Origin of the sequence: Streptomyces sp. NPDC024017 (assembly GCF_040638895.1) — a bacterium.
GTDB lineage: Bacteria > Actinomycetota > Actinomycetes > Streptomycetales > Streptomycetaceae > Streptomyces.
The window spans coordinates 735,929-849,489 of sequence record NZ_JBEZYZ010000001.1; the positions used below are offsets into that span (position 1 = coordinate 735,929).

A 113,561-nucleotide genomic window follows, 5' to 3' on the forward strand; every position below is an offset into this window, starting at 1 on the left:
CCCAGCTGCTGCGCGTACAGAACTTCAACGTCTCGAGTGACGGATTCGGTGCCGGTGAGGGCCAGAGCCTGGAGCGGCCGTTCGGCCACGCCGACCCCGGGCAGATGTTCGCCTGGGCCGGCGCGACCGCGAGCTGGCCCAACCGGACCGACCCGGGCGGGAGCCGCGGCCTCGACGACTACCTGACGCGCGACTTCCACAACAACATCGGCGCCGAGATCATGGGCCGCAACAAGTTCAGCCCGCAGCGCGGCCCGTGGCAGGACCACGAGTGGCAGGGCTGGTGGGGCGACGAGCCCCCGTTCCACACGCCGGTGTTCGTGATGACCCACCACGAGCGTCCTTCGTTCACCCTCTCCGACACCACGTTCCACTTCGTCGGCGGGGATCCGGCCGAGGTCCTCGCCCAGGCGCGCAAGGCGGCCGGGGGCAAGGACGTCCGGCTCGGCGGCGGGGCGACGACCATCCGGCAGTTCCTGGACGCCGACCTGGTCGACACCCTGCACGTGGCGGTCTCGCCCGATGTGGTGCTCGGGTCCGGCTCACGACTGTGGGAGTCCCCCGAGGAACTCCTCGACCGCTTCCACTGCGATGTCGTGCCGAGTCCGAGCGGGGTGACGCATCACCTGTTCTGGCGCAAGTGACCGCATGCGGCCGGGCCCGGTCCGGCCGGGTCAGTGGCGCCCGCCCCAGTCCAGACGGTCGGCGAGCCCGGCGGCGGTGAAGGCGGCCGTCAGCTCGTCGTGGCCCTCGGTGAAGTGGGCCCAGCTGTCGTAGTGGACGGGGACCACACGGCGGGCGCCGAGGATCTGCGCGGCCTCGGCGGCCATGGCGCTGTCCAGGACGATGACCTGATTGTCGAAGAGGACCTGGAAGCGGGGAGCGCCGGCGAAGAGCACGGCGGTGTCGACGGGGCCGAAGCGGCCGGCGATCTCACGGACGGCGTCGAGTGAGGCGTTGTCGCCGCTGACGTAGACGGTGGGCAGGCCCTCGCCGGTCAGGACGAAGCCGACGACCTGGCCGGTGAAGGGCTCGACCTGCTCGCGGGGGCCGGGGCCGTGCAGGGCCGGGACGCCGGTCACGGTGACCGTGCCGCCGCCGGGGCGGTCCAGTTCGACGGACTCCCAGTCGGCCAGGCCCCTGGCCTTGTCCCCGAGGCTCTCGCGCAGGCGCTTGCCGCCGTCGGGCGTGGTCAGGGTCAGGGGTATGCCGGCGAGCAGGGCCCGGCCGGAGGTGTCGAGGTTGTCGGGGTGCTCGTCGTGGGAGAGCAGCACCACGTCGATGCGGCCGAGGTCGCCGGGGCCGCCGGCGGAGGGCGCGGTCTTGGTCAGGACCCGGCCCCCGGGCCGGCTGTAGTCGCCGGGAGCGTCGAAGGTCGGATCGGTCAGGAAGCGCAGGCCGCCGTACTCGAAGAAGGCGGTCGGGCCGCCGAGGACGCGGACGGGGAAGTCGGGTGTCACGGGAGCAGAAGACATGCAGCACCTCACGGATAGACGCGGTCAAACCGTGAGATGACCGTAACCGTTCCTCATGGATGCAGGCAAGCCGTACCATGAGAAGCATGGAGGAGCCCGTGACAGAACAGCCCGCCCCGCCGCCCGCACAGGGCGAGGAGGAACACCCCTCCCTGGCCCTCGCCAACACGTCGATCGCGCTGCCAGGCGGGCGCACACTCGATCTCGTGGGCACCCCCGCGCAGGCGAACCACTGGCTGACACAGCGCGGCCTCGCCCCGGTCGACGCCGGCATGCGGGAGATGTGCGCGACCCAGCTGCGGTCGCTGCGCGAGCAGATCAGGTCGCTGTTCGCGGCCCGCGCCGACGGCGTGCCCGCCCTGCCCGCGGCGCTGACGGCCATCAACGACGCGATGACCAGGGTCCCCACGGCCCCGCTGCTGCGGTGGGACGACAAGACCGGCCCCTACCGCACCGCCCCCCACCCCACCACCGCGATCGTCGACCTCGCCCTGGCCACGCTCGCCGCCGACGCCGCCGACCTGCTCACCTCCCCCGCGGCCGAGCGCCTCATCGCCTGCGGTTCCCCGCCCTGCAACCGCTACCTGCTCCGGCACGGCCGCCGCCACTGGTGCTCCACCCGCTGCGGCGACCGCGCCCGAGCGGCCCGCGCGTACGCGCGCCGCACCGAGCAGCGCTGACTGCGCCCTGGTCAGGGCCGGGCGAGTGCCCGTCATACCGCCTACGCTCTGGCCCTGAGCGACGCGTTGTCGCAGCCGGAGTCACTGGCCCTCGTCAGAGCGGCAGCGGAGGAACATGCGGGTCAAGGACGGGCACGTCAGGGGCTAAGCAGGCAGCGTGAGACCGAGGGGCGGGTAGCTCTCGCCGCCCACGCGTTCGGCCGCCTCGATGTAGCCGGCCAGGGCGTCGCGCGACTGGGCGAGCCTTTCCAGCTGGTCGTCCAGGCGGCGCAGACGGGACCGCATGGCGGCCAGCAGCTCGGGACAGCCCAGCAGTTCCGGTGCCTCCCCGGTGGCGCACGGCAGCAAGTACGCGATGTCCTCCGAGGACAGGCCGGCACCGAGCAGGTGGCGGATCTGCTTCACGCGCAGCAGGGCGCCCTCGTCGTACTCGCGGTAGCCGTTCGCTCCGCGGGCCGGCTCCAGCAGGCCCTGGGACTCGTAGTAGCGCAGCTGATGGGCGTTGACGCCCGTCCGCCGGCTCAGTTCCCCGATCCGCATCGCCAACCTCGCTTGACCTTCACACCGGTATCAACGTTGACGATGCTGCCATGGACGACAGAACCCGAACACCCGTGACAGTCATCGGACTTGGTCTCATGGGCCAGGCACTCGCCAGGGCATTCCTCGAGGCCGGGCACCCCACTACCGTTTGGAACCGTACGGCCGCCAAGGCCGACCGGCTGGTGGCCGAGGGGGCGCGATCGGCGCCCACCGTCGGCGACGCGGTCGAGGCGGGTTCCCTGACGATCATCTGTCTCACCGACTACCGAGCCGTGCGCGAGGTGCTCGGCGCGAGCGATGTCGAGCTGGACGGCACGACGCTGATCAACCTGACCTCGGGCGACTCGGGCCAGGCGCGGGAAACCGCCCGGTGGGCGGAAGCGCGAGGAGCCCGCTACCTGGACGGCGCCGTCATGGCCATCCCGCCGGCCATCGGGACTCCTGATGCGGTGATCCTGCACAGCGGGGCGCGCTCGGACTTCGACGCGCACGAGTCGGCACTCGGCGCGCTCGGCACCGTCACCTACCTCGGTGCGGACCACGGTCTGGCGTCGCTGTACGACGCGGCCGGCCTGACCATGATGTGGAGCGTGCTGAACGCCTGGCTCCAGGGCACGGCCCTGCTCAGGACGGCGGGCGTCGACGCCGCGACGTATGCGCCGTTCGCGCGGCACATCGCCGCCGGCGTCGCCGACTGGCTGCCGGGGTACGCCGAGCAGATCGACAGAGGCTCGTTCCCGGCCGAGGTGTCGGCACTGGAGACCGACGCGCGGGCGATGGCGCATCTGATCGAGGAGAGCGAGGCGGTGGGCGTCAACGCCGAGCTGCCCAGGCTGATCAAGGCGATGGCCGATCGTGCGATCGCCGCCGGGCACGGCAAGGAGCAGTATCCGGTGCTGATCGAGGAGTTCGGCAAGCCCGGCGCCCGCTGACCGAGGGCTGACGCCTCACGCCGAGTCGTTCAGCAGCCTGCTCAAGTGCTCGCTCCCCGGCCCCAGAAGATCGGGCAGTGGCGGCGCCTCCTCGTACCAGCGCTTCTCGTACTCCCAGCAGAGCCAGCCGTCCCAGCCGTGGCGGGAGAGGACCTCGACGCACTCGGCCAGCGGGAGGACGCCCGCGCCGAGGGGCAGGGGCGTGGTGTCGTCGGGGGAGGCGATGTCCTTGACCTGGACGTAGCCGAGGTGCGGGGAGAGCGCCGCGTAGGTCTCGGAGGGCTGCTCGCCGCCGAGCCAGGTGTGCATCACGTCCCAGAGGGCGCCGACCTGGCGGTGCCCGACGAGGCCGAGGATCCGCATCGCGTCGGCGGCGGTGCGGTGCGAGTCGTGGGTTTCGAGGAGGATGCGCACGCCCAGGTCGTTCGCGTGTTCGGCGGCCGTGCCCAGGCGCCGGGCGGCCGTCGCGTCGGCCTCTTCGGGGGTCTGCACGTCGAGGTCGCCGCCGGGGAAGACCCGGACGTACGGGGCGCCCAGGTCGCGGGCCAGGTCCAGGAGGGCACGGATCTCGGCCAGGACGGGCTCGTCGTCGCCCGGCGCGGCGACCCGTACGTAGCCCGCCAGGCCCAGGAGCTCTACGCCCGCTCCCTTGAACTCGGCCGCGACGTCCGCCCGTTCGGCGGGGCCGAGGCCGGTGTGGACCGGTTCCTCGGGGTGGGTGCGCAGCTCCACGCCGTGATAGCCGTGGGCGGTCGCGAGCCGCAGGACGTCGGGCAGGGGCAGGCCGGGGACACCGAGGGTGGAGAACGCCAGCTTCATGTTGACGGACCCTACCCGGCACTCCCGCCGGCGACTCTCCTTCGTCACTCGGGTGTTTCGTGGAGATCCAGTCGCCAGTCCTGGCCCGTCAGCTCCCGGCCGAAGGAGCGGTGCGGTTTCTCCGCCACCAGGACGAAACCGTGGCGCTGGTAGATGCGGCGGGCCGCGGTGAGGATGTCGTTGGTCCACAGGACGACCTCGCGGTAGCCGGCCTCGCGCGCGAAGGCGACGAGCGCCCCGACGAGCCGGTCGCCGATGCCCAGGCCGCGTGCGTCCGGCTCGACCAGCAGGAGCCGCAGGCGGGCGGCGCCAGGGGTGTCGTCCCGTACGCACATCACGCAGCCCACCGGCCGGCCGTCCAGCTCGGCGATCCAGGTCCGCTCCAGGTGCGGGTCGTGGTCCTCGCCGTAGTCGGCGACGATCCTCGCCACCAGCCCCTCGTAGTCGGCGTCGAAGCCGTACTCGGCCGCGTACAGCGCGGCGTTGCGCTGCACGATCCAGCCGAGGTCGCCGGGGGCCGGCTCCCGCAGCACGACGTCCTCGGGACGCGGGGCGCGGCCCTCGCCGAGGATCGTCCGGACGGTCCGCATGGCTTCCGCCAGCCGGAGCCGGTCCTCGGCCCGGACCGTGGCCAGCATCGCCCCGACCGACTGCTGCGCCCGCTCGTCGAGCAGCGCGGCGGCCTCCCGGCCGGGCGCGGTGAGTGTGACGCGGCGGCGGCGCGGATCCGTCTCGGACGGGCCGCGCTCGACCAGCCCGTCCTCCTCGAACTTGTTCAGGATGCGGGTCAGGTACCCGGCGTCCAGGTGCAGCTGGGCGCGCAGGTCGGCGGCGTCCGTACGGGGCGCGTGCGCCAGTTCGTAGAGCACGCGGGACTCGGTGAGGGTGTAGGGGGCGTAGAGCCGGCGGCCGTAGTCGAGGGCGCCGATGACGTTCGTGTAGAAGCGGTTGAAGGAGCGGATGTCCTGAACGGTCATGGGCTCGGCCTCCGATACTTGACTCAGTCAGAGATACCTGTGGGTCGAGCCTAGACGTCCAGGGCATTCGGGACCAGACACGAGGCGATCCGGACGGGCGGCCGACGAAAGGGACGGGCGACGGCCGATGAGTTCTTCCGTGTTCCACAGTCAGAAGAGGCGTTCGTGCGTCGCAGCCGCGAGTGTTGTGGAAGCGTGCACCGACGGAATCTGCCGAGAACCCGACACGAGATACCGAGGAACCCCGGATGCGTACTCTGATCAGCACCGCTTTCATCTCGCTCGACGGCGTCGTGGAGGCCCCGGGCGGCGAGCCCGGTTACCGGAACTCCGGGTGGACCTTCAAGAACGTCGAGTTCCTTCCCGAGGCATTCGAGATCAAGGGCCGGGAGCAGAAGGAAGCCACCGCGATGATGCTGGGTCGCACCAGCTATGAGGCGTTCAGTCAGGTGTGGCCCGACATGGAGGATTTCGCCGACTACAAGGTGATGCCGAAGTACGTCGTCTCCACCACCCTCGCCGAGGAGAACCTGGTGTCGAACTGGGGCGAGACCACGATCCTGCGCTCGCTCGACGACGTCGCCGCGCTGAAGGAGACCGAGGGCGGCCCGATCATCGTCCACGGCAGCGCCTCCCTGAACCAGGCCCTTTCCGACGCCGGCCTGATCGACCGCTACCACCTGCTCGTCTTCCCGCTCCTGCTCGGGGCGGGCAAGCGGCTCTTCAGCGCCACGGACAAGGACACCCAGAAGCTGCGGCTCGTCGAGCACGAGGCCTACGCCAACGGGCTGCAGAAGAACGTCTTCGACGTCGTTCGCTGACGAGGCCGCCCCCGCACGCGTCCTGCCGTCGCGTTCCCGGACGCGGCACTCACCGGAGGTGCCTGCCCGGCGGACGCTGGATCACATGAGGACGAGGCGTTCAGGCCGAAGCGGGGGCGTGGGGGCGGCAGCCTCCACGCCCCCGGCGCCGACGCCGAGCACCCGGCAGGCCACCGCACGGGCAGCCCGGGCACCGACCCCGAGCTCCCTCACCCCACAGCACCTCAAGAAGACCGCGGCACCCCGGAGGATCCGCGCACCATCAACTCGCCCCGGACCGACGCGATCCCCCCGGGCGGTGCCTCCTCGCGGCCCATGGCGATCCGCCCGGCCCGGGCTCCCGCCTCCGCCAGCGGCAGCCGCACGGTCGTCAGCGACGGCACCGCGTCGATGCTGAACGGCAGATCGTCGAACCCCGCCACCGACACGTCCTCCGGAATCCGCAGGCCCGAGTCCCGCAGCGCAGCGCACGCCCCCAGTGCGACGGAGTCGTTCGCGGCGACGACCGCCGTCAGCGACGGGTCACGCCGCAGCAGCTCCAGCGTCGCCTCGTAGCCGGACCGCCGGTCGTAGCGTCCGTGCACCGTCCACCGCGGGTCCTCCTCGATGCCGTGCGCGGCCAGCGCGGCCCGGTGCCCTTCCAGCCGGTGCCGCGTGGTCGTGCGCTCCTCGGGGCCCGCGATGTAGCCGAGCCGCCGGTGGCCGAGCCCGATGAGGTGCTCGGTCAGCTCCTGCCCGCCGCCGCGGTTGTCGAAGGTCAGCGCGATGGCACCGGTGTCCGGTGCCGGCGGGCGTCCACACAGCACGACCCGCGTCCCGGCCTCCGCCAGCTTCCGCACCTTCGCGTCCATGGCCGCCTGGTGCGCCGCGTCCTCGATCGCCCCGCCGGTCAGCACCACGGCCGCGGCCCGCTGCCGTTGCAGCAGCGTGAGATACGTCAGTTCCCGCTCCGGGGAGCCGCCCGTGTTGCAGACCACCGCGAGTCTCTCCCCGCCCGCCCGGCCGCCCGGCCCGCCGATCTCGGCCTGGATCGCGCTCGCCATGATCCCGAAGAACGGGTCGGCGATGTCGTTCACCAGGATCCCGACCAGGTCGGAGGTGGCGGCGGCCAGGGCACTGGCGGGCCCGTTGAGCACGTAGTCCAGCTCGTCCACGGCCTTCAGCACCCGCTCCCGGGTGGACGCGGCCACGGGGTAGTTCCCGTTCAGCACGCGCGACACCGTCGCGGGCGAGACCTGCGCGCGGGCCGCCACGTCCGCCAGGGTCACCGTCATCTCGTCGTCCTCCGGTCGCGCATCTCGTCTCCGCCCTCGTACACATCCAGACCACTGGCCATGGTTCCGAGCGGAACAGCGGGTCGACCGCCTCTGCTCCGACGAACCCATGGCCAAGGTTCCGAGCAGACCTTAAGCCCCCGACCCCGGGTTGTTCGCCCCCTCGAACAACTCGTCCTGGTCACGGTCTTGTCCGGACCGCGGTTCAGAGGCTAGCTTCTCTCTGTATAGAAAGCGCTTGCTGCAACGCTCACCAGTCCGCGGCCGCCCCACCGGGCCGCCCGTGATGGGTGAGGCGTACGCGGCGCGACGACCGCGTACGAAGGGAACGACGTGACACGCAAGACGGTGCGTATCGCCATGAACGGCGTGACCGGGCGCATGGGCTACCGCCAGCACCTGGTCCGCTCCATCCTGGCCCTGCGCGAGCAGGGCGGTCTCGACCTCGGCGACGGCACCGTGCTGTGGCCCGAGCCGATCCTGGTCGGCCGCCGTGAGCACGCACTGAAGGCGATGGCCGAGCAGCACGGGCTGGAGCACGTCTCGACCGACCTGGACGCGGTCCTCGCCGACGAGACGGTGGACATCTACTTCGACGCGCAGGTCACCTCCGCCCGCGAGGAGGCGCTGAAGAAGGCCATCGCGGCCGGCAAGCACATCTACACCGAGAAGCCGACCGCCACCGGCCTCGACGGCGCCCTGGACCTCGCCCGGCGGGCGAACGAGGCCGGCATCAAGCACGGCGTCGTCCAGGACAAGCTCTTCCTCCCGGGCCTGCTGAAGCTGAAGCGCCTGATCGACGGCGGCTTCTTCGGCCGGATCCTCTCGATCCGCGGCGAGTTCGGCTACTGGGTCTTCGAGGGCGACTGGCAGGCCGCCCAGCGCCCGTCGTGGAACTACCGCGCCGAGGACGGCGGCGGCATCGTCGTCGACATGTTCCCGCACTGGGAGTACGTGCTGCACGAGCTGTTCGGCCGGGTGAAGTCCGTCCAGGCGCTCACCGCCACGCACATCCCGCAGCGCTGGGACGAGAACGACAAGCCGTACGACGCGACGGCCGACGACGCCGCGTACGGCATCTTCGAGCTGGAGGGCGGCGCGATCGCCCAGATCAACTCCTCCTGGGCCGTGCGCGTCAACCGCGACGAGCTGGTGGAGTTCCAGGTGGACGGCACGGAGGGCTCCGCGGTGGCGGGCCTGCGCAACTGCCGTGTCCAGCACCGCAGCGCCACCCCCAAGCCGGTCTGGAACCCGGACATCCCCGCCACGGAGGTCTTCCGCGACCAGTGGCAGGAGGTCCCGGACAACACCGAGTTCGACAACGGCTTCAAGGCCCAGTGGGAGCTGTTCCTCAGGCACGTCTACGCCGACGCCCCCTACCACTGGGACCTGCTGGCCGGTGCCCGCGGTGTCCAGCTCGCCGAGCTGGGCCTGACGTCCTCGGCCGAAGGCCGCCGTCTCGACGTACCGGAGATCTCGCTGTGACGATCCGACTCCCCGGCGCCGACGGGGCGCTGCGGACGTACGAGCCCCGCGCCGAACCGCTCGCGGTGACCCCCGGCACGCCGTTCACCTCCCGCACGGTCTTCTCGGCGGCGCACGTCGTCGCCGACCCGTTCGCGGACGTCTCCCCCGACTCGCCCGCCGCGGTCGACTGGGACGCCACCCTCGCCTTCCGCCGCCACCTGTGGTCGCACGGGCTGGGGGTCGCCGAGGCCATGGACACCGCCCAGCGCGGCATGGGCCTGGACTGGGCGGGCGCGGCGGAACTGATCCGCCGGTCGGCGGCCGAGGCCAAGTCGGTCGGCGGCCGGATCGCCTGCGGTGTGGGCACCGACCAGATCGTCTCCGGTTCACTGGCGGAGGTCCGCGCGGCCTACGAGGAGCAGCTCGCGGTCGTCGAGGAGTCCGGCGCGCAGGCCATCCTGATGGCGTCCCGGGCACTCGCGGCGGCGGCCTCCGGCCCCGAGGACTACCTGGAGGTCTACGGCCACCTGCTGCGCCAGGCCGCCGAGCCGGTGGTCCTGCACTGGCTCGGCCCGATGTTCGACCCGGCGCTGGAGGGCTACTGGGGGTCGGGCGACCTGGACGCGGCGACGGACACGTTCCTGGACGTGATCGCGGCCCACCCCGACAAGGTCGACGGCATCAAGGTCTCCCTGCTGGACGCCCAGCGCGAGATCGACATCCGCCGCCGGCTCCCGCAGGGCGTGCGCTGCTACACGGGCGACGACTTCAACTACCCCGAGCTGATCGCGGGTGACGAGCAGGGCTTCAGCCATGCGCTGCTCGGCATCTTCGACCCGCTGGGTCCGCTGGCGGCTCAGGCGGTCCGGGTCCTGGACACCGGCGACGTGCGGGGCTTCCGCGATCTGCTGGACCCCACGGTCGGGCTCTCCCGGCACCTCTTCCAGACCCCGACCCGCTTCTACAAGACGGGCGTGGTGTTCCTGGCCTGGCTGGCGGGCCACCAGTCGCACTTCACGATGGTCGGCGGCCTGCAGTCGGCCCGCTCGCTGCCGCACTTCGCGACGGCGTACGAACTGGCCGACGGGCTGGGGCTGTTCCCCGACCCGAAGCTGGCGGAGGAACGGATGAAGACAATGCTGAGCGTGTACGGGGTGAACCAGTGAGCGGGTCGCTGGAGCGCTTCTCCATCAACCAGATGACGGTGAAGCAGCTGTCGTTGCCGGAACTGGTGGACGGCTGCGCCCTGCTGGGCATCCGCAACGTGGGGCTCTGGCGCGAGCCGGTCCAGGCGCACGGCCTGGAGGCCACGGCCAAGCTGGTCCGGGACGCGGGGCTGACGGTGACGACGTTGTGCCGGGGCGGCTTCTTCACGGCGATCGAGCCGCGGGAGCGGGCGGAGGCCCTGGCCGACAACCGCCGCGCGATCGACGAGGCGGCGACGCTGGGCACGGACACGCTGGTCCTGGTCTCGGGCGGTCTCCCCGCGGGCTCGAAGGACCTGCACGGCGCCCGTGAGCGCATCGCGGACGCCCTGTCGGAGCTGGGCCCGTACGCGGAGCGGCACGGCGTCCGCCTGGCGATCGAGCCGCTCCACCCCATGTACGCCGCGGACCGCTGTGTGGTGTCGACCCTGGCCCAGGCCCTGGACCTCGCCGAACGCTTCCCGGCGCACCAGGTCGGAGTGACGGTCGACACGTACCACATCTGGTGGGACGACACCGCGCCCGCGCAGATCGCCCGGGCGGGCGCGGGCGGCCGCATCCACACCTTCCAGCTCGCGGACTGGACGACTCCCCTCCCGGAGGGCGTCCTCACCGGCCGCGGCCAGATCGGCGACGGGTCGATCGACATGCGGGAGTGGCAGGGCCACGTGGAGGCGGCCGGCTACACCGGCGCCATCGAGGTGGAGCTGTTCAACGACGTCCTGTGGGCCCGGGACGGCCAGGAGGTCCTGGCAGAGACGGCGGAGAGGTTCGCCGCGCACACGCGCTGACCCCACCCCGGCCCCCACCCACTGCCCTGCCCCACGGACCCCGGGGGCGGGGCGGCGGTGTGTCCGGGGCCACCGCGGGTGCGGTGCGGCGGGGCGTCAGGGACGTCAGCGCCACCCCGCCCACCAGCAACGCCCCCGCGCACCACCGCAGCGGGCTCACCGGCTCGCCCAGGAACAGGAACGCCGAAGACATGCCGAAGACGGGGACCAGGAGCGAGAACGGCGCCACCGTCGAGGCGGGGTGGTGGCGCAGGAGGAAGCCCCACGCTCCGAAGCCGAAGACCGTGGTGATCCAGGCGACGTAGACGACCGTGCCCGCGCCCTGCCAGTCCAGGGCGCGCAGGGCCGCCAGGTCGCGTGCGGGGCCCTCCGTGAGGAGGGAGAGGGCCAGCAGGGGGAGGACCGGGACCGTGCTGACCCAGACCATGAAGTTCAGCGCGTCGGGCGGAGCCGCCTTGCGCGTGAGGACGTTCGACGCGCCCCAGCAGGCCGCCGCCCCGACGACCAGGGCGAACGCCCCGAGCGGACCCGAGGCGCCCTCGTCCACGGCCGCCACGGCGATACCGGCCAGGGCGACCAGCATGCCCAGCAGGCGGACGCGGGAAGGCCGTTCGCCCAGGGTCAGGGCCGCGACGGCCGCCGTGAACACCGCCTGGATCTGCAGGACCAGGGAGGACAGGCCCGCCGGCATGCCCGCGTCCATGCCGACGAAGAGAAGGCCGAACTTCGCCACACCCAGGACCAGACCGACCGCCACGATCCACTTCCACGCCACCTTCGGGCGGCCCACGAGGAACACCGCCGGGAGCGCCGCCGCGAGGAAGCGCAGGGCGGAGAAGAGCAGGGGCGGGAAGTGGTCCAGGCCGATCTCGATGACCGTGAAGTTGACGCCCCAGACGGCGGCGACCAGGACGGCGAGGGCGAGGTGTGACGGGCGCATGCGCCGAGCATCACGCTCGGCGACCGTGAAGCACCAGCGATGATTACTGCATGGTTGGATGAAGCATCGCTAAGCGGAAAGGGGCACCCCGTGCTCGACCTCCAGCGGCTGCGCGCCCTGCACGCCGTCTCCGTGCACGGCACCGTCGGCGCCGCCGCGCTCGCGCTCGGGTACACGCCCTCCGCGGTGTCCCAGCAGATCGCCAAACTGGAGCGGGAGACCCGGACCGTGCTGCTGGAGCGGGAGGGGCGGGGCGTGCGCCTCACCGACGAGGCCCGGCAACTGGTGTCGGCCGCCCAGGAGTTGCTCGCGATCGTGGAGCGCGCGGAGACCGAGCTGGAGGAGCGGCGGGGCCGGCCGGCGGGGCGGCTGACCGTCGCCGCGTTCGCCTCGGCGGCGCGCGGGCTGATGCCGGGCGTGCTGGCCGAACTGGGCCGCAGGCATCCCGCCCTGGACGCCCGGCTCTCCGAGGTCGACCCGCATCTGTCGGTCGACCTGGTGGCGAAGGGCGCCGTGGACCTCGCCGTCGCGCACGACTGGGACATCGCGCCGCTGCCCGCCCCGCCGGGCCTGGAGCAGGCGGTCATCGGGGACGACCTGTGCGATCTGCTCGTCCCGGAAGGCCATCCCTTCGCCGGGCGGTCCGCCGTGCGGCGGGAGGAGCTGGGCGGCGAGCGGTGGATCTGCCAGCCGCCGGGGCGGGTCTGCCACGACTGGCTGCTGCGGACGCTGCGCACGGCCGGGCACGAGCCGGACATCGTCCACCAGGCCGACGAGAACCCCACCCTCGTGGCCCTGGTCGCCGCAGGGCTCGGGGTCGCGCTCATCCCGCGGCTGGGGCGGGGGCCGCTGCCCGCCGGGGTGGTGGAGGTGCCGCTCGATCCGATGCCGGTGCGGCGGCTGTACGCGCTGTGGCGGACGGGGGCGGCCCGGCGTCCGGCCATCGCGGAATTCGTACGGGTGCTCGGTGAGCAGTGGCCGAAAGTGGCGGCTCATCCGCCCCGTTGAGCCCCTGGTTCACCTCGCGTACCGACTTGCGGAAATCCGGGCCGAGTCGGGAACCCGGGCCGGACCGTCCCCGTCCAATCGCAGGCCTCCGGAGAGTCACCACGGTGCGGTGTCGGCCCTCGCCACTGGCTGCGATCGCTGACCACCCTCTCCGCCGTACCGCGGCCGGCGGCACCGCCGCCATCGGCGCGTCCCCCTCCAACCGCGCCGGTGGCGGCCCCTCGTGCGGTTACTGTGCATTCCCTTGACTGGCAGAAACTTCCCGGTTATTGCTGACCTCTTGGAAGTTTCCTTCAGCGGATCCGAGCGGATCACCCTCCGGAAGGAGCGCACGTGCACGACACCGGCACGGGAAGCACGGGAAACACGGCACAGCCCTCCAGACGTACCGTCCTCGCCGCCACGGCCGGCGTCACCGCCGCCCTCGCGGCCGCCGGGCCCGCGCACGCCGCCGCCCCGGACGACAGCCGGCTGCGCGCCATCGTCTCCCGCATGACGCTTCAGGAGAAGGTCGGCCAGCTCTTCGTGATGCGGGTCTACGGCCACTCCGCCACCGCCCCCGACCAGGCCGACGTCGCCGCCAATCTCAAGGAGATCGGGGTCCGTACGGCCGCCGAGCTGGTCGCGAAGTACCGGGTCGGCGGCATCATCTACTTCACCTGGGCGCACAACACCCGCGACCCGCACCAGATCGCCGACCTGTCCAACGGCATCCAGCGGGCCTCCCTGGGACTGCCGCGTGGGCTGCCCGTGCTCATCTCCACCGACCAGGAGCACGGGATCGTCGCCCGGGTGGGCAAGCCGGCGACGCTGTTCCCTGGGGCCATGGCGCTCGGCGCGGGCGGGTCGCGGTCCGACGCCCGTGCGCTCGGGCGGATCGCGGGCGCCGAGCTGCGCGCGATGGGGATCCGGCAGGACTACTCCCCCGTGGCCGACGTGAACGTCAACCCGGCCAACCCGGTCATCGGCGTGCGGTCCTTCGGCGCCGACCCACGGGCCGTGTCCGCTCTGGTGGCCGCCGAGGTCGCCGGGTACCAGGGGTCGGGGGTCGCCGCGACCGCCAAGCACTTCCCCGGGCACGGGGACACCAACGTCGACAGCCACACCGGCTTCCCCACCATCACGCACAGCCGGGAGCTGTGGGAGAAGCTGGACGCACCGCCGTTCCGGGCCGCGATCGCCGCGGGCATCGACTCGATCATGACCGCGCACCTGATGGTCCCGGCCCTCGACGGCTCCGGCGACCCGGCCACCCTCTCCCGCCCGATCCTCACCGGCATCCTGCGCGAACAGCTCGGCTACGACGGGGTCGTCGTCACCGACTCCCTCGGCATGGAGGGCGTACGGACCAAGTACGGCGACGCCCGGGTGCCGGTGCTCGCGCTGAAGGCGGGCGTGGACCAGCTGCTCAACCCGCCCGACCTCGACCTCGCCTGGAACGCCGTCCTGACCGCCGTGCGCGAGGGCGAGCTCACCGAGGCCCGGCTCGACGAATCGATCCTGCGGGTGCTGCGGCTGAAGTCCAGGCTGGGGCTGTTCCGTTCGCCGTACGTCGGTCAGGGCGGTGTGGACCGGACCGTCGGGACCCGTTCGCATCTGGCGGCGGCCGACCGGATCGCCGAGCGGACGACGACGCTGCTCGTCAACGAGGGGCGGCTGCTGCCCCTGTCGCGGCGCCGGCACCCCAAGGTGCTCGTGGTGGGCGCGGATCCGGCCTCGCCGTCCGGCACGACGGGACCGCCCACGGGCGTGCTCGCCGGCGCGCTGAACGAACTGGGCTTCACCGCCACCGCCCTGTCGACCGGCACGGCCCCTTCCGCGGCGGCCATCGCGAAGGCGGTCGCGGCGGCCCGGGACGCGGACGCGGTGGTGGCCGCCACGTACAACGTCACCGCGAGCAGCAGCCAGAAGGCGCTGGTGGAGCAGCTCGTGGCGACCGGGAGGCCGGTCGTCGCGGTGGCGATCCGCAATCCGTACGACGTGGCCCACCTGCCGTCCGCGCCGGCCTGCCTGGCCGCCTACTCCTGGACCGACGTCGAACTGCGGGCCGCCGCACGGGTGATCGCCGGGCGGGTGAAGCCGCGCGGGAAGCTGCCGGTGGCGGTGCAGCGGGCGGATGATCCGGAGCAGGTGCTGTACCCCATCGGCTACGGGCTGTCGTACTAGACGTACGCCACGGACCGGGCGCACCACCCCCAACGTGCGCAAACCGCCCCATGTGCCTGGCGTGCGCCCGCAACGGCGGGTCACGCTGGGCGAGCACACTCGGGGGGTCGGCGATGCGTGAGCGAAGCGTTGTGGGGGCGGTCTGCGGGCTCCTGGTCCTGCTCGGCGCGCTGCTGACCGGCTGCCAGAGCCCGTCGGGCGGCGTGGCGGAGGACGGCCGGCTGGGCGAGCCGGCCACCGGGAGGACCGCCACGGCGTCGCCGGTGCCGACCCGGCCGTCCGGGTACGGGGCGGTGTTCCTCGCGGTCGGCGAGTGCAGTTCGTTCGGTACGACGAGCTTCACCGAGGTGCCGTGCACCGGTGAACGGGCGGCGGCCCGGGTCGTCGCGCGGCACGACGGCACTGTGCGGGACGGGCCGCGCTGCCCGGAGACCACCGACTTCGTGCTGCACATCAGCGAGCAGCGGCCCGCGTCCGACGAGGACGGCGACGGGGCGGTCCCGCAGGGCTACGCCTGCATGCGCAACCTGCAGCCGCCGCATCCCGGTGACCCGGGCGGCGGGGGCGGGCCCCGTACGATCGTCGGCGACTGCGTCTACGGCTCCGGCGACGGCCAGGTCCGCGAGACCGCCTGCGACGGCACGGGCAGGCACGAGCCTCAGTACGAGGTGACCCGGGCGGTCACCGAGCGGGCCGACTGCCCCGGCCCTACGGCCCTGTACGTCCGGCTGGGCGGGAAGCGGCCGGTGGGGTGCGCCCGGCCGCTGTGAGCGGGCCTCGGCCATCACCCGTGTCAACCCGTCAGCCCCCTGCGTGACAGTCTTCGCCGGGCCTCGGCCATCTGGTTGCGGACGTGCTCGGGGGGCAGGTCCGCCGCCAGTCGGGCCAGTTCCTCGAAGGTCGACAGATAGGTTCCCTCGCTGCCCTCGCCCCGCAACACCCTCTCCCGCTCGACGAAGGGCCGGACGGCCTTCCAGACCGAGACGATCCGGGTGCGCAGGACCGTGACCAGCAGGGTCTGGTCGAGCAGACCGAAGACGGCGAGGTTGGCGAACGACTGGTAGTAGTACACGACGCTGCAGAAGGCCGCCTTGGCCTCGACCGGCAGCCCGCGTACCCCGTCGGCCGGGTCGTGCTCGGCGCCCAGGCGGGTGCACACGTAATCGTGCTGTTCGTGGAACTCCGCGGACCTGAACTCCCTGAGCAGATCGACCAGCACCGATATGTGGTTGGCGTGCTTCGCAGTGCGGGCCTGCCGTGCACTGAACACGATGGAGGTCACCACTGCGACGACGGCGATGGCCGTGGTCACGATGTTGAAGACGACAGAACTGTCCATCCGGTCACCGTACGGAGCATTCACCGCGGGCGCAGGAACATGCGAACCGCCCCTCGGTCCCGGGGGTGAGGGGCGGTCGTGTGCATGCGGCGGACGGTTACGGACGCAGCGTCATCTCACGCTGCACGTCCCGCTTGTCGAGCTTGGCGTCGAACTTCGCCAGTGGCTTCGCCGCCTGCGGGTCGGCCTGCACCGAGCTGGAGGCGACACCGGCCCAGTCGAGGATGCGGGCGGTGGCCAGGGCCTTCTGCTCGGGCACGAGGCCCGCGACGTTGGCGCCGTGGTTCATGCCGGGGGCGGTCATGACGTAGGAGTCCTTCGCGCCCTTGCCGACGCGGAAGGGCTCCGCGCTCCACGGGTCGTTCTGCCCGTTGACGAACAGCATGTGGCGGGCGTTGTGCCGGACCCAGGTGTCGATGTCCCGCATCGCCGACGGCTGGAACTTCATGGGGATGTCCCGGGGGACGAAGTTGCGCGGCGGCTGGTAGCCGTAGCGGATGTACTGCTTCTCGATGTGCGGGAAGCGGATGGTCGGCGCGCCGAGCTGGGTGCCGGCCTGGTAGTAGTACGGCGTGTAGGTCGTCAGACCCTGGTCGGCGTAGGCGGAGAAGCCGGAGATCGTGTCGACGGAGTCCCAGATCTCCTCGTCGGTGGCGTTCTTGGCGTCGGCCGGGATCTGGTCGCAGTCGGACAGCAGGCTGTACTGCCAGAAGCCCCACACGTAGTCGAGGACGGTCGCCTCGTAGGCCTTGTCCAGGCTGCCGATGGTGTTGAAGGTGAGGCCGTTGTCCTGCGCGAAGGCCGCGTACTTCTTCTCCAGCGGCTCGCGGCGCACCAGCGCCTCGCGCTGCACGCCGTTCAGGCGGTCGCGGCACTCCTTGGTGCCGACGCCGGCGAAGAAGCGGTCGTAGGCCGAGTCCTCCTTGTTCACCACGTCGTTGGGGGCGACGTAGGCGACGACGCCGTCCATGTCCCGCGGGTAGAAGCGCTCGTAGTAGGTGGCGGTCATGCCGCCCTTCGAGCCGCCCGTGGAGATCCACTTCTTGCTGTAGAGGCTCTTCAGGGCCTTGAAGACGCGGTGCTGGTCGCTGGCCGCCTGCCAGATGTCCAGCTTGGACCAGTCGGCCGGGGCGGGCCGGGACGGGGTGAAGAAGCGGTACTCCAGGGAGACCTGGTTGCCGTCCACGATCTGGGTGGGCTCGCTGCGACGGGGCGTCGTGGAGACGTTGTAGCCACTGGTGAAGAACACCGTCGGGCGCGAGACGTCCTTGTGCAGCAGGGTGATGCGCTGCTGGAACGTGCCCTTCGAAGGCTTGTGGTGGTCGACCGGCTGCGTGTAGTTCAGGACGAAGAAGCGGTAACCGGTGTACGGCTTCTCCTCGACCAGGCTCATGCCCGGTATGGAGAGCAGCCTCTCCTTGATGTCGGTGGTGCTGTCGGTGCCGGCGGCGTCGGCGGCGGTGGCCGCTCCCGCCGTGCCCAGTGTGCCTATGAGCACCGTGAGCGCCAGCAGCCATCTGAGCGCCTTGCGCATGCGCACTCCCCTGTGAGACAGATGTGCGCCGGAAGGTAGCGGACCAACTCGCCGGAGCACCAGGGGACATGGGGAAAACCCTGTGCGCGGGGGGCGTGTCGCCGGGTGCGGTGCGGCGTCAGCAGAGGATCCAGCCGGAGTTGAACTTCCCCCTGCCGACCTGACCTCTGAGCCAGACGCAACGGCGCCCGGCGTGCACGGTCACCGGGCCGGCGTGGTGGGCGTACCTGCCCGCGTCGACGACCGGCCGGTTGCCGCGCGCCTGCACGCTCACCGACATCTTGCGCTTGGCGCCGGGCCTCTTGGTGAGGGTGACGGCGCAGACGTAGCCGCCGCGCTTGTAGACGAGCACGGTCCCGGTGGAGAACGGCAGGACGCGGACCTTGCGCCCGGGGCAGAACGCGGAGGTCGCGGCCTGCGCGTCGCCCGGCGCCGCGACGGCGAGCAGCCCGGAGGCGGTCAGCACGGCCAGCCCGAGCGCGAGCCGCCGGCGTATCGCTCCACTGTGCACTGTCGTCCTCCCGTACCGCGTCGTCCGCGACCATCGGCGTACGCCTGTACGGACGCATGACGTATGTCGGATGGTTGCACGAGCGTTACGAAAGCGCCGCGCGCCGACGCCGTCAGCGGGACGCGCCGACCGGCTCCTCCGGCTCGGCGGCGCCGATGAACGTCCGCCACAGCTCCGCGTACCGGCCGCCGCGGGCGAGCAGCTCCTCGTGCGTGCCGTCCTCGGCCACCCGGCCGTGGTCCATGACGACGACCCGGTCGGCGCGCGCGGCGGTGGTGAGGCGGTGGGCCACGACGAGCGTCGTGCGGCGGCCTGCCAGGCGGTCGGTGGCCTGGTTGACCTGGGCCTCCGTGGCCAGGTCCAGGGCGGCCGTGGCCTCGTCGAGCAGCAGGACGTCCGGGTCGACCAGCTCGGCGCGGGCCAGCGCGATCAGCTGACGCTGCCCGGCGGACAGGTTGCGGCCGCGCTCGGCGACCTCGTGGAGGTAGCCGCCCTCCAACGTGGCGATCATGTCGTGCGCGCCGACCGCGCGGGCCGCCGCCTCGACCTCGGCGTCGGTGGCGTCCGGGCGGCCGTAGGCGATGGCGTCGCGGACGGTGCCCTGGAAGAGGTACGCCTCCTGCGGGACGACGCCCAGACGGTGCCGGTACGAGGTGAGGTCGAGGGCGCGCAGATCGGTGCCGTCGACGGTGACCCGGCCGCCGGTGGGGTCGTAGAAGCGGGCCACGAGCTTGACGAGGGTCGACTTGCCCGCGCCGGTCTCGCCGACGAAGGCGACGGTCTGCCCGGCCGGGATGCGCAGGTCGACCCCGCCGAGGGCCGCCTCCCCCTCACCGGCGGCACCGTATGCGAAGTGCACGTCCTCGAAGGCGATCTCGCCACGCAGGGACAGCACTTCGCGGGGTTCGTCGGCGGACTTCGTCGACGTCGGCTCCTGGAGCAGCTCCTGGATGCGGCCCAGCGAGACGGACGCCTGCTGGTAGCCGTCGAAGACCTGGGACAGCTGCTGCACGGGCGCGAAGAACAGGTCGATGTAGAGCAGGTACGCCACCAGCGAGCCGATCGCCAGGGTCCCGTCGTCGACCCGGGCCCCACCCACGATCAGCACGGCCGCCGCGGCCACCGACGACAGGAACTGCACGAACGGGAAGTACACCGAGATCAGCCACTGGCCCCGGATGCGGGCCTGGCGGTAGCTGTCGCTGCGCTCGGCGAACCGCCGCCCGCCGTCCCGCTCGCGCCGGAAGGCCTGCACGATCCGCAGCCCGGACACCGACTCCTGCAGGTCGGCGTTGACCACCGACACGCGTTCGCGGGCCAGTTCGTAGGCCTTCACGCTCGCCCGGCGGAAGAAGTACGTGGCGATGATCAGCGGCGGCAGCGTCGCGAAGACGACCAGCGCGAGCTCCACGTCGATCACCAGCAGCGCGACCATGATCCCGAAGAAGGTGACGACCGAGACGAAGGCCGTGACCAGGCCCGTCTGGAGGAACGTCGACAGCGCGTCGACGTCGGTCGTCATCCGGGTCATGATCCGCCCGGTCAGCTCACGCTCGTAGTAGTCCAGCCCGAGGCGCTGGAGCTGGGAGAAGATCTTCAGCCGGAGCGAGTACAGGACCCGCTCGCCGGTACGCCCGGTCATCCGGGTCTCGCCCACCTGGGCGGCCCACTGCACCGCCACCGTCAGCAGCCCGAGCAGGGCCGCCGCCCACACGGCGCCGAGCGCGGCCTGGGTGACGCCCGAGTCGATGCCGTGCCGGATCAGCACGGGCAGCAGCAGGCCCATGCCCGCGTCGGTGGCGACCAGGGCGAGGCTGACCAGCAGCGGCAGCCCGAAGCCGCGCAGCAGCCGGCGCAGGCCGTAGGACTCCTCCGGCTGGACGGCGCGCGACTCGTCGATGTCGGGGACGTCGGTGGCCGGGGGCAGTGCCTCTACCTGGGCGAGCAGCTCGGGGGTGGCGGGGCTCTCGGTGAGGGCGAGGTCCTTGCGCTCGCGGTCGCCGCTCCACAACCGTGGGGTGACCCCGCGCTCGGCGTCGAACTCGGCGTCCAGCTCGTCCCGGACGGAGGTGTCCTCCTGGGGGCAGGCCGGCTGGGTGTGCCCCGGGGAGACGGCGCCCAGCTCGTCCGGGTCGGTGAGCAGGCGCCGGTAGAGGGCGGAGCGCCGCTGGAGTTCCTCGTGGGTGCCGATGTCGGCGAGGCGGCCGCCGTCCAGGACGGCGATGCGGTCGGCGAGGTTCAGGGTGGAGCGGCGGTGGGCGATCAGCAGGGTCGTACGGCCCCGCATGACGCTCTTGAGGGCCTCGTGGATCTCGTGCTCGACCCTCGCGTCCACGGCGGAGGTGGCGTCGTCCAGGACCAGCAGGCGCGGGTCGGTGAGGATCGCGCGGGCGAGGGCGACGCGCTGGCGCTGGCCGCCGGAGAGGGTGAGGCCGTGCTCACCGACCGTGGTGTCGTAGCCCTCGGGCAGCTCCCTGATGAAACGGTCCGCCTGGGCGGCGCGGGCCGCCTTCTCGATCTCCTCCTGGGTCGCGTCCGGGCGGCCGTAGGCGATGTTGCTGCGGACCGTGTCGGAGAAGAGGAACGAGTCCTCCGGGACCAGCCCGATCGCCGCCCGCAGCGACTGGAGGCTCAGCTCCCGCACGTCGTGCCCGCCGATCAGGACGGCCCCGCGGGTGACGTCGTAGAAGCGCGGCAGGAGGAGGGAGACGGTGGACTTGCCGGAGCCGGAGGAACCGACGACGGCGAGGGTCTCGCCGGGACGGATGTCGAAGGACAGGCCGTCGAGGACGTTGCGGTCGTCGTCGTAACCGAAGGAGACGTCGTCGAACTCGACCGTCGCGGGGGCGTCGGCGGGCAGGTCCTTGCGGCCGTCCTCGATCGACGGCTCGGTGTCGATCAGCTCCAGGACGCGCTCGGTGCCGGCGCGGGCCTGCTGGCCCACGGTGAGGACCACGGCGAGCATGCGGACCGGGCCGACGAGCTGGGCGAGGTAGGTGGAGAAGGCGACGAACGTGCCGAGCGTGATGTGCCCGCGCACCGCCAGCCAGCCGCCGAGGGCCAGCATCGCGACCTGGCCGAGGGCGGGGACGGCCTGGAGGGCCGGGGTGTAGACGGAGTTCAGGCGGATGGTGCGCAGCCGGCCCGCGAACAGCCGGCGGCCGACCTCCCTGAGCTTGCCGGTCTCCTGCTCCTCCTGCCCGAAGCCCTTCACCACGCGTACGCCGCTGACGGCGCCGTCGACCACGCCCGCGACGGCGGCGGCCTGGGCCTGGGCGTACCAGGTGGAGGGGTGCAACCGGGTGCGGCTGCGCTTGGCGATCCACCAGATGGCGGGCGCGACGGCCACGGCGACCAGGGTGAGCGGCCAGGACAGCGACGCCATGATCACCAGGGAGATCAGGAACAGCAGGAAGTTCCCGATGGTCATCGGGAGCATGAAGAGCAGGCCCTGGATCAGCTGGAGGTCACTGGTCGCCCGGCCGATCACCTGGCCGGTGGACAGCTCGTCCTGGCGGCGGCCGTCGAGCCGGGTGATCGTGCCGTACATCTCGGTCCGCAGGTCGTGCTGGACGTCGAGGGCGAGGCGGCCGCCGTAGTAGCGGCGGATGTAGGTCAGGACGTAGACGACGAGCGCGGCGGCCACGAGGAGGCCGGCCCAGGTGGTCATGTCCCTGGTGTGGTCGCTGATGACGTCGTCGATGATCACCTTGGTGACCAGCGGGACGAGGGCCATGACGGCCATGCCGGCCAGTGAGGAGCCGAGGGCGAGTACGACGTCCTTCGGGTGGCGCCATGCGTAGGCCCACAGTCGTCGTGCCCATCCCCGTTTCGGTGTCACGCCGGTGCCTTCCAGTCGCCTTGAGCTGCCGGAAGGCACAAACGTGCGCGGGGGCGGATTTCATCCCGCCGTAACGGATTCCGTGGGTGGACGGCCTGATGCCGTCACTCCCGGTGACCGGGACGGACGCCGGGTGACCTTCCCCCCCCCCGTGCTCTTCACCCTGCTCGCCTTCGTCAGGAGGTTCCTGGATCTCGGCCAGGCCCCCTCAGCTCGCCGCCAGATCCTTGTGGATGACCTTGGCCACGGCCTGGATGGTGGCGATGCCGTAGTTCATCGTGCTGTTGCCGTGGGACAGCACGGTCATCACGTAGTCGTGGCCGCCGCCCTTGAAGGCGCCGACGCTGTGCACCCGCCATCCGTTCGTGGAGCGTTGCAGCCAGCCGTTCTTGACGGCCACGGTGACGCCTGAGGGCACTCCGTACGGGGTGCCCCAGCGCTGGGACGAGACGACCTGGCTCATCAGCTTGAGGATGTAGGCGCGGGAGTTGTCGCTCAGGACCGCGTTCTTGGCGGTGAGGAGCTTCAGCAGCTTCTGCTCGTCGGTGACGGTGATCTGGGTGAGGCCCCAGTAGCCGTTCGCGCCGGGCTTGGTCTGCGTCATGCCGGCGGCGGTGAGGAAGCCTTTGATCTTCGTCATGCCGAGCTGCTTCCACAGGGTGGTGGTCGCCGCGTTGTCCGACTTGGTGATCATCGCCTTGGCGAGGGTGTGCTCGCGGTCGGTGAGATACCGGTTCGTCTTCTTCGCGTCCCACAGCAGCGTGGCGAGGACGGTGACCTTGACGACGCTGGCCGAGTCGTAGGCGGAGCTCGCGCGCAGGGTGCAGGTCGTGTTGGTACTGCGGTCGTAGAGGCCGACGGCGACCGTGCCCTTGCGGGTGGCGAGCGCGGCGGTGATGTCCTTCTTCAGCTTGGCGGCGAGCCCGGCCTTGGCGGACGTGCAGGTCACGGCCGGAGTGGCAGCGGCGGCGGGCGTGGCGGCAGCGACGAGCGGCACGAGGACGCCCGTACCCACAGCCGCCGCCAGCACTCTCGCGCGGCGGGATATCCCAGAAGTCATGCACCCCTTGACTCGCGGGCACGGGCGAATGGTTGCACGGGCGGCGAAGGCTTGTACGAGTCGTTATCGGGAGCCGCCCGGTTTCACAGGCGGCGGCCAGTTCCGGCACAGCGGCCTCCAACCGGGGCTGTCCACCATGCTCGTGTGACATCTGCCACCGAAACCCAGCTCCGCGCCGCCGAGCGCCCTCCGGCCCCGCCCCAGGACGCCGCCACCGCGCCGCGTTGGTCCCTCCCCGCGCTGCTCGCGATCCTCGCCCTGGCGGCGGTGCTCTACTCCTGGAACCTGTCGAGCTCCGGCCTCAACAGCTTCTACAGCGCCGCCGTGCTGAGCGGCACGGAGAGCTGGAAGGCCTGGTTCTTCGGCTCGTTGGACGCCGGCAACTTCCTCACCGTCGACAAGCCGCCGCTCGCGCTGATGGTCATGGGCCTGTCCTGCCGGGTCTTCGGCTACGGCACCTGGCAGATGATGGCGCCGATGATCGCGGCGGCGCTGGCGACGATCTGGATCCTGCACTCCTCCGTGAAGCGGGTGTTCGGGCACGCGGCGGCGGCCGTGGCGGCCCTCGTGCTGGCCCTCACCCCGATCACGGTCGCCATCAACCGGGACAACAACCCGGACACGCTGCTGGTGTTCCTGATGGTGGCCGGTGCGGCACTCGCCCTGCGCGCGACGCGCGACGGCCGGCTGCTGCCGCTGCTCGGCTCGGCGGCCTGCTTCGGGCTCGCCTTCAACACCAAGATGCTGCAGGGCTACATCGCGCTGCCCGCCGTGTTCGTGGTCTATCTGTACGCGGCGAAGCCGGCGGTGGTGAAGCGGATCGTCAACCTGGTCCTCGCCGGGGTGGCGCTGGCCGTCTCCAGCTTCTGGTGGGCGGCGGCCGTGTCACTGGTCCCGGCCTCGGAGCGGCCGTACATCGGCGGTTCGACGGACGGCACCGCCTGGAACCTGATCATGGGCTACAACGGCCTCGGCCGGATCCTCGGCGGCGAGGGCAACGGCGGTGGCGGCGGGGGCGGCGGCTTCTCCGGCACCGCGGGCCTCGGCCGGATGTTCAACGACGTCCTCGGCGGCCAGATCTCCTGGCTGATCCCCTTCGCGGGCATCGCGCTCGTCGGCGGCCTGGCGCTGTGCGGCCGTACCGCGCGCACGGACCTCACCCGGGCCGCGCTGGTGCTGTGGGGCGGCTGGACCGTGCTGCACTACCTGACCTTCGCCCTGGCCGAGGGCACCATGCACCCGTACTACACGACCGCGCTCGCCCCGGGCATCGCGGCACTGTGCGCAGGCGGCGGGGTGCTGCTGCTGCGGGCCTTCCGCGCGGACCGGCGGTGGGTGTGGGTGCTGCCGCTGGCGCTGGGCGTCACGGCCGTCTGGGCCGCGGTGCTGCTGCGGCGGGCCTCCGGCTGGAACACCTGGCTGTGGCCTGCCGTCCTGGTCGTCATGGCGCTGGCCGTGGTGGGCCTGTTCGTCTTCCGCTCCGGCGCCTCGGGGCTGCGGCTACGGCTGCTGGCGGTGTCGGTGGCGGCCGCGGTCGTCGCGGCGGTGGCGGGTCCGGCGGCGTACGCCTGGTCCGTTCCGTCGTCGGGAGCGAGCGGCGGCATGAGCGGTACGAACCCGACCGCAGGACCGACCACCGGCAGCGGCTTCGGCGGGGGCGGTGGTGGCCGGGGGTTCCCGGGCGGGGGCTCGGGTGGTCCCGGTGGGGGAGACGGGCAGGGCGGCAACGCCCAGGCGGGGGGCGGCTTCCCCGGGGGCGGGGTGCCGTCCGGCGGGCAGAGCGGGCAGGCTCCCGAAGGGTGGGGCGCCCCTGGGGGCACGCCCCCGAACGGCAGCGGCGGCACGTCCTCCGAGGACGGCTCCGGCACCGGCCGGTCCGGTGGTACGGGCAGTCGGTCCGGTGGCATGCGGGGCGGCCCCGGCGGTGGCGGCACGGGCGGCGCGAGCAGCGAGCTGATCGCGTACCTGAAGAAGCACCAGGACGGCGCCAAGTGGCTGCTGGCGGTGTCGAGTTCGCAGGGCGCCGCCCAGCTCATCCTGAGCAGCGGGGAGCCCGTCATCTCCATGTGGGGCTGGTCCGGCAGTGACAAGGCGATGACGCTCGCCAAGCTCAAGGAGCTGGTGAAGAAGGGTGAACTGCACTACATCCAGCTCGGCGGAGGCATGGGAGGCGGCCCGGGCGGCGGCTCCACCGTCAGCTCCGAGGTCACGGCGTGGGTGCAGAAGCACGGCACGGCGGTGAAGGAGAGCGACTACAGCAACAGCACGAGTGCGGACTCCGCCTCCGGCTCCGGCTCCTCGTCACAATCCGGTCAGTCGGTCGTCTACCGGCTGGACGCGTCCGACGTCAGCTGACCCAACCCGACCGCGCACCGGCGAACGGCCCCGACCCCTCGGTCCGGGGCCGTTCCCGCGTCCCCGATCATGGAGACCGGTGTCCGGCGGACGGGTGAAGGGAACGCAGCGGTGGGCTACTGCCTCGAGATGAGCACCGGCGACATGAGAACGGTGGTGCGGCTGCTCACGGCGGTGGAGCGGACCGAGCAGCAGGAGCGCACGCTCGCCCGGGTGCGCACGGAGTGCGAGCGGACCGACGTCCGCTTCCGGGAGCAGGGCATCGACCTCGACGTCTCCATCACCCAGGCCTTGGACGAGCTGATCGACGGCACCCCGAGCACCGACCTCTGCCCCTCGTACAGCTACGCCTTCTACCAGGCTGTGGCGGCGCACTTCTCCGACCCCACGGACCTCGGCGCCTGGCGCCGCCCGACGTGGTTCTACGCCATGGACGACGAACTGGCCCGGCACGGCGTACCGTCCGACCTGCTCCCGGGCACGTTCCTGTTCAGCGGCCCGCCGCTGCGGCTGCCCCACCCCGGCGACGCGGTGCCCGCGATCGGCACCCTGCCGGCCCACCGGGCCGCCGACCTGGCCGATGCCTACGGGTCCGTCCTCGGCCGTCTGGATCCCGAATTCCGCGGCCCGGCCCGCCGGTTCGCCGAGGTCATGCGGTTCGAGGCGGAGGAATGGGAAAGCGCCCGCGAGCACGGGATGAATCCTGACACGTTGCTCTTCTGGTTCCACTGACCTCTGCCGGAACTCTTGACGCCGCTTTTCCCACCGGGATACTTGCGGTCGACAGCGCGCCAACTGCCGTGTCACACAAGGGCTTTACGGGACGACGATGGCGCTTGTCCGAGATCCCGAACGTCGTGCGAAGTTTCGCAAGCTTCGTGACGACCACCCCCCACAGGAGGATCCGTACATGAGTCCACGCAAGGCACTCGTGGCCGCCCTGGCCGCCGCGCTGCTGGCCGGCCCCGGCGTCGCCCAGGCCGCCACTCCCCAGGCTCCGCCCGCCCCCGCCCGGGAACGCGCCGCGGCGGCCACCATCACCTGGTCCCTCATCCGCGCGAGCAACCCCACCGCGGACCAGCGCTCGGCCTACGACCTCATCACCCAGGCCATGAACGCGGCGGTCGCCCGCTACAACAACCTCAGCGACCTGGGCAAGACCCTCACCGTCCGCTACGAGCCGGGCGTCCCCACCGCCGACGGCAACATCAACGGCACCATCCGCTTCGGCAGCAACCGCAGCTACATGAACGAGCGGACGGCCCTGCACGAGATCTCCCACACCATCGGCGTGGGGACCAGCCCGGGCTGGTCCCGCCTCGGCGGCAGCGGCACCTGGACCGGCGGGCAGGCCACCGCCCTCGTCAGGCAGTACGACGGCTCCGGCGCCAAGATCTCCACCGGCGGCGGTCACTTCTGGCCCTACGGACTGAACTACGACAACGAGTGGTCGGGCACGGCGGCCGACCGCCACGTCCACATCGTCGCCGCGATGGTCCGCGACGGTCTCTGACCGGTCCGGCCGACGCTCACCCCAGGTGCGTCGGCGCGAACATCCGCAGCACGGCCGGGAGCAGGACCACCGAGGGCCCGGGCGCCTGAAGCGCCTTGGCGAGGTCCTGCTCCAGGCTCTCCGGGGTCGTCCGGACCCCGGGGACACCGAAGGACTCCGCCAGCGCCACGTAGTCGGGCCGGGTCAGTTCCGTCGCGGTCGCCTCGCCGAACGCGTCGGTCATGTACTCGCGCAGGATGCCGTAGCCCCCGTCGTCCACGATCAGCCACGTGACGTTCAGGTCGTACTGGCGGGCCGTCGCCAGCTCGGCGATGGAGTACAGGGCCCCGCCGTCGCCGGAGACGGCGAGGACCGGCTGGGTCGGGTCGGCCGCCGCCGCGCCCAGCGCCGCCGGGAAGGCGTAGCCGAGGCCGCCGGCCCCCTGGGCGGAGTGCATGTGGTTGGGACCCTTGGCGTCGAAGGCCGACCAGGCCCAGTACGCGAGGATCGTCATGTCCCAGAAGGACGGGGAGCTCGCGGGGAGAGCCCTGCGGACGGACGCCAGCACGTCCTGTTCCAGGGTGAGTTCCTGGGACCCGATACGGTCGGCGACCTTCGCGAGCACCTCCCGGACCCGGTCCGCCGCCGTCGCGTCCTCGCGCGGCGACACCGTCTCCAGCAGGGCCTGCAACGCCAGCCGCGCGTCCGCGTGGATCCCCAGCGCCGGGTGGTTGGACTCCAGCTTGCCGAGGTCGGCCTCGATCTGGACGACCCGGCCGCGGGGCTTGAACGTGTGGTAGTTGGAGGACAGTTCGCCGAGGCCCGAGCCGACGACCAGGAGGACGTCGGCGTCCTCCAGGAAGTCGGTGGTGTGCCGGTCCTCGATCCACGACTGGAGCGACAGCGGGTGCGTCCAGGGGAACGCGCCCTTGCCGCCGGGCGTGGTGACGACCGGCGCCTGGAGCCTCTCCGCCAGCTGCTTCAGCTTGCCGGAGGCGTCCGCCCGGACCACTCCCCCGCCCGCGATGATCGCCGGACGGGCGGCCTTCGACAGCAGGTCGGCGGCCACGGCGGTCAGTTCGGGGCGCGGCGGCAGCTCCTCGGGGAAGGCGTCGCCGCCCGTGACGACCGGGATCGCCGTCCGCGCGAGCAGCACGTCCTGCGGGATCTCCACCCACACCGGGCCGTGCGGGGCGGTCAGCGCCGACTTCCAGGCCGCCTCGATCGCGGAGGGGATCTGTGACTGGGTGCGGACGGTGTGGACGGACTTGACCACGCCCCGGAACGAGGCGGCCTGGTCCGGGAGTTCATGGAGGTAGCCGTGCCGGCCGCCGCCGAGGCCCGCCGTCGGGATCTGGCTGCTGATCGCCAGCACGGGCGCGGAGGCCGCCGCCGCCTCCTGGAGAGCGGCCAGGGAGGTCAGGGCGCCCGGCCCCGTCGACAGCAGCAGCGGCGCGGCCTCACCGGTGATCCGGCCGTAGGCGTCCGCCGCGAACCCGGCGTTGTTCTCCACCCGCAGGCCGATGTACCTCAGGTCCGAGCGGCGCAGCGCGTCGAACATGCCGAGGGCGTGCTGGCCGGGCAGACCGAAGACGGTCGTCGCACCCAGCCCGGCCAGCGTCTCCACGACCAGGTCTCCGCCGCTGCGGCCGGGAGGAGGGTTCAGGGCGGCCTCCGTCTGGGCGGGCGTCGGACGGAGCACCAGGTCGTGGTCGTGAGTCACTTCGCGCGGGCCTCGGCAATCTGGCGGGACATGATCGTGGTCAGTTCGTACGCGGTGTGGGAGGCCGCCACCGACGTGATCTCCGCGTGGTCGTACGCGGGGGCCACCTCGACGACATCGGCCGACACCAGGTTGCAGGATGCCAGGCCGCGCAGGATCTCCAGCAGTTCGCGGGAGGTCATGCCGCCGGCCTCGGGGGTGCCGGTGCCCGGGGCGTGGGCCGGGTCGAGGCAGTCGATGTCGATGGAGATGTACAGCGGCCGGTCGCCGATGCGCTGGCGGAGCTGGTCGGCGACCTCGTCGGCACCGCGCCGGTAGACGTCCGCCGAGGTGACGATGCCGAAGCCCATCTTCTCGTCGTCGGTCAGGTCCTGCTTGCCGTAGAGCGGGCCGCGGGTGCCGACGTGGGACAGCGCCTCGGTGTCGAGGATGCCCTCCTCGACCGCGCGGCGGAACGGCGTGCCGTGCGTGTACTCGGCGCCGAAGTAGGTGTCCCAGGTGTCGAGGTGGGCGTCGAAGTGCAGCAGGGCGACCGGGCCGTGCTTCTTCGCGACCGAGCGCAGCAGGGGCAGCGCGATGGTGTGGTCGCCGCCGAGGGTCATCAGGCGGGCGCCGGTGCCGAGCAGGTCGTCCGCGGCGGCCTCGACGGTCTCTACGGCCTCGTTGATGTTGAACGGGTTCACGGCGATGTCGCCGCCGTCCGCGACCTGCGCGAGAGCGAAGGGCGAGGCGTCCTGCGCGGGGTTGTACGGGCGCAGCAGCCGGGACGCCTCACGGATCGCGTTGCCGCCGAAGCGGGCGCCCGGCCGGTACGAGACGCCCGAGTCGAACGGCACGCCCACCACCGCGACATCGGCCCGGCCGACCTCGTCCAGCCGGGGCAGGCGGGCGAAGGTCGCCGGCCCCGCGTACCGCGGAACGCGGGAGGAGTCGACGGGCCCGCGCGGAGTCTCGTTGCTGCTCATGAAGAAATGCCTTCTTTCCTACGCTTCATCGCGTATGTACTGCTTGCTCTACGACTCTACTGGGGAGCCGGGACCGGTTCGGACGCGAGTTCGGTGGATCGCCCGGCCAGCCGCTCGCGCCAGGCGGTGAGGACGGCGGCGTCGGTGGCGGGGGTGGCCAGGGAGACGACCAGATAGGCGGCGAGCGAGGCGAGCAGACCGTAGTAGACGGGCTCGTTGGCGAGGATGCCGTACGTCGCCATCAGCACGATGACCGCGAGTCCGCCGACCACGACCGAGGCGAGGGCGCCGTGGACCGTGCCCCGCTTCCACACCAGTCCGCCGAGGATCGGCACCAGCAGTCCGCCGACGAGGAGGTTGTAGGCGACGGTCAGGGCCTCCACGACGTTGTCGATCGCGATGGCCGTGGCGATGACCGCGAGGCCCATGAGCAGGATGAAGGCACGGTTGCCCTTCACCTCGTCATGGTCCGCCGCGGGCGCCTTGCCCAGGCCCCGCAGCCGGGACCAGATGTCGTTGTTGGCGACGGTGGCACAGGCGATCAGCGCGCCGGAGGACGTCGACATCACGGCGGCGAGGGCGGCGGCGAGCACCAGCCCGCGCACACCGACGGGCAGTTCGTCCTTGACGATGGTCGCGAAGGCGTCGTCGGGGCTGCCGAGCTTCGGGTACAGCACCTTGGCCGCGGTACCGATGACCGCACCGGCGAGGGCGTAGGCGAGGCAGTAGGTGCCGGCGACGGTGCCGCCCCACTTGGCGGTCCTGTCGCTGCGGGCGGTGAAGACGCGCTGCCAGATGTCCTGTCCGATGAGCATGCCGAAGGTGTAGATCAGCACGTAGGTGAAGATCGTCTCGCCGCCGATGCCGAGCGGGTCGAAGTACTCGGTGGGCAGCTGCGCCTTCATCTCGCTGAACCCGCCGGCCTTCACGACGGCGATGGGCAGCAGCAGAAGCAGCACGCCGATGGTCTTCACGACGAACTGCACCATGTCGGTCAGCGTGATCGACCACATGCCGCCGAGGGTGGAGTACGCGACGACGATCGAGCCGCCGAGGACGATCGCGACCGTGCGGTGCATGTCGAACAGGACGTCGAAGATCGTCGCGTACGCGATGGTCGAGGTGACCGCGAGCATCAGCGTGTACGCCCACATGACGACACCGGAGATGATCCCGGCGCGACCGCCGCCGTAGCGCAGGTCGAGCATCTCGGAGACGGTGTAGACCTTCAGCCGGGCGATGCGGGCGGAGAAGAAGACGGACAGGGCGAGCAGGCCGAGGCCGATGGTGAACACCATCCAGGCGCCGGACAGGCCGTACTGGTAGCCCAGGCCCACACCGCCGATGGTGGAGGCGCCGCCGAGGACGATCGCCGCCATGGTGCCGGAGTACATGGCCGGGCCGAGGCGGCGGCCGGCCACGAGGAACTCGCTCTTGGAGCGGGCGCGGCGCATGCCCCACCAGCCCATGGCCAGCATGCCGGCCAGGTACACGACGATGACGGTGTAGTCGACGGCCACGGGGCCTCCTTCGATCGGTCTCGCCGGCGGGTGACGAGGACTGACCTTAGGTGGCCTGAAAGCGACTGCGAAGTGTACGTTTCATCCATTCGCGCTGGCATCGGATGGAGGGAACGCACACCATGCCGGACCCGGCGGTCCCGCCCACTCCGCCGGTGGGGCTGCCCGCCCTGCTGGCCCGGGAGGACCTGGCGCTGCGGCAGATCGCGGGGCCGTCCGCCGAGGGCGTCGCCGTCCACTGGGTGCACACCTCGGAGATGGCGGACCCGTATCCGTATCTGCTGGGCGGCGAACTGCTGCTCACGGCGGGCGTGCACATCCCGGAGGCGGCGGGCTCGGGGACCGCGTACTTCGACGACTACGTCTCCCGGATCGTGGCGGCGGGCGGCGCGGCCCTGGGCTTCGGGGTGGCTCCGGTGCACGACACGGTGCCGGAGGCACTGGTCGCGGCCTGCGCCTCGCACGGCCTGCCCCTGCTGGAGGTGCCGCCCCAGACCACCTTCTCGGGCGTGGCCCGCGCCGTCTGGCAGCTGATGGCCCAGGCTCGCCTGGCCGAACTGCGCCGCGTGACCGAGGCCCAGCAGAGCCTCGCCGCCGCCGCGTCCCGCCCCGACCCGGTCCCGTCGGTGCTCCGCCAACTCGCACAGCGGCTGGGCGGGTGGGCGGTGCTGTACGGGCCGGAGGGCGCGGAGATCGCGGGGGCGGGGCGGGAGCCCGGGGAGGAGCCACGCGGGGCGCTGGCACGGTTGGCGGGGGTGGTGCGGCCGGAACGTCCGACACCGCCGACGGGCGCGGCACCGCGGACGAACTCGCGCGCGGGCGCAACCGGGACACGGTCGGCCGAGCCCGGAGCCACGGCACGACAGGACCGACCCACGCCCCCGGCGAACCCCGCACCGCAGCCGGGCTCGCGCGCGGGCGCTGCGGCCGGGGCACGGTCGGCCGAGCACGGAACCGCGGCATGGCCGGACCGACCCACGCCCCCGGCGAACGCGGCACGACAGACGGGCTCCGCCGCGCGCGTCGGCGCGACACCGCAGACGAGCTCGCGCGCGGGTGCGACCGGGACACGGCCGACCGAGCCGGGAGCCACGGCACGACCGGACCGACCCACGCCCCCGGCGAACGCGGCACGACAGACGGGCTCACGCGCGGGCGCTGCCGCCGGGACACGGCCGACCGAGCCCGGAACCGCAGCATGGCCTGACCGACCCACGCCCCCGGCGAATCCCGCACCACAGCCGGGCTCGCGTGCGGGCGCTGCGGCCGGCGCGCGGTCGGCCGAGCACGGAGTGGACCGCTCCCGCGTGGCTCCCACGTCCGCCACCGACTCCACCGGCGGTCTCCACCTCGCCGCCTACAGCCTGGGCGCCGGCCACGGGTTCGTGCTCGGGGTCGCCACCCCGCAGCGGGCCCAGGGCGACCACACCGTCGCCTCCGTCGCGGCCGTGCTGCTGTCGCTGCTCACCGGCGAGCAGCAGAGCGGCACCGGCGCCGCCCGTTCCTCCGCACTGGTGCGGCTGCTGCTGGGCGCGCCGCCCGAGGAGGTCGCGTCGCTGCTCGGCGACGGGCCGTGGGTCGTCGTGCACGCCCGGCCGGACGGGGAGGGCGCCCCCGACCCCGTCGCGGCCTCCGCGCTGGGCGCCGCGCTCGGGTCCGCCCTGGTCGACCCGGCGGGAGACGCCGTACGCGTCCTGGTCCCGGCCGACCGGGCACCGGCCGCCCCGCCTCCCGGCTGGACCCTGGGCGTCAGCGCCGCCGTCGCCCCGCACGACTGGCCCGCCGCCGACACCCAGGCCGCCCGCGCCCTGGCCCGGGCCCGCGCCACCCGCGCCCCGCTGCTGAGGCACAACGCACGCCCCGCCCTCGCCGACCTGGTTCCGCCCGGCGAGGCGGCGGCCCACGCCCGCGCCCTCCTCGTGGCCGTCACGGCCCACCCCGCGCTCACCGAGACCCTGCGCACCTGGCTGTCCCTGCACGGCAGCTGGGACCGCACGGCCGTCGCCCTGTCCGTGCACCGCAACACCGTCCGCCAGCGCATCGCCCGCTGCGCGACCCTGCTGGAGACGGACCTCGACGACCCGGACGTACGGATGGAACTCTGGTTCGCGCTGCGGCACATCTGAGTATGTGAGCGGTGTCCCGCTGAGTACGTGACGCACATCCCAGCGTTCGATACGCCAGGGACGCCCACAGTCGGCTGCCTCACAATGGGAACCATGCCGATATCCGGGACACCCAGCCGCGCCGAACTCGTCGAACACCTCGTCAGGACGCGCATCGCGGGCGACGTCGCCACCCCCCGCGAGAACAACCTCTCCCACTACCGCAAGCTGGCGAACAGCGACCGTCACTACTGGTTCGGGCTGGAACTCGGCGACCGCTGGAGCGACGAGCAGGACGTCCTCGCGGTGATGGCGGAGCGGGTCGGTGTGAACGACGACCCCGAGTACCGGTACGGCCAGGACACCATCGACCCGGAGCTGACCGTCGACGGTCTGGAGCGGATGGCCGGGCGGCTGCGCAAGGCGGCGGACGGGCAGCAGCGCGTCCTCTTCGCCACCGGCCACCCCGGCGGCCTCCTCGACGTGCACCGCGCGACCGCGTCGGCGCTGCGCACGGCCGGCTGCGAGATCGTCGTCATCCCGGAGGGGCTGACGACGGAGGAGGGCTACGTCATGCAGTTCGCGGACGTGGCGGTGCTGGAGCACGGCGCCACCCTGTGGCACACCCACTCGGGCGAACCGATGAAGGCGATCCTGAAGGGCCTGGAGCGGGAGGGCCGCCCGCTGCCCGACCTGGTCGTCGCCGACCACGGCTGGGCGGGCTACGCGGGGCAGCACGGCGTCGACTCCGTCGGCTTCGCCGACTGCAACGACCCGGCCCTGTTCATCGCCGAGGCCGAGGGCACCGTGCAGGTGACGGTGCCGCTCGACGACCACGTGGTCAGCCCCCGCCACTACGACCCGATGACGGCGTACCTGCTCGCGGAGGCGGGCCTCAGCTAGGGTCCGGCTCGCGCGGGACGCGGACCACGCCCTCCTGGATCACGGTGATGGCCAGCCGCCCGTCCTGCGTGTAGATCCGGGCCTGCCCCAGTCCCCGGCCGCCGTACGCGGACGGGGACTCCTGGTCGTACAGCAGCCACTCGTCGGCGCGGAACGGCCGGTGGAACCACATCGCGTGGTCGAGCGAGGCTCCTACGACGTCCCCGACGGCCCAGCCGCCGCGCCCGTGCGCGAGCAGTACGGAGTCGAGCAGCGTCATGTCGGAGACGTACGTGGCGAGGACGACGTGCAGCAGCGGGTCGTCGGCGAGCTTGCCGTTGGTGCGGAACCAGACCTGCGAGTGCGGCTCGCGCGGCTCACCGAACGTGCCGTACGGCGGCTCGTCGACGTACCGCAGATCGACGGCGGCGCGGGCCTCGATGAACTTCTCCACCACGACGGGGTCGAGGTGCCCGTACCCGCGCAGCCGCTCCTCACCGGTCGGGAGGGTCACGGGATCGGGCGAGGCGGGCATCGGTTCCTGGTGATCCAGCCCGTCCTCGTACGTCTGGAAGGACGCCGAGAGGTGGAAGATCGGCTTGCCGTGCTGGACGGCGACCACCCGGCGGGTGGTGAAGGAACGGCCGTCGCGGATCCGGTCGACGGTGTAGACGATGGGCGCGCCGGGGTCGCCGGGGCGCAGGAAGTACGCGTGCAGCGAGTGCGCGGGCCGGTCCTCGGGGACCGTGCGCCCCGCGGCGACGAGCGCCTGCGCCGCGACCTGGCCGCCGAAGACCCGGGGGACGACGGCGGACCGGGACCGGCCGCGGAAGATGTCCTCCTCGATCTGCTCGAGGTCGAGCAGATCGAGGAGGTCCTGAAGTGCCTGACTCATGGGAACTGTTGTACCGGCCACTGATTGCGGTCGGCTTACAGCCCCATGTCCTTCGCGATGATCGACTTCATGATCTCGCTGGTGCCGCCGTAGATGCGGTTGACGCGGTTGTCCGCGTACAGGCGGGCGATCGGGTACTCGTTCATGTAGCCGTAGCCGCCGTGCAGCTGGAGGCAGCGGTCGATGACGCGGTGGGCGACCTCGGTGCAGAACAGCTTCGCGGAGGCGGCCTCGGCGGGGGTGAGCTCACCGGCGTCCAGGGCCTCGGTCGCGCGGTCGGCGACGGCCTCGGCGGCGTCCACCTCGGCCTGGCAGGCCGCGAGCTCGAACTTGGTGTTCTGGAAGTGCGCGACGGGCTTGCCGAAGACGGTGCGCTCCTGCACGTACTGCTTGGCGAACCGGACCGCGGCCTTGGCCTGGGCGTAGGCGCCGAAGGCGATGCCCCAGCGCTCGGAGGCCAGGTTGTGGCCCAGGTAGTAGAAGCCCTTGTTCTCCTCGCCGAGGAGGTCCTCGACGGGCACCTTGACGTCGACGAACGCCAGCTCGGCGGTGTCGGAGGTCTTCAGGCCGAGCTTGTCGAGCTTGCGGCCGACGGAGTAGCCCTCGGACTTGGTGTCCACGGCGAAGAGGGAGATGCCGTGGCGGCGGTCCTCGGCGGTCGGGGCGGAGGTGCGGGCGCAGACGATCACACGGTCGGCGTGCACGCCGCCGGTGATGAAGGTCTTGGCACCGTTGAGGACGTAGTGCGTGCCGTCCTCGGAGAGCTTGGCGGTGGACTTCATGCCCGCGAGGTCGGAACCGGTGCCCGGCTCCGTCATCGCGATGGCCCACATCTCCTCGCCGGAGACGAACTTGGGCAGGAACCGCTTCTTCTGCTCGTCGGTGGCGAGCATCTTGATGTAGGGCAGGGCGAGCAGCACGTGCACACCGGAGCCGCCGAACTGGACACCGGCGCGAGCGGTCTCCTCGTACATCACGGCCTCGAACTTGTGGCTCTCCAGGCCCGCGCCGCCGAACTCCTCGGGCACGTTGATGCCGAAGATGCCCAGCTCACCGAGCTTGTAGTAGAAGTCGCGGGGCGCCTGGCCCGCCGCGAACCACTCGTCGTAGACGGGTACGACCTCGGCCTCGATGAAGGCGCGGATGGTCTCCCGGAACGCCTCGTGATCCTCGTTGAACACCGTACGGCGCACGCCGCCACCTCCACGACTTCGCATGTCTAAGCGCTTGCTCAGCCAAAGATACCGGCCAGTATCGAGACGCGTCCAGGGTGGGGGCGGGGTAACGCTCATCACGCCACCCCTTCCTGCACCGCGGCGTGGCTTCACCCTGCTCTCTCTCACTCGACGCCTTGGCGGGGTTCAGGGGTGGGGGCACCCCCGCCCAGGCCCGGGGCATAGCCCCGGGGCGGGTCCGGCCTCCCGGCCGGCAGCTCCGGGCGGGTGAGTGGGCACAGGCCCCTAGACCCCAGCCGCCGCGAACGCCCCCCTGGCCATCCGGTGCAGCAGCTCCGCCGTAGCCCCCCGGCCGGGCAACGACCCCGCCCTCCCCAGATGCGGCGTCGAGTTCAGCAACCCGAACACCGAGTGCACAGCCGACCGCGCCGCGGGCTCCCCGAGCTCCGGGTACACCTCCCGCACCACCCCGACCCACAACTCCACGTACTGCCGCTGCAGCTGCCGCACCATCTTCCGGTCGGTGTCCCGGAGGCGATCCAGCTCCCGGTCGTGCAGGGTGATCAGAGGCCGGTCGTCGAGCGCGAAGTCGATATGCCCCTCGATCAACGAGTCGAGGACCGCCTCCGCACCACCCCCGTCCGCCTCCGCCAGCCTCCGCTTCGCCCCGGTCAGCAACTGCCCGCTGATCCCCACCAGCAGCTCCGCGAGCATCGCGTCCTTGCCCGCGAAGTGCCGGTACAGCCCGGGCCCGCTGATCCCGACCGCGGCACCTATCTCGTCGACTCCGACCCCGTGGAAGCCCCGCTCGGCGAACAGCCGCGCGGCCTCCTTGAGGATCTGCTCACGGCGGGTGGGGGCATCGGTTCTGGTGGCCATGAAAACAATTCTAGACAGGGAGGTTAGCGGTCGTTAACCTGAAGGAAATGCGTTAACGCTCATTAACAAGGTGAGGGGACCCGCAGGATGCACGAGGCACCGGAGCTCACGAGCGCGGCAGACCCCGCGTCGGAGGCCTTTCGGGCCAACGAGGAGGCGCACCACGCCCTCGTCGAGGAGCTGCGCACCAAGCTCGCCGCGGCCGCACAGGGCGGCGGCGAGAAGGCCCGCGCCCGCCACACCGCGCGCGGCAAGCTGCTCCCCCGCGACCGCGTGGACACCCTCCTCGACCCGGGCTCGCCGTTCCTGGAGCTGGCCCCGCTCGCGGCCGACGGGATGTACGAGGGCCAGGCCCCGGCCGCCGGCGTCATCGCCGGCATCGGCCGGGTCAGCGGCCGCGAGACGGTGGTCATCGCCAACGACGCCACGGTCAAGGGCGGCACCTACTACCCGATGACGGTCAAGAAGCACCTCCGCGCCCAGGAGGTCGCCCTCGACAACCGCCTCCCCTGCGTCTACCTGGTGGACTCCGGCGGCGCCTTCCTCCCCATGCAGGACGAGGTCTTCCCGGACCGCGACCACTTCGGCCGCATCTTCTACAACCAGGCCCGCATGTCCGGCGCCGGCATCCCCCAGATCGCCGCCGTCCTCGGCTCGTGCACGGCCGGCGGGGCGTACGTCCCGGCGATGAGCGACGAGGCGGTGATCGTCCGCAACCAGGGCACCATCTTCCTGGGCGGCCCGCCCCTGGTGAAGGCGGCCACCGGCGAGGTCGTCACGGCGGAGGAGCTCGGCGGCGGCGAGGTCCACTCCCGCATCTCGGGTGTCACCGACCACCTCGCGGAGAACGACGCGCACGCCCTGCGCATCGTCCGCACCATCGTCTCCACCCTCCCCGCGCGCGGGACGCTCCCCTGGGAGGTCACGGAGGCGACGGAACCCAAGGTCGACCCGCACAGCCTCTACGGCGCCGTCCCGGTCGACTCCCGCACCCCCTACGACGTGCGCGAGATCATCGCCCGGGTCGTCGACGGCTCCCGCTTCGCCGAGTTCAAGTCCGAGTTCGGCCAGACCCTGGTCACGGGCTTCGCCCGGATCCACGGCCACCCGGTGGGCATCGTCGCCAACAACGGCATCCTGTTCTCCGAGTCCGCCCAGAAGGGCGCCCACTTCATCGAGCTGTGCGACCAGCGCGGCATCCCGCTGGTGTTCCTGCAGAACATCTCGGGCTTCATGGTCGGCAAGGACTACGAGGCGGGCGGCATCGCCAAGCACGGCGCCAAGATGGTCACGGCGGTGGCCTGCACCCGCGTACCGAAGCTGACGGTCGTGGTCGGCGGCTCGTACGGCGCGGGCAACTACTCCATGTGCGGCAGGGCGTACTCCCCCCGCTTCCTGTGGATGTGGCCGAACGCCAAGATCTCGGTCATGGGCGGCGAGCAGGCCGCCTCGGTCCTCGCGACCGTCAAGCGGGACCAGTTGGAGGGGCGCGGCGAGTCCTGGGCGGCCGAGGACGAGGACGCCTTCAAGGCCCCGATCCGCGCCCAGTACGAGCGCCAGGGCAACGCCTACTACGCCTCGGCCCGTCTCTGGGACGACGGTGTCATCGACCCGCTGGACACCCGTCAGGTCCTGGGCCTGGCCCTGACCGCGTGCGCCAACGCGCCCCTGGGTGACCCCCAGTTCGGCGTCTTCCGGATGTGAGGGGACGGACGACGATGTTCGAGACAGTACTGGTGGCCAACCGGGGCGAGATCGCCGTACGGGTGATCCGCACGCTGCGGTCGATGGGCGTGCGCTCGGTGGCCGTCTTCTCCGACGCGGACGCCGACGCCCGGCATGTCCGCGAGGCGGACACGGCGGTGCGGATCGGCCCGGCTCCCGCGTCCGAGAGTTACCTGTCGGTGGAGCGCCTGCTGGAGGCGGCGGCCCGCTCGGGCGCGCAGGCCGTCCACCCGGGCTACGGCTTCCTCGCGGAGAACGCCGCCTTCGCGCGCGCGTGCGCCGAGGCGGGCCTGGTCTTCATCGGCCCTCCGGCGGACGCGATCGCGCTGATGGGCGACAAGATCCGCGCCAAGGAGACGGTCCAGGGTGCCGGGGTGCCGGTCGTGCCCGGCGGGCGCGACCCGGATCTGGCCGACGCGGCCCGCGAATTGGGCGCGCCGGTGCTGCTGAAGCCCAGCGCGGGCGGCGGCGGCAAGGGCATGCGCCTGGTGCGGGACCTGACCCGGCTGGAGGACGAGATCGCCTCGGCCCGCCGTGAGGCCCGCGCCTCCTTCGGCGACGACACGCTCCTCGTGGAGCGCTGGATCGACCGCCCCCGCCACATCGAGATCCAGGTCCTGGCCGACGGCCACGGGAACGTGGTCCACCTCGGGGAGCGCGAGTGCTCCCTCCAGCGCCGCCACCAGAAGATCATCGAGGAGGCGCCGAGCGTGCTCCTCGACGAGGAGACGCGCTCCGCGATGGGCGAGGCGGCGGTCCAGGCGGCCCGTTCCTGCGGCTACCGGGGCGCCGGCACGGTGGAGTTCATCGTCCCCGGCACCGACCCGTCGTCGTACTACTTCATGGAGATGAACACCCGCCTCCAGGTGGAGCACCCGGTCACCGAGCTGATCACCGGCTTGGACCTGGTCGAGTGGCAGCTGCGGGTGGCGGCCGGGGAGCCTCTCGGCTTCACCCAGCAGGACGTACGGCTGACCGGCCACGCGGTGGAGGCCCGCATCTGCGCCGAGGACCCGGCCCGCGGCTTCCTCCCCTCCGGGGGCACGGTCCTCAGGCTGCGCGAGCCGCAGGGCGACGGCATCCGCACCGACTCGGGCCTCACCGAGGGCACGGAGGTCGGCAGCCTCTACGACCCGATGCTCTCCAAGGTCATCGCGTACGGCCCCGACCGCGCGACCGCCCTGCGCAAACTCCGCGCCGCCCTGGCCGAGACGGTCACGCTCGGCGTGCAGACGAACGCCGGGTTCCTGCGCCGGCTGCTCGCCCACCCTGCCGTGGTCTCCGGCGACATGGACACGGGCCTGGTCGAGCGCGAGGTGGAGGGACTGGTCCCCACGGACGTACCGGAGGAGGTGTACGAGGCGGCGGCGGCCGTACGCCTGGAAGCCCTGCAGCCGGAGCGGGGCGGCTGGACGGACCCCTTCTCGGTGCCGAGCGGCTGGCGCCTGGGCGGCGAACCGAAACCGGCCGCCTTCCACCTGCGGGTGCAGGAGGCCCTGGAGTACACCCCGCGCGGCACGGCCACAGTCACCGGCGACCGGGTCGCGGTGACCCTGGACGGCGTCCGGCACACCTTCCACCGCGCCGCCGACTGGCTCGGCCGCGACGGCGACGCCTGGCACGTCCGCGACCACGACCCGGTGGCCGCGTCCCTGACCCGGTCGGCGCACGCGGGCGCAGATTCCCTCACCGCGCCGATGCCCGGCACGGTGACGGTCGTCAAGGTCGCCGTGGGCGACGAGGTGAGCGCCGGTCAGAGCCTGCTGGTGGTGGAGGCGATGAAGATGGAGCACGTCATCTCCGCGCCGCACGCCGGCAAGGTCACCGAGCTGGACGTGGCACCGGGCACCACGGTCGCCATGGACCAGGTGCTGGCGGTCATCGCACCGCACGAGGAGGCGGCGGAATGACAGTCCCAGGGCTCCCGATGGCCGTCCCGAGCAGGGACCTCCCCACCCGCGTCCGCATCCACGAGGTCGGCGCCCGCGACGGCCTGCAGAACGAGAAGGCGACGGTCCCCACGGAGGTCAAGGCGGGCTTCATCCGCCGCCTGGCCGACGCGGGCCTGACCACGATCGAGGCGACGAGCTTCGTCCACCCGAAGTGGGTCCCCCAACTGGCGGACGCGGAGGCGCTGTTCCCGATGGTCGGCGACCTCCCGGTGGAGCTCCCCGTCCTGGTCCCGAACGAACGCGGCCTGGACCGCGCCCTGGCGCTGGGCGCCCGTCGGGTCGCGGTCTTCGCCAGCGCCACGGAGTCCTTCGCGAAGGCCAACCTCAACCGCACGGTGGACGAGGCACTGGCGATGTTCGAGCCGGTGGTGAGCCGCGCAAAGTCCGAGGACGTCCATGTCCGCGGCTACCTCTCCATGTGCTTCGGCGACCCGTGGGAGGGCGCGGTCCCGGTCCCCCGGGTGGTGAAGGTCTGCCGGGCCCTGCTGGACATGGGCTGCGACGAGCTGAGCCTGGGCGACACGATCGGCGTGGCGACCCCCGGCCATGTCGTCGCGCTCCTCGCCGCCCTGGACGAGGCGGGCGTCCCGCCCACCGCCCTCGGCGTCCACTTCCACGACACCTACGGCCAGGCCCTCGCCAACACGCTCGCGGCGCTCCAGCAGGGCGTCACCACGGTCGACGCCTCGGCGGGCGGCCTGGGCGGCTGCCCGTACGCGAAGTCGGCGACGGGCAACCTGGCCACCGAAGACCTCGTGTGGATGCTGCGGGGCCTCGGCATCGACACCGGAATCGACCTCGGCCGCCTCGTCGCCACGAGCACGTGGATGGCCGCCCACCTGGGCCGACCGAGCCCGTCCCGCACCGTCCGAGCTCTGTCCCACGAGGACACCGAGGAGCAGTGATCACCATGGACTACCGACTCTCCCCCGAACTGGAGGAACTCCGCCGCACGGTCGAGGAGTTCGCGCACGAGGTGGTGGCGCCGAAGATCGGCGACTTCTACGAGCGGCACGAGTTCCCGTACGAGATCGTCCGGGAGATGGGCCGCATGGGCCTGTTCGGCCTGCCGTTCCCGGAGGAGTACGGCGGCATGGGCGGCGACTACCTGGCCCTCGGCGTGGCCCTGGAGGAACTGGCGAGGGTCGACTCGTCGGTGGCGATCACCCTGGAGGCCGGCGTCTCGCTCGGCGCGATGCCGGTCTTCCGCTACGGCACGGAGGCCCAGAAGCGGGAGTGGCTCCCCCGCCTCTGCTCGGGCGAACTCCTGGGCGCGTTCGGCCTGACGGAGCCGGACGGCGGCAGCGACGCGGGCGCGACGCGTACGACGGCGCGTCTGGACGAGTCGACGAACGAGTGGGTCATCAACGGCACGAAGTGCTTCATCACCAACTCGGGCACCGACATCACCGGGTTGGTGACGGTCACGGCGGTCACCGGCCGCACCCCGGACGGCAAGCCGCACATCTCCTCGATCATCGTCCCGTCCGGCACCCCCGGCTTCGCGGTCGCGGCCCCGTACTCGAAGGTCGGCTGGAACGCCTCGGACACCCGCGAGTTGTCCTTCACGGACGTCCGCGTCCCGGCGGCGAACCTGCTGGGCGAGGAGGGCCGCGGCTACGCCCAGTTCCTCCGCATCCTCGACGAGGGCCGCATCGCGATCGCGGCCCTGGCGACGGGCCTGGCGCAGGGCTGCGTCGACGAGTCGGTCAAGTACGCCCAGGAGCGCCACGCGTTCGGCAGGCCGATCGCCGCGAACCAGGCCATCCAGTTCAAGATCGCGGACATGGAGATGAAGGCCCACACGTCCCGCCTCGCCTGGCGCGACGCGGCGGCCCGCCTGGTCGCGGGCGCCCCCTTCAAGAAGGAAGCGGCCCTGGCGAAGCTCCACTCCTCCACGGTCGCGGTCGACAACGCCCGCGAGGCCACCCAGATCCACGGCGGCTACGGCTTCATGAACGAGTATCCGGTCGCCCGCATGTGGCGAGACTCCAAGATCCTCGAAATCGGCGAGGGCACGAGCGAGGTCCAGCGGATGCTGATCGCAAGGGAGTTGGGGTTGGTCGGCTGAGCGACGGAGACCGGGGCCGCAGACCCCCGGCCGTACGGGCGCGGTGACTCGGATCACCGCGCCCGTTCGCATTCCCTCGCCTCCCTCGGGCACACACCCGAGGGCCCCTCTGGACATAATCTGAGGTTAGGCTAACCTAATCGTGATCTCAGCCAAGCGGCTGTCAGCCGTGCCCGCAGTGGCTCCGTACGCACGAAAGCAGACCCCGTCATGTCGAACGCCAACACCGCCCGCTACTCCCGCCGCGGCCTGCTCGCCGCCGGTGGTGCTCTCGGGCTCGGCGCCCTCGTGACCGCGTGTGGCAATGAAGACTCCAAGGACGGCGGCTCGGGCTCGAAGGGTGCCGCCAAGTCCGGCCCCTGGTCCTTCAAGGACGACCGCGGCAAGACCGTGAGCCTGGACCACGTCCCCACGAAGATCGTCGCCTTCACCGGCGTCGCCGCCGCTCTGTACGACTACGGCATCGACGTCAAGGGCGTCTTCGGCCCGACCAAGACGAAGGACGGCAAGGCCGACGTCCAGGCCGGCGACATGGACGTCAGCAAGCTGACCGTCTTCGGCAACAGCTTCGACCAGTTCAACGTCGAGCAGTACGCGGCCTTCCAGCCCGAGGTGCTCATCACCACGACCTTCGACGCCGCCGGCACCCTCTGGTACGTCCCGGAGGCCTCCAAGGACAAGATCGCCAAGCTCGCCCCGAGCGTGGCCGTCTCGGTCTTCGACCGGCAGATGCCGAAGCCCCTGCAGCGCATGGCCGAGCTCGCCGAGTCGCTCGGCGCCGACCTGAAGGCCGCGAAGGTCGTCGAGGCGAAGAAGCGCTTCGAGGCCGCCTCCGAGCGACTGCGCAAGGCCGCCAAGTCCCGCCCCGAGATCAAGGTGCTGGCGGGCTCCGCCTCGGACGCCATCTTCTACGTCTCCGGCTCCAACTTCTCCATCGACCTGGAGTACTTCAAGGCCCTCGGCGTGAACCTCGTCGAGCCGCCGAAGAAGGCCATGGAGGCCAACGGCGGCTGGTTCGAGAACCTCAGCTGGGAGAACGTCGACAAGTACCCGGCGGACATCATCATGATGGACGACCGCGCCTCGACCATCCAGCCGGCCGACATCACCGAGGCGACCTGGAAGAAGCTGCCCGCGGTCAAGGCCGGTCAGGTCATCGCGCGTTCGCCCGAGCCGATCCTGTCGTACGACAAGTGCACGCCTCTGGTGGAGAACCTCGCGAAGGCCATCGAGTCGGCCAAGAAGGTCGCCTGACACCCCCTCCCTTGCTGACGCTCAGGAGCCGCACGTGACTACCGCCGTAGCCGCCCCGTTCCGCTTCTTCTCCCTCCAGGTCGTGCGGACGAGGCGGCTCGGCCCGTCCCTGGTCCGTGTCACCTTCGGCGGGCCCGATCTGCACGCCTTCCACTCCGACGGGCGCGACCAGTCCCTGTCGCTGTTCCTGCCGCACCCCGGCCAGCCCGAGCCGGTCGTCCCGCTCGAACTCGGGGACGGCTGGTGGCAGGGCTGGCGCGAACTCCCGGACGACGTACGGGCCGTGATGCGGTCGTACACCCTGCGCGACCTGCGCCGCGACCCGGACGAGATCGACATCGACTTCGCCCTGCACGGCATCGAGCCGGGCGCCCGCGTCCAGGCCGGTCCCGCCTCCCGCTGGGCCGCCCGGGCCGCCGCCGGGGACCGGGTCCTGCTGCTCGGGCCGGCCGTCGCCGACAACCGGGCGATCCGCTTCCGGCCGCCGCAGGACACCGACCTCGTCGTCGTCTGGGGCGACGAGACCGCCGTACCGGCCGCCTCGGCCATCGTCGAGGCGCTGCCGGCCGGCACCCGCGCCCGGGTCTGGCTGGAGGTCCCGCACGCCGGTGACATCCAGGACCTGGTGACCGAGGCCGACGCCGAGATCACCTGGCTGGTCAGGGAGGAGGGGGGCACCGAGGGGTCCCCCATGGCCCTCGACGCCCTGCGCGACGCCCCCTTGCCGTCCGCCGAGCGGCCGTACGTCTGGATCGCCGGCGAGTCCGGGTGCGTGAAGGAGCTGCGCCGGCACTTCGTGCGCGAGCGCGGGATCGACCGTCGCAGGGTCACGTTCGTCGGCTACTGGCGCCGCGGCGTGAGCGAGGAGCAGCTGCGGGCGGAGGCGTAGCCGCAGCTCACCGGCACTGAAGTGACACGAGTGACCACTGTCACGACAGGGCCTGCCCTTCTCTCGATCAAGTTAGGCTAGCCTTACCTAAGTTCTGGACGCCGGATCAGCCCACCCCGTCCCACACCGGACTGTCCCCACCGGAGGACCCCCACATGCGCTCGCACCTGCTCAACGACACCACCGCGGAGCAGTACCGCCGCTCCGTGACCGACGGAGTCGAGCGGGTGGCCGCCAAACTCGCCGCCACCGACCGGCCGTTCACCGGCATCAGCGTCGACGCCCTCTCCCCGCGCATCGACGAGATCGACCTCGACCAGCCGCTGCACGACACCACCGCGGTGCTGGACGAACTGGAGGAGGTCTACCTCCGGGACGCGATCTACTTCCACCACCCCCGCTACCTGGCGCACCTCAACTGCCCGGTCGTCATCCCGGCCGTGCTCGGCGAAGCCGTCCTGTCCGCGGTGAACTCCTCGCTGGACACCTGGGACCAGTCGGCCGGCGGCACGCTCATCGAGCGGAAACTGATCGACTGGACGACCGACCGCATCGGCCTCGGCCCCGCCGCCGACGGCGTGTTCACCTCCGGCGGCACCCAGTCCAACCTCCAGGCGCTGCTGCTCGCCCGCGAGGAGGCGAAGACGAACTCCCTCCACAAGCTGCGCATCTTCGCCTCCGAGGTCAGCCACTTCAGCGTGAAGAAGTCCGCGAAACTGCTCGGGCTCGGCCAGGACGCCGTGGTCTCCATACCCGTCGACCACGACAAGCGCATGCAGACCGTCGCGCTCGCCCGCGAGCTGGAGCGCTGCACGCAGGACGGCCTCGTCCCCATGGCCGTCGTCGCCACCGCCGGCACCACCGACTTCGGCTCCATCGACCCGCTGCCCGAGATCGCCGAGCTGTGCGAGCAGTTCGGCACCTGGATGCACGTCGACGCGGCCTACGGCTGCGGCCTGCTCGCCTCCCTGAAGCACCGGGACCGCATCAGCGGCATCGAGCGCGCCGACTCGGTCACCGTCGACTACCACAAGTCCTTCTTCCAGCCGGTGAGTTCCTCGGCCGTGCTCGTACGGGACGCGGCCACGCTCCGCCACGCCACCTACCACGCCGAGTACCTCAACCCGCGCCGCATGGTGGAGGAGCGCATCCCCAACCAGGTGGACAAGTCCCTGCAGACCACCCGGCGCTTCGACGCCCTCAAGCTGTGGATGACCCTGCGGACCATGGGCGCCGACGGCATCGGGCAGCTCTTCGACGAGGTGTGCGAACTGGCCCAGGAGGGCTGGCGGCTGATCGCCGCGGACCCGCGCTTCGACGTCGTCGTCCGGCCGAGCCTGTCCACCCTCGTCTTCCGCTACATCCCGGCGGCCGTCACCGACCCCGCCGAGATCGACCGCGCCAACCTCTACGCCCGCAAGGCCCTGTTCGCCTCCGGGGACGCCATCGTCGCGGGCACCAAGGTCGGCGGCCGCCACTACCTGAAGTTCACCCTGCTCAACCCCGAGACGCAGGCGTCCGACATCGCCGCCGTCCTCGATCTGATCGCCGGCCACGCCGAGCAGTACCTGGGAGAGTCCCTTGACCGCGCGTCCTGAAAACCCGACCAGAACCCATGACTTCGTGGGGATCGGGCTCGGCCCCTTCAACCTCGGCCTCGCCTGCCTGACCGAGCCGATCGACGAACTCGACGGCGTCTTCCTGGAGTCGAAGCCCGACTTCGAGTGGCACGCGGGCATGTTCCTGGACGGCGCCCACCTCCAGACCCCGTTCATGTCGGACCTGGTCACCCTCGCCGACCCGACGTCCCCGTACTCCTTCCTGAACTATCTGAAGGAGAAGGGCCGGCTGTACTCGTTCTACATCCGCGAGAACTTCTACCCGCTGCGGGTCGAGTACGACGACTACTGCCGCTGGGCCGCCGGCAAACTGAGCAGCGTCCGCTTCAGCACGACGGTCGCCGAGGTGACGTACGAGGACGAGCTCTACGTCGTGAGGACCACCGCCGGAGACACCTACCGGGCCCGTCACCTGGTCCTCGGCACCGGCACCCCGCCCTACATACCCGAGGCCTGCCAGGGCCTGGGCGGCGACTTCCTCCACAACTCCCGCTATCTGGACAACAAGGCGGAGCTGCAGAAGAAGGACTCGATCACGCTGGTCGGCTCGGGGCAGTCGGCCGCCGAGATCTACTACGACCTGCTCAGCGAGATCGACGTCCACGGCTACCGGCTGAACTGGGTCACCCGCTCCCCGCGCTTCTTCCCGCTGGAGTACACCAAGCTCACGCTGGAGATGACGTCCCCGGAGTACGTCGACTACTTCCGCGAGCTGCCGGAGTCGACCCGCTACCGCCTCACGGCCGAGCAGAAGGGCCTGTTCAAGGGCATCGACGGCGACCTCATCAACGAGATCTTCGACCTGCTCTACCAGAAGAACCTCGGCGGCCCGGTCCCCACCCGGCTGCTCACCAACTCCTCCCTGAACAGCGCGCGTTACGAGAACGGCACGTACACGCTCGGCTTCCGCCAGGAGGAGCAGGGCAAGGAGTTCGAGCTGGACTCGCAGGGACTGGTCCTGGCCACGGGCTACAAGTACGCCGAGCCGGAGTTCCTGGCCCCCGTCAAGGACCGCCTGGTCTACGACTCCCAGGGCAACTTCGACGTCGCCCGCAACTACGCGATCGACGTCACCGGCCGGGGGATCTTCCTGCAGAACGCCGGCGTCCACACCCACAGCATCACCAGCCCCGACCTGGGCATGGGCCCCTACCGGAACGCGTACATCATCCGCGAGCTGCTCGGCAGCGAGTACTACCCGGTGGAGAAGACGATCGCGTTCCAGGAGTTCGCCGTATGAGCGCCACCACCGGCATCGGAACACTCACCGTCCGCCCCCTGGACCCCCTGAAGGACGCCGAGCTGCTGCACTCCTGGGTCACCCACCCCAAGGCGGCCTACTGGATGATGCAGGACGCGAAACTCCAGGACGTCGAGCGCGAGTACATGCGGATCGCGGCGCACGAGCACCACGACGCCTGCATCGGCCTGCACGAGGGCCGGCCGGCGTTCCTGATGGAGAAGTACGACCCCCGCTACGTCGAGCTGGTCGGGCTGTACGACCCGGAGCCCGGCGACGTCGGCATGCACTTCCTGGTCGCGCCGACCGACCGGCCGATCCACGGCTTCACCAAGGCCGTCATCACCACCGTGATGGACGAGCTGTTCGCCGACCCGCGCACCCGCCGGGTCGTGGTGGAGCCCGACGTGAGCAACAAGGCAGTACATGCGCTCAACGAGGCCGTCGGCTTCGTGGCCGAGCGCGAGATCGACAAGCCGGAGAAGCGCGCGCTGCTGAGCTTCTGCACGCGTGCACAGTTCCTGGCTGCCCGAGGAGTGGCGATATGACCCTGTCCGACGCCGTGGCACACCTGTCCCCCGAGCGCTGGGACCAGGCCAACCGCCTGCTGATCCGCAAAGCGCTCGCCGAGTTCGCGCACGAGCGGCTGATCACCCCCGAGGAGGACGGGGAGCAGTACGTCGTCCGCAGCGACGACGGCCTGACCAGCTACCGCTTCTCCGCCGCCCGCCGCGCCCTGGACCACTGGCAGGTGGACGCCGACTCGATCACCCGCCACCGCAACGGCACCGAAGTCCCGCTCGCCGCGCTGGACTTCTTCATCGAGCTGCAGAAGTCCCTGGGCCTGAGCGACGACATCCTGCCGGTCTACCTGGAGGAGATCTCCTCCACCCTCTCCGGCACCTGCTACAAGCTCACCAAGCCGAAGAGCACGGCGGCCGAACTCGCCCGCGGCGACTTCCAGGCCATCGAGACCGGCATGACCGAGGGCCACCCCTGCTTCGTCGCCAACAACGGGCGGCTCGGCTTCGGCATCCACGAGTACCTGTCGTACGCGCCGGAGACGGCGAGCCCGGTGCGCCTGGTGTGGCTGGCCGCGCACAAATCGCGCGCCGCGTTCACGGCCGGTGTCGGCGTCGAGTACGAGTCCTTCCTGCGCGAGGAGCTGGGCGAGAAGACCGTCGAGCGCTTCCACGGCGTCCTGCGCGACCAGGGCCTCGACCCCGCGGACTACCTGTTCATCCCGGTCCACCCCTGGCAGTGGTGGAACAAGCTCACCGTCACCTTCGCGGCCGAGGTGGCCCGCAAGCACCTGGTGTGCCTGGGCGAGGGCGACGACGAGTACCTGGCCCAGCAGTCCATCCGGACCTTCTTCAACAAGACCAGCCCCGAGAAGCACTACGTGAAGACGGCCCTGTCGGTCATCAACATGGGCTTCATGCGCGGCCTGTCGGCGGCCTACATGGAGGCCACGCCGGCGATCAACGACTGGCTGGCCCAGCTCATCGAGGGCGACCCGGTGCTGAGCTCCACGGGCCTGTCGATCATCCGGGAGCGCGCGGCGGTCGGCTACCGGCACCTGGAGTACGAGAAGGCGACGGACCGCTACTCGCCCTACCGCAAGATGCTCGCCGCGCTGTGGCGGGAGAGCCCGGTGTCGTCCCTGGAGCAGGGCGAGTCCCTGGCCACCATGGCGTCCCTGGTCCACGTCGACCACCAGGGGGCGTCGGTCGCGGGCGCGCTGATCGAGCAGTCGGGCCTCACCCCGACGGAATGGCTGCGCCACTACCTCAAGGCCTACTTCACGCCGCTCCTCCACAGCTTCTACGCCTACGACCTGGTGTTCATGCCGCACGGCGAGAACGTCATCCTCGTGCTGAAGGACGGGGTCGTGCAGCGCGCGATCTACAAGGACATCGCCGAGGAGATCGCGGTCATGGACCCGGACGCGGTGCTGCCGCCGACGGTCGAGCGGCTGCGCGTGGAGGTTCCGGAGGACAAGAAGCTCCTGTCGATCTTCACGGACGTCTTCGACTGCTTCTTCCGCTTCCTCGCGGCGAACCTCGCCACCGAGGGCGTCCTGGAGGAGGACGACTTCTGGCGCACTGTCGCGGAGGTCACCCGCGAGTACCAGGACTCGATGCCCTCACTCGCCGACAAGTTCCAGCAGTACGACATGTTCGCCCCCGAGTTCGCGCTGTCCTGCCTCAACCGCCTGCAGCTCCGCAACAACGAGCAGATGGTCGACCTGTCGGACCCGTCCGGCGCCCTCCAGCTGGTGGGCACCCTGAGGAACCCCATAGCGGACCTCTGACCTCACAGACAGACGCGCACCCCCGGTGTACGGTCCACCGGGGGTGCGCGTCTTTTAGGGGCGCGGGGAACTGCGCGACCAGCCCCCACCGGCCCGCAGACACATCACCGCCCGACCGCACCCCACGGAACCTGCGGCGACCGATACCACTCGATCCCCAGCGCATCCCACCGCTCAGCCTGCGCAGCAAGCCGCCCCTTGTACCGCTCCCAGTCAAGAGAAGCCGCCGACGACCACCCCAACTCGGCAACACCGGGCAACCGCGGAAACGCCATGTACTCGATGTGCTCGGAGTTCTCCAGCGTCTCCGACCACATCGGCGCCTCGACACCCCGTACGGCCCCGCCCGGCACCCCCGGCAGATACGCCCCGGGATCCCAGTCGTAAGACCGCTTCACCTCGACATACCCCGCCCAGGACAACCCCAGCGGCGTCTCCTTCGTGTACTTCATGTCGAGATACACCCGGTCCGCCGGGGACAGGATCAGCCCGGTCCCGTTCTGCGCGGCCTTCACGACCCGCGCCTTCTCCTCGGCACCGGTGCCGTCCAGGCCCCAGTACTGGGCGAGAGCCCCCTTCGCCGGGGTCGCACCGGTCAGCTGGTGCCAGCCGACGACCGTCTTGCCGTACTTCGCGACGATCGGCTGCACCCGGTCCATGAACTTCACGTAGTCCTCATGGCTGGTGGAGTGCGCCTCGTCGCCCCCGATGTGCAGGTACCTGCCCGGCGTGAGCGCGGCCAGTTCCCGGATCACGTCGTCCACGAAGTCGTACGTGATCTCCTTGCCGGCGCACAGCGAGCTGAAGCCGACCTCGGTGCCGGTGTAGAGCGGGGGTGCCACTCCGTCGCAGTTCAGGTCGGCGTAGGAGGCGAGGGCCGCGTTGGTGTGGCCGGGCATGTCGATCTCGGGGACGACCTCCAGATAGCGGGAGGCGGCGTACCGCACGATCTCCTTGTAGTCGGCCTTGGTGTAGAAGCCGCCGGGACCGCCGCCCACCTCCGTCGAACCGCCGTAGGTGGCGAGGCGCGGCCAGGAGTCGATGGCGATGCGCCAGCCCTGGTCGTCGCTGAGGTGCAGATGCAGCTTGTTGATCTTGTAGAGGGCGAGCTGGTCGATGTAGCGCTTGACCTGCTCGACGGTGAAGAAGTGCCGGGAGACGTCGAGCATGGCGCCGCGCCAGCCGTAGCGCGGGGTGTCCGTGATCGTGCCGCCCGCGACCAGCCAGGGGCCGGGCTGGACGGAGTCCTTCTCGACGGCCGCGGGGAGGAGCTGGCGCAGGGTCTGCACGCCGCGGAAGAGACCGGCGGGCTCGGCGGCGGTGATGGTGACGCCGCCCCGGCCGCTGTCGAGCCGGTAACCCTCGGCGGCGAAGGGGCCCTCGGCGAGGCGCAGCCGGATGCCCCCGGCGCCCTGGGCGGTGACGGGGATGCGGTAGCCGGTCGAGGGGCGCAGGATCCTCGCGAGGTACTCGCCGATGCCCCGGGTCTCGCGGGATCCGTCGACGCGGATGTGGGTGCCGCGGGTGATCCGGTACGGGGATCCGCCCGGGGCGACCGAGGCGGGCGCGGGGACCACCCGGTCGAGCGGGGTGGGCGATGCCGCCGGCGTGGGAGCGGCCCCGGTCACCGAGGCGGCCATCGCGACCAGCAGCAGGGAACCGAGAAGGCGGAGCGTTCTGCGGGGCTGTCTACGGCCATCTCTCACAAGCGTGTCCCTTCACGAGCCGTTGAGCTCCAAGAGGTCTGGACCACTCTCTCGTGAGTCGGGTGGAACAATCCACCCCATGGCGGAAATCATCCAGAGGGACGGTACGTGGGCCTTCGACGGGGACGCGTTACGGCTGACTCCCGGACGGGACAAGAACGTCAGTCTGCTGCGCAGGGAGCTGGGTGAACTGGTCGTCCCGCTGGGGGCGTTGGCCGGCATCTCCTTCGAGCAGGGCAAGAAGGCGGGGCGGCTCAGGCTGCGGCTGCGCGACGGCGCCGACCCGCTGCTGCACGCCACCGGCGGCCGCCTCACCGAGCCGCATGACCCGTACCAGCTGATCGTGGAGTCCGACCGCTACGGCGTCGCCGAGTACTTCGTGGACGAGGTGCGCAGTGCCCTGCTCCTCGACCAGGTCCCCGCCGGCCCGGTCGACGCGTACCTGCTGCCGGGCCCCGCCGTCCCCCTGTCGTTCTCCGCCGGGGACGGCACCGCCGGTTTCGACGGCGAGCGCATACGTCTGGAGTGGAACTGGAAGACGGAGGACGCCAAGGCCGCCGCCGGCGCCCGCACGCTCGCGCTCGCCGACATCACGGGCGTGGAGTGGCACCCGGCCGCCGGCCTGGAGAACGGCCACCTGCGCTTCACCGTGCGGCACGCGCCCACCAAGACCCCGCCCAAGTACGACCCCAACGCCGTGGAGCTGTGGGGCTTCAAGAAGGACCCACTGATGGCGCTGGTCGCTGCGGCGGTCCAGGCCAGGCTTCCGCACCCGGCCCGGGCCGCCGCCACCCACCCGGTGGACGCGCGACCGGAGCTGCCTTCTCCTCCGGTCGCGTCCGCCGAGGACGACCACGACGCCCTGCTGCGCCGCCTGCGCGAGCTCGGGGAGCTGCACCGCGCGGGTGTGCTGACGGACGAGGAGTTCGCCCTGGCCAAGCAGGCGATCCTCAAACGGATGTAACACCCGGGCCCCGGGGCGCTACTTGGCCCGGCGCGCCACCGTGAAGTGGTCGACCTGGTCACCGGTCTCGGCGATGCCGCGCACCGTCAGCGTGGCCAGACGCCCCTTCGGCGCGGGGGTGACGTCCACGCGCAGGAAGGAGTAGTCGAGGTAGCGCACGCGGGACCAGGCGACGGTCTCGTTCTGCTTGCCGCCCTTGACGTTGACGAACGAGGCCACGGAGTCCACGTCGTGCTCGTTGCCCTCGTACGACAGCGGGGCGCTGAACGCGTAGAGGCTGCGGCCCGCCGCACCGGCCGTCACATAGACCACGCCGTCGGTCTCGGGGTAGGCGGTGCCGCCGATCGGGAGCTTCTTGGTGACCTTGTTCCCCTTGATCACGTCGGTGCGCTCGTACTGGTGGTTGTGGCCGTTGATGACCAGGTCCACGGTGTACTTCTCGAACAGCGGCACCCACTCCTGCCGGACCCCGCCCTCGGAGGCGTGGGAGGTGGAGGTGCAGTAGGCGCAGTGGTGGAAGAACACGACGATGAAGTCGATGTCGTGCGCGGCCCGGTACTTCTTGAGCTGTGCCTCCAGCCACGTGGTCTGGGTGCCGCCGGAGATGCCGAGGTTGGCCGGGATCTCGAAGGAGATGTCGTTGGCGTCGAGCGAGATGACCGCCGTGTTGCCGTGGACGAAGGAGTAGACGCCCGGGAGGTTCTTCTTGTCGGGGCCGTTGTCCGGGAGGGTCCAGCGGGCCTCCTCGCCGCCGTAGCCGTTGGGCGAGTACCAGGCCTCCATGTCGTGGTTGCCGTAGGCGGGCATCCACGGCACGGACTTGGCGACGGACTCGGTCTGGGCGAGGAACTGGTCCCAGACGCGCGAGTCGAAGCCGGTGTCGTCGGTCCTGCCCTGGCCGGTCGGGTCGCCGTAGGCGATGTCGCCGGCGTGCAGGTGGAAGGCCGGGTTCTGGCCGAGCAGGAGGCTGTTGTTGGCGAGCGCGTGGTAGCTGACGCCCTCGTCACCGAAGGCCGTGAAGGTGAACGGCTCCTTGTGCGCGGGGGCGGTGGTGAAGGTGCCGAGGGTGCCCAGCAGGTGCGGTGCGGCCGGGTCGAAGCCCTGGTGGCCGACGCCGTAGTAGTACGTCCGGCCCGGGCGCAGGTGGGTCAGCTTGGCGTGGACGTAGTACTGGGTGTGGTTGCCGCTCGCGCCGACCCCGGCGGGCGTGAAGAGGGTGCGGACCTCGGCGTCGATCCTGCGGGAGAGGTCCCAGGGGTGGGCGCCGATCCGGATGAACGGCTTCTTGACGGCGACCGGGACCTGCCAGGAGACGGTCATCTCCGTGCGCGGGTCGGTGCCGTAGGCGAGGTGACGGCCGAAGGGGGCGACGAGAGCACCGTCGACGCTCTCGGTCGCGGGGGCGGTGCGGGCGGTCGGTACGGCGGCCCGCGCGGTGGCGCCGGGCACGAACGTGCCACCCGCGACGGCGCCGATCGTGACGGCACCGCCTCTGATCATCGTGCGCCGGGAGAATCTGGCGCGCAGGTACTCGTGCTGCTCGGCCATGCTCATGCGCTCGGCGAGCCGCTCGGGTACGCCCATACGAGGAGTGTCCATGGCGTCCAAAAATCGACGCCTCGGGCAACGGGATGCCGGACGTCCGATGGACGCTTCACGAACAAGCACTCATGACACGTTCAACGTTCCCCCAAGGGATCCCAACAGGCACCTGCCCGAAAGCGGGCAGAATTCTTGCGAAAGTGCCGCCGGTACCCCAAGATCTAGCGAGTGCACGACGAACTCGTTGATCATCTGACGCGATCCACCGCCCTCGGCCGGGGCGAGGCGCTGCGTGTGATCCAGGACGTGCTCGCCTACTTCGACGAGACGACCGAGGAGTACGTCCGTCGCCGCCACCGCGAGCTCCAGGCCCAGGGCCTGGTCAACGCGGCGATCTTCGAGCGGATCGAGGCGGATCTCAAATATCGCGCGGTGGCACCGCCGGAACTCTCGCTCCGGCAGCTGCGGCGCATCGTCTACGGCTAGGAATACGTATACATGTGCGGAATCGTCGGTTACATCGGGAAGCGTGACGTCGCGCCCCTCCTCCTTGAGGGTCTCCAGCGCCTGGAGTACCGCGGCTACGACTCCGCGGGCATCGTCGTCACCACCCCTTCGAGCGGCCGCCTGAAGATGGTCAAGGCCAAGGGCCGCGTCCGTGACCTGGAGGCCAAGGTCCCGGCCCGCTTCAAGGGCACGACCGGTATCGCCCACACCCGCTGGGCCACCCACGGCGCCCCGTCCGACGTCAACGCGCACCCGCACCTGGACGCCGAGGGCAAGGTCGCCGTCGTCCACAACGGCATCATCGACAACGCCTCCGACCTGCGCCGCAAGCTGGAGGCGGACGGCGTCGAGTTCCTCTCCGAGACCGACACCGAGGTCCTCACCCACCTCATCGCCCGCTCGCAGGCGACCAAGCTGGAGGACAAGGTCCGCGAGACCCTCCGGCTCATCGAGGGCACGTACGGCATCGCCGTCATGCACGCCGACTTCCCCGACCGGATCGTGGTGGCCCGCAACGGCTCCCCGGTCGTCCTCGGCATCGGCGAGAAGGAGATGTTCGTCGCCTCCGACATAGCGGCCCTGGTCGCCCACACCCGCCAGATCGTCACCCTCGACGACGGCGAGATGGCCACCCTGAAGGCCGACGACTTCCGCACCTACACCACGGAGGGCACCCGCACCACGGCGGAGCCCACCACGGTGGAGTGGGAGGCCGCCTCCTACGACATGGGCGGCCACGACACCTACATGCACAAGGAGATCCACGAGCAGGCCGACGCCGTGGACCGCGTGCTGCGCGGCCGCATCGACGACCGCTTCTCCACCGTGCACCTGGGCGGCCTGAACCTGGACGCCCGCGAGGCCCGGCGGATCCGCCGCGTGAAGATCCTCGGCTGCGGCACCTCGTACCACGCGGGCATGATCGGCGCCCAGATGATCGAGGAGCTGGCCCGCATCCCCGCCGACGCCGAGCCCGCCTCGGAGTTCCGCTACCGCAACGCGGTCGTCGACCCCGACACCCTCTACGTCGCGGTCTCCCAGTCCGGCGAGACCTACGACGTGCTGGCCGCCGTGCAGGAGCTGAAGCGCAAGGGCGCCCGCGTCCTGGGCGTGGTGAACGTGGTCGGCTCGGCCATCGCCCGTGAGGCGGACGGCGGCATCTACGTGCACGCCGGCCCCGAGGTCTGCGTCGTCTCCACCAAGTGCTTCACCAACACCACGGTCGCCTTCGCCCTGCTCGCCCTGCACCTGGGCCGCACCCGCGACCTGTCGGTCCGGGACGGCAAGCGGATCATCGCGGGCCTGCGCAAGCTGCCCGCCCAGATCGCCGAGATCATGGAGCACGAGGAGGACGTCAAGAAGCTGGCCCTGCAGTTCGCCGAGGCCCGCTCGATGCTCTTCATCGGCCGCGTCCGGGGCTACCCGGTGGCCCGCGAGGCCTCCCTGAAGCTCAAGGAGGTCTCGTACATCCACGCCGAGGCCTACCCCGCCTCGGAGCTCAAGCACGGCCCGCTGGCCCTGATCGAGCCGGCCCTCCCGACGGTCGCGATCGTCCCCGACGACGACCTCCTGGAGAAGAACCGCGCCGCCATGGAGGAGATCAAGGCCCGCAGCGGCAGGATCCTCGCGGTCGCCCACCAGCCCCAGGAGAAGGCCGACGAGACGATCGTCGTCCCGAAGAACGAGGACGAGCTCGACCCGATCCTGATGGGCATCCCGCTCCAACTCCTGGCGTATCACACGGCATTGGCGCTGGGCCGGGACATCGACAAGCCGAGGAACCTGGCCAAGTCGGTGACGGTGGAGTAGAGGCCTTCTTTTCAGGGGCGCGGGGCTGTATCGATGTGCGGCTCCGCCGCGTGGGCGCGAACAACCCCCACGCGCCCGCACAGGCCACTCGAAGAGGACGGACCCCCTCGTGCTGCCACCCAGCACAGGGGGTCCGTTTTCATCACCGGGAAGCCGCCCAACTCCCCGGCCTGCGCAGCTAACCGGTGGCCGTCACTCCCCGGCCGGCAGCGCGTCGCGGAAGTGCCGTGGGCCAGTGCGCGAGCGCCGCGGTGGCCGCGTACCAGGCCACCGCACCCGCGGCCACGGCGAACCAGCCCCCGACCTTCGCCAGCCCGTCGTTCCCGGCGAACTCGGCGATCGCGAGCAGCACCAGCGACACGAAGAACAACCCGTACACGCCCTGCCCGAGTTGATCCCCGCCCGCGAGCGTGAGAGACAGCGCCACGAGGGCGAACAACAGCAGGAACAGCCCAGCCTCGTTGCCGGAGGCTCCCCCGGACACGGCCCACGTGAACCACAGCGCCCCGAGCACGGAGAACGCCGTACCACCGGCGGCGTCACCTTCCCGCAGGGCCACCAGCCCCGCGACGAAGAGCGCAACGCCGCCCACGTACTGGGCGATTGACACGGCGTCAGCGGCAGACACGCCGTCGATCAGAGCGGTATGCCCCAGCCCGAAGGCCAACAGGGTGATTCCCAGGGCGAGTCGACCGACCACGGTCGTGATTCCGCTTCCCGCGGAGACGTCTTTGTCCACGGCGGGCTCCCTTCGTGCAGGTGCAGTTGTGCGGTGTCCCGTATATGCCCTTCACAAGGGCACAAACACCTCTACGCGTGAGTAGATTTACGCGTCGCACAAGGGAGTTGCTGCTGGGTGAACGTCAGGGAATGACGATGACGGGCCGCTGCGCCCGCTTGGCGAGCCGCCCGGCGACCGAGCCGAAGATGCGGCCCACGATGCCGTGCGTGGAGCCGACGACGATCGCGTCGGCCTCGTACTCCCGGCCGACCTCTTCGAGTTCGTGGCAGATGTCGCCGCCGCGCTCGACCAGGATCCAGGGCACCTCGGCGAGGTAGTCCGCACAGGCCAGTTCCAGACCGAGCACCTCGGTGCGGTGATCCGGCACGTCCACGAACACGGGCGGCTCGCAGCCGGCCCACACCGTGGTCGGCAGCCGGTTGGCGACGTGGACGATGATCAGGCCCGACCCGGAGCGATGGGCCATGCCGATCGCGTACGCCAGGGCGCGCTCACTGGACGTGGAGCCGTCGAAGCCGACGACCACCCCGTGCTTGAAGGCGGGATCGCAGGAATGGCGTGGCTCTTCCGCCGCCAGGGGCTCGGCCGCCGTGGGATCGGCGACGGGCCGCTTGCGGTCCGCGGGTTCGAAGAATTCGTGACCGGCCATGGCTGTCTCGGCGTTGTGATCCTTATACGGGAGGGACAACAGTGTGCGGCGGAGCTGTGTCCGGGAATGGTCTTCCCAACCCCATACCCCCAAGGGTACGGCGGCACGCCTCCTTAGCCCAGATCCCGCTCACGGTGCGTGCGGGTTCCAGGGAGCATGCACGAGGCACCGCCCGTAACGCAATGGTTGCTGCGCTGTACAGGCGGTTTGCACAGGATTCACTTACCCGTGGGTGCGATCCGGGCAGCCAGTGACCGACGCCCCGGCCACGCGTTGAACCCCGTGAGTCACGCCACAGGGAGCACTCTTGTCCGGACCCCGCCCCGCCGCCGAGGCGGACCGCGCGACCCCGCCGCCGCGGGACACCGCGACGGATGTGGTTCGCTGGGCCGCCTTCAGTTGCCTGCTCGTCCCCGTGGTGCTCCTCGGCTGTGGCGCCTCTCTGGCCGGCGCCGCCGGCACGGCCCTCGGGCTCGCGGCCGTCACGGGTGCCTGCCGGGTCCTGCTGCGCCAGTCCGAGCGCGGCGCGGCGCGGCTCGCGGCCGAGGACCGGGCACCCCACCGGGGCCGGCACCACCGCACCGGAACGGGGTCGCACCGTGGCGGACGGCACACCGGAGGAGATACACCGGTCGGCTGACCGGTTTCCGCGCACACGCACGTTGCTTTTCAGCCAACTTCTCGCCCCTGTGCATCACCCGGTCCAACCACCCCCCAACCCCCGTTCGACCTGCACGGAAAGGGCCTCCGGGGACCTGCGCACCCTACGTGGATTGGCCACCGCGACAAGGCGCACTTCCCTGCACGCCCCACGAGTGCAACGCTTCGTGATCGAATGCTTCACGCCAAGTTGCCAAGTCGACAATGTGCCGAGTGCCGAACCGGCCACTTCGGCATGACGGGACACAGTAGATTCGATCTTGACTGTCTACGGCGGGGGACTCGTGCAGGACCGAGGGGAAACGTGCAGGAGCGACACAACCGAGGAGCCGCGACCACCGAGGGGGGCTTAGCAGTATGAGCCACGACTCCACTGCCGCGCCGGAAGCCGCGGCCCGGAAACTTTCCGGGCGACGCCGCAAGGAGATCGTCGCGGTGCTGCTGTTCAGCGGCGGCCCCATCTTCGAGAGTTCCATACCGCTGTCGGTGTTCGGGGTTGACCGCCAGGACGCCGGCGTACCGCGCTACCGACTACTGGTGTGCGGGGGCGAGGACGGTCCGCTACGGACCACAGGGGGACTCGAACTCACCGCGCCACATGGCCTGGAAGCGATCTCACGCGCGGGCACGGTCGTCGTACCGGCCTGGCGTTCGATCACTTCTCCGCCACCGGAGGAGGCGCTCGACGCGCTGCGCCGCGCCCACGAGGAGGGTGCCCGCATCGTCGGGCTGTGCACCGGCGCCTTCGTCCTCGCGGCGGCGGGCCTGCTGGACGGACGCCCCGCGACGACACACTGGATGTACGCGCCGACGCTGGCCAAGCGCTATCCGTCGGTGCACGTGGACCCGCGTGAGCTGTTCGTCGACGACGGCGACGTGCTGACGTCGGCGGGCACCGCCGCGGGTATCGACCTGTGCCTGCACATCGTGCGCACGGACCACGGCAACGAGGCGGCCGGGGCCCTGGCCAGGCGGCTCGTCGTGCCACCGCGCCGCAGCGGCGGGCAGGAGCGCTACCTCGACAGGTCTTTACCCGAGGAGATCGGCGCCGATCCGCTGGCCGAGGTCGTCGCCTGGGCGCTGGAGCACCTCCACGAACAGTTCGACGTGGAGACCCTGGCGGCACGCGCGTACATGAGCCGGCGTACGTTCGACCGCCGCTTCCGCTCGCTGACCGGGAGCGCTCCGCTGCAGTGGCTGATCACGCAGCGGGTGCTCCAGGCGCAGCGCCTGCTGGAGACATCGGACTACTCGGTGGACGAGGTGGCGGGGCGCTGCGGCTTCCGGTCGCCGGTCGCCCTGCGCGGGCACTTCCGCCGCCAGCTGGGCTCGTCCCCGGCCGCGTACCGGGCCGCGTACCGCGCCCGGCGCCCGCAGGGTGAGCGGCCGCAGGACACCGAGAGCGCGCCGGGCGGCCCCGGGTCCGGCATGCCGGGCCATCCGGGCCACACGGGGCATCCGGGACAGTCCGGCCACGCGCCGGCCGCGCTGCACCCGGAGCACCCGGTCCCGCTGCAGTCCCGCCGTACGGCGGCGGCGAGCTCGGTCGGCCAGTCCCCGGCCCTGTCGGCGAGCCTGCCCGGGCAGCGCAGCGCACCGTGATCCGGTAGCGGGGCCCGCGAGGAGCACGTCTCCTCGCGGGCCCCGCGTCTTTCCCGGCACGGGAGGCTCAGCCGGTGACAGCGGGCCGTAAGGTTAGACACATGAACGATCGCATGGTGTGGATCGACTGCGAGATGACCGGCCTCTCGCTGTCGGACGACGCGCTCATCGAGGTGGCCGCCCTCGTGACCGACTCCGAGCTGAACGTGCTCGGTGAGGGGGTGGACATCGTCATCCGGCCGCCGGAGCAGGCGCTGGAGACGATGCCGGATGTGGTGCGTCAGATGCACACCGCCTCCGGGCTGCTCACCGAGCTGGCGCAGGGCACGACCCTTAAGGACGCCGAGGACCAGGTCCTGACGTACGTGAGAGAGTTCGTCAAGGAGCCGGGCAAGGCCCCGCTGTGCGGGAACTCCGTCGGTACGGACCGCGGCTTCCTGCTGCGTGACATGCCGACGCTGGAGGGCTACCTCCACTACCGGATCGTCGACGTGTCGTCGATCAAGGAGCTGTCCCGCCGCTGGTACCCGCGGGCGTACTTCAACAGCCCGCAGAAGAACGGCAACCACCGTGCGCTCGCCGACATCCGCGAGTCGATCGCGGAGCTGAGGTACTACCGCGAGGCCGTGTTCGTCCCGCAGCCCGGGCCCGACTCGGACACCGCGAAGAAGATCGCCGCGAAGCACGTTCTGCCTGCTCAGTAGGGAGAACAGGGGCCCGTCGGGGGGCGCCGCGAAAGCCGGGCGCGAGCACCCCTTCGGACCCTGTACACTTTTACTCGGCCGGTCGGGGACAGCACTGATCTCCAAGCCGGTCATGGTGGGTGTAGCTCAGCTGGTAGAGCACCTGGTTGTGGTCCAGGATGCCGCGGGTTCAAGTCCCGTCACTCACCCTGAGTATTCAGCCGGTGGCCTCGAAAGAGGCCACCGGCTGAAGCGTTTTCAGCGCGCCGCTCAAGAGGGCGTCCGCGGGCCGGGGCTACCGTCGGCCGTGTGGACGGTGGACGCCGGGGATGGCGCGCGTGTGTGCTCAGCGGGGCGGTGTTCGCCGTCTGCATGGCCGGCACCACGCTGCCGACTCCCCTCTATCCCCTCTACCAGGACAAGTTCGGCTTCTCCGAGCTGACGGTCACCGTGGTGTACGCCCTGTACGCCTTCGCCGTGATCGCAGTGCTGCTGCTGGTGGGCAACGCCTCGGACGCCGTGGGCAGGCGCCCGGTGCTGCTGTGCGGGCTGGGCTTCGCGGCGCTGAGCGCCGTCTGCTTCCTGTGCGCCACCGGGCTCGGCTGGCTCTATGCGGGGCGGCTGCTGTCGGGACTGTCCGCCGGGCTGTTCACCGGGGCCGCCACGGCGTACGTGATGGAACTGGCTCCGCGGGGCGGTGCCTCCCGGGCCACGTTCGTGGCGACGGCCGCCAACATGGGCGGACTGGGCTGCGGTCCGCTGCTCTCGGGGCTTCTCGCGCAGTACGCCTCCTGGCCGCTGTACCTGCCGTTCGTCGCCCACCTCGCCCTGGTTGCCGCCTCGGCCGCCGTCCTGCTGCGGCTCGCGGAGACGGTACGGGAACGGCAGCCGCTGCGCACCGTACGCCCACACCGGCCCGCACTGCCCCCGCAGGTGCGCGCGGTGTTCGGCCCCGCCGCCACCGCCTCCTTCGTCGGGTTCGCCCTGTTCGGGGTGTTCACCTCGGTCAGCCCGGCCTTCCTCGCGGAGTCCCTGGACGTCGAGGACCACGCCGTCAGCGGTCTGATCGTCGCGCTGGCCTTCTTCGCGTCGACCGCCGGGCAACTGGCCGTCGGCCGGGTCGGCGTACGGCGCTCCCTCCCGCTGGGCTGCGCCGGGCTCCTCGCCGGGCTGGCGCTGCTCGCCGGTGCGCTGCGGTGGGACCAGATGTCCCTGCTGATCGCCAGCGCGCTCGTCGGCGGAATCGGCCAGGGCCTGGCGTTCCGCGGAGCCCTGTCCGACGTGGCCGACGCCTCTCCGGAGCACCAGCGCGCGGCAGTGATCTCGACCCTGTTCGTGGTGGCCTACGCGGGCATCTCCCTGCCCGTGATCGGCGTCGGCCTCCTGACCGGCCCGATCGGTCTGGAGGGCGCGGGCCTGGTGTTCATCGCCTGCATGGCCGTCCTGGTCGTGACGGCAGCGGCATATCTCCTGCGCCGACCGGTACCGGCCCGGGTGTGAGGGCGGGCGTGGCCGATCGGCTCAGTCCGTACGGGTTGGCTGACCGCGGCCCACCGACCCTCGCCACGCCGTCATCAACTCCCCCACCCCCGCGAAACGTTCACCCGGGTCCGGATGGGCGGCCCGTTCCACCACCGCCAGTTGCCCGGCCGTGCCCCGCCAGGCGCGTTCCCCGTCACTCGCCTCACGACGACGACCGGGACACCAGCTCCGTGGCGAGGACCATCTGCCGGCGCTCCAGGCCCCGGGACGCGAGCGGGCGGCGGTCGGCGACCTCCGTGAGCAGGAGATCGATCATCCGGCGGCCCATCTCCTCGATGGGCTGGCGGACGCTGGTCAGCGGCGGTTCCATGTGGCGGGCGATGGCGGAGTCGTCGTAGCCGACGAGCGCCACGTCCTCCGGGATGCGGCGGCCCGCCTCGCGCAGCGCCCGGCGGGCGCCGGACGCGGTGACGTCGGAGGCGGCGAAGACCGCGTCCACGTCCGGGTGGCGCTCCAGCAGGGCGGTCATGGCCCGATGTCCGCCCTCCTCGGTGAAGTCCCCCGCCTCGATCATCCCTTCGTCCACCCAGCAGCCGGCGTCGCTCAGGGCCTCGCGGAAGCCGTCGACCCGGCGCTGCGCGCCGTAGACGTCGAGGCGGCCGGTGATGTGGGCGATCCGGCTGCGGCCCCGGGACAGCAGATGCTCGACGGCCTGGCGGGCGCCGCCGTAGTTGTCCGAGTCGACCGACGGCAGGGTCTCCGCCGACGAGCGCGGGCCGCTGATCACCGCCGGGATCTCCAGCTGCGCCAGCAGGTCGGGCAGCGGATCGTCCGCGTGCACCGAGACCAGCAGGACACCGTCGACCCGGTGCGCCGCCAGGTACTGCGCGAGACGGCGGCGTTCGCGGTCGCTGCCCGCGAAGATCAGCAGCAGCTGCATCTCCGTGTCGGACAGCGCCGCCCCGACACCCTTCAGCATGTCCGAGAAGTACGGCTCCGCGAAGAACCGGGTCTCCGGCTCGGGCACGACCAGCGCGATCGCGTCCGTACGGTTGGCGGCCAGGGCGCGGGCCGCGGTGTTGGGGACGTAGCCGAGCTCCGCGACCGCCGCCTCGACGGCCGCGCGGGTCGCGTCGCTGACCCGGGGCGAGCCGTTGATCACCCGCGAGACGGTGCCGCGGCCGACACCGGCGCGCGCCGCCACCTCTTCGAGGGTGGGCCGGCCACCACTTCGGCCCCGCGCTCCGTGGGTTGCCATGGGCTCCGCCTTCCCGTCCACACCCGCACTCTGCCACTGGCCTGGAATTTAACAGGCTTGTCAGCCGTGACGCCCGATGCCGAGGGCTCTTCGCCCCGGCCTTCCGTTTCGGCCCAACGAGCCGGTGCGACCGGTGGTCCGACTGGCTCGATTCAACCGGCCCGGGACTCCGACACCGCCCGAGCGCTTTCTTCTTCCTGTCAGCCGTAGGTTCGCTGTACCTGTGCTGACAGCCCGATAAGTCAGCTGCCTGTCGCCACTGCCGCCAGACTTGCGTTGCGGGCACCACTGGTTGTGGTGTTCCGCTTGCGTCCAGCCGTCCCTTGTCCGGGAACGGCAGAGGCCACTGACCGGGCCCCGCGTCGCCACAACTCCCACGCCCGAGCGCGGATGTTGCGGGAGCTGTTCCGGTCCGCGTGATCAACGAATCCGCACGACCGGCAAGCGAACCTGGCCTGCGAGACCCGGTTCGCTGTGTCCACATGCCCGCACTCGGCGCACGTGCGCGAGGTGTACGCCGGATCGACGAACACTACTGGCACCCCCGCCCGACGAGCCTTGTAGGCAATGAAGCGTCCCAGCTGGGCGAAGGCCCAACCGTGGAGTGTGGCCCGTTGGGGCTTTCTCAGCCGTACCCGCTCGCGGATGCCCTTCAGGTCTTCAAGAGCGATTCCACGACCGGTGCGTTCAGCCTCGGCCACGACATGCTTCGCGATCTTGTGATTGATGTCCCGCGTTCGGCGAGCTTCCTTACGAGGTCGACGCCTGGCACGACGCTTGGCCGATGCGGTGTTCTTCTTCCTCAGCTTGGTCCGCAGGGCGCGGTCCCGCACTCTGCAGCGATTGATGTGCCGTCCCGACAAGATCTCGCCGTCACTGGTGGCAGCGATGTTCACGATGCCCAGGTCCACTCCGAGGAAGTCGACGGGTTCGCCGTGGGCCACGCTCTCCGGGACTTCGCACGTGGCCAGCAGAAACCACATGCCGTCCCGGTATGCCAGGTCCGACTCGCCCTTCCGGTAGCGAGCGAGGGTTTCCAGGTGCTGCTGGCTACCGGTGAAAGCGACCCCCTTGAGCCGCCCCTCGACAGTCCAGACGGACACCGTGCGTGCTTCTGCCTGCCATGACAGCATGCGATCGTCATACGGCTGGGCCGACTCCGCACGGAAAGCGATCGGTCGATGCACGGTTCCGCAGGAAGCCCTTGATCCCCTCGTGCCGCCACTGGATGCCTTCAGACTTGCACGCAGGACCGTGTAGGCGTCGGACACCTTCTTGATCACGTGCTGGGCGGCCTGGGCTCCCAACCCCCAGCGGCCCCTCACCTCGCCATAGCACTGTTTGCGCAGGGTGAAGTTCTTGAAGGCGTCAGATTTGAACGCCACATCGGACACCCAGCGAGCGGCTTCGTTGCAGACGCGCAGCGTCGACCGGAGCGCAGCCTCCTGCTCCGGCGTCGGCAGGAGCTTGACCTGGACCACCATTTTCACTTCACGGACGCTACGGATGGGCGTGGCACTTCGCATGCGAACAGATCAACCTCCTTCGAACGAGTGACTGTCCGACCATCGCCCCCACTTCTCGCCAACAGGTCCGAACCTCCCGGGACATGGCCGCGGCGACGGAAATGTCTCGAAGCTATATAGAGCTGTCCGGTCCCTTGACACCCCCGCCGCGACCGGGGACTCTTCAACACATCACTGGTGGGAGCGCTCCCACGGTACCTGACACATACACAACCCGCACGTTCCCCACCCGAGCCGTAAGCGCGTAAAACGGTCCGACAATGCAGTTGGCCGGGGGGTCGGCACGTCAGGGCAACAGGAGGACGACATGCGAGCACGCATCCGAACCGCCCGCAAGGCGATGGTCGTCGCGGCCGTCGCATCGCTGGGCGCCGGGCTGCTGGCCGGCTGTGCCGACGACGGCAAGGACGACGGCTCCGGTTCCTCGTCGGGCGGCGACAGCAGCGGCAAGACCAAGATCACCCTGGGACTCTTCGGCACCTTCGGGTTCGAGGAGGCCGGCCTCTACAAGGAGTACGAGAAGCTCCACCCGAACATCGACATCCAGCAGACGGTCGTCGAGCGGAACGAGAACTACTACCCCACCCTGGTCAACCACCTGACCACCAACAGCGGCCTTCAGGACATCCAGGGCGTCGAAGTCGGCAACATCGCCGAGGTCGTCAAGACCCAGTCCGCCAAGCTGCTGGACCTCTCCAAGTACGGCAAGAAGAGCGACTACCTGGAGTGGAAGTGGCAGCAGGCCACCTCCGAGGGCGGTCAGACCGTCGGCCTGGGCACGGACGTCGGCCCGATGGCCATCTGCTACCGCAAGGACCTCTTCGAGAAGGCCGGTCTGCCCACCGACCGCGAGGAGGTCGCCAAGCTGTGGGCCGGCGACTGGAACAAGCTGGTCGAGGTCGGTGAGGATTACAAGAAGAAGGCCCCGAAGGGCACCACCTTCCTGGACTCCCCCGGCGGCCTGCTCCAGGCGATCCTCAGCAGTGAGAAGGACCGCTTCTACGACTCCTCCGGCAAGGTCATCTACAAGTCGAACCCGGCCGTGAAGGACGCGTTCGACCTCACCGCGAAGGCCGCCAAGGACGGACTGATCGGAAACCAGACCCAGTTCCAGCCCGCCTGGGACACCACGATCGCCAACAGCAAGTTCGCCGCGATGTCCTGCCCGCCGTGGATGCTCGGCTACATCAAGGGCAAGTCGCAGCCGGACGCCAAGGGCAAGTGGGACGTGGCCGCGTCGCCGAAGTCCGGCAACTGGGGCGGTTCCTTCCTGACCGTTCCCAAGTCAGGCAAGAACACCGAGGAGGCCGCGAAGCTGGCTGCCTGGCTGACCGCGCCCGAACAGCAGGCCAAGCTCTTCGCCGTGCAGGGCAGTTTCCCGAGCACCCCGGCGGCCTACGAGTCGGACGCCGTGAAGAACGCCAAGAACGACATGACCGGTGACACGCCGATCGGCACCATCTTCGCCGCGGCCGCCAAGAGCAGCCCGGTGCAGACGATCGGCCCGAAGGACCAGATCATCCAGCAGGGTCTGACGGACAACGGCGTCATCCTCGTCACCCAGGGCAAGTCGCCCGAGGAGGCGTGGAACACGGCCGTCAAGACCATCGACAACAACCTGGACCAGTGACCGGAATGGCAACCAGGCACGACGCCGCCGCGCCCCCCGTGAAGGAGGGGGGCGCGGCCCCGGGCCGCCCACCGGCTGACAAGGTCGAGGAGGCTGCGAGGAAGAAGCGCGCGAAGCTCTCCCGCCGCTGGCAGCGGGACATGCGTTGGAGCCCGTACGCCTTCGTCTCGCCGTTCTTCCTGCTCTTCCTCGCGTTCGGCCTGTTCCCGCTGCTGTACACCGGCTGGGCCTCGCTGCACCAGGTGGAGCTGACGGCGCCCACGGACATGTCCTGGGTGGGCATGCGCAACTACACCCGCATCTTCGACGACGACTTCTTCTGGAACGCGGCGAAGAACACCCTGACCATCGGCATCATCTCCACGGTTCCGCAGCTGCTGATGGCGATGGGCCTTGCCCACATCCTCAACTACAAGCTGCACGGCTCCACGTTCTACCGCGTCGTGATGCTGGCGCCGTACGCCACCTCGATCGCCGCCGCCTCGCTGGTCTTCGTGCTGCTCTTCGGGCGCGACTACGGAATGATCAACTGGGCGCTGAACGCGGTCGGTATCGACAACATCGACTGGCAGAACGACAAGTGGCCGTCCCAGATCGCCGTGTCGACCATCATCGTCTGGCGCTGGACCGGCTACAACGCGCTGATCTACCTTGCCGCGATGCAGGCGATCCCGCACGACCTGTACGAGTCGGCGGCACTGGACGGAGCCAGCCGCTGGCGCCAGTTCCTCCATGTCACGCTGCCCTCGCTGCGGCCGACGATCCTGTTCACGGTCGTGGTGTCGACCATCGGCGCCTCGCAGGTGTTCGGTGAGCCGCTGCTCTTCGACGCGAACAAGGGCGCCTCCGGCGGGTCCCAGCACCAGTTCCAGACGCTCGGCCTGTACTTGTACGAGCAGGGCTGGGTCAACCAGCACCTGGGCCGCGCCTCCGCCATCGCCTGGACGATGTTCCTGATCCTCATCGTGATCGGGATCGTCAACTACGTCATCTCGCGCCGGCTGCGCGCCAGTAGCTAAGGAGAACCGGCCGTGACGACGACCCTGACGAAACCCCCGGCAGACGCGGTCCCCGAGCCGCCGAAGCGCTCACGTGGCATGAAGGCGGCACGCGCGGGCGGGCAGTTGCACGCCGGCCCCGTGGCCTACGTCATCCTCGCCCTGTTCACCATCGTCTCGCTGTTCCCGCTGGTGTGGACGGCGATCGCCGCCTCGCGCGACAACCAGCGCCTGGCGCAGACCCCGCCGCCGTTCTGGTTCGGCTCCGGCCTGTTCGACAAGCTCGAAGTGGCCTGGACGGATGCCAACCTGGGCGAGGCGTTCCTCAACACCACCCTGGTGGCGGGCACTTCGGCGCTCACCATCGTCTTCCTGTCGACGATCGCCGGGTTCGCCTTCGCCAAACTGCGCTTCAAGGGCCGCGGCGCGGCGATGCTGGTGGTCATCGGCACGATGATGGTGCCGCCGCAGCTCAGCATCATCCCGCTGTACATGATGGTCGCCAAGCTCGACTGGACCGACCAGCTGCAGGCGGTGATCTTCCCGTCGCTGGTGAGCGCGTTCGGGGTGTTCTTCATGCGGCAGTACCTGATCCAAGCGTTGCCCGACGAGATCATCGAGGCGGCCCGGGTGGACGGCGCGAGCAGCTGGCGGGTGGTGTGGCACGTGGTGTTCCCGACCGCCCGCCCCGCGATGGCCGTCCTGGGCATGCTGATGTTCGTCCAGACCTGGAACGACTTCCTGTGGCCCTTCCTGGTCCTGACCCAGACCGGCAACCCGACCGTGCAGGTCGCCGTCGCGGGCCTGGGCCGCGGCTACACCCCCGACCAGTCCCTGATCATGGCGGGCGCGCTGCTGGGCACGCTGCCGCTGCTGCTGGTCTTCGCGATCTTCGGCAAGCAGATCGTGGGCGGCATCATGCAGGGCGCCGTCAAGGGCTGATTCCTCCTCGGGGGCCGGGCCGGCGCCGCTCCGGCCCCTCTTCCTTCCCCCCTCCCCCTCCCCCTTCTTCTCCGCCATTGGTCTCCTCGACCCCTTTGGGAGCGCTTCCATGCCTGACTCCGAGAACCCGGCCACTCCGGTGACCTTCCCGCCCGCCTTCCTGTGGGGCGCGGCGACGTCCGCGTACCAGATCGAGGGTGCGGTGCGGGAGGACGGCCGTACGCCGTCGATCTGGGACACCTTCAGCCATACGCCGGGCAAGACGGCCGGTGGCGACACCGGTGACATCGCTGTCGACCACTACCACCGCTACCGCGACGACGTGGCGCTGATGGCGGAGCTGGGCCTGGGTGCCTACCGCTTCTCCATCTCGTGGTCGCGGGTGCAGCCGACCGGCCGGGGCCCGGCCGTGCAGAAGGGCCTGGACTTCTACCGGCGGCTGGCGGACGAGCTGCTGGCCAAGAACATCAAGCCGGCCGTCACTCTCTACCACTGGGACCTGCCGCAGGAGCTTGAGGACGCGGGCGGCTGGCCGGAGCGCGACACGGCGTACCGGTTCGCGGAGTACGCGCAGATCGTCGGCGAGGCGCTGGGCGACCGGGTGGAGCAGTGGATCACGCTCAACGAGCCGTGGTGCAGCGCGTTCCTGGGCTATGCCTCCGGGGTGCACGCCCCGGGCCGTACGGACCCGGCGGCCTCGCTGCGGGCCGCGCACCACCTGAACCTGGCGCACGGGCTGGGCGCGTCCGCGCTGCGGTCGGTGATGCCGGCCCGCAACACGGTCGCGATCAGCCTCAACTCCTCGGTGGTGAGGCCGCTTTCGCAGGACCCGGCGGATCTGGCGGCGGCCCGCAGGATCGACGACCTGGCCAACGGCGTGTTCCACGGGCCGATCCTGCACGGTGCCTACGCGGAGTCGCTGTACGTGGCGACGGCGAGCCTGACGGACTGGGACCACGTCCTCGACGGCGACCTGGTGCTGATCAACCAGCCGCTGGACGCGCTGGGCCTGAACTACTACACGCCCGCGCTGGTCTCGGCGGCGGACGCGTCGGCTCAGGCGCCGCGCGCCGACGGCCACGGAGCGAGCGACCACTCGCCGTGGCCGGCCGCGGACGACGTCGCCTTCCACCAGACGCCCGGTGACCGCACGGAGATGGGCTGGACGATCGACCCGACCGGCCTGCACGAGCTGATCATGCGCTACACCCGGGAGGCGCCGGGCCTGCCGCTCTACATCACGGAGAACGGCGCGGCCTACGACGACAAGATCGACTCCGACGGCCGGGTGCACGACCCGGAGCGGGTCGCCTACCTGCACGGCCACCTGTCGGCGGTCCGCCGGGCGATCGCCGACGGCGCGGACGTCCGCGGCTACTACCTGTGGTCCCTGATGGACAACTTCGAGTGGGCGTACGGCTACGGCAAGCGCTTCGGCGCGGTGTACGTGGACTACGCGACGCTGGAGCGCACCCCGAAGACGAGCGCCCAGTGGTACGGCCGGGCGGCGCGGTCCGGGGCACTGCCCGAGGTCGAGGCGGTCTGACCGGCGGGGGACGCGGGCGCGGCACGATTAGGGGAGTGCCGCGCCCCTCCGTCCCTCCGTCGGGGCGGCTGTCCGGACTGACCTGGGGCGATCGCGCGGCAAAGCTCTATATAATCGGTAGCATCTTCGATATACGAGGAGGTGCATCGATGAGCCGCACAGTGATCGATCTCGACGACGACCTGCTCGCCGACGTGGCCAAGGCGCTCGGGACGAGCACGAAGAAGGACACCGTCAATACGGCTCTGCGCGAGGTGCTGGAGAACCGCCGACGGGCGCTGGCTCTCACCCGCCTGCGTACCGCGGCCGCCGACGGCGCTTTTGACCTCGAGCTTCTCGAGGACAAGGGGAACTACCGTCGATGAACGCGGCGCAGTTCCTGATCGACACCAGTGCGCTCGCCCGGTTCCTGCGGCGCGATGCCGAGCAGTACGGCTGGGATCAGGCCGCAGCGGCCGGGCTCATCGCTACCTGTCCGATCACCGAGCTCGAGTTCTTCTACAGTGCGCGGTCCGCCCAGGACCGTGCCCGGGGGATCGAGGACCTGCGGTTGATCTTCGGGTGGGTAGCCGTCGACGACCGTGCCTACGACCGCGCCTGGCGGGTTCAGGAGGCACTGACCAAGCGCGGACAGCATCGCAGCGCAGGGCCGGTGGACCTGGTCGTGGCCGCGACCGCCGAGTTGCAGGGGCTCACCCTGCTGCATCGCGATCGTGACTTCGAGTGCATCGCTGCCGTGACCGGCCAAGCCCTCCAGTGGTACGGCCCGGAAGAAGGCAAGTGACCGTGCGCGTCACCTGGTGACGCGTTCGAGGAGCCGGCGGGTCGTCTCCACGCCCCACTGGTCCAGGGACAGCAGGCGGTCGCTGGAGGCCATCAGGCCCCCCGTGGACTCCACGTGCGCGGCCCACTGTTCGCGCGTCTCGACCGCCGGGCGGGCCATCAGGCAGTCCGGGTCGTTGATCCAGAGGCGGTTGTGCTGCCACTGGCGGGCCGCTCCCGTGAACTCGGCGGGGTCCTGGCCGGGTTGGCTGTAGTCATCGGCCTCGGGGCGGCGGTGGGGGGCCGTGTCGGGGCTGACGCGCATCGCGTCGAACAGGCCGATGGAGGCCAGGAGGGGCGCGCCGCAGCCCAGGAGGTACGCGTCCTCGCCGATGGCCTCGCGGATCAGGTCGATGCCGGCGCGGTAGGCCGTGAGGGCGTCGACGTCCGCGTGGCGTACGCCGTCCAGGGCGCCCGCGTAGAGGAAGTCGGTCTTGAAGTAGTCGTAGCCCTCCGCGCGCAGGGTCGTGAAGACCCCGGTCAGGTACGCCGCCGCGTCCGGGTGGGTGGTGTCCAGGACGCGCAGGTCGTGGCCCCAGTTGCGGCCGGCGTGCGCGAAGCCGCCGGTGGTGTCGCGGACCAGCCAGTCGGGGTGCGCGGCGGCCAGGTCGCTCGCCGGGTCGACGAGGAACGGGGCCGTCCAGATGCCGGCGCGGCGGCCGCGGGAGCGGATCTTCTCGGCGACTCCGGCGCGGGAGCGGAAGCGGCCGGAGAGGGTGAGCCAGTCGCCGAGGGCCCGCTGGTAGCCGTCGTCGATCTGGACGACGTCGACGGGCAGGTCGAGGGTGTCCATCGCGCGGAGGTTCTCGTGGATGTCGTCCTCGGTGACGGCCGTGAAGTACTCGTACCAGGAGCACCAGACGGTCGGTGCCGGGCGGGGGGCGTCGAGGCCGAGGCCGGCGGCCCAGTCGCCCAGAACCGACTGGATGTCCGGGCCGGTCCACTCCTTCACCGGCCCGTCGGCGCTGATCTCGGCGACCCGTCCGGCCCCGGTGGCCAGCCGGATCGACGGCACCTCACGCGTCGGCTCGGCCGCGGCCCAGAGCCGGACCGGTGAGCCGTCGCCGGGGTCGAGGGCGAGCAGGCCCTCCCCCTGGAAGGTGCTTGCGGGCGCGGTGACACCGGGGCGGTAGCAGACCGTGGCCCAGTTGGCGTTGGCCGGGCGGTAGGGCGTCGCGTCCAGGGCGTAGGCGCCGCTGGGGCTCCAGGACTGCCAGCCCTCCTCGTGGACCCGCGCGGTACGCGGGTCCACGGGAACGGCGGTGACGGGGGTGAAGGGGTGCTGCACGGTGGTCTCTTTCGGCGAAGGAGGTCAGCCCTTGTTGGCACCGAGCGTCAGGCCGCTGACGAACTGGCGCTGGAGCGCGAAGTACACGATCAGGGTCGGGATCGCGGTGAGCAGGGCGCCGGCGGCGACCAGGTTGGGGTCGGTGAAGTACTGGCCGGAGAGGTTGTTCAGCGCCGAGGTGATCGGCATGTTCTCGCCGGTGGAGATGAGGACGATGGCCCAGAAGAAGTCGTTGTAGATCCAGATGGACAGCAGGGTGGCGAGGGCGGCCATCGCGGGCTTGCAGAGCGGCAGCACGATCTGCCAGTACAGCCGCCAGACGGAGGCGCCGTCGACCAGGGCGGCCTCGGTGAGCTCGTGCGGCAGGGAGCGCATGTAGTTGCTGAGCACGAAGGCGCAGAAGCCGGACTGGAACGCCACGTGGATCAGCACCAGGCCGAGCGCGGAGTCGTAGAGCTTGCCGCTCATGGTGATGCCGGGCAGGTCGATCAGCAGGTACAGCCGGTACAGCGGGGTGATGATGACCTGCTGGGGCAGCAGGTTGCCGGCCGTGAACACCAGCAGGAGGAACAGGTTGAGCCGGAAGTCGAAGCGGCTGACGTAGAAGGCGACCATCGACGACAGCAGCAGGGTCAGCAGCACGGCCGGGACCGCGATCAGCAGCGTGGTGCCGAAGTAGTGCAGCATGTCCGACTGCTGGAAGGCGTTGGTGAAGTTGTCGAAGGTGAGCTTGTCGGGCCAGGAGACATAGCCCTTGGTGCTGGTCTCCGCGTACGGCCGCATCGCCGCGAGCAACGCCCACAGCAGGGGGGCGAGCCAGGCCAGCGCCGTGACGACGAGGAAGGTGTGCAGCAGGACCCGGGCGGGGCGGATCGGGGTGCGCTGCTTGCGCGGGGCGCTCAGGGTACTCATGCGCGCCGCTCCTTCCGGAAGGTGGCGATCAGATACGGGATGATCACCGCGAGCGAGATCACCAGCAGGACGACGGCGATCGCGGAGCCGTATCCGATGCGGCTGGACTCGCCGATGATGTTGTTGGTCACCAGGATCGACAGCAGTTCGGTGCCCTGGGCGCCCTTGTTGAAGACGAACACCAGGTCGAAGGCGCGCAGTGCCTCGATGATCGTGACGACCAGGACGACGGTGTTGGTGGGGCGCAGGGTCGGGAAGATGACGTTCTTGAACGTCTGCCACTCACTGGCACCGTCCAGGGCGGAGGCCTCGCGCAGGGCGGGGTCGACGCTCTTCAGGCCGGCCAGGTACAGGATCATCATGTAGCCGGCGTGCCGCCAGGACGCGGCGACGAGGATCGCCCAGAGGTTGAGGTCCGGGTCGCCGATCCAGTCGATGTAGTGGCCGGGCTTGTTGGCGCCGATGATGCTGTTGATCAGGCCCGTGTCCGGGTTGTAGATCAGCTGCCAGACGAACCCGATGACCGCCAGCGACATCACGACCGGCAGGAAGAACGCGGTCTGGTAGACGCAGCTGAAGCGGATCTTCTTGTCCAGCTGCACGGCGAGGAACAGGCCGAAGGGCGTGGGCAGCAGGATGAGCGCCACGAACCAGATCACGTTGTGCTCGACGGCGGGCCAGAACTGCGGGTTGCTGGTGAACAGTTCCCTGAAGTTCTGCAGTCCGACCCACTTGATGGAGTCGAAGCCGATGCCGTCCCAGGTGGTGAAGGCCAGCGCGATCGAGGCGAGGGCCGTCAGCCACACCAGGGCGACGTGCAGGATCGTGGGCACGCCCGCCATCAGGCCGAGCGTGAGGCGGTCGCGGCGGGTGAGCAGCCGCCGGTGGCCGTGGGGCGCCTTGGCGGGCGCGGGCGTGGGGGCGGGCCCCGGAGCAGGCTGGGTGGCCGGCTCCGGAGCCTTCGCGGGGGTGGCAGTCATGTCGGATCCGAGTCGTCGAGTCTCCGTTTCGGCGGTCAGGAGGAGGCGAAGATCGTCTTCTTCTGGCGGTCGATCGACGAGAGGATGCTGTCGACGTTCTTCGGGTTGCGGATGAAGTTCTGCAGCGCGGGCTGCATCACCGTGGACGTGAAGTCCGGGCGGGAGTCGCGGTCCATGAACTGGGTGAGGCTCTTCGCGCCGGAGATCATCTCGTAGGACTTCTTCTGCAGCGCGGTGTAGGAGGAGGTGTCGGCCTTGGTGGAGGCGGCCACCACGCTGGAGTCGGCCTTGAGGTAGATCTCCTCGGCCTCGGGCGTGCCCAGGTACTCGAGGAGCTTGGCGGCGCCCGCACGGTTCTTCGGGGCCTTGGAGAGCATGAAGCCGTCGGTCGGCGCCTCGACGGTGTCCTGACCGAACTGCGGGTCGATCTCCGGGAAGGCGAAGAAGTCGAGGTCGTCCAGGTCGGCCTTGTCGGTGAACTGCTGGCCGACGAAGGTGCCCAGCAGGTACATGCCGGCCTTCTTGGCCACCAGCGTCTGCGCCGCGTCCTGCCAGGTGCGGCCCACCGCGCCCTCCTGGTGGTAGGGCAGGATCTCCGTCCAGTGGTCGAAGACCTTGCGCACCTTGGCGTCGGTCCAGGAGGCCTTGCCGGCCATCAGCTCGACGTGGAAGTCGTAGCCGTTGGTGCGGAAGTTGATCTGGTCGAACGTGCCCATCGCGGGCCAGGCGTCCTTGTCGCCGAAGGCGATCGGGACGAGCCCGTCCTTCTGCATCCGCTTGCACAGGGCGACGAAGTCGTCCCAGGTGGTGGGGACCTCGTAGCCGTGCTGGGCGAAGACGCTCTTGCGGTAGAAGACCGCCCACGGGTACGTGTACAGCGGCACGAAGTAGTACTTGCCGTCCTCGCCCTTGCTGAGCTTCTTCATCGCCTCGGGGAAGTTCCCGCCGATCTTCTGCCACACGTCGTCGATCGGCGCGGCGAGCTTCTTCGAGGCGAAGAACTGCATGCGGTAGCCGGCGAACCAGGTGAACACGTCGTCGGGCGTGCCCTGCAGATAGGAGTTGATCTGCTCCTGGAACGTGTTGTGGTCCTTGGTGTTCACGTCGACCTTGATGCCGGACTTCTTGGTGAAGGCGGCGTAGATCTCGGCGAACGCCTTCTTCGGCACGGCGTCGGACGAGTTGGAGCCGAGACTGACCGTCTTCGGGTCGGCGGACGAGCCGCTGCCGCCGCAGGCACTCAGCAGGGGTATGCCTGCGCCGAGCAGGGCCGCGCCGCCCATTCCGCGCAGCAGGGTGCGGCGGCTGGTGGCGGGGAGGGAGAGACCGGAGGGAGAGAGGTCGTGCATGAACGGCTCCTGAAGGCAGGGTTCGGCCACGAGGGTGTGGCGTGAAATCCAGTCGTAATCGACCAGAAATCAACTTGACCGAACACGGTGGCGCAATGACAGCCGCATGTCCGGTCATACGTCAAGAGTCGTCCCGTTCATTTGTCGAAACGTGACCGTCCCGAAAGGCGGCGACCCGCGAGCGCTCAGGTGGACCGGGAGCGGCTGTACACGGCAGCGAGCCTGCCGGGGCGGCGACGCCGCAGCTGCCGGTGCCCTCTGCTCGCGGGGGCGCGGCCGTCCAGCTGGAGCCAGATCCGCACCTCGGTGCCGCCGAGCACCGAGGAGCCGATCCGTACGTCCCCGCCGGTGGACTCCGCGAGCCGGCGCACGATGTCCAGGCCGAGCCCGGTCGAGCCGTCGCTCCCGGAACCGCGTCCTCGCGCCATCGCGACCTCGGGGTCGGGTATGCCGGGGCCCGCGTCGGAGACGAGGACGATCACCGCGTCCTCGCCGTTGTGCACGTCGACCGCGAAGGCGGTGCCCTCCGCGGTGTGCCGGAAGACGTTCCCGAGCAGCGCGTCGAGTGCGGCGGCCAGGTCGGCGCGGGCCACGGGTATGCGCACCGGCCGGTCGGCCCCGGCCACCCGCCACTTGCGCCCCTCGTCCTCCGCGAGCGCCGACCAGAACGCCATCCGCTCCCGGACCACCTCGGCCGCGTCGCATCCGGCGCCCGGACCGGCCGCGGCCGTCTGCGGCTTGGCCTCCCGGGCCGTGCGGATGATGGTGTCGACCTCGCGCTCCAGCTGCTCCACCGCGGTCCGGGTCTGGTCGGCGGCCGGTCCCTCGCCGAGCGAGGCGGTGTTGAGCCGCAGCACGGTCAGGGGCGTGCGCAGCCGGTGGGACAGGTCGGCCGCCAGCTCCCGCTCGTTCGCCAGGAGCTGGACGACCTGGTCGGCCATCGAGTTGAACGCGACCGCCGCGAGCCGCAGTTCGGTCGGGCCCTCCTCGGGCACGCGGGCGCCGAGCCGCCCCTCCCCCAGGTCGTGCGCCCCCTCGACCAGGCGCTGCGCGGGCCGGACCATACGGACACCCAGCCGGTCGGCGACCGCGACCGAGCCGAGGATCAGCGCCACCCCGACCGCGGCGAGCACCGCCCAGGCCGTGCCCACGCCGTTGGTGACGTCGGACTCCGGCACGTACACCTCGACCACCGCGATCTTGCCGGTGCTGAGCGCGACCGGCTGGAGCAGCGTCGAGCCGCCGGTGACGCCGGTGGTGGAGGCGCGGCCCAGCTTCCGCACGGCCGCGATGTCCTCGTCGGCGGCACGCTGCCGCCCGAGCTCCAGGGCGTCCTGGCCGTCGCCCGCCGGCAGGTGCACGGCCATCCCGGCGTCGGAACCGGCCGAGGCGACGACCCGTTCGAGCTGGTCGCGGTCGGTGGTGATGGACAGGGCGGGGGCGACGGCCGCAGCCTCCCGCTCGGCGTTGGAGAAGGCACGGTCGCGGGCCATCTCGCGGATGACGAGTCCGAGCGGCACCGCGAAGGCGAGCACGACCATGGTGGTCACCGCCAGCGACACCTTGACCAGGGCCCACCTCATCGCGGCGCCCCCGCCCCCGGTGGTTCGAGCTTCACGCCGACGCCCCGGAGGGTGTGCAGATAGCGCGGGCTGGCCGCCGTCTCGCCCAGTTTCCTGCGCAGCCAGGACAGATGGACGTCGATGGTCTGGTCGTCGCCGTAGGACTGCTGCCACACCTCGGCGAGCAGCTCCTTGCGGGGGACGACGACGCCGGGCCTGCGGGCCAGGAAGGCGAGCAGGTCGAACTCGCGGCGGGTGAGGTCGAGCCGGGCGCCGTCGAGCTCGGCCTGGCGGCGCAGCGGGTCGACGGTCAGGCCGCCGACCCGGATGACGGGGGACGGCTCCCCTTCGCCGGCGCCGGAGCGGGCGCGGCGCAGTACGGCCGCCATGCGGGCCGCGAGGTGCTCGACCGAGAAGGGCTTGGTCAGGTAGTCGTCCGCCCCGGCGTTCAGCAGCCGGACGATCTCCGTCTCGTCGTCCCGGGCCGTGGCGACGATCACCGGCACGTCCGTGATCCCGCGCAGCATCTTCAGGGCCTCGGACCCGTCGAGATCGGGCAGTCCGAGGTCCAGGATCACCACGTCGAAGCGGACATGGGCGACCTCACGCAGCGCCTCCAGCGCCGTCCCGACACTGCGCACGGTGTGCGAGGCGTCGGTCAGGTGCCGGATCAGCGCCGAGCGTACGAACTGGTCGTCCTCGACCACGAGCACACTTGCCATGCGCCGCACCGTACGCCATCTCGAACAGCCGGGTGCGGGCCTGTGGACAACTCTCCTCGTGGGGACAACGGGCCCCGGTACACCCCTGTTTGTGGGCACCGCGTGGGACGCGTGAGGCAGTATGGCCCGCGATGCGCAGAGGACTCGTACACGTACTGGCCTGGCTGCTCGCCACGGGCGCGGCGGTCACGCTGTCGTGGTGGGGTGTCCACACGGTGATGGCGGGAACGGCCTACGACCCGCCGCGCGCCCTGCCCATCAAGGCCGCCGACGCGTCCACGCCGGAGCCGAAGGCGCTGGCCACGCCGCCGGAGCGGACGCCTCCGCCGAAGCGGCGGGAGCCGAGCACGCCTGCTGCGTCCACGTCCGGCAGACCGAGCCCCTCCCCCACCCCTTCGTCCTCGCCCAGCACCGCCCCCGCCGCCTCCGGCCGGGTCAAGAGCTACGACACCGACGGCGGCCGGGCGATCTTCGACCTCGGGAAGACCTCCGCCTCGCTCGTCTCGGCGACGCCCGGGGCGGGCTGGTCGATGCAGGTGTGGAAGACGGAGTCCTGGATCCGCGTGGAGTTCTCCTCGGGCGCGGACCGGGTGTCGGTGTTCTGCACATGGCACGACGGGCCGCCGCGGGTGGAGATCGGGACCTACTGAGTGCCGTACGCGTTCATCGGGGCCGCCGGGTGCCGTGCGCGTTCATCGGAACACCGACGCGGGCGGCGCGGGCGACGCCACCGCCGCGAGGTCCGTGACGGGCGCGGCCCCACCGGTGAAGTCCGTGAGCGTCCTGCCGTGCTCGACCCGGGCGGGGTGCGGGTCGGAGGCGGCGAGGCGGGTCAACTCGGCGACGGGCAGGGGGTGGTCGGAGGCGACCAGCACGGCGTTCCCGAAGCGCTTGCCGCGCAGCACCGCCGGATCCGCGACCAGTGCGAGGTGCTCGAAGCGGACGGCGGCGGTGGCGATCTGGCCGCGCAGGTGGGCGAGCGGCGGTCCGTCGGCGAGGTTGGCCGCGTAGACACCGCCGGGTCTGAGAGCCCTGCGCACGTCGTCGAGGAACTCGGTCGAGGTCAGATGGGCCGGTGTCCGGGCCCCGCTGAACACGTCGGTGATGACGAGGTCGGCCCAGCCGTCCGGCACCTTGGCGAGGCCCTCGCGGGCGTCGGTGGAGCGCACCCGTATCCGCGCGTTCGGATCCAACGGCAGCTCACGGCGGACCAGTTGGACGAGGGTGCCGTCCCGTTCGACGACCTGCTGGGTGGAGCGGGGCCGGGTGGCGGCGACGTAGCGGGCGAGGGTGAGGGCGCCACCGCCGAGGTGCACGGCGTGCAGGGGGCGGCCGGGTGGGGCGACGAGGTCGATCACGTGCCCGAGGCGACGCTGGTACTCGAAGGAGAGGTACGCCGGGTCGTCCAGGTCGACGTGCGACTGCGGGGCCCCGTCGATCACGAGGGTCCAGGCCCGGGCCCGCTCGCGGTCGGGGATCAGCTCGGCGAGCCCGCCGTCGACGCTCTCGACGACGGCCTCCGCACCGGCCTGTCTGCGCCGGCCGCCCTTGGACTTTCCCATGGGTTCATTATCGGGGTGGGCTGCTAAGCAGGGCGTACGCTCCGGCGTCCGAGGGCGCCTCAGCGGCAGCTGTCCGCCGCCTTGATCATCCGGGCGGCCTCGCCCAGGGCCTCGCGCAGCACCGCGGGGTCGGTGGCGAGGTCCGCCTCGCCGGGCGGCAGCAGCCAGTCCGAGCCCGCCACGGGAGGCTCGGGCGCTAGGGCCGGTCCGCGTCCGTCCGTCTCCGTGCACGTGCTCCCCGGCACGTCCCACGCGGCGGCCGTCCCCGGCGGCACCAGGAAGCCCAGGGTGTCACCGTCGTCGTCGTGCAGGACGGGTCCCACCGCGTCCCCCGGTCCGCGCCGCAGGATGTCGACCGCCTCCAGTCCCTGCCGCGCCGGCACCGTCACCACATCGCAGCCGGCCGCCGGTGCACTCGGCGGCGTACGAGGATCGTTGATCCGGCTGGTGTCCATCCCGGCCTCCACCACGAAAACCCCTGCTTGGACGAGCGGTCGGGAGTCGGGGGCCTCCCGGTCCGCGAGGTTCAACGCGGCAGGCCGTCAACGGCTACGGCGGAAGTCAGCCGCAAAGGATGGCACTTCATGGCAGATCACGGATGAGATATCCGGTTTGTAGCCAAACCCAGCGTGGTGGCTCCATCACAGCAGGTACGTTCTTGCTCGCCGGACACGGGGCAGACCATGCGGACAACTCGCAACACGTCGCCCTGAACCCGGCATGGTTCGACGGTTCGCACGGGAGGACCCGGCCATGGCGTCGTCAACGGTGACCTCGTCTCAACCCAACCGGCCGCCACGGCCGAACCTCGTCTTCCGGCGACTGCGCGGACAGCGCTCGCCGGCCGAGTTCGCCGCGGCGATCCGCCGGGCCGGGCTCGAGATCGGCGAGCAGGTCAGCTGTGACGCGCGGTACATCGGCCGGGTCGAGGCGGGCGAGATCCGCTGCCCCAACTACGCATACGAACGGGTGTTCCTGCACATGTTCCCAGGCCGCACACTCACCGACCTGGGGTTCGCGCCCCGCTCGTCGGTACGCGGACGCCGGGCGCGCGACACCGAGGACGCGCCCCCGACGCGCACCGCGAACCCGGCAAACGCCACGAGTGAGACCAGCGGGGCGTGTGAGCCGTATGAAACGCAGAACCCGTACGACCCGCACCACCCGCACGACACCTACGAGGAGAGCGACGTGCTACGTCGCGCGTTCATGACCGGCGGAGGCGCCACGGTGGCCGCCGCCTCACTGGGGCCTGTCGGCCTCGCCCTCGACGCCGCGGCGGCACAGCGCCCCGTGCACCGCGCCGGGGCGAGCGACGCGGGTGCCCTGGAAGAAGCCGTCCGCCGGATCCGGCTGCTCGACGACCGGCACGGGGCCGACGGCCTCTACCGCCGCGCCGCCGCCCCGCTGCGCGCCGCCTACGCCCTGCTGGACGCCGGCGCGACCCGGCAGACGACCGCCGACCGGCTCTACTCCGGCGCCGGTGAACTGGCCATCTCCGTGGGCTGGCTGGCCCACGACTCGGGGCGCTTCGACGACGCCCGCTCCCATTACGCGGAGGCCCTGGCGACCGCCCGGATGACCGGGGACCCGGGACTGGAGGCGCACGCGTTCTGCAACACGGCGTTCCTCGCGCGCGACGCGGGCCGGCCGCGCGAGGCGGTCCGGGCCGCCCAGGCCGCGCAGCGGGTCGCCCGGCCCGTGGGCTCGGCCCGGCTGATGTCGCTGCTCGCGCTGCGCGAGGCGGGCGGCTGGGCGGGGCTCGCCGACCGGGTCGGCTGCGAACAGGCACTGGCCCGGGCGCAGGCCTACTTCGAACGCGGCCCCTCGGACGCCGACCCCGAGTGGATGAGCTTCTACGGGGAGGCCGAACTCGAGGGCCTGGAGGCGCAGTGCTGGTCCACGCTCGGCGACTGGCCCCGGGCGGCACGGCACGCGCGCCGGGCCGCCGAGCTCCAGGATCCCCACTTCACGCGGAACATCGCCCTGTACACGGCGGAGCTGGCGGACGACCTCGCCCGCGGTGGCCGGCCGGACGAGGCGGCGGTGGCGGGGATGCGGGTGCTGGATCTGCTGGAGGAGGTCCAGTCGTCCCGCGTCCAGACCATGCTGGCGGCCACGGCGCGGGTGCTGTCACCGCACCGCAGGGCGTCCGGGGTGTCGGCGTTCCTGGAGAGGCACGCCTCGTCGCCGCGCATGGCCTAGGGAGGCGTCCCAGGACAGCACACCCAGGGACTGTCGCGAACGTCACGTCTGCCGTGCGACGTCCGGCCCTCCCTGGTCGAGGTGCCCCAGGTCGTTCCAGCTCTCGATCGCCGGCTCCCCGTAGGCCCAGCCCAGCACCGACAGCGAGGTCGGGTTCAGCCGTATCCGGGCCGCGAAGTCGATCGGGAGGCCGAGCCACCGCGCCCCGAGGGAGCGCAGGATGTGCCCGTGGGCGAAGACCAGGACATCGCGGTCCTCGGAGCGGGCCCAGGAGACCACCTCGTCGGCCCGGGCCGTGACCTCGGCGAGCGACTCCCCGCCCGGGACACCGTCGCGCCAGATCAGCCAGCCGGGCCGGACGGCCTGGATGTCCGCGGGGGTCATGCCTTCGTACGTCCCGTAGTCCCACTCCAGCAACGCGTCCCAGGTACGCGCGCGGTCGCCGAAGCCGGCCAGTTCGCAGGTCTCACGCGCGCGTGCCAGCGGGCTGGTGCGCACCTCGACGCCGGCCAGGCCGTCGTACGGCGCCCGGTGCAGGCGCTCGCCGAGCAGCTTCGCGCCGCGTCGTCCTTCCTCCAGGAGCGGCACGTCGGTCCTGCCCGTGTGCTTGCCGGACAGGGACCACTCGGTCTGTCCGTGGCGGGCCAGCAGGATGCGCGCAGACATGAGGCACCTTTCCGGAAGAACAACGCAAGGGGAACTCCTCCATCATCGCGCACGCCCGCCGCGGGCAACCCGGGGGGCGATCTCTGCGTCTTTGAGGGCCGGAGGCGCCCCCCGGGGCGCGCGCCCACGCCGTAAAGTGGCACGGCCGACCGGGCTACGCGTGATGACGAAGGGGGAGGACGATCGGATGCCGCACACCGAGACACCGGGCACCGAGGCGGCCCCCGCGCCCAGGCTGCGCTGGTGGACCGAGCTGCCGCTCATCCTGCTGGTGTACGCGTTCTACTCGGCCGGCCGGCTCCTCGCCCGCGGCGACGTCTCCGGCGCCGTCGACCACGGTCTGACGATCCTGCGCTTCGAGAAGGCGCTGTATCTCAACTTCGAGCACCCGCTCAACCGCCTCTTCACGCGCGAGGCCTGGATAGGCATACCCGCCGACTTCTGGTACGCGTCGCTGCACTACCTGGTCACACCGGCCGTCCTGGTGTGGCTCTTCCGCTCCCGGGCCGTGCGGTACCGCGCCGCGCGCACCTGGCTGATGACGTCCACCCTCATCGGCCTGATCGGCTTCACACTGCTGCCGACCTGCCCGCCCCGGCTCCTCGACGCGAGCCACGGCTTCGTGGACACGATGGCGCAGTACAGCTCCTACGGCTGGTGGGGCGGCGCGGCGAGCGCACCGCGCGGCATGGGGGACATGACCAACCAGTACGCGGCCATGCCGAGTCTGCACGTGGGCTGGGCCCTGTGGTGCGGAGTGATGCTGTGGCGCCACGGCGGTACGCGCGCGGCGAAGGCGGCCGGTGTCGCCTACCCGCTGATCACGACGATCGTCGTCATGGGCACCGCCAACCACTACTTCCTCGACGCGGCCGCGGGCGCGGCCGTCATGGGGGCCGGGCTGCTGCTGGCACCCTTCGTGATGCGCACCGCGGACCGGGTCAAGGCACGGTTCGTGCCGGCGGCCGCACCGGTCACGGCGGACTCTTCCGCCGCGGGTTCCTCGATTGTCAGTGCCGGATGCCAGACTTCCGCGGGTGAGCGAATTCCACGGCAGCGCGAGTCGCGGTCCGGAGCGGGAGCCGAGCCGGGTGCCTCTCCCCAGGACGCGGGGGACGGGGCTCCGGCAGCGGCTCGCTGAGCTGCGCGGCCCCGACGTACCCGCGAAGGCGCTGGACGCGCGCGCCCTGGCGGCCCTGGCCGCCAACCCCGGTTGTGCGCGGCGCGCGATCCTCGACGGCGCCGGGGTGAACAAGGCGGCCCTGGCGAGCGCGCTGGGCTCGCCGTCGGCCTTCGGGCAGTCGCAGTTCGCGCTCACCAGAGGCAACGCCTTCGAGGCGAAGGTCAAGGCCGACGGCGGCGCGGAGCTGCTGCGGCTGGTGCATGAGAAGCTCGACGGGTCCGCCGAGCCGCCCGCCGACGCGCGCGTGCCCGACCTGACGGCGACCGGCCCCCAGGGGCGCACGGCCCGCACGGAGCTGGAACTGCGGGAGGCCACCGCGCACCCGGGCGTGTGGACGCTGCTCGACCATCCCATGCTCGCGCTGGACGTCGCGGGCTCCGCCGCGTTCCTGGAGCCGGACGCGGTGGTGGTGCATCCGGACGGCAGCTGGACGGTGGTGGAGATCAAGTCCTTCCCGCTGCTGGACGGTTCGGCGGACCCGGCGAAGGTCGGGGCGGCGGCCCGGCAGGCGGCGGTGTACGTGCTGGCGCTGGAGGAGCTCGCGGCCCGGCTCGATCCGGCTCCGCGCGTGCGGCACCGGGTGCTGCTCGTCTGCCCCAGGGACTTCTCCAATCTGCCGGCCGCGTCGGCCGTCGACATCCGCAAGCAGCGCGCGGTGACGGCCCGTCAGCTGGCCCGGCTGACCCGCATCGAGGACATCGCCGACGCGCTCCCCGAGGGCACGTGCTTCTCGCCCGAGCTGCCCGCCGAGGAGCTGACGGCGGCCGTGGAGTCCGTCCCGGCGGCCTACGCGCCCGAGTGCCTGTCCGCGTGCGAGCTGGCCTTCCACTGCCGGACCCGGTCCCGCCAGGAGGGCGCCGTGACCTCGCTCGGGCGTCCGGTACGGGCGGAGCTGGGCGGCCTGACGACCGTGGAGGAGGTCCTCGCGGCCGCCCGCGGTGAGGCGGGCGATCCCGGCGACCCGGCCGTGGCGGCCCTGCGGCGGGCGGCCGCCCTGCGCGCCGAAGCGCTGGAGGCGGCGTGTCGCTGATCTCCACCCTGGCCCGCCTGGAAGCCGTCAGTACGGGCCGCGCCCAGCCCGCCGCCACCGTCCGGCACCGGCATCTCGGCGACCGTCCGCTGGTGTTCGTGCCGCTGACCACCGCCGGTGAGGCAGGCGCCCCGCTCGGCGCGCTGGTGGGCACCGACCGGGACGCGCCGCGTCTGCTGGCCGTCCCTCAGCCCCGCGACCGCGACCTCAGGTTCGCGTTCCTGGCCGAGCTGGCCGACATCGTGCTGCCGTACGTCGACTCGTTCGCCGAGGCCGTGGAGGCTGCCGAGCGCAGCGAGACCGACCCGGAGACCGGCAAGCGCGTCAAGGTCGAGGTCGACCTGTGCGCGGACGCGCCGCAGCTGATCGTGCCGAGCCGTGCGGGCATCGACCTCGTGCGGCTGCTCGGGCGCTCGACGCGGTTCCGGCGTACGGCGGAGCAGGATCCTGAGGCCCCTTATCCGGCGCCGCCGCGGGTGCCGCTGCTCGGCAGGTGGCTGACGCACTTCGGGGAGCGGGCCCGGGTGCCCGGCTCCTCGCTGCTGCTGGCGATGACCGACGTCCTGGGCCGGCACTGGGTGACCGGGCAGTCCACCCTGGAGGACCAGCATCTGGGCGCGCTGCTGGCCTGGATCGATCCGCCGCCGGGCGTCACCGGCGCCGAGGCCGCGCTGCGGGCCGAGCTGGAGCGGGACGCGCAGGGCCAGCTGACCTGCCCGCCGGCCGGTCCGGCGACGGACCCGGCGTTCGACAACAAGCTGCTCGCCCCGGCCATCGAGCGCTACGACCGAGCCCGCACGGCCCTCGCCGCCGCCGAGGACGGCTTGGAGGCCGACGACCGGCTCGGGGTGCTGACCGCGGCCGAGCGGGAGATCCGCGACCTGGTGCTCAGTCGCACCCGGCCCACCTGGGACGCCATCTGGCGGGGCCTCGACCTGCTGCGGGAGCTGCCCGAGGGGGCGCGGGTCGAGGAGCGCTGGACCCGCGACCGCTGGTCGTTCACCGGCCACCGCGACCGGGTCCTGGCCGGTGAGCCTCCGCAGCCGCGCCGCGACGACGCGGTCACCGCGGCCAGCAAGCTCGCCACGCGCGAGCGCGAACAGGCCCGGCTGGAGGCGCAGGAGGCCCTCGATGACCCGCTGGTGATGGCGGGCCGGCGGCTGTCCGGGGAGGCGTTCGCGGGCGAGGTCACCGACGTCGTGATGGCGTACAGCGAGGGCAAGCGGCCCAGCCCGCGCCCCCTGGTCACGGTGCGCACGGACGACCGTCCGCATCTCGGCGAGCGGACGAAGGTGTACCGGTCGCTGGGCGGGAAGCCGCAGTCGGCGGAGTTCGTCGCGGCCGAGGAGGACGGCGCGTACGTGGTGCTGCGGGTTCTCGACAAGATGGGCCGCGGCAAGGAGCCCGAGCCGGGCTCGGTGCCGGAGAAGGGCGACCGGGTCTGCTTCACGCTCTTCGAGCACGAGCAGCGGGGCGGCGCGAAGCTGCCCGACCCGGAGGAGACGCCGTGGACGCACGGCGGGCCGCCCGGCGAGCTGACGCTCGAGGCGGCCGACCCGGTGACCGAGGAGGATGTGCTGTGACGACGGTCTTCGATCCCGCTGCCGCCGCGACACAGGCCACCGACGCGATCCTGCACGACACGCTGCACGGCACCGCCCGCGGTGTCGTCGTGGACTCCCCGCCGGGCGCGGGCAAGTCCACGCTGGTCGTCCGCGCGGCCCTGGAACTGGCCGAGGCGGGCCACCCGCTGATGGTGGTCGCGCAGACCAACGCCCAGGTCGACGACCTGGTCCTGCGGCTCGCCGAGAAGAACCCCGAGCTGCCGGTGGGCCGGCTGCACAGCAGCGACTCCGACCCGTACGACAAGGCGCTCGACGAGCTGCCGAACGTGCGCAAGTCGGCCAAGGCGGGCGACCTCGCCGGGCTGGCCGTGGTGATCTCGACCGCGGCGAAGTGGGCGCACGTGAAGGTCGACGAGCCGTGGCGGCACGCGATCGTCGACGAGGCCTACCAGATGCGCTCGGACGCGCTGCTCGCCGTGGCCGGGCTGTTCGAGCGGGCGCTGTTCGTGGGCGACCCGGGGCAGCTCGACCCGTTCGCGATCGTGGGCAGCGAGCAGTGGGCGGGCCTGGCGTACGACCCGTCGGCCTCGGCGGTGACGACCCTGCTCGCGCACAACCCGGACCTGCCCCAGCACCGTCTGCCGGTCTCCTGGCGGCTCCCGGCCTCGGCGGCGCCCCTGGTCTCGGACGCGTTCTACCCGTACACACCGTTCCGCAGCGGTACCGGCCCCGGCGACCGGACCCTGGCCTTCGGGGTGCCGTCGGACGGCTCGGGCCCCGACCGGGTGATCGACGAGGCGGCCGAGTCGGGCTGGGGCCTGCTGGAACTGCCCGCCCGGCACACTCCGCGCACGGACCCGGAGGCGGTCCGGGCGGTGGCCGCGGTCGTACGGCGCCTGCTGGACCGGGCGGGCGCGGCGACCTCGGAGCGCTCCTCGGCCCCCTCCGCCCTCACCGCCGACCGGATCGCCGTCGGCACGGCCCACCGGGACCAGGCGGCCGCGGTCCGCGCGGCCCTGGCCGGCCTCGGCGTCACCGACGTGGTCGTGGACACGGCGAACCGGCTGCAGGGCCGCGAGTACGACGTCACGGTGGTCCTCCACCCCCTCTCCGGCCGCCCCGACGCAACGGCCTTCCACCTGGAGACGGGCCGCCTCTGCGTCCTGGCCTCCCGCCACCGGCACGCCTGCATCGTGGTCTGCCGAGCGGGGGTGACCGACCTGCTGGACGACTATCCGTCGACGGAGCCGGTGCAGCTGGGGACGGTGGTGAAGTTTCCGGATGGCTGGGAGGCGAATCACGCCGTGCTCGCGCATCTGGCGGAGCACCGGGTGGTGTGGCGGCCGTGACCGTGACCTACGCCGGCACAAGCCCCCACCCCCGCCGGCCGGAGGCCGGCACGCCGCCGGAGGCGGCCGATGGACACAGCCCGGATGGCTGGGAGGCGAATCACGCCGTGCTCGCGCATCTGGCGGAGCACCGGGTGGTGTGGCGGCCGTGACCGTGACCTACGCCGGCACAAGCCCCCACCCCCGCCGGCCGGAGGCGGCCGTGATCTGGCCGGAACACGGCGCGTCCCGGAGGCGGTGACGAACGCCGGGTGGTGTGGCAGCCGTATCCACAACCGCGATGCCCACTTGCGCGCCCGCGAGACAATGGACGGTGGCCCACTGGACCGGGAGGGTCAGCGCGACGTACGAGGAGGAGAAGACATGGCGGAGCCCACGCCGCGTCGGAACGAACCGCGGCTACGCCCCGCGCCCCTGCTCTTCGAGCCTGCGGAGGCGGCCTCCGACCCTGAGCACTTCTTCGACCTCGAGTCGATCGACGACCCCCGGGCCCTGCTGGCCCGGGCGACGGAGCTGACGCTGGCGTTCCGGGCCGCGGCGGACCGGGCGGTGGAGTTCCAGGCGATGGCGGCTGCGCAGCTGGCCGACCCGCGGAGGTTCGACCGGCTGACGACGGCGGACATCGCCGAGCGGGCCGAGTGGACCGAGGACTACGCCAAGAAGATGGTCGAGTTCGGGCGGGATCTGATGCGGGGCGACGCCGAGGGCCGGGGGCCCGGCGACACCGCCTGACACGGCCCCTTCCCGATCACCTGGCATATGCCAGGCGGGCAAGATACTCCCTCCCACCCCCTCCTGTCCCGAGTTCCCGCAACCCTCGGGAGCCGGTCGCTCACGGCGGGTAGACCTGGATGCCATGAGCAGCGCATGGAACGCCTCCGATGTCACCCCGGACGGGGCCGCCTGGCTCGCCTCGGCAGGAACGTATCCGCGAAGCACCCGCGCCCTCTGGGAGGAGCGGCCGGGCGCACCGGTCGTGCTGCCCTGCGGGTCGGTCTTCGACATGGTCAGCGCGCCCGCGATGTTCGGCCGGCGGATGCTCGACCGGCTGTGGGACGACGGCCCCGGCTCGGGGCCGGTCGCGGAGTTCCGGGGCCGGATGCTGCTGTTCGCCGCCCCGGGGACGGCTCAGCGACTCCCCGCGCTGCTGGAGTGGGAGGAGTGGGGCGGGCGGGACAGCCGGGAGACCAACCGTACGCACGCCGTACCGCCGCTGCTGTGCCACGGCACCGGCGACGCGGTGACCGTCCCGGCGCCGTCGGAGAGCACCTCACCCGACCGCTGCGCCTCCCGCTGGCTCGTCGCTCCCGACACCCGTCAGCCCTGGCTGCCCGGTCCCGAGGTACTGCTCTGGGCGGCCGTCCGGGCGGCCCGCTCGGGGGTGCGGATTTCGATTTTTCCTCCCGCCGACCAGGATGCTAAGGTCTACGACGTCAGCAGGCGCCGCTAGCTCAGTTGGTTAGAGCAGCTGACTCTTAATCAGCGGGTCCGGGGTTCGAGTCCCTGGCGGCGCACCGACCGGAAGGCCCCTCGCGAAAGCGAGGGGCCTTTTGCGTATCCGTGCGCGGCCTGCGGCGGCCCGCGCCCGCTTCAACGGCCCACGGCGATCTTCACCGTCCACGCCCCCGAAGCCGTACGCCCCTCCACCTCCACCCGCACCTCCTCCCCCGGCACCGTGAAGCTCTCCCCGATGCCGATCGGCGCGTCCGCGAGGGGCGGGTAGACGGAGTCCTCCCAGCACGCGTCGGTGCGCGGATGGGCGTCGATCACCTCGATGGGCCCACCCCCGGACTGCGCCCCGCCCCGCACCCGGTACACGAGCACCCCCTGCCGGCACGCGGCCTCGTCGTTGCCCACCGGCCCCCGCGCCTCGAAGGCGAGCACACTGTCGGGCCCCGTCCGCACCACCGCCAGCTTGGTGCCCCACCCGAGACCGAAGGCCGGCGCCCCCGCGGCCCCCGTCGTCGGCACCCCCGGCCCCGCCGCCAGCGGCTCCAGGGTCAGCCGGGCGGGCCCGGCGTCCTGTACGCACCGCACCTGGTGCGGATCCAGCCAGCCCAGCTTCCACTTGTGCCAGGCGAAGAGGTCGGGCGCGAGTCCGAACTGGCTGCCCATCAGGTCCCAGTCGCCGACGTGCGTGTCCCAGTCGCCCTTGCCGTCCGCGGGCCGGTGGTACAGGTCGGGCAGGTCGAACACGTGCCCGGTCTCGTGGGCGAGGACGAGCCGGTCCGGCGGGTGCTGCTCGAACACCGTGACGATCCGGCGCAGGTCGGTGCCGTCGGCCTGCAGCGGGCTCGTCAGGTTCACCACCTTGGTCGCGTCGGAGTCCACGCCGGGCGCGTCCGGGTCGGCGACGAAGTACACGACGTCGTAGCGCGAGAAGTCGACCCGGGGGTCGGTCACGGAGAGGGCGTCGCGCAGGTAGGCGGCCCGGTGCGTGGGGCTCCAGTCGCGCTGTATGTCGTACACGGTGGACGGCTTCGGCATCTGGATCCAGTGCCCCAGCGCGTGTGGGCGCAGGGTGAAACGGCCGTAGGAAGCGCGTTCGAAGAAGCGGGTGGTGTCCGGGAAGTGGTCGGCGGTCAGTTCCTGCGGCGTGGTCAGCGGGTGGGAGTCCGGGAAGGACAGGAAGACCATGACCGCGTCCAGGGCCCGGGCCGGGCGCGGATAGGCGGCGTTCCAGGTGTCCAGGCCCTCCGAGTGGTGGGCGTCGGTCCGGGTCAGGGCGCAGGGCGTGACCGAGTCGGGCTCGGCGGCCGAGGGGCCGGTGCCGAGGGAGGTGGCGGCGAGCGCCGACATGGTGGTGAACACGGCCGCGGTGCTGCGCAGTCGGGCGCGCGGAAACGGACGCGGCACGGGTACCTCCGGGTACGGTTCGCGGGACACCGCACCCAGCCTGTGATGATTTGTCGTACCGCGTCCTGTTTGCCTGCACCGGTCGGGTGAAGGGGACGAAAAATCGCGGAAGCCGACACCCCCGAAGTACTCACGGAACGTCACAACTGGTCGGGGGCCTGAAGAAGCCGTCCAGGTGCGTGCAGAAACGATCTGGCAGAAGGGCCGGTTGACCGGGAAGACTGGACACCGGCTGGAAGGCCCTGGGGCCAGCCTCTATGATCGGCACACTTTCCTGACCTTTCCTGCACGGACAGAGATCGAATACATGCGGGAGCGAGCGGTGAGCGGAACCTCCGAAGGGCCGGCGCCCGCGGCAGACCTGGACCGGCCGGTCGTCACAGAGAGTGAGATCGACACGTCTCCCCGTACCGAGCCCCCGTCCCGGCTGCCCTACCGCTCCGTCTTCACGGCCGCCCCGCTCGCCATGGCCGTCGTGGACCGCGAGGGCACGGTCGTCAGCGCCAACGACTCGCTCGCCGCGCTGCTCGGCGGCAGCCCGGACGGGCTCGCCGGGTCCGTCGCCGCCGACCTGGTCGACCTCACCTCCGACACCCGCACCTGGCACGCCTACCGCGAGGTGCTGCGCGGACGGCAGTCCCGGCTGCGCTGCACGCGCCGGCTCAAGCACCCCGACGGGCACTCGCTGTGGGTGCAGGTGACGGTCGCCCCGCTGCCCGCCGAGGACAGCGGCGTACTGCTGTCCGTCGCCGACATCAGCGCCCGCCGGGAACTCCAGGCCCGGCTGCGGCACTTGCAGATGCACGACCCGGTGACCCGGCTGCCCAACCGCACGCTGTTCTTCGAACGCCTGTCGGCCGCACTGGAGGCGGAGTCGTACGAGCAGAGCGGCACGGGCCGGATCGGGCTGTGTTACCTGGACCTGGACGGCTTCAAGGCCATCAACGACACCCTCGGCCACCGCGTCGGCGACCGGCTGCTGGCCGCCGTCGCCGAGCGCCTGATGCGCTGCGCGGACGAGGCCGGCCACTCACGGACCAGCATCCCGCTGGTGGCCCGGCTCGGCGGGGACGAGTTCGCACTGCTGGTCGAGGACTCCACGGGCACCGAACAACTGGCCGAACTGGCCGAGTCGGCGCTGCGGGCGGTCCAGGACCCGTTCGACATCTCCGGCCAGCGGCTGTCGGTCTCGGCCTCGATCGGCGTCGTGGAGCGGCACGCGGCCGGCACCACCCCCACCGCGCTGATGCAGGCGGCGGACACGACGCTGTACTGGGCGAAGGCCGACGGCAAGGCCCGCTGGACCCTGTTCGACCCGGAGCGCAACGCCCACCGCATGACCCGCCAGGCCCTCGCCTCCACGCTCCGGCCGGCGATCGAGCGGGGCGAGTTCCGGCTGGAGTACCAGCCGCTGGTCGGCATGGAGGACGACCGGCTGCACGGGGTGGAGGCGCTCGTCCGCTGGAACCATCCCCAGTTCGGCGTACTGACGCCGAATCGGTTCATCGGACTTGCGGAGGAGGACGGTTCGATCGTCCCGCTGGGCCGCTGGGTGCTCCGTACGGCCTGCCGGCAGGCCCGCCGGTGGCAGCTGGACCATCCGGACGAGCCGCCGATCTTCGTCAGCGTGAACGTGGCGGTGCGCCAGGTCTGGGACTCGGACCTGGTGGCGGACGTGGCCGAGACCCTGGCCGAGACGGGCCTCGCGCCGCACCTGCTCCAGCTGGAGCTGACGGAGTCGGCGGTGATGGGCTCGGCGGGCCGCCCGCTGCAGGCCCTCAAGGCGCTCAGCGACATGGGCGTACGCATCGCCATCGACGACTTCGGCACCGGCTACTCGAACCTCGCGTACCTGAGCCGGCTACCGGTGTCGGTGCTGAAGCTGGACGGATCCTTCGTGCGCGGCTTCCAGTACGACGACCGGGAGGCGGCCGCCCGGGCGAATCCGGCCGACGAGGTCGTCGTCGAGGCGATGATCCAGCTCGCGCACCGGCTCGGGCTGACCGTCACGGCCGAGTGCGTGGAGACCTCGGCGCAGGCGACCCGGCTGCGCAGCATCGGCTGCGACACCGGACAGGGGTGGCTCTACTCCCGTCCGGTGCCGCCGGATCGTATCTCCGAGCTGCTGGGCACGCCGGACGTTCAGGCGGAGGCGGGCGTCGGCAAGCCGTAGGCGTCGGCGATGAGTTCGTAGGAGCGTACGCGGACGTCTCCGCCGTGCGCGTTGGCCGTGATCATCAACTCGTCGGCGCCGGTGCGCTTGGCGAGGTCGTCCAGGCCTGAGCGGACCTCGTCCGGGGTGCCGTGGATGACGTTGGCGTTCCAGGAGTCGACGAAGTCGCGCTCCATGGGGCTGAACTCGTAGGCCTCCGCCTCCTCCGGGCTGGGCACGAGGCCGGGGCGGCCGGTGCGCAGCCGGACCATGCTGAGGGCGGCGGCCAGCACCTGCCGGCGGGCCTCCCGCTCCTCGTCGGCGGCGAGCGCGGAGACGCCGATGAGGGCGTAGGGCTCGTCGAGCACGGCGGACGGCTGGAAGGACTCCCGGTACAGGTCAAGGGCGGGGACGGTGTTCTGCGCCGAGAAGTGGTGCGCGAAGGCGAAGGGCAGCCCGAGGACACCGGCCAGGCGGGCGCTGAAGCCGGAGGAGCCGAGCAGCCAGAGGGGCGGCCGGTGCGGGGACTGGACGCCGCCGGGGGACGTGGCCTGGACCGGGCCGGGGACGGCGTGGATGCGGCGGTACGGATGGCCGTCGGGGAAGTCGTCGTCGAGGAAGCGGGTCAGCTCGGCGAGCTGCTGCGGGAAGTCGTCGGCGCCCTCGTTGAGGCGTTCCGCGCGGCGCAGGGCGGCGGCCGTGGCGCCGTCCGTGCCGGGGGCGCGGCCGAGGCCGAGGTCGACACGCCCCGGGGCCATCGCCTCCAGCGTGCCGAACTGCTCGGCGATCACGAGCGGGGCGTGGTTGGGCAGCATCACACCGCCCGAGCCGAGCCGGATGCGGTCGGTGTGGGCGGCGAGGTGGGCCAGGATCACGGCCGGGGACGAGGACGCCACGCCCGGCATGGAGTGGTGCTCGGCGACCCAGTACCGGTGGAAGCCGCGGTTCTCCGCGAGGCGGGCCAGGTCGACGCTGGTGCGCAGAGCGTCGGAGGCGGTGCGGCCGGCCCCTACGGTGACCAGGTCCAGTACGGAGAGGGGGACGGGGGCGCCGCCCTGTGCTGCGCCGCGTATCTCGTCTGCCGCCACGGTGGGGTGCCTCCTGCTGTGGGCCGTTTGCTGTCGTTCCGGCTCTAACAGGGGACTGTCTCCGGTTATTCCCGGGGGTGCGGCGGGAGGGTCAGGCGGCCTGATCCCAGTCACCGCGCACGGTGTCGTGCGGAGGTCGGCGGTCGGCCTTCTCGCGGGCCCGGAGGACGGCCCACGCGAGGGCGGTCGCGCCGAAGATCCACCACGGCAGCGACCAGGCCGCGGCCCACCAGGCGGCCTGCGGATCCAGGACGGCGTCGACGGCGGCGGTGATCATGGCTGCGGCCAGGCTCCAGCACAGGAGGCGCCCGACGGCGCGGACAGCGCTTGCCTCGGATCTGAGCAGGTCCGGTTCGGCCATCAGGGACCGTCCTTCATGGGGTCACAGGGCACGGGTGGCTGCGGACGTGGCCAGTGTGCACGGAATGGGCGCCTGGATGGGAACGCGCTTTCGGTCAACCGAAGTTCCGTGCGATGCGGCGGAGTTGAGGGTTCCTCACCTCTCGCGGGCCGCTATGCCCCTGTTTGCTCATCCATGCACCGATGAAGAGGTAGGGCCGATTCCGGCCTGCTTGGAAGGAGCGTTCGCGGGCATGGAGGGCCGGTGTGTCCGCGGTTCGCGTGTCAGCGTGTGCCGGCAGTTCTCGTTCGAAGGAGGTCGGAGCACCATGGACCCGGAGTCGGGCAACGCGCCCCCGGCGTATCCGGTGGCCCGAGCGGCCGCGTGCCTCAAAGCAGCGTTCGCAGTGGCTGCCGGCATGAATCTGGTCGAGGCCGTAGGGGACCCGGGCGGAACCGCCTGGTGGGCCGCTCGGCTGGCCGCCGGTGTGGCCTTCTCGGCGGCCCTCGTCTCCTACGTGGTGCTACGCGTGCTTCGGTGGCGTCGTACGAGGACCGGTGAGGCTCAGCACCTGAAGGGAACCTCGGAGGAGAAGCCGTGAGCGGCAACGGACCTCGTCTTCGCGAGCGTTGGCGCGGCGCTTGCGCGGTGGGGCTCTTCGGGTGCGTGATCGCAGCGCCGCAGGAAGTCGTGGGCTTTGCGTTCCCCTCCGTCCTGGCTCGCCCGCCTGCGGCAGTTGCCGCAGGCGGCGGCGAACAGGGCCTCGGCCTCAGGCCTGGACGATCGGCTCCCTCGTGAACAGCGCTCCCAGCTCCGGCGCGTTCACCCGCCGGTCCGCCAGGCGCAGGCCCTCCCAGACCGTGACCTGGTTGGCGGTGAGGATCGGCTTGCCGAGCTCCTTCTCCAGGGCCGGGATGTGGGCCGCCGTGTGGAGGGCCGTGTCGGGGAGGAGAAGGGCTTCGGCATCGGGGTGGTCGGAGTTCTGGGCCAGGGCGAGGAGTTCCGCCTCACCCCAGGTGCCGACCTCGGCGGCCGTGATGATGCCGGAGCTGTTGACCGACACCACCTCCACACCGGCCGCACGGAGGAACTCCGCGAAGAGCTGCGCCACATCCTCCGGGTACGTCGCACCGATCGCGACCCTGCGCGCCCCCACCTCCCGCACCGCGTGCACGAACGCGAAGGACGTGGACGACGCCGGCATGCCGGCCGTCTGGGCCAGGGCGCGGACCTGCTCCTGCGCGCCGTCCCAGCCGTAGACGAAGCTGCCGCTCGTGCACGCCCACACCACGGCATCCGCACCGGCGTGCCGCAGCTCCTGGACGCCCGCCGCGAGCCGGCCGGCGGAACCCATCTCGAGCAGCGCGTCCACCCGGTGCGCGTCCTCACCGATGTCGGTGTGCACCAGGTCCACCCGGATGTCGCTGCCCAGCAACTGCTCGATGCGCGGATAGTCGTCCTCGGCGGAGTGGCCCGGGTAGAGAAATCCCAGTGCTGTCATGTCCAGCCTTCCTGCTGCTGCTCTTCTTCCGGCAGTACGGGACCGGGGTCCGCCCCCGGCGCTGCGGGGCCGGAACGCGCCGCCGGATTGATCAGCGCTTGGTACGGCCCCACCGCACGGGTACCCAGTCGGCGCAGTGCCGCCCACATCGTCACTTGGTTGGCCGAGATCACGGGGATGCGCAGCTCGGCCTCCAGCTGGGGGATCACGTCGTACGTGGGCAGGTTGGTGCAGCTGATGAACAGCGCGTCGGCGTCGCCGCGGACGGCCTGCCGCGCCATGTCCACGACCTCGCGGTAGGGGACCTTCCAGATGTGCCGGGTCAGCCCCATGAAGGCGCAGCCGGAGATCGTGACGCCGGCCTGGGCGACGTAGGCCTCCAGCGACTGCGTCACCGAGACCGTGTACGGCGTCACCAGCGCCACCCGCCGCACGTCCAGCTCCACCAGGGCCTCCAGCAGCGCGCCGGAGGTGGTGATCGCCGGCACGGCCCCGGCCCGGCTCATCGCCTCGCACATCGCCCGCTCGCCCATCATGCCGCCGACGAAGCTGCCCGAGGTGCAGGCGTAGGCCACGACCTCGGGGGCGATCGCGTTGAGCGTGCGGACCGCCTCGCTCAGCGTCTCGTGCTCGCTGACCAGGCGCGCCAGGTCGAGACTCACCTCGACCGGCACGAACGGTGTGCGGGTCATATGGAGCGAGACGTCGTCCGGCACCCAGCGCCACAGTTCGCGGTCGAGTGCGAAGTCGAAGGGGGCGACGACGCCGACCCCGCGCTGCGGGCTGGGCCCGCCGAGAAATGAGACGTCCATGGCAGGCACCGGCCTCACGCTGGGCAACTAGTGTGCAACGGATCGTGGGAACGCCCGTGTTGACGACGGTAGGTTCGGGTGCGAGCGTGGTCAATCCGCCCGGATCACTCCTTGGTCAACACCGGGTTAACTCGTCGTCACCGAACGGCCCCCCGGGGCCGGCCGGCCCCGCCGAACGGCTGGAGAAACGGCTGCTCATGCCCACCCCCACCCTGCTCGTCCTGGACGCCGATCCTCTCCCCCGCCTCGGCCGCCTCACCGGCCGCGCACGTATCGAACACACCGACGCGGCGGGTCTCGCCGAGCGCCTCCCGCGTGCGGATGCACTCCTGGTGTGGGACTTCACCTCGCGCGCCGTGCGCGACGCCTGGCCGGGCGAGGGCCCGCGGCCACGCTGGGTGCACACGGCGAGCGCCGGCGTCGACCATCTGATGTGTCCGGAACTCGCCGCTTCCGAGACGGTGGTGACGAACGCACGCGGCATCTTCGACCAGCCGATCGCCGAGTACGTCGCCGCACTCGTGCTGGCGATGGCCAAGGATCTGCCGAGGACGCTGGAGCTGCAGCGCGAGCGGACCTGGCGGCACCGCGAGACGCACAAGATCGCAGGGAGCCGGGCCGTCGTGGTCGGCTCGGGGCCGATCGGCCGGGCGATCGCCCGCACGCTGGGGGCGCTCGACATCACGACCGCGCTCGTGGGCCGCACCGCACGCTCCGGCGTGCACGGCCCGGAGGACCTGGACCGGCTGCTGGCCCGCGCGGACTGGGTGATCGCGGCCGCGCCGCTCACGGACGAGACACACGGCATGTTCGACGCCCGCCGCTTCGGCCTGATGCAGCCGTCCGCCCGGTTCGTCAACATCGGCCGCGGGCAACTCGTCGTCGAGGACGCGCTCGCCGAGGCGCTGGCGAGGCGCTGGATCGCGGGCGCCGCCCTGGACGTCTTCGAGGCCGAACCCCTGACCGCCGAGAGCCCGTTGTGGCAGGCCCCGGGCCTGATCGTGTCCCCGCACATGAGCGGCGACATCGTCGGCTGGCGCGACGAACTCGGCGTCCAGTTCGTGGAGCTGTACGAGTTGTGGGAGGCGGGCAAGCCGCTGAAGAACGTGGTCGACAAGCAGCGTGGGTACGTACCGGGTCACTGACGTTCCTTGGAGGGTGGATGACCGAGCTCACCGACCTGACCGCCGTACGGCTCCTCGACGGGTACCGCAAGGGCGAGTGGAGCCCCGTGGAGGCGACCCGAGCGGCGCTGGAGCGGGCCGAGGCGATCCAGCCGGAGGTGAACGCCTTCGTCCGGCTGACCGCCGAGGACGCGCTGGAGCAGGCCCGGGAGTCGCAGGAGCGATGGCGGCGCGGTGAGCCACGCGGGCTGCTGGACGGGGTGCCGGTGACCGTCAAGGACATCCTGCTCCAGCGCGGGGCGCCGACCCTGCGCGGGTCGAGGGCCGTGGATCCGGCGGGGCGCTGGGACGAGGACGCGCCGTCCGTGGCCCGGCTGCGGGAGCACGGGGCGGTCTTCCTCGGCAAGACGACGACTCCCGAGTTCGGCTGGAAGGGCGTGACGGACTCACCGCTCAGCGGGGTGACCCGCAACCCGTGCGACCCCTCGCGCACCGCGGGCGGGTCGAGCGGCGGCAGCGCGGCGGCCGTCGCGCTCGGCGCGGGACCGCTGTCGCTGGGCACGGACGGCGGCGGCAGTGTCCGGATCCCGGCGTCGTTCTGCGGGATCTTCGCGCTGAAGCCGACGTACGGGCGGGTGCCGCTCTATCCGGCGAGCGCGTTCGGCACGCTGGCGCACGTCGGGCCGATGACCCGGGACGCGGCGGACGCTGCCCTGCTGATGGACGTCATCGGCCACCCGGACTCCCGCGACTGGTCGGCGCTCGCGGCCCCGGCCGGTCCGTACACGGACGGTCTGGCGGGCGGGGTGCGCGGGCTGCGGGTGGCGTACTCGCCGTCGCTCGGCGGGCAGGTGGCGGTGCAGCCGGCGGTCGCGCGGGCGGTGCGGCAGGCGGTGGAGCGGCTGGCGGAGCTCGGCGCGTACGTCACGGAGACCGACCCGGACCTCACCGACCCGGTGGAGGCCTTCCACACCCTGTGGTTCAGCGGGGCCGCCCGGGTGACCCAGCATCTGGGCCCGCACCAGCGGGAGTTGCTGGACCCGGGCCTGCGGGAGATCTGCGCGCAGGGTGCCCGCTACTCGGCGCTGGACTATCTGGCCGCGGTGGACGTCCGGATGGACCTGGGCCGCCGGATGGGCCGCTTCCACGACACCTACGACCTGCTCGTCACGCCGACCCTGCCGATCACGGCGTTCGAGGCGGGCGCCGAGGTGCCGAAGGGATCCGGCCACCGGCGGTGGACGGGCTGGACCCCGTTCACCTACCCCTTCAACATGACGCAGCAGCCCGCGGCGAGCGTGCCGGTCGGTGTCGACGCGGACGGTCTGCCGGTGGGTCTGCAGCTCGTGGCCGCCCGGCACCGGGACGATCTGGTGCTGCGGGCGGCCCACGCGCTGTACGAGGCCCGGGTGGCCTCCGCCGGCCGGCCTAGGCCCTCCGGAAGCTGAGCGACTCCCCCGCCGCTCCCGACCTCCACAGGTCGTTGCACGCCTCGGCCATGTTCTCCAGGCCGTCGACGACCTGGCCCCAGACGATGCCGGGGACCCAGCCGACATCGCCGTTCAGCAGCAGGTTGTTGCGCTCGTAGAACAGGGCCAGGTCGACGAGGGTGGTCCCGGCGCGGACCTCGCGGTCGTAGCCGTAGGCCTTGGTCCCCAACTCCGCCCCGGCGAAGGTGAAATAGCACAGGTCGCCGGGAATCGGGGTGATGGTCGGGTTCTCCAGGGGTGGCTCGGCTTGGGCGAAGGGTGGGAAAAGGGCGTAGATCTCGTTGCGTGCGTACTTCGCGTGGTAGACGTCCCCGGCCAGCGGAAGGGAATCCCAGACGGCGGCGCAGGTGATCGGCGCGCGGTCGTCCAGCAGCCTGGCCGTGCAGGTCACGTCGCGCTTGACCAGCGAGACTTCGATGTAGCGATCAGCCATGCCCTCCATGGGAGTGCCCACCGGCGCTGCGGTCAAGAGCGCACGGGGAGAGTGCGGGGCTTGAAAAGATCGGCATAACTCGGGTTCGGTCGGGTAGCCGCGCGCCCATGGCTCCACCACAGAGAAGCCCACTCAGAGGTCCCGAACCCATATCCCGGCCCGACTCCGGGCCCACCCGCCGGTCGCTGCTCGCGGGGGTCGCGGCGCTCGGCGCGCTGGGCGCCGCCGGATGCAGCAGGGTCGCCACCGCGTCGGACGTCAAGGGCGGTGACCTGCTCGGCCGGCTCCGGGCGGCGGGCGTCGTCCGCCTCGGCATCGCCGGCGAGATCCCGTTCGGCTTCATCGACAAGAACGGCGAGCTCACCGGTGAGGCGCCGGAACTGGCCAAGGTGATCTTCAAGCGGCTCGGTGTCGACCGGGTGCAGCCCGTGCCGACCGAGTTCGGCTCGCTCATCCCGGGCCTGAACTCACAGCAGTTCGACGTCGTGGCCGCCGGGATGTACGTCAACCCCGAGCGCTGCGAGCAGGTCATCTTCTCCGACCCCGACTACCAGATGCTCGACGCCTTCATCGTGCGCAAGGGCAACCCGAAGGGGCTGCACAGCTACAAGGACGTCGTCGCGAAGAAGGCGAAGTTCGCCACCGGGACCGGCTACGCCGAGATCCAGTACGCCGTCGAGGCGGGGTACGAGGAGAGCGACATCCTCATCGTCCCGGACCAGGTCGCGGGCCTGAACGCCGTCGAGGCGGGACGCGTGGACGTGTTCGCCGGTACGGCGCTCACCGCCCGTGAGGTGGTGAAGAAGTCCGCCAAGGCGGAGGCGACCAAGCCGTTCGCGCCGCTCGTGGAAGGCAAGCCGCACGTCGACGGAGGCGCCTTCGCGTTCCGGCCCACCGAGACGAACCTGCGGGACGCCTTCAACGTCGAGCTGCGCAAGCTCAAGAAGAGCGGCGAACTGTTCCGCATCCTCCAGCCCTTCGGTTTCACCAAGGCCGAGATGACGGATCTGACCGCGAAGGAGCTGTGCGGCGGATGACCTCGGGACTCTGGGAACTCGTACTCAAGGGCATCTGGGTCACGATCCAACTGCTCGTCTGCAGCACGCTGCTGGCCGCCGCGGTGTCCTTCGTGGTCGGCGTCGCGCGCACCCACCGGCTGTGGATCGTCCGCTTCCTGGCGGGCTTCTACACCGAGGTGTTCCGCGGGACCTCGGCCCTGGTGATGATCTTCTGGGTGTTCTTCGTGCTGCCCCCGGCCTTCGGCTGGCAGTTGGTGCCGCTGTGGGCGGGCACGCTCGCGCTCGGCCTGACCTACGGGGCCTACGGCTCGGAGATCGTGCGCGGCGCGCTGAGCGCGGTCGACCCGGCGCAGAAGGAGGGCGGGATCGCGCTCAGCTTCACGCCCTGGCAGCGGATGCGGCTGATCCTGCTGCCGCAGGCGGTGCCGGAGATGATCCCGCCGTTCTCCAACCTGCTCATCGAACTGCTCAAGGGCACCGCACTGGTGTCGATCATGGGCATGGGCGACCTGGCGTTCAGCGGCAACCTGGTGCGCCTCGCGCTTCAGGAGAGCGCGGAGATCTACACGTACATCCTGCTCATCTACTTCGTGATCGCCTTCCTGCTCACCCGGGTCATGCGCGGGCTGGAGAAGAAGCTCAAGGCCGGTGTCGGGAAGAAGCCCGACAGCAAGACCCGGGCGCCTGAGCCGGTCGTGGTGGAGGGGGTCCGATGAACTGGGACTGGAGCGCGGTCTCCGACTACTTCATGCCGGACTTCTGGAAGGGCCTGGTGGTCACCCTCCAGATCCTGCTTCTCGGCTCGCTGATCTCCTTCGTGCTGGGCCTGGTGTGGGCGCTGCTGATGCGGGTGCCCTCGCGGTGGGTGACCTGGCCCGTCGGAGCGGTCACGGAGTTCGTCCGCAACACCCCGCTGCTGGTGCAGCTGTTCTTCCTCTTCTACGTGCTGCCCGAGTGGGGCCTGACCTTCTCGGCGCTGACCACCGGCGTCTTCGCGATCGGGCTGCACTACTCGACGTACACGATGCAGGTCTACCGGGCCGGTATCGAGGCCGTGCCGGTCGGCCAGTGGGAGGCGGCGACGGCGCTGAACCTGCCCTTGCGGCGGACGTGGACCGCGGTGATCCTGCCGCAGGCGGTGCGCCGGGTGATCCCCGCGCTCGGCAACTACGTCATCGCGATGCTCAAGGACACGCCGATGCTGATGGCGATCACCGTCCTGGAGATGCTGGGCCACGCGCGCCTGTTCTCGCAGGAGCACTTCCAGTTCACCGAGCCGCTGACGGTGATCGGCGTGGCCTTCATCGTCATTTCCTACCTGGCCTCCCTTGCCCTGCGAGCCCTGGAGCGACGCCTTGCCCACTGACACTCTCCCCAATCCAGAGAAGAACCCCGCCAGGAGCACCGGCGAGCTGATCCGGCTGGAGCAGGTGACCAAGCGGTTCGGGAGCAACACCGTCCTGGACCACCTGGACTTCTCCGTCGACGCCGGAAAGCACGTCACCCTGATCGGGCCGTCCGGGTCCGGCAAGACCACGATCCTGCGGCTGCTGATGACCCTGCTCAAGCCCGACGAGGGCACGATCACGGTCGACGGACAGCAGTTGTTCCCGGCCCCCGACAAGCAGGTCCGCGAGGTCCGCAAGAAGATCGGGATGGTGTTCCAGCAGTTCAACCTGTTCCCGAACATGACGGTGCTGCGGAACATCACCGAGGCGCCGGTCACCGTCCTCGGCATGTCGAAGGACGAGGCGGTGGAGCGGGCCAAGGGCCTGCTCGACCTGGTGGGCCTGGCCGACAAGTGCGACGCGCACCCGGCCCAGCTCTCCGGCGGCCAGCAGCAGCGGGTGGCGATCGCCCGGGCCCTGGCGATGCGCCCGCAGGTGCTGCTCCTGGACGAGGTGACCTCCGCGCTCGACCCCGAGCTGGTCGCGGGCGTCCTCGACGTCCTCAGGGACATCGCCCGCTCCACCGACATCACGATGCTCTGTGTGACCCACGAGATGAACTTCGCCCGGGACATCTCCGACCAGGTACTGATGTTCGACTCGGGCCGGATCATCGAGTCGGGCACGCCGGAGAAGATCTTCAGCGACCCGGAGCTGGACCGGACACGGGAGTTCCTCAGCGCAGTGCTGTGACTACTGCCTGTGAGCAGGCAGAACGTCCGACCCCTCGACTGGGGCATGCTTCTGGCATATGTCAGAGTGCCATTGCCCCAGTCCGGGGCCTCGGGAATCTTGTCAACCCCCGCTCTCCGCACGCCCTTTGCCGGTTATCGTGGAGAAGATTCGCTGTCCGGATTACGGCCCTACAGCAAGCGCAGGGGGAGACCACCGTGGCGCTGAAGCACGAGCCGACCACCCCGTACCACTCGGCCCAGGAAGCCCTGCGCGTCCTGGAGACGGTGGCGCACGGTTCCAGCGGTGTCGCCGAGGACGACATCGCCCGGCACACCGGCATCACACCGGAGCGGCTGACCGCGCTCCTGCGCATGCTGCGCCGCGAGGGCTATGTGGAGCAGATCACCGACGGCGCGTACGTCACGGGCGAGACCCTGGCCCGACTCGGCTCCGCCCACCACCGTGAGCAGGCCCTGCGCGACAAGCTCCAGCGCATCCTCGACCGGCTGCGCGACTCGGTCGGCGCCGCCGTCTACATGAGCCGGTACGTCGACGGCGAGATCAGCATCACCCAGTACGCCGACAGCCCGGCCGCGCCCAAGGTCAACGAGTGGGTCGACTTCCGCTCCTCGGCCCACGCGACCGCCATCGGCAAGAGCCTGCTCACCCAGCTCGACCACGCCGGCCGCCGCGACCACCTCGCCCGGCACAAGATGGCCCGCCTCACGTCGCGCACCATCACCAGCGACCGGCTCCTGCTCTCCCGCCTGGAGGCCCAGCCGCCCACCGTGCCCGTCCTGGACCTCCAGGAGTACGCGGTCGGCACGGTCTGCGCGGCCGTCCCGATCACGGCCGGCTCCTCCGTCGGCTGCCTGGCCCTGTCCCTCCCGGTCGAGCACGCCCACCGCCTGCGCCAGGCCGCGGACGCCCTCAACCGCAACGCGGCACCGGTACTGCTCTCCATGGCGATCTAGGGCCAATGCCGGGTGGTCCGGAGCACCCCCCGGCATTGGGTATTATTTTCTCCGTCGCCCGCCGCGGAACACGATTCCGGGGGCAGGCGAGAGTCATGCGCCGCTAGCTCAGTTGGTTAGAGCAGCTGACTCTTAATCAGCGGGTCCGGGGTTCGAGTCCCTGGCGGCGCACGGATGAGGGGCCTCTCGTGGGAGCGAGGGGCCCCTTCTCGTCGTAGGCCTACGGATCCAGCAGCCGGTACGCGCACTCCCCCGGCCCCCGCCACCACACCGGGTCCGCGCAGCGGCAGCCCTCTCTCCGTAACACCGCCCGGTGGATCTTGTTCGTCGCCGTCACCGGCATCCGCTCCACGACCCGCACGAACCGGGGCGCCATCTTCGTCCCGAGATCGGGCTGAGCGGCGAGGAACTTCGTGAAGCTCTCCGGATCGAACGAGCCGGCGATCGTCGCCATCACCTGGTCGCCCGTCACCGGGTCCGGCACCGCGTACACGCAGACCGCATCCGCCCCCTCGTAGCGGGCCAGGATGTTCTCGATCATCGCGGCGGCCAGGTTCTCGCCGTCGACGCGGAGGCGGTCGTCGGTGCGGCCGGCGAAGTAGAGGTAGCCGTCGGTGTCGCGGTAGAAGAGGTCTCCCGTCCAGTACCAGCCGCCCCCACTCTCGGCTTCGCTCGGGCGGGGGGACCCCCACCCGCGGCGTTCCGCCTCCGCCTCGGGATTGCGCCAGTAGCCCTCGAAGGGGCTGGGGCCCCGGTTGACCAGTTCGCCGATCGCCTCGTCCCCGTTGAGCAGCCGCCCCGCCCCGTCGAAGACGGCCGCCGGGCACTCCTCGCGGCTCTCCTGGTCGAGGACGACGAGCCCGGGTGCCGCCCGGCCGACGGCGCCCGGCGGTGTGCCCGGTGACCAGGAGACGGCCGCCCCGCCCTCCGACGAGCCGTAGCCCTCCACCAGCCGCACCCCGAAGCGCCGCTCGAAGGCCGCCGCGTCCACCGTGCCCGCCTCCGTGCCGAAACCCAGGCGCAGCGAGTTGTCCCGGTCGTCCGGGAGCGGCCCGGTCGCGAGGACGTACTGGATCGCCCGGCCCACGTACGTGAAGTACGTCGCCCCGTACCGGCGTACGTCCGGCAGGAACCCGGACGCCGAGAAGCGGCGGCGCAGCGCCACCGTCGCCCCGGTCACCAGCGCGGGTGCCCAGTCGGCGATCACCGCGTTGCCGTGGAACATCGGCATGCAGACGTAGTGGACGTCGTCCGCGGACAGGGCGAACTGGTCCGCCAGGGAGCGGCCCGCGGCTGCCAGGCGGCCCTGGGAGCAGAGCGCGGCCTTGGGGGCGCCCGTCGAGCCGGAGGTGAAGTAGAGCAGGAAGCGGTCGCGTGGGGTGGCGCGCGAGGGGTCCGGGCGGGCGTCCGCGTAGGGGGTGAGGAGCTCGGTGTATTCGGCCGCGTCCGTCACCAGCAGGCGTACGCCCGGCAGGTCCAGGTTCTTGAGCAGCGGCAGCTGGGACCTCTCGGTGACCAGGACACGGCACTCGGTGTGGAGGATGTCGCGGGCGAGTTCGGCGCCGCGGCGGGTGGGGTTGACCCCGGCGACCGCCGCCCCGGCCAGGGCCGCCGCGCCCAGCCACAGCGGGAACTCGGGGGTGTTGTCGAGCAGCACGCCGAGGTGGGGTTCGGCGGTCGGAGGCAGGAGGTCCGTGAGCAGCGCCGCCCGGGCCGCGGCGCCCGCCGCCACCTCGTGGTGCGTCAGGGTCCGGTCCTCGCAGCGCAGGCCGGGGCGGTGGTCGCCCCAGCGGGCGGCGATGAGTTCCGCGACCGTGCTCGCCCTGGAGTCCATGGGCGCGCACGTTAGTTGACGTACCGTCAGATGTGGAGGGTCACGGCGTCACGGACGTCTGGCTGTCGACGCTGAAGACGAAGTCGCTGTACGGGCCGAAGGTCTGGCTGTACGCGGCGACGAAGCCGGCGCAGAACACGACGACCACACCGAGGAACGCCAGGATGCCGATGGCGCTCACCGCCTGCTTCGCCCTGCTCGGTGCCTGGGCCGTGGCCACGACCTGCCGGCCGCCGGCGTAGTACACCGTGACGTAGTCACCCTCGACGGTCGTCGCGGGGCCGCCGTCCTCCTCGAAGCGGATGACCCGGCCGTCGTGTGCGATGAACTCGTAGACATGGTGGAGCGTGGTGCGGACCGATGTGCCGCCGTGGCCGCCGCCGACCGTGGTGAAGGTCCGCAGGCAGCGGCCCTCGGCCGTCAGGCCGCTGTTCCAGGCGCCCCGGATCTGCAGCCAGCGCCGCACGACCCGGTAGGCCATGAAGACGGCCAGGGCCATGATCAGGCCGGGCACGACGTAGAAGATCACATCCATCGCGCATCCCCCGAGGTCGATGCGCCGGTCCCGATCGGCCGGCGTGGGAGGAACCTACCCGCGCCGGCCGCACCGGTGACTCAAGGGAACCTCAGAGGTTCAGAAGGTCACGTCCGAGCAGGCGTAGAACGCGTTGGCGGTGTCGGCGATCGTCCATACGGCCACGATGACGTGACGGCCGCTCAGCCCGGACGGCAGCCTGCCGCTGTGGGAGAGCGTGGACGGCGGGCGCTGCCCGTTGTACGGCACCGTGAAGAACGGGGTGAGGTTGAGGTCGGACCGGGCGAGGTTGTGGTTCTGGTTCCAGCCCGGCTTGGTGATGTAGTACTTGAAGTCGGTCGTCGCGTGCATGGCGGTGAACTGCCAGCGGAACGTGTAGTTCTGGCCGCCCGTCACCTTGGTGGCGGGCCAGGCGCCGCCGGACGGTGTCCGCGGTGCGCTGAGCTGGCTGAAGTGGCCGAGGCCGGCGTTGCATATCTGCCCGTCGGCGGGGCCGGAGCCCGGGAAGCCCTTCGGGCCCTCGACGCTCTGCGGCTCCCACTGGATCGAGCCGCAGTTGGTCACGGTGCCGTTCTGGCAGAGCTTCTGCCGGCTGATGGGGAGGTCGGTGTAGCCGTGGCCGCTGGCGCCGCCGGAGGAGAGCACGAGGGCTCCGGTCGTGGCCAGTCCCACCGCGGCTGCGGACAACTTGGTCCTTGTGCGCATGCTGCCGCTCCTGGAGAACGTGGGGGATGTTCAATGAGCCGTGCATGTAGGTCTAGACCAAGTTCGAGATTATGGCCGCTAGTTGAACATGTCCATACCAATCACGGAGCTGTTTCCCCCCGGCCGGCGCAGAACGCCACCGTCAGGTCCTTCACCAGCACCTTCCGCTCGTAGTCGTCGAGTTCGACCAGCCCCCGCATGGTCAGCCGGGTCACCGTGTCCTCCACCGAGTCCACGACCGAGGTGAGCACGCTCGCCCGGTGCTGGGCGTCCAGCGCGGCGATCCGGCGGCGGTGCATCGCGGCCGCGACCTCGGGGGCGTACTCCACGCGCACCGGCTGCACGGAGAACACCTCCAGGCCGACCGGAGCCGCGTCCGCCGCCACCAGCCGGGTCAGCGCCTCGGCCGTCGCGTCCCCGGCTCCCTTCGGCCCGCCCGGCGTCTGCACCGGCACCCGGGCCAGAGCCGCCTCGACGCACTCGCGCAGATACGTCTCGTGGTCCTCGACCCCCAGCATGGCCCGGGCGGTGTCCCGCACCCGCCACACCACCAGCACGACGACCCGCAGCGCGACCCCGCCCCCGTCGGCCGCGGGCACGGGCTCGCTGCGCCAGTGCCGCAGCCGTACGTCCATCCGGCGGCGCAGCAGCAGCGGGTTGACCCACAGCAGGCCGGAGCGCCGGACGGTCCCCCGGTAGCGGCCGAACAGGTCCAGCACCCAGGCCCGCCCGGTGCGGCCCCGGGCCAGCCCGCCGAGCCCGAACAGCCCGAGCGCCCCGGCTCCCGCGTACGCCGCCCACTGTCCGGGACCGAGCCCGGCCCCGGCGTACGCGGGCAGCCGCAGTGCCTCCACCGCGAGCGGCGGCAGCACCCCGGCCCACCAGGAGGTGGCCACGCACCCGGCTGCTCCGCAGGCCCCGGCCAGTACGCCCGCGGCGCCGGGCAGGACCCGCGCGGGCCGCTCCACCAGGTCCGGATCGACCTGCGGAACCGGGCGCTTCGGGGTGACCGCGGGGCGCCTGAAGCGCGGCTGCTCCCCCGTGCCTTGCCTGCGGCCGACGACCGCCGGTCGCAACGGCACCGGCGCCGGGTCCGGGTCGTCGCGGAAGAGCAGGTGGACGGGGATCTCGGTGGTGGCCTCGTTCTGGATGAGCCGGGCGGGCCGGGCCGGTCCGTCGGCCGGTCCGTCGGGCTCGGACGTGTGGGAAGTGGTCGTACTCATGCGTGCCTCCAGCCTCCGCGCCAGATGCGTCACAACGGTGGTCCCGGGTGCAAGGCCCACAGGAGGGGCCCGACCGGGCATTCGAGGCCCACCCGAAGGGGGCCGGGGGGCCGGGGGCCCTACGAGAAGAGGCGCCGCCAGGTCTCCGGCCCCGGGTAGCCGTCCGCCGCGCCGCCCCGCCAGCCCTGGGTGCGCTGGAAGGCCTCGACGGCACGCCGGTCCGCCTCGCTCCAGCGCGGCCCCGGTCCCACCCGGTAGAACCTGCCGAACCCCTTCCGCACGAGCTGCCTGCCCAGCTGGGTGATGTAGGAATTGTCGGCGCCGGGCCGGAACATCGCCCGCCCCGGGTAGCCGGGGACGCCGTGGGAGGCGGGCGGCGGGCCGACCGCGCCGTTCTTCACGTCCTTGCCCTCACCGGTGACCAGCAGCTCCCAGGTGCGGGGGCCGGGCAGCCCGTCGGCGTCCGCGCCGGTCCAGCCCTGAGCCAGCTGGAAGGCCCGGGTCGCACGCCGGTCCGCGTCCGTCCAGCGCGGCCCCGGGCCCGACGCGTACGAGGCTCCGGCCCCGCGGGCGACGAGCATGCGGCCCAGCAGCGTGACGTACTTGTTGTTCGCGCCGGGGCCGAAATACGCCGCTCCCGGATACGGCGTGGCGGCCGGGGCGCCCGGCTGACCGCCGTCCTTCCCGGGGACCGGCTCCTCGGGGGTGACGCCCTTGTAGCGGTAGGGCACATAGCGGGTGGAGTTGTTCCAGTAGGCGTACGGGGTGGACGCCCGGCGGGTGTGCGGGCGGGTCTGTTCGTAGGCGGTGTAGTGGGTGTGCGCCTCGTCCGTCCAGCCGCCGAAAATGGTGACGTGCGAGCCGTTCTCGGGGTCGGACGCATTGTGGAAAAGCAGAATGTCGCCCGGTTGGAGTTCCTCCTTGGAAATCTTCTCCGCGTACTGGGCGAGGCTGCCCGTCCATTCGTTTCCGGGCAGCTGCCAGGCCATCGACACATAGCCGGAGCAGTCCTGCCGGTAACCGTCGGACCAGTAGGCGCTCATGCTGTACGGCACCTTCGCGGCGACCCAGGTCTTGGCCCGGTTGATGATCTCCGTGCGGGTGATGGCGGTGGGCTTGGGGGCGGCGGTGGGCTTCGCCGGACGGCCGCCGGGGCCGTGCAGCGGGGCCGTGACGCCCTGGGGGGTGTCAGGCTCTTCACCTGCGGGGATACCCGGACGGTGGGGTGCGTGCGGGGCGGCTGCGGCCGGTACGGCGTGGCCCGCGCCGAGTGCGGCGGAGGCCATGGCGGCCAGGGCGAGAGCGCGGTGCGCGGCCGGGTGGGCGCCGGCGCGGCCGGCCCAGGAATGCGGCAGGGCGCGGCGCCAGTGGACGCAGCCGGGGCAGTCGCAGTCGCTCGCGGGGTCGATTTCCTCGAATACCGGAGACTCCATGCGATTCCCCTCACACTTCCGGCGGAAAATACGGCGCCCGTGCATCGGAAGGCGCGCGTCGTCAGTTTCGCAACTGTCTTCCGCACGCGCATGCTGACGGTCCGAATGATGTACGCGGGCGCCTTCCGGGGGGGGGAGCGTCCGGGGCCGGGCGGGTGGTCGGGAGCACCTCGCGGCGTCCTGTAGAGTTACGACGTCAGCGCGCGCCGCTAGCTCAGTTGGTTAGAGCAGCTGACTCTTAATCAGCGGGTCCGGGGTTCGAGTCCCTGGCGGCGCACCGACCGGAAGGCCCTTCGCGGAAGCGAGGGGCCTTCCGTTTGTCCGTTCCCGTCCGCGTGATGGCTTTGTATGTCCTTGCGAGGTCCCCGTTCGGGCTTGGCCGGATACCCTCTCGCCATGGCAGCGCGTGACCTACAGGAGCGGATCAAGAAGCTCATCATCGACCGCCGGCTGGCCTCCGGGGCCCCGCTGCCGACCGAGCCCGAGCTGATGGAGTACCTCGGCGCGAGCCGGAACTCGGTGCGGGAGGCACTGAAGGCGCTCCAGGCGATGGGCATCGTGGAGATCCGGCACGGCTTCGGCACCTACGTCGGCCCGATGTCCCTGGCCCCGATGATCGAGGGCCTCGCCTTCCGCACGGTCGCCGGGCACTACCGGGGCGAGGATTCCCTGCTCCAGCTGCTGGAGCTGAGGGAGGCGGTGGAGACGGGCCTGGTGTCCCGGCTCGCCGGCCGGATGCCGGAAGCGGACCTCGTTGAACTGGACGCGCTCGTCGACCGTATGGAAGAGCAGGCCGCGCAGGGAGCCGGCCTCGCCGAGACCGACCGGGCCTTCCACGCCACCCTCTACCGGGGGCTGGACAACGTGTTGCTGTGCGAGGTCCTGGAGGCGTTCTGGGACGCCTTCCACCGGGTCCGCACGGACCTCGGGGGCGAGCCGCAGGACCCGAAGGTGACCTGCCGGCAGCACCGGGAGATCCTCGACGCGGTGCGGTCCGGCGACTCGATGCGGGCGGAGGAGGCCATAAGAGAGCACTTCGGCAACATCCGCGCCCGCCTGTCCACAACGGCTCCACAGGGTCCCCACACCCGCAACAATGAACGCGTATGACCGGTAACCACCGTGTTTCGCATCTTGCGATCATGATGGACGCCGTAGAACCCTGGTTTTCTGGTTTTACAAGATGCTGCGCGTTCGCGGCAGTTGGGGGGCTTTAGGGCCGGTTGCGGTTCGGGCGGGAGTAGGGGCCCCGTTCATGAACCGATGCCGAGGGGGGCATCATGCAACCGGAAGGTCGCGTTGCCGTGTCTATAGGGTGTGGATGACGTGGTGACTGCGATCCACCACTGATACGTCTGTGAAGGTCGAGGGGGACCTGCAGCAGACGGTAGGAAGCTACGAAACACGCGGATGTCCGCGTGTGGGGGGATGACTCATGACGTCGAGGCCCACGGGTGCCCGGCAGGACCACGACCCGTCCCAGACCACTCAGCTCAGGGTGCCGTCGCACCGGATGAGTACCACGGGGACGTTCCGGCGGATCAAGAAGACTCTGCCGAGGTACGACTACGAGCACTACAGCCGGCTCGCGGGTCCCCTCACCCAGCCGGATCCGAGCAAGCCGTACAAGGTGCAGTACCGCTCGCTCATCTCGCAGGAGCCGCACCGTATCCGCGTCGCCCTGATGCTGGCCGCGGCCCCGGTGCTGTCCCTGGTGCTGCTGTTCTGGCTGCTCCAGCCCGAGCACTGGACCGAGCGCGACTACCCGGCCTTCGACTGGCTGCCCACTCTCGACATGGTCATGCTCGTCTCGATCGGCCTGATCGAGTTCTTCCGCTGCATGAACGTGCTGTCGAACGCGCACGCCACGCTGGTCGCCCGCGACCCGATCCCGGTGGTGCCCGAGACCGGAACGAGAGTGGCCTTCCTCACCTCCTTCGTGCCCGGCAAGGAGCCGCTGGAGATGGTGACGAAGACCCTGGAGGCGGCCGTGAAGATCCGCCACCGGGGCCTGATGCACGTCTGGCTGCTCGACGAGGGCGACGACCCCGAGGTGAAGGCGGTCTGCGAGCGCCTGGGTGTGCACCACTTCTCCCGCAAGGGCGTCGCGAAGTGGAACCAGGCCAAGGGTCCGCACCGCGCCAAGACCAAGCACGGCAACTACAACGCCTGGCTCGAGGCGCACGGCGACAACTACGACTTCTTCGCCTCGGTCGACACCGACCACGTGCCGCTGCCCAACTACCTGGAGCGGATGCTCGGCTTCTTCCGCGACCCGGACGTCGGCTTCGTCATCGGCCCGCAGGTCTACGGCAACTACGACAACCCCATCACCAAGGCCGCCGAGTCGCAGCAGTTCCTCTTCCACGCGCTGATCCAGCGCGCCGGCAACCGCTACGGCTCCCCGATGTTCGTCGGCACGTCCAACGCGGTGCGCATCAAGGCGCTCAAGCAGATCGGCGGTCTGTACGACTCGATCACCGAGGACATGGCGACCGGCTTCGAGATGCACCGCCACAAGAACCCGGCGACGGGCCGCAAGTGGCGCTCGGTGTACACGCCGGACGTGCTCGCGGTCGGTGAGGGCCCCAGCGCCTGGACGGACTTCTTCACCCAGCAGATGCGCTGGTCGCGAGGGACGTACGAGACGATCATCGGGCAGTACTGGAAGGGCTGGTACTCGCTGCCGCCGAGCAAGCTCTTCAACTACACGATGATGATCATCTTCTATCCGATGTCGGCCCTGAACTGGATCCTGGCGGCGCTGAGCTGCTGCCTGTTCCTGGGCCTGGGCGCCTCGGGTGTGAACATCGACCCGGCGGTCTGGCTGATGCTCTACGGCAACGCCTCCGCCCTGCAGATCGGCCTGTACGTCTGGAACCGCCGGCACAACGTCTCGCCGCACGAGCCGGAGGGCTCCGGCGGTGTGGCCGGCATGGTGATGTCCGCGCTGTCGGCGCCGCTGTACGCGAAGGCGCTGATCGACTCCGTGCTGCGGCGCAAGAGCAAGTTCGTGGTCACGCCCAAGGGCGACTCGGCGAGCCCGGACCGCTGGTTCGGCACGTTCCGCTACCACTGGTACTTCATCCTGATCTTCGCGGCCTCGATCACCGCCGGCTTCGTCTTCGGCCACTCCCACCCCGCGATGATCATCTGGGCGACGTTCGCGCTGCTGATCACCGCCTCGCCGGTGTTCGCCTGGCGCTGGCAGCTGCGGCAGGACGCGAAGAAGCCCGGCGCCCATGCCGCGGGACAGCCGCAGGACCCTGCGGGTCCGAACCGGACGCAGCCGCTGCCCATCCCGCAGCAGCCGTCGGGGCACACCCCGCAGCAGAAGCCCACTTGGGCCGCAACCCCGGGCGCACACGGGGAGGTCGGGGGATCCGACCAGACCATGCAGATCGCCCTTGGTGGACTTGGGGGACGTAAGGAATGAACGACCGTGCAGGCCGCCGCCGGGCCCGTCGACTCGCGATCGGCACGGCGGTGGTACTCGCGCTGGCCGGGATGAACGGGCCGTGGCTCTACCGCTTCAGCACCGAGAAATACCACCAGTACCAAATCAACAAGCCGGAGTACAAAGCCGCGAACGGCAAGTGGGAGATCATCGATTTCCCCGAGGAGTACCGCCAGAACACCATCCACGCGGCGCTGCTGCGCACCGGCAAGGTGCTGCTCGTCGCGGGATCGGGCAACGACCAGGACAACTTCGACGCGAAGAAGTTCGACACCCGGATCTGGGACCCGGTCAAGGGCACCATCAAGAAGGTGCCCACACCGGCCGACCTGTTCTGCACCGGCCACACCCAGCTCGCCAACGGCAATCTGCTGATCGCGGGCGGCACCAAGCGCTACGAGAAGCTCCAGGGTGACGTCACCAAGGCCGGCGGCCTGATGATCGTCCACAACGAGAACCCGGACGCGCCGATCACCCTGCCCGCGGGCACCAAGTTCACCGGCAAGAAGAACGGCAAGACCTTCGTCTCCAAGGACCCGGTGCTCGTGCCGCGCGCCAAGAAGGTCTTCGACAAGGCGACCGG

General features: G+C 71.2%; 100 protein-coding genes, 4 tRNA genes and 1 pseudogene (2 of these 105 running past the window's edge). 62 read left to right on the forward strand and 43 right to left on the reverse strand.

Features of this window, described 5'->3' with window-relative positions; translation table 11 throughout:
• Positions 1-644: the 3' portion of a dihydrofolate reductase family protein gene (locus AB0G20_RS03355; RefSeq protein WP_361295029.1), read on the forward strand. Its footprint begins 4 nt before the window's first position; the window shows 644 of its 648 coding nt (coding positions 5-648); its start codon lies off the left edge, out of view; its stop codon occupies positions 642-644.
• 30 nt (positions 645-674) lie between these two features.
• Here the strand turns inward: AB0G20_RS03355 and AB0G20_RS03360 are convergent, their stop codons facing one another.
• Positions 675-1,475, reverse strand: coding sequence for an MBL fold metallo-hydrolase (locus AB0G20_RS03360; RefSeq protein WP_361295032.1), 801 nt, complete (start codon positions 1,473-1,475; stop codon positions 675-677).
• A gap of 86 nt (positions 1,476-1,561) precedes the next feature.
• Between AB0G20_RS03360 and AB0G20_RS03365 the strand changes: the two genes are divergently transcribed.
• Positions 1,562-2,155 (forward strand): ABATE domain-containing protein, encoded by a 594-nt coding sequence (locus AB0G20_RS03365; protein WP_361295035.1) that lies wholly within the window; start codon positions 1,562-1,564, stop codon positions 2,153-2,155.
• Between the two features lie 144 nt (positions 2,156-2,299).
• Here the strand turns inward: AB0G20_RS03365 and AB0G20_RS03370 are convergent, their stop codons facing one another.
• Entirely contained in the window at positions 2,300-2,695 is a 396-nt protein-coding gene (locus AB0G20_RS03370) for a MerR family transcriptional regulator (RefSeq protein ID WP_361295806.1), read from the reverse strand.
• A 50-nt stretch (positions 2,696-2,745) separates the two neighbouring features.
• On the opposite strand from AB0G20_RS03370, the gene AB0G20_RS03375 reads away from it, so the two are divergent.
• Entirely contained in the window at positions 2,746-3,630 is an 885-nt protein-coding gene (locus AB0G20_RS03375; protein ID WP_361295038.1) for an NAD(P)-binding domain-containing protein, read from the forward strand.
• A gap of 15 nt (positions 3,631-3,645) precedes the next feature.
• Here AB0G20_RS03375 and AB0G20_RS03380 read toward each other — a convergent pair whose 3' ends face one another.
• The gene (locus tag AB0G20_RS03380; RefSeq protein WP_361295041.1) at positions 3,646-4,449 is read right to left on the reverse strand and encodes a sugar phosphate isomerase/epimerase family protein; all 804 of its coding nucleotides are present in this window, start codon (positions 4,447-4,449) and stop codon (positions 3,646-3,648) included.
• 44 nt (positions 4,450-4,493) lie between these two features.
• Positions 4,494-5,426, reverse strand: a complete 933-nt coding sequence (locus tag AB0G20_RS03385; RefSeq protein WP_361295044.1) for a bifunctional helix-turn-helix transcriptional regulator/GNAT family N-acetyltransferase — start codon at positions 5,424-5,426, stop codon at positions 4,494-4,496.
• Positions 5,427-5,674: 248 nt separating this feature from the next.
• Between AB0G20_RS03385 and AB0G20_RS03390 the strand changes: the two genes are divergently transcribed.
• Positions 5,675-6,247, forward strand: a complete 573-nt coding sequence (locus tag AB0G20_RS03390; protein WP_361295047.1) for a dihydrofolate reductase family protein — start codon at positions 5,675-5,677, stop codon at positions 6,245-6,247.
• 224 nt (positions 6,248-6,471) lie between these two features.
• Here AB0G20_RS03390 and AB0G20_RS03395 read toward each other — a convergent pair whose 3' ends face one another.
• Positions 6,472-7,521, reverse strand: coding sequence for a LacI family DNA-binding transcriptional regulator (locus AB0G20_RS03395; protein WP_361295050.1), 1,050 nt, complete (start codon positions 7,519-7,521; stop codon positions 6,472-6,474).
• Between the two features lie 333 nt (positions 7,522-7,854).
• Here AB0G20_RS03395 and AB0G20_RS03400 point away from each other — a divergent pair, with 333 nt between their 5' ends.
• Genes AB0G20_RS03400 through AB0G20_RS03410 form a run of 3 tightly spaced genes read left to right on the forward strand, consistent with a single transcriptional unit; the run spans position 7,855 to position 10,984 of the window.
• Positions 7,855-9,006 carry a Gfo/Idh/MocA family oxidoreductase gene (locus AB0G20_RS03400; protein WP_361295053.1) on the forward strand — a complete coding sequence of 384 codons (1,152 nt, stop codon included), beginning with the start codon at positions 7,855-7,857 and terminating at the stop codon, positions 9,004-9,006.
• Entirely contained in the window at positions 9,003-10,154 is a 1,152-nt protein-coding gene (locus AB0G20_RS03405) for a dihydrodipicolinate synthase family protein (RefSeq protein WP_361295056.1), read from the forward strand. Before AB0G20_RS03400 ends, AB0G20_RS03405 begins: the two co-directional genes overlap by 4 nt.
• 32 nt (positions 10,155-10,186) lie before the next feature.
• The gene (locus AB0G20_RS03410; RefSeq protein WP_361295809.1) at positions 10,187-10,984 is read left to right on the forward strand and encodes a sugar phosphate isomerase/epimerase family protein; all 798 of its coding nucleotides are present in this window, start codon (positions 10,187-10,189) and stop codon (positions 10,982-10,984) included.
• Here the strand turns inward: AB0G20_RS03410 and AB0G20_RS03415 are convergent.
• Entirely contained in the window at positions 10,905-11,924 is a 1,020-nt protein-coding gene (locus tag AB0G20_RS03415; RefSeq protein WP_361295059.1) for an EamA family transporter, read from the reverse strand. The two genes, AB0G20_RS03410 and AB0G20_RS03415, sit on opposite strands and share 80 nt — an antisense overlap.
• Before the next feature lie 90 nt (positions 11,925-12,014).
• Here AB0G20_RS03415 and AB0G20_RS03420 point away from each other — a divergent pair, with 90 nt between their 5' ends.
• The 3 genes from AB0G20_RS03420 (at position 12,015) to AB0G20_RS03430 (ending at position 15,868) form a co-directional block, all read left to right on the forward strand.
• A complete protein-coding gene (locus tag AB0G20_RS03420; RefSeq protein ID WP_361295062.1) occupies positions 12,015-12,932 on the forward strand; it encodes a LysR family transcriptional regulator in 918 nt (305 codons plus the stop codon).
• 333 nt (positions 12,933-13,265) lie between these two features.
• Positions 13,266-15,098 carry a glycoside hydrolase family 3 protein gene (locus tag AB0G20_RS03425; protein WP_361295065.1) on the forward strand — a complete coding sequence of 611 codons (1,833 nt, stop codon included), beginning with the start codon at positions 13,266-13,268 and terminating at the stop codon, positions 15,096-15,098.
• Between the two features lie 113 nt (positions 15,099-15,211).
• Positions 15,212-15,868 carry a hypothetical protein gene (locus tag AB0G20_RS03430; RefSeq protein WP_361295067.1) on the forward strand — a complete coding sequence of 219 codons (657 nt, stop codon included), beginning with the start codon at positions 15,212-15,214 and terminating at the stop codon, positions 15,866-15,868.
• Between the two features lie 23 nt (positions 15,869-15,891).
• On the opposite strand, the gene AB0G20_RS03435 is transcribed toward AB0G20_RS03430, so the two are convergent.
• From AB0G20_RS03435 to AB0G20_RS03455, 5 genes are all read right to left on the reverse strand, one after another.
• Positions 15,892-16,437: a hypothetical protein gene (locus AB0G20_RS03435; RefSeq protein WP_361295070.1), complete on the reverse strand. Its 546-nt coding sequence runs from the start codon at positions 16,435-16,437 to the stop codon at positions 15,892-15,894.
• A 97-nt stretch (positions 16,438-16,534) separates the two neighbouring features.
• Positions 16,535-17,971, reverse strand: coding sequence for a S28 family serine protease (locus tag AB0G20_RS03440; protein WP_361295073.1), 1,437 nt, complete (start codon positions 17,969-17,971; stop codon positions 16,535-16,537).
• Between the two features lie 118 nt (positions 17,972-18,089).
• Entirely contained in the window at positions 18,090-18,482 is a 393-nt protein-coding gene (locus AB0G20_RS03445; protein WP_361295076.1) for a hypothetical protein, read from the reverse strand.
• Between the two features lie 112 nt (positions 18,483-18,594).
• Positions 18,595-22,323 carry an ABC transporter ATP-binding protein gene (locus AB0G20_RS03450; RefSeq protein ID WP_361295079.1) on the reverse strand — a complete coding sequence of 1,243 codons (3,729 nt, stop codon included), beginning with the start codon at positions 22,321-22,323 and terminating at the stop codon, positions 18,595-18,597.
• Positions 22,324-22,531: 208 nt separating this feature from the next.
• Positions 22,532-23,383, reverse strand: coding sequence for a serine hydrolase (locus AB0G20_RS03455; RefSeq protein WP_361295081.1), 852 nt, complete (start codon positions 23,381-23,383; stop codon positions 22,532-22,534).
• 144 nt (positions 23,384-23,527) lie between these two features.
• Here AB0G20_RS03455 and AB0G20_RS03460 point away from each other — a divergent pair, with 144 nt between their 5' ends.
• From AB0G20_RS03460 to AB0G20_RS03470, 3 genes are all read left to right on the forward strand, one after another.
• Positions 23,528-25,738, forward strand: a complete 2,211-nt coding sequence (locus AB0G20_RS03460; protein WP_361295085.1) for a glycosyltransferase family 39 protein — start codon at positions 23,528-23,530, stop codon at positions 25,736-25,738.
• Between the two features lie 129 nt (positions 25,739-25,867).
• The gene (locus AB0G20_RS03465) at positions 25,868-26,470 is read left to right on the forward strand and encodes a hypothetical protein (RefSeq protein ID WP_361295088.1); all 603 of its coding nucleotides are present in this window, start codon (positions 25,868-25,870) and stop codon (positions 26,468-26,470) included.
• Between the two features lie 178 nt (positions 26,471-26,648).
• On the forward strand, positions 26,649-27,251 hold the full coding sequence (locus tag AB0G20_RS03470) for a hypothetical protein (RefSeq protein ID WP_361295091.1): 603 nt from the start codon (positions 26,649-26,651) through the stop codon (positions 27,249-27,251).
• 16 nt (positions 27,252-27,267) lie between these two features.
• Here AB0G20_RS03470 and AB0G20_RS03475 read toward each other — a convergent pair whose 3' ends face one another.
• The 3 genes from AB0G20_RS03475 to AB0G20_RS03485 are packed head-to-tail and all read right to left on the reverse strand — an operon-like array spanning position 27,268 to position 31,438.
• Positions 27,268-28,953, reverse strand: coding sequence for a thiamine pyrophosphate-binding protein (locus AB0G20_RS03475; RefSeq protein ID WP_361295094.1), 1,686 nt, complete (start codon positions 28,951-28,953; stop codon positions 27,268-27,270).
• Complete coding sequence (gene speB, locus AB0G20_RS03480) at positions 28,950-29,918, reverse strand: agmatinase (protein WP_093767229.1); 969 nt, start codon at positions 29,916-29,918, stop codon at positions 28,950-28,952. The genes AB0G20_RS03475 and speB overlap by 4 nt, the downstream gene beginning before the upstream one ends.
• A gap of 56 nt (positions 29,919-29,974) precedes the next feature.
• Complete coding sequence (locus AB0G20_RS03485) at positions 29,975-31,438, reverse strand: sodium:solute symporter (protein WP_361295098.1); 1,464 nt, start codon at positions 31,436-31,438, stop codon at positions 29,975-29,977.
• A 122-nt stretch (positions 31,439-31,560) separates the two neighbouring features.
• Here AB0G20_RS03485 and AB0G20_RS03490 point away from each other — a divergent pair, with 122 nt between their 5' ends.
• Both AB0G20_RS03490 and AB0G20_RS03495 read left to right on the forward strand, forming a co-directional pair.
• Complete coding sequence (locus AB0G20_RS03490; RefSeq protein WP_361295101.1) at positions 31,561-33,564, forward strand: PucR family transcriptional regulator ligand-binding domain-containing protein; 2,004 nt, start codon at positions 31,561-31,563, stop codon at positions 33,562-33,564.
• A gap of 93 nt (positions 33,565-33,657) precedes the next feature.
• The gene (locus AB0G20_RS03495) at positions 33,658-34,446 is read left to right on the forward strand and encodes a phosphatase (RefSeq protein ID WP_361295104.1); all 789 of its coding nucleotides are present in this window, start codon (positions 33,658-33,660) and stop codon (positions 34,444-34,446) included.
• Here AB0G20_RS03495 and AB0G20_RS03500 read toward each other — a convergent pair.
• The 3 genes from AB0G20_RS03500 to AB0G20_RS03510 form a co-directional block, all read right to left on the reverse strand.
• The gene (locus AB0G20_RS03500; RefSeq protein WP_361295107.1) at positions 34,439-35,320 is read right to left on the reverse strand and encodes an acyl-CoA thioesterase II; all 882 of its coding nucleotides are present in this window, start codon (positions 35,318-35,320) and stop codon (positions 34,439-34,441) included. The genes AB0G20_RS03495 and AB0G20_RS03500 overlap by 8 nt on opposite strands.
• Before the next feature lie 35 nt (positions 35,321-35,355).
• Positions 35,356-36,513, reverse strand: coding sequence for an acyl-CoA dehydrogenase family protein (locus AB0G20_RS03505; protein WP_184910826.1), 1,158 nt, complete (start codon positions 36,511-36,513; stop codon positions 35,356-35,358).
• Between the two features lie 267 nt (positions 36,514-36,780).
• Positions 36,781-37,374, reverse strand: coding sequence for a TetR/AcrR family transcriptional regulator (locus tag AB0G20_RS03510; protein WP_361295111.1), 594 nt, complete (start codon positions 37,372-37,374; stop codon positions 36,781-36,783).
• Between the two features lie 87 nt (positions 37,375-37,461).
• Between AB0G20_RS03510 and AB0G20_RS03515 the strand changes: the two genes are divergently transcribed.
• The 10 genes from AB0G20_RS03515 (at position 37,462) to AB0G20_RS03560 (ending at position 50,438) form a co-directional block, all read left to right on the forward strand.
• On the forward strand, positions 37,462-39,078 hold the full coding sequence (locus AB0G20_RS03515) for a carboxyl transferase domain-containing protein (RefSeq protein ID WP_361295114.1): 1,617 nt from the start codon (positions 37,462-37,464) through the stop codon (positions 39,076-39,078).
• A gap of 14 nt (positions 39,079-39,092) precedes the next feature.
• The gene (locus AB0G20_RS03520) at positions 39,093-41,009 is read left to right on the forward strand and encodes an acetyl/propionyl/methylcrotonyl-CoA carboxylase subunit alpha (protein ID WP_361295117.1); all 1,917 of its coding nucleotides are present in this window, start codon (positions 39,093-39,095) and stop codon (positions 41,007-41,009) included.
• A complete protein-coding gene (locus AB0G20_RS03525) occupies positions 41,006-41,956 on the forward strand; it encodes a hydroxymethylglutaryl-CoA lyase (RefSeq protein ID WP_361295120.1) in 951 nt (316 codons plus the stop codon). The genes AB0G20_RS03520 and AB0G20_RS03525 overlap by 4 nt, the downstream gene beginning before the upstream one ends.
• A gap of 5 nt (positions 41,957-41,961) precedes the next feature.
• Complete coding sequence (locus AB0G20_RS03530) at positions 41,962-43,122, forward strand: acyl-CoA dehydrogenase family protein (RefSeq protein WP_361295123.1); 1,161 nt, start codon at positions 41,962-41,964, stop codon at positions 43,120-43,122.
• Between the two features lie 210 nt (positions 43,123-43,332).
• A complete protein-coding gene (locus AB0G20_RS03535; RefSeq protein ID WP_361295126.1) occupies positions 43,333-44,376 on the forward strand; it encodes an ABC transporter substrate-binding protein in 1,044 nt (347 codons plus the stop codon).
• A 34-nt stretch (positions 44,377-44,410) separates the two neighbouring features.
• The gene (locus AB0G20_RS03540) at positions 44,411-45,265 is read left to right on the forward strand and encodes a siderophore-interacting protein (protein WP_361295129.1); all 855 of its coding nucleotides are present in this window, start codon (positions 44,411-44,413) and stop codon (positions 45,263-45,265) included.
• A 155-nt stretch (positions 45,266-45,420) separates the two neighbouring features.
• The gene (gene desA / locus AB0G20_RS03545; RefSeq protein ID WP_361295132.1) at positions 45,421-46,863 is read left to right on the forward strand and encodes a lysine decarboxylase DesA; all 1,443 of its coding nucleotides are present in this window, start codon (positions 45,421-45,423) and stop codon (positions 46,861-46,863) included.
• On the forward strand, positions 46,847-48,124 hold the full coding sequence (locus AB0G20_RS03550; protein ID WP_361295135.1) for a lysine N(6)-hydroxylase/L-ornithine N(5)-oxygenase family protein: 1,278 nt from the start codon (positions 46,847-46,849) through the stop codon (positions 48,122-48,124). The genes desA and AB0G20_RS03550 overlap by 17 nt, the downstream gene beginning before the upstream one ends.
• Complete coding sequence (locus AB0G20_RS03555; RefSeq protein ID WP_361295138.1) at positions 48,121-48,672, forward strand: GNAT family N-acetyltransferase; 552 nt, start codon at positions 48,121-48,123, stop codon at positions 48,670-48,672. Before AB0G20_RS03550 ends, AB0G20_RS03555 begins: the two co-directional genes overlap by 4 nt.
• Entirely contained in the window at positions 48,669-50,438 is a 1,770-nt protein-coding gene (locus AB0G20_RS03560; protein WP_361295141.1) for an IucA/IucC family siderophore biosynthesis protein, read from the forward strand. Before AB0G20_RS03555 ends, AB0G20_RS03560 begins: the two co-directional genes overlap by 4 nt.
• A 104-nt stretch (positions 50,439-50,542) precedes the next feature.
• On the opposite strand, the gene AB0G20_RS03565 is transcribed toward AB0G20_RS03560, so the two are convergent.
• A complete protein-coding gene (locus AB0G20_RS03565; RefSeq protein WP_361295812.1) occupies positions 50,543-52,078 on the reverse strand; it encodes a beta-N-acetylhexosaminidase in 1,536 nt (511 codons plus the stop codon).
• A 145-nt stretch (positions 52,079-52,223) separates the two neighbouring features.
• Here AB0G20_RS03565 and AB0G20_RS03570 point away from each other — a divergent pair, with 145 nt between their 5' ends.
• Positions 52,224-53,108: a DUF4429 domain-containing protein gene (locus tag AB0G20_RS03570; protein ID WP_361295144.1), complete on the forward strand. Its 885-nt coding sequence runs from the start codon at positions 52,224-52,226 to the stop codon at positions 53,106-53,108.
• Between the two features lie 18 nt (positions 53,109-53,126).
• Here AB0G20_RS03570 and AB0G20_RS03575 read toward each other — a convergent pair whose 3' ends face one another.
• A complete protein-coding gene (locus AB0G20_RS03575) occupies positions 53,127-54,692 on the reverse strand; it encodes a metallophosphoesterase family protein (RefSeq protein ID WP_361295147.1) in 1,566 nt (521 codons plus the stop codon).
• Between the two features lie 186 nt (positions 54,693-54,878).
• Between AB0G20_RS03575 and AB0G20_RS03580 the strand changes: the two genes are divergently transcribed.
• The gene (locus tag AB0G20_RS03580) at positions 54,879-55,136 is read left to right on the forward strand and encodes a hypothetical protein (RefSeq protein ID WP_030838058.1); all 258 of its coding nucleotides are present in this window, start codon (positions 54,879-54,881) and stop codon (positions 55,134-55,136) included.
• Between the two features lie 12 nt (positions 55,137-55,148).
• A complete protein-coding gene (gene glmS, locus AB0G20_RS03585) occupies positions 55,149-56,966 on the forward strand; it encodes a glutamine--fructose-6-phosphate transaminase (isomerizing) (RefSeq protein ID WP_361295151.1) in 1,818 nt (605 codons plus the stop codon).
• A 178-nt stretch (positions 56,967-57,144) separates the two neighbouring features.
• Here glmS and AB0G20_RS03590 read toward each other — a convergent pair whose 3' ends face one another.
• Together AB0G20_RS03590 and AB0G20_RS03595 are read right to left on the reverse strand one after the other, a co-directional pair.
• On the reverse strand, positions 57,145-57,705 hold the full coding sequence (locus AB0G20_RS03590; RefSeq protein WP_361295154.1) for a GPR1/FUN34/YaaH family transporter: 561 nt from the start codon (positions 57,703-57,705) through the stop codon (positions 57,145-57,147).
• Positions 57,706-57,829: 124 nt separating this feature from the next.
• On the reverse strand, positions 57,830-58,357 hold the full coding sequence (locus AB0G20_RS03595) for a universal stress protein (RefSeq protein ID WP_010047889.1): 528 nt from the start codon (positions 58,355-58,357) through the stop codon (positions 57,830-57,832).
• A 307-nt stretch (positions 58,358-58,664) separates the two neighbouring features.
• Between AB0G20_RS03595 and AB0G20_RS03600 the strand changes: the two genes are divergently transcribed.
• The 5 genes from AB0G20_RS03600 (at position 58,665) to AB0G20_RS03620 (ending at position 62,802) form a co-directional block, all read left to right on the forward strand.
• Positions 58,665-58,997 (forward strand): hypothetical protein, encoded by a 333-nt coding sequence (locus AB0G20_RS03600; protein ID WP_361295158.1) that lies wholly within the window; start codon positions 58,665-58,667, stop codon positions 58,995-58,997.
• A gap of 377 nt (positions 58,998-59,374) precedes the next feature.
• Positions 59,375-60,619, forward strand: a complete 1,245-nt coding sequence (locus AB0G20_RS03605; protein WP_361295161.1) for a helix-turn-helix domain-containing protein — start codon at positions 59,375-59,377, stop codon at positions 60,617-60,619.
• Between the two features lie 101 nt (positions 60,620-60,720).
• Positions 60,721-61,323, forward strand: a complete 603-nt coding sequence (orn, locus tag AB0G20_RS03610; protein ID WP_361295164.1) for an oligoribonuclease — start codon at positions 60,721-60,723, stop codon at positions 61,321-61,323.
• Between the two features lie 115 nt (positions 61,324-61,438).
• Positions 61,439-61,511, forward strand: a tRNA-His gene (locus AB0G20_RS03615).
• Positions 61,512-61,611: 100 nt separating this feature from the next.
• A complete protein-coding gene (locus tag AB0G20_RS03620) occupies positions 61,612-62,802 on the forward strand; it encodes an MFS transporter (RefSeq protein ID WP_361295167.1) in 1,191 nt (396 codons plus the stop codon).
• A gap of 184 nt (positions 62,803-62,986) precedes the next feature.
• Here AB0G20_RS03620 and AB0G20_RS03625 read toward each other — a convergent pair whose 3' ends face one another.
• Together AB0G20_RS03625 and AB0G20_RS03630 are read right to left on the reverse strand one after the other, a co-directional pair.
• Positions 62,987-64,042 (reverse strand): LacI family DNA-binding transcriptional regulator, encoded by a 1,056-nt coding sequence (locus AB0G20_RS03625; protein ID WP_361295170.1) that lies wholly within the window; start codon positions 64,040-64,042, stop codon positions 62,987-62,989.
• Positions 64,043-64,284: 242 nt separating this feature from the next.
• Positions 64,285-65,526: a transposase gene (locus tag AB0G20_RS03630; protein ID WP_361295815.1), complete on the reverse strand. Its 1,242-nt coding sequence runs from the start codon at positions 65,524-65,526 to the stop codon at positions 64,285-64,287.
• Positions 65,527-65,875: 349 nt separating this feature from the next.
• Between AB0G20_RS03630 and AB0G20_RS03635 the strand changes: the two genes are divergently transcribed.
• From AB0G20_RS03635 to AB0G20_RS03660, 6 genes are all read left to right on the forward strand, one after another.
• Positions 65,876-67,198: an extracellular solute-binding protein gene (locus tag AB0G20_RS03635; RefSeq protein WP_361295173.1), complete on the forward strand. Its 1,323-nt coding sequence runs from the start codon at positions 65,876-65,878 to the stop codon at positions 67,196-67,198.
• Between the two features lie 5 nt (positions 67,199-67,203).
• Positions 67,204-68,217, forward strand: a complete 1,014-nt coding sequence (locus AB0G20_RS03640) for a sugar ABC transporter permease (protein WP_361295818.1) — start codon at positions 67,204-67,206, stop codon at positions 68,215-68,217.
• Between the two features lie 12 nt (positions 68,218-68,229).
• Entirely contained in the window at positions 68,230-69,138 is a 909-nt protein-coding gene (locus AB0G20_RS03645) for a carbohydrate ABC transporter permease (protein ID WP_361295176.1), read from the forward strand.
• A gap of 109 nt (positions 69,139-69,247) precedes the next feature.
• Complete coding sequence (locus AB0G20_RS03650) at positions 69,248-70,684, forward strand: GH1 family beta-glucosidase (protein WP_361295179.1); 1,437 nt, start codon at positions 69,248-69,250, stop codon at positions 70,682-70,684.
• Positions 70,685-70,833: 149 nt separating this feature from the next.
• The gene (locus AB0G20_RS03655) at positions 70,834-71,049 is read left to right on the forward strand and encodes a type II toxin-antitoxin system VapB family antitoxin (RefSeq protein WP_361295182.1); all 216 of its coding nucleotides are present in this window, start codon (positions 70,834-70,836) and stop codon (positions 71,047-71,049) included.
• Positions 71,046-71,468: a PIN domain nuclease gene (locus AB0G20_RS03660; RefSeq protein WP_361295185.1), complete on the forward strand. Its 423-nt coding sequence runs from the start codon at positions 71,046-71,048 to the stop codon at positions 71,466-71,468. The genes AB0G20_RS03655 and AB0G20_RS03660 overlap by 4 nt, the downstream gene beginning before the upstream one ends.
• Before the next feature lie 9 nt (positions 71,469-71,477).
• Here AB0G20_RS03660 and AB0G20_RS03665 read toward each other — a convergent pair whose 3' ends face one another.
• The 6 genes from AB0G20_RS03665 to AB0G20_RS03690 all read right to left on the reverse strand — a co-directional run bounded on the left by AB0G20_RS03665 (position 71,478) and on the right by AB0G20_RS03690 (position 78,319).
• Positions 71,478-72,794 carry a glycoside hydrolase family 36 protein gene (locus AB0G20_RS03665; RefSeq protein ID WP_361295188.1) on the reverse strand — a complete coding sequence of 439 codons (1,317 nt, stop codon included), beginning with the start codon at positions 72,792-72,794 and terminating at the stop codon, positions 71,478-71,480.
• A gap of 24 nt (positions 72,795-72,818) precedes the next feature.
• Positions 72,819-73,706 carry a carbohydrate ABC transporter permease gene (locus AB0G20_RS03670; protein ID WP_361295191.1) on the reverse strand — a complete coding sequence of 296 codons (888 nt, stop codon included), beginning with the start codon at positions 73,704-73,706 and terminating at the stop codon, positions 72,819-72,821.
• A complete protein-coding gene (locus tag AB0G20_RS03675) occupies positions 73,703-74,686 on the reverse strand; it encodes a sugar ABC transporter permease (RefSeq protein ID WP_361295194.1) in 984 nt (327 codons plus the stop codon). The genes AB0G20_RS03670 and AB0G20_RS03675 overlap by 4 nt, the downstream gene beginning before the upstream one ends.
• Before the next feature lie 35 nt (positions 74,687-74,721).
• A complete protein-coding gene (locus tag AB0G20_RS03680) occupies positions 74,722-76,035 on the reverse strand; it encodes an ABC transporter substrate-binding protein (RefSeq protein ID WP_361295197.1) in 1,314 nt (437 codons plus the stop codon).
• A 185-nt stretch (positions 76,036-76,220) separates the two neighbouring features.
• Positions 76,221-77,618, reverse strand: a complete 1,398-nt coding sequence (locus tag AB0G20_RS03685) for a HAMP domain-containing sensor histidine kinase (RefSeq protein ID WP_361295200.1) — start codon at positions 77,616-77,618, stop codon at positions 76,221-76,223.
• Positions 77,615-78,319, reverse strand: coding sequence for a response regulator transcription factor (locus AB0G20_RS03690; protein WP_361295203.1), 705 nt, complete (start codon positions 78,317-78,319; stop codon positions 77,615-77,617). Before AB0G20_RS03690 ends, AB0G20_RS03685 begins: the two co-directional genes overlap by 4 nt.
• Before the next feature lie 131 nt (positions 78,320-78,450).
• Between AB0G20_RS03690 and AB0G20_RS03695 the strand changes: the two genes are divergently transcribed.
• Positions 78,451-78,969: a hypothetical protein gene (locus AB0G20_RS03695; RefSeq protein WP_361295206.1), complete on the forward strand. Its 519-nt coding sequence runs from the start codon at positions 78,451-78,453 to the stop codon at positions 78,967-78,969.
• A gap of 42 nt (positions 78,970-79,011) precedes the next feature.
• Here AB0G20_RS03695 and AB0G20_RS03700 read toward each other — a convergent pair whose 3' ends face one another.
• Both AB0G20_RS03700 and AB0G20_RS03705 read right to left on the reverse strand, forming a co-directional pair.
• On the reverse strand, positions 79,012-79,881 hold the full coding sequence (locus AB0G20_RS03700) for a fused MFS/spermidine synthase (protein WP_361295209.1): 870 nt from the start codon (positions 79,879-79,881) through the stop codon (positions 79,012-79,014).
• A 59-nt stretch (positions 79,882-79,940) separates the two neighbouring features.
• Positions 79,941-80,336 (reverse strand): hypothetical protein, encoded by a 396-nt coding sequence (locus AB0G20_RS03705; protein WP_361295212.1) that lies wholly within the window; start codon positions 80,334-80,336, stop codon positions 79,941-79,943.
• Positions 80,337-80,634: 298 nt separating this feature from the next.
• Between AB0G20_RS03705 and AB0G20_RS03710 the strand changes: the two genes are divergently transcribed.
• Entirely contained in the window at positions 80,635-82,086 is a 1,452-nt protein-coding gene (locus AB0G20_RS03710) for a hypothetical protein (protein ID WP_361295215.1), read from the forward strand.
• A 42-nt stretch (positions 82,087-82,128) separates the two neighbouring features.
• Here the strand turns inward: AB0G20_RS03710 and AB0G20_RS03715 are convergent, their stop codons facing one another.
• Positions 82,129-82,752, reverse strand: coding sequence for a histidine phosphatase family protein (locus AB0G20_RS03715; RefSeq protein ID WP_361295218.1), 624 nt, complete (start codon positions 82,750-82,752; stop codon positions 82,129-82,131).
• A 187-nt stretch (positions 82,753-82,939) separates the two neighbouring features.
• Here AB0G20_RS03715 and AB0G20_RS03720 point away from each other — a divergent pair, with 187 nt between their 5' ends.
• The 7 genes from AB0G20_RS03720 (at position 82,940) to AB0G20_RS03750 (ending at position 89,393) form a co-directional block, all read left to right on the forward strand.
• The gene (locus AB0G20_RS03720; protein ID WP_361295221.1) at positions 82,940-83,893 is read left to right on the forward strand and encodes a phosphatase PAP2 family protein; all 954 of its coding nucleotides are present in this window, start codon (positions 82,940-82,942) and stop codon (positions 83,891-83,893) included.
• Positions 83,844-84,965 (forward strand): hypothetical protein, encoded by a 1,122-nt coding sequence (locus AB0G20_RS03725; protein ID WP_361295224.1) that lies wholly within the window; start codon positions 83,844-83,846, stop codon positions 84,963-84,965. The genes AB0G20_RS03720 and AB0G20_RS03725 overlap by 50 nt, the downstream gene beginning before the upstream one ends.
• Positions 84,956-86,548: a hypothetical protein gene (locus AB0G20_RS03730; protein WP_361295227.1), complete on the forward strand. Its 1,593-nt coding sequence runs from the start codon at positions 84,956-84,958 to the stop codon at positions 86,546-86,548. The genes AB0G20_RS03725 and AB0G20_RS03730 overlap by 10 nt, the downstream gene beginning before the upstream one ends.
• Positions 86,545-87,879, forward strand: coding sequence for an AAA domain-containing protein (locus AB0G20_RS03735; RefSeq protein ID WP_361295230.1), 1,335 nt, complete (start codon positions 86,545-86,547; stop codon positions 87,877-87,879). The genes AB0G20_RS03730 and AB0G20_RS03735 overlap by 4 nt, the downstream gene beginning before the upstream one ends.
• Positions 87,880-88,242: 363 nt before the next feature.
• Positions 88,243-88,611 carry a hypothetical protein gene (locus tag AB0G20_RS03740; RefSeq protein WP_175432749.1) on the forward strand — a complete coding sequence of 123 codons (369 nt, stop codon included), beginning with the start codon at positions 88,243-88,245 and terminating at the stop codon, positions 88,609-88,611.
• Between the two features lie 124 nt (positions 88,612-88,735).
• The gene (locus AB0G20_RS03745; RefSeq protein ID WP_361295235.1) at positions 88,736-89,329 is read left to right on the forward strand and encodes a bifunctional DNA primase/polymerase; all 594 of its coding nucleotides are present in this window, start codon (positions 88,736-88,738) and stop codon (positions 89,327-89,329) included.
• Positions 89,320-89,393 (forward strand) — tRNA-Lys (locus AB0G20_RS03750). Before AB0G20_RS03745 ends, AB0G20_RS03750 begins: the two co-directional genes overlap by 10 nt.
• 76 nt (positions 89,394-89,469) lie before the next feature.
• Here AB0G20_RS03750 and AB0G20_RS03755 read toward each other — a convergent pair.
• Positions 89,470-90,765 (reverse strand): M6 family metalloprotease domain-containing protein, encoded by a 1,296-nt coding sequence (locus AB0G20_RS03755; protein WP_361295238.1) that lies wholly within the window; start codon positions 90,763-90,765, stop codon positions 89,470-89,472.
• A 277-nt stretch (positions 90,766-91,042) separates the two neighbouring features.
• Here AB0G20_RS03755 and AB0G20_RS03760 point away from each other — a divergent pair, with 277 nt between their 5' ends.
• Entirely contained in the window at positions 91,043-92,908 is a 1,866-nt protein-coding gene (locus AB0G20_RS03760) for an EAL domain-containing protein (protein WP_361295241.1), read from the forward strand.
• On the opposite strand, the gene AB0G20_RS03765 is transcribed toward AB0G20_RS03760, so the two are convergent.
• Positions 92,878-93,975: an LLM class flavin-dependent oxidoreductase gene (locus AB0G20_RS03765; protein WP_361295244.1), complete on the reverse strand. Its 1,098-nt coding sequence runs from the start codon at positions 93,973-93,975 to the stop codon at positions 92,878-92,880. The genes AB0G20_RS03760 and AB0G20_RS03765 overlap by 31 nt on opposite strands.
• 91 nt (positions 93,976-94,066) lie before the next feature.
• A complete protein-coding gene (locus AB0G20_RS03770; protein ID WP_361295247.1) occupies positions 94,067-94,336 on the reverse strand; it encodes a hypothetical protein in 270 nt (89 codons plus the stop codon).
• A gap of 307 nt (positions 94,337-94,643) precedes the next feature.
• On the opposite strand from AB0G20_RS03770, the gene AB0G20_RS03775 reads away from it, so the two are divergent.
• The gene (locus tag AB0G20_RS03775) at positions 94,644-94,916 is read left to right on the forward strand and encodes a hypothetical protein (RefSeq protein ID WP_361295250.1); all 273 of its coding nucleotides are present in this window, start codon (positions 94,644-94,646) and stop codon (positions 94,914-94,916) included.
• Positions 94,917-95,084: 168 nt separating this feature from the next.
• Here the strand turns inward: AB0G20_RS03775 and AB0G20_RS03780 are convergent, their stop codons facing one another.
• Positions 95,085-95,816 (reverse strand): aspartate/glutamate racemase family protein, encoded by a 732-nt coding sequence (locus AB0G20_RS03780; protein ID WP_361295253.1) that lies wholly within the window; start codon positions 95,814-95,816, stop codon positions 95,085-95,087.
• Positions 95,813-96,628, reverse strand: a complete 816-nt coding sequence (locus tag AB0G20_RS03785) for an aspartate/glutamate racemase family protein (RefSeq protein WP_361295256.1) — start codon at positions 96,626-96,628, stop codon at positions 95,813-95,815. The genes AB0G20_RS03780 and AB0G20_RS03785 overlap by 4 nt, the downstream gene beginning before the upstream one ends.
• 197 nt (positions 96,629-96,825) lie before the next feature.
• Between AB0G20_RS03785 and AB0G20_RS03790 the strand changes: the two genes are divergently transcribed.
• Together AB0G20_RS03790 and AB0G20_RS03795 are read left to right on the forward strand one after the other, a co-directional pair.
• Positions 96,826-97,773: a D-2-hydroxyacid dehydrogenase gene (locus tag AB0G20_RS03790; RefSeq protein ID WP_361295259.1), complete on the forward strand. Its 948-nt coding sequence runs from the start codon at positions 96,826-96,828 to the stop codon at positions 97,771-97,773.
• A gap of 17 nt (positions 97,774-97,790) precedes the next feature.
• A complete protein-coding gene (locus AB0G20_RS03795; RefSeq protein ID WP_361295262.1) occupies positions 97,791-99,200 on the forward strand; it encodes an amidase in 1,410 nt (469 codons plus the stop codon).
• On the opposite strand, the gene AB0G20_RS03800 is transcribed toward AB0G20_RS03795, so the two are convergent.
• Positions 99,181-99,675 (reverse strand): DUF3830 family protein, encoded by a 495-nt coding sequence (locus tag AB0G20_RS03800; protein ID WP_361295265.1) that lies wholly within the window; start codon positions 99,673-99,675, stop codon positions 99,181-99,183. The genes AB0G20_RS03795 and AB0G20_RS03800 overlap by 20 nt on opposite strands.
• A 107-nt stretch (positions 99,676-99,782) precedes the next feature.
• Between AB0G20_RS03800 and ehuB the strand changes: the two genes are divergently transcribed.
• The 6 genes from ehuB to AB0G20_RS03830 all read left to right on the forward strand — a co-directional run bounded on the left by ehuB (position 99,783) and on the right by AB0G20_RS03830 (position 103,962).
• Positions 99,783-100,712, forward strand: coding sequence for an ectoine/hydroxyectoine ABC transporter substrate-binding protein EhuB (ehuB, locus tag AB0G20_RS03805; protein ID WP_361295268.1), 930 nt, complete (start codon positions 99,783-99,785; stop codon positions 100,710-100,712).
• Complete coding sequence (ehuC, locus tag AB0G20_RS03810; protein ID WP_361295271.1) at positions 100,709-101,410, forward strand: ectoine/hydroxyectoine ABC transporter permease subunit EhuC; 702 nt, start codon at positions 100,709-100,711, stop codon at positions 101,408-101,410. The genes ehuB and ehuC overlap by 4 nt, the downstream gene beginning before the upstream one ends.
• Complete coding sequence (ehuD, locus tag AB0G20_RS03815; protein WP_361295274.1) at positions 101,407-102,060, forward strand: ectoine/hydroxyectoine ABC transporter permease subunit EhuD; 654 nt, start codon at positions 101,407-101,409, stop codon at positions 102,058-102,060. Before ehuC ends, ehuD begins: the two co-directional genes overlap by 4 nt.
• Positions 102,050-102,835, forward strand: a complete 786-nt coding sequence (gene ehuA, locus AB0G20_RS03820) for an ectoine/hydroxyectoine ABC transporter ATP-binding protein EhuA (RefSeq protein WP_361295277.1) — start codon at positions 102,050-102,052, stop codon at positions 102,833-102,835. The genes ehuD and ehuA overlap by 11 nt, the downstream gene beginning before the upstream one ends.
• 197 nt (positions 102,836-103,032) lie before the next feature.
• The gene (locus tag AB0G20_RS03825; RefSeq protein WP_361295280.1) at positions 103,033-103,791 is read left to right on the forward strand and encodes an IclR family transcriptional regulator C-terminal domain-containing protein; all 759 of its coding nucleotides are present in this window, start codon (positions 103,033-103,035) and stop codon (positions 103,789-103,791) included.
• 97 nt (positions 103,792-103,888) lie between these two features.
• A tRNA-Lys gene (locus AB0G20_RS03830) sits at positions 103,889-103,962 on the forward strand.
• Here the strand turns inward: AB0G20_RS03830 and AB0G20_RS03835 are convergent.
• From AB0G20_RS03835 to AB0G20_RS03855, 5 genes and pseudogenes are all read right to left on the reverse strand, one after another.
• Positions 103,928-105,625, reverse strand: a pseudogene (locus AB0G20_RS03835) (long-chain-fatty-acid--CoA ligase). The gene AB0G20_RS03830 and the pseudogene AB0G20_RS03835 overlap by 35 nt on opposite strands.
• Positions 105,626-105,665: 40 nt before the next feature.
• Complete coding sequence (locus AB0G20_RS03840; protein WP_361295283.1) at positions 105,666-106,160, reverse strand: hypothetical protein; 495 nt, start codon at positions 106,158-106,160, stop codon at positions 105,666-105,668.
• Positions 106,161-106,259: 99 nt separating this feature from the next.
• Complete coding sequence (locus AB0G20_RS03845) at positions 106,260-106,865, reverse strand: lytic polysaccharide monooxygenase (RefSeq protein WP_361295286.1); 606 nt, start codon at positions 106,863-106,865, stop codon at positions 106,260-106,262.
• Positions 106,866-106,966: 101 nt separating this feature from the next.
• The gene (locus AB0G20_RS03850) at positions 106,967-108,088 is read right to left on the reverse strand and encodes an SPFH domain-containing protein (protein WP_361295289.1); all 1,122 of its coding nucleotides are present in this window, start codon (positions 108,086-108,088) and stop codon (positions 106,967-106,969) included.
• A gap of 119 nt (positions 108,089-108,207) precedes the next feature.
• On the reverse strand, positions 108,208-109,521 hold the full coding sequence (locus AB0G20_RS03855) for a peptidoglycan-binding protein (protein WP_361295292.1): 1,314 nt from the start codon (positions 109,519-109,521) through the stop codon (positions 108,208-108,210).
• 203 nt (positions 109,522-109,724) lie between these two features.
• Between AB0G20_RS03855 and AB0G20_RS03860 the strand changes: the two genes are divergently transcribed.
• From AB0G20_RS03860 to AB0G20_RS03875, 4 genes are all read left to right on the forward strand, one after another.
• Positions 109,725-109,798: transfer RNA gene (locus AB0G20_RS03860), tRNA-Lys, on the forward strand.
• 119 nt (positions 109,799-109,917) lie between these two features.
• A complete protein-coding gene (locus tag AB0G20_RS03865; protein ID WP_361295295.1) occupies positions 109,918-110,631 on the forward strand; it encodes a FadR/GntR family transcriptional regulator in 714 nt (237 codons plus the stop codon).
• Positions 110,632-110,956: 325 nt separating this feature from the next.
• Complete coding sequence (locus AB0G20_RS03870; RefSeq protein WP_361295298.1) at positions 110,957-112,957, forward strand: glycosyltransferase family 2 protein; 2,001 nt, start codon at positions 110,957-110,959, stop codon at positions 112,955-112,957.
• Positions 112,954-113,561, forward strand: the 5' portion of a protein-coding gene (locus AB0G20_RS03875; protein ID WP_361295301.1) for a kelch motif-containing protein. The gene runs 1,333 nt beyond the window's last position; only the first 608 of its 1,941 coding nucleotides appear in the window; its start codon is at positions 112,954-112,956; its stop codon lies off the right edge, out of view. Before AB0G20_RS03870 ends, AB0G20_RS03875 begins: the two co-directional genes overlap by 4 nt.

Coding starts and splice junctions, on each gene's coding strand:
- AB0G20_RS03360 (WP_361295032.1), bottom strand. CDS start 1,475: ATGTCTTCTGCTCCCGTGACACCCGACTTCCCCGTCCGCGTCCTCGGC.
- AB0G20_RS03365 (WP_361295035.1), top strand. CDS start 1,562: ATGGAGGAGCCCGTGACAGAACAGCCCGCCCCGCCGCCCGCACAGGGC.
- AB0G20_RS03370 (WP_361295806.1), bottom strand. CDS start 2,695: ATGCGGATCGGGGAACTGAGCCGGCGGACGGGCGTCAACGCCCATCAG.
- AB0G20_RS03375 (WP_361295038.1), top strand. CDS start 2,746: ATGGACGACAGAACCCGAACACCCGTGACAGTCATCGGACTTGGTCTC.
- AB0G20_RS03380 (WP_361295041.1), bottom strand. CDS start 4,449: ATGAAGCTGGCGTTCTCCACCCTCGGTGTCCCCGGCCTGCCCCTGCCC.
- AB0G20_RS03385 (WP_361295044.1), bottom strand. CDS start 5,426: ATGACCGTTCAGGACATCCGCTCCTTCAACCGCTTCTACACGAACGTC.
- AB0G20_RS03390 (WP_361295047.1), top strand. CDS start 5,675: ATGCGTACTCTGATCAGCACCGCTTTCATCTCGCTCGACGGCGTCGTG.
- AB0G20_RS03395 (WP_361295050.1), bottom strand. CDS start 7,521: ATGACGGTGACCCTGGCGGACGTGGCGGCCCGCGCGCAGGTCTCGCCC.
- AB0G20_RS03410 (WP_361295809.1), top strand. CDS start 10,187: ATGACGGTGAAGCAGCTGTCGTTGCCGGAACTGGTGGACGGCTGCGCC.
- AB0G20_RS03415 (WP_361295059.1), bottom strand. CDS start 11,924: ATGCGCCCGTCACACCTCGCCCTCGCCGTCCTGGTCGCCGCCGTCTGG.
- AB0G20_RS03430 (WP_361295067.1), top strand. CDS start 15,212: ATGCGTGAGCGAAGCGTTGTGGGGGCGGTCTGCGGGCTCCTGGTCCTG.
- AB0G20_RS03435 (WP_361295070.1), bottom strand. CDS start 16,437: ATGGACAGTTCTGTCGTCTTCAACATCGTGACCACGGCCATCGCCGTC.
- AB0G20_RS03440 (WP_361295073.1), bottom strand. CDS start 17,971: ATGCGCAAGGCGCTCAGATGGCTGCTGGCGCTCACGGTGCTCATAGGC.
- AB0G20_RS03455 (WP_361295081.1), bottom strand. CDS start 23,383: ATGACTTCTGGGATATCCCGCCGCGCGAGAGTGCTGGCGGCGGCTGTG.
- AB0G20_RS03465 (WP_361295088.1), top strand. CDS start 25,868: ATGAGCACCGGCGACATGAGAACGGTGGTGCGGCTGCTCACGGCGGTG.
- AB0G20_RS03470 (WP_361295091.1), top strand. CDS start 26,649: ATGAGTCCACGCAAGGCACTCGTGGCCGCCCTGGCCGCCGCGCTGCTG.
- speB (WP_093767229.1), bottom strand. CDS start 29,918: ATGAGCAGCAACGAGACTCCGCGCGGGCCCGTCGACTCCTCCCGCGTT.
- AB0G20_RS03490 (WP_361295101.1), top strand. CDS start 31,561: ATGCCGGACCCGGCGGTCCCGCCCACTCCGCCGGTGGGGCTGCCCGCC.
- AB0G20_RS03495 (WP_361295104.1), top strand. CDS start 33,658: ATGCCGATATCCGGGACACCCAGCCGCGCCGAACTCGTCGAACACCTC.
- AB0G20_RS03500 (WP_361295107.1), bottom strand. CDS start 35,320: ATGAGTCAGGCACTTCAGGACCTCCTCGATCTGCTCGACCTCGAGCAG.
- AB0G20_RS03510 (WP_361295111.1), bottom strand. CDS start 37,374: ATGGCCACCAGAACCGATGCCCCCACCCGCCGTGAGCAGATCCTCAAG.
- AB0G20_RS03515 (WP_361295114.1), top strand. CDS start 37,462: ATGCACGAGGCACCGGAGCTCACGAGCGCGGCAGACCCCGCGTCGGAG.
- AB0G20_RS03520 (WP_361295117.1), top strand. CDS start 39,093: ATGTTCGAGACAGTACTGGTGGCCAACCGGGGCGAGATCGCCGTACGG.
- AB0G20_RS03525 (WP_361295120.1), top strand. CDS start 41,006: ATGACAGTCCCAGGGCTCCCGATGGCCGTCCCGAGCAGGGACCTCCCC.
- AB0G20_RS03530 (WP_361295123.1), top strand. CDS start 41,962: ATGGACTACCGACTCTCCCCCGAACTGGAGGAACTCCGCCGCACGGTC.
- AB0G20_RS03535 (WP_361295126.1), top strand. CDS start 43,333: ATGTCGAACGCCAACACCGCCCGCTACTCCCGCCGCGGCCTGCTCGCC.
- desA (WP_361295132.1), top strand. CDS start 45,421: ATGCGCTCGCACCTGCTCAACGACACCACCGCGGAGCAGTACCGCCGC.
- AB0G20_RS03555 (WP_361295138.1), top strand. CDS start 48,121: ATGAGCGCCACCACCGGCATCGGAACACTCACCGTCCGCCCCCTGGAC.
- AB0G20_RS03560 (WP_361295141.1), top strand. CDS start 48,669: ATGACCCTGTCCGACGCCGTGGCACACCTGTCCCCCGAGCGCTGGGAC.
- AB0G20_RS03565 (WP_361295812.1), bottom strand. CDS start 52,078: ATGGCCGCCTCGGTGACCGGGGCCGCTCCCACGCCGGCGGCATCGCCC.
- AB0G20_RS03570 (WP_361295144.1), top strand. CDS start 52,224: ATGGCGGAAATCATCCAGAGGGACGGTACGTGGGCCTTCGACGGGGAC.
- AB0G20_RS03575 (WP_361295147.1), bottom strand. CDS start 54,692: ATGGGCGTACCCGAGCGGCTCGCCGAGCGCATGAGCATGGCCGAGCAG.
- glmS (WP_361295151.1), top strand. CDS start 55,149: ATGTGCGGAATCGTCGGTTACATCGGGAAGCGTGACGTCGCGCCCCTC.
- AB0G20_RS03595 (WP_010047889.1), bottom strand. CDS start 58,357: ATGGCCGGTCACGAATTCTTCGAACCCGCGGACCGCAAGCGGCCCGTC.
- AB0G20_RS03605 (WP_361295161.1), top strand. CDS start 59,375: ATGAGCCACGACTCCACTGCCGCGCCGGAAGCCGCGGCCCGGAAACTT.
- orn (WP_361295164.1), top strand. CDS start 60,721: ATGAACGATCGCATGGTGTGGATCGACTGCGAGATGACCGGCCTCTCG.
- AB0G20_RS03625 (WP_361295170.1), bottom strand. CDS start 64,042: ATGGCAACCCACGGAGCGCGGGGCCGAAGTGGTGGCCGGCCCACCCTC.
- AB0G20_RS03630 (WP_361295815.1), bottom strand. CDS start 65,526: ATGGTGGTCCAGGTCAAGCTCCTGCCGACGCCGGAGCAGGAGGCTGCG.
- AB0G20_RS03635 (WP_361295173.1), top strand. CDS start 65,876: ATGCGAGCACGCATCCGAACCGCCCGCAAGGCGATGGTCGTCGCGGCC.
- AB0G20_RS03640 (WP_361295818.1), top strand. CDS start 67,204: ATGGCAACCAGGCACGACGCCGCCGCGCCCCCCGTGAAGGAGGGGGGC.
- AB0G20_RS03650 (WP_361295179.1), top strand. CDS start 69,248: ATGCCTGACTCCGAGAACCCGGCCACTCCGGTGACCTTCCCGCCCGCC.
- AB0G20_RS03655 (WP_361295182.1), top strand. CDS start 70,834: ATGAGCCGCACAGTGATCGATCTCGACGACGACCTGCTCGCCGACGTG.
- AB0G20_RS03660 (WP_361295185.1), top strand. CDS start 71,046: ATGAACGCGGCGCAGTTCCTGATCGACACCAGTGCGCTCGCCCGGTTC.
- AB0G20_RS03670 (WP_361295191.1), bottom strand. CDS start 73,706: ATGAGTACCCTGAGCGCCCCGCGCAAGCAGCGCACCCCGATCCGCCCC.
- AB0G20_RS03675 (WP_361295194.1), bottom strand. CDS start 74,686: ATGACTGCCACCCCCGCGAAGGCTCCGGAGCCGGCCACCCAGCCTGCT.
- AB0G20_RS03680 (WP_361295197.1), bottom strand. CDS start 76,035: ATGCACGACCTCTCTCCCTCCGGTCTCTCCCTCCCCGCCACCAGCCGC.
- AB0G20_RS03685 (WP_361295200.1), bottom strand. CDS start 77,618: ATGAGGTGGGCCCTGGTCAAGGTGTCGCTGGCGGTGACCACCATGGTC.
- AB0G20_RS03690 (WP_361295203.1), bottom strand. CDS start 78,319: ATGGCAAGTGTGCTCGTGGTCGAGGACGACCAGTTCGTACGCTCGGCG.
- AB0G20_RS03695 (WP_361295206.1), top strand. CDS start 78,451: ATGCGCAGAGGACTCGTACACGTACTGGCCTGGCTGCTCGCCACGGGC.
- AB0G20_RS03700 (WP_361295209.1), bottom strand. CDS start 79,881: ATGGGAAAGTCCAAGGGCGGCCGGCGCAGACAGGCCGGTGCGGAGGCC.
- AB0G20_RS03705 (WP_361295212.1), bottom strand. CDS start 80,336: ATGGACACCAGCCGGATCAACGATCCTCGTACGCCGCCGAGTGCACCG.
- AB0G20_RS03710 (WP_361295215.1), top strand. CDS start 80,635: ATGGCGTCGTCAACGGTGACCTCGTCTCAACCCAACCGGCCGCCACGG.
- AB0G20_RS03715 (WP_361295218.1), bottom strand. CDS start 82,752: ATGTCTGCGCGCATCCTGCTGGCCCGCCACGGACAGACCGAGTGGTCC.
- AB0G20_RS03720 (WP_361295221.1), top strand. CDS start 82,940: ATGCCGCACACCGAGACACCGGGCACCGAGGCGGCCCCCGCGCCCAGG.
- AB0G20_RS03740 (WP_175432749.1), top strand. CDS start 88,243: ATGGCGGAGCCCACGCCGCGTCGGAACGAACCGCGGCTACGCCCCGCG.
- AB0G20_RS03745 (WP_361295235.1), top strand. CDS start 88,736: ATGAGCAGCGCATGGAACGCCTCCGATGTCACCCCGGACGGGGCCGCC.
- AB0G20_RS03760 (WP_361295241.1), top strand. CDS start 91,043: ATGCGGGAGCGAGCGGTGAGCGGAACCTCCGAAGGGCCGGCGCCCGCG.
- AB0G20_RS03770 (WP_361295247.1), bottom strand. CDS start 94,336: ATGGCCGAACCGGACCTGCTCAGATCCGAGGCAAGCGCTGTCCGCGCC.
- AB0G20_RS03775 (WP_361295250.1), top strand. CDS start 94,644: ATGGACCCGGAGTCGGGCAACGCGCCCCCGGCGTATCCGGTGGCCCGA.
- AB0G20_RS03780 (WP_361295253.1), bottom strand. CDS start 95,816: ATGACAGCACTGGGATTTCTCTACCCGGGCCACTCCGCCGAGGACGAC.
- AB0G20_RS03785 (WP_361295256.1), bottom strand. CDS start 96,628: ATGGACGTCTCATTTCTCGGCGGGCCCAGCCCGCAGCGCGGGGTCGGC.
- AB0G20_RS03790 (WP_361295259.1), top strand. CDS start 96,826: ATGCCCACCCCCACCCTGCTCGTCCTGGACGCCGATCCTCTCCCCCGC.
- AB0G20_RS03795 (WP_361295262.1), top strand. CDS start 97,791: ATGACCGAGCTCACCGACCTGACCGCCGTACGGCTCCTCGACGGGTAC.
- AB0G20_RS03800 (WP_361295265.1), bottom strand. CDS start 99,675: ATGGCTGATCGCTACATCGAAGTCTCGCTGGTCAAGCGCGACGTGACC.
- ehuB (WP_361295268.1), top strand. CDS start 99,783: ATGGCTCCACCACAGAGAAGCCCACTCAGAGGTCCCGAACCCATATCC.
- ehuC (WP_361295271.1), top strand. CDS start 100,709: ATGACCTCGGGACTCTGGGAACTCGTACTCAAGGGCATCTGGGTCACG.
- ehuD (WP_361295274.1), top strand. CDS start 101,407: ATGAACTGGGACTGGAGCGCGGTCTCCGACTACTTCATGCCGGACTTC.
- AB0G20_RS03840 (WP_361295283.1), bottom strand. CDS start 106,160: ATGGATGTGATCTTCTACGTCGTGCCCGGCCTGATCATGGCCCTGGCC.
- AB0G20_RS03845 (WP_361295286.1), bottom strand. CDS start 106,865: ATGCGCACAAGGACCAAGTTGTCCGCAGCCGCGGTGGGACTGGCCACG.
- AB0G20_RS03850 (WP_361295289.1), bottom strand. CDS start 108,088: ATGAGTACGACCACTTCCCACACGTCCGAGCCCGACGGACCGGCCGAC.
- AB0G20_RS03855 (WP_361295292.1), bottom strand. CDS start 109,521: ATGGAGTCTCCGGTATTCGAGGAAATCGACCCCGCGAGCGACTGCGAC.
- AB0G20_RS03865 (WP_361295295.1), top strand. CDS start 109,918: ATGGCAGCGCGTGACCTACAGGAGCGGATCAAGAAGCTCATCATCGAC.
- AB0G20_RS03870 (WP_361295298.1), top strand. CDS start 110,957: ATGACGTCGAGGCCCACGGGTGCCCGGCAGGACCACGACCCGTCCCAG.